Here is a 114,180-nt window from a genome sequence, read left to right as displayed (position 1 = left end):
GGTGGTAGTAGCAGACGTAGTCGCTGAGCACGGAGACGCTCTCCGCGCGCAGATACGCCTCGGCGATGAAGACGTGGTCCTCCAGGCGCCGCCTGCCCTCCGGGAAGCGCAGTCCGATCCGGTCCAGGAAGGCGCGGCGGACCATCTTGTGCGGCGTGAGGCTGTCGATGAGCGGGGCGTTCTCGACGGTGGCGCGCGGGTGGTTGCGGCGGAACAGCTCCACCGGCACCCCGCGGCCCTTGCCGGCCATCTTGCCCACGATGACGTCGGCGCCGTTCGCCACACCGTAGTCGTACATCCGCTCCAGGGCCTCGTCGCCCAGGTAGTCGTCGTTGTCGACGAACATCACGAACTCGCCCCGGGAGGCCTCGATGCCGACGTTGCGGGGCTTGCCCGACCAGCCGGAGTTCTCCTGGTGGATGACCTTCATCCGGGGGTCCGCGGCGGCGAGCGCGTCGAGCCGGGCCGGGGTCTCGTCGGTCGAGCCGTCGTCGACGAAGATCACCTCGTACTCGTCGGGAGGCAGCGACTGCCGCTGCAGCGAGGAGATGCAGTCCTCGAGGTAGATCCCCGGGTTGTAGACGGGAACGATGACGCTGACCTTGACCGGCATCGGGTTTCCGGGCCCCTTCGGGTCGCTTGCCGTAGACGTCGTGTTGTACTCGGTGTTGCCCGATGCTAACCCGGTCGGGTGGACGGTCTCACGTCCGGACCTCCGCCGAGACCGTGCCGTGATCATCTCGGCGGAGGGCGACTGAGCTGTGCCGTCTGTCTGTTCGCGGTCAGGGGCACGTGTCAGGTCAGGGGCACGTGTCAGCCGGCGACGTCCACGCCGCAACCCCGGGCGCGGGCGTCGAGGCCCTGGTGGTACCCCTGCCCGACGGTCCGCAGGCGTCACTGCGGGCCGCGGCGGTAGACCTCGGCGAGGAGCAGGGCGCGCTCGGTGGTCGCGGCGTCCAGGGTGGCCTGGACGAGGGGTGCGGCGCCGGCGCCCGGACCGGGACTGACGTGGATCGCGCCGACGTCGCCGAAGGTGGGCGAGCCGTCGAGGGCGGCGGCGACCACCACCTTGCGGGCCCAGGGCGGCAGTGCGGCGAAATCGACGCTGATGGTCTGCTCGGTCGGCCCGTCGCTGTGCAGCCGCACCGTCCCGCCCGGGTTCTCCGGTGCGCCGTAGAAGACGAAGTCCTCGTCGAAGGCGACCTGTTCCTCCTCGTCGACGACGAAGGCGACCACGTCGATCTCGCAGGACGTCCGCTGCGCCAGGACGCGGTCACGGTCCAGGGAACCGGCGAAGCCGGCCCGCCCCGCTGCGGCAGATCGACGACCCCGCCGGATCTTCACTCACCCCTCGACCGGGATGCCGATTCATCAGCACAAGTCGTTATTGCGCGGGACCCCTTAGGCTGAAAACGTGCGCCTGCTCCTCATGTCCGACACCCATCTGCCCAAGCGGGCCAAGGACCTGCCCGCCCCCCTTCTGGCGGAACTCCCGCACGCCGACGTGGTGTTCCACGCCGGGGACTGGGTCGACGAGGCCACCCTCGACCTGCTGCAGGACCGCTGCCGCAGGCTCGTCGCCGTGTACGGCAACAACGACGGACCGGACCTGCGGGCGCGGCTGCCGGAGGTGGCGTACGCGGAACTGGACGGGCTGCGCTTCGGGGTGATCCACGAGACGGGGCCCGGGCAGGGCCGGGAGAAGCGCTGTGCCGAGCGTTTCCCCGACCTCGACGTGCTGGTGTTCGGCCACAGTCACATCCCCTGGGACACCACGGCGCCCTCCGGCCTGCGCCTGCTCAACCCGGGCTCCCCGACGGACCGCCGCCGCCTGCCCCACTGCACGTACATGACCGCCACCGTCGCCGACGGGCGCCTCACCGACGTGGAACTGCACCGGCTTCCGCCCCGCACACCGCGCTGATCGCCGCAGCGGGGCCGTGACATGATCGGCGCATGGGTCAGGAGTCGGGATACCTCCTGGGCAACCGGCAGGCCGAGGCCGGAACCCGTTTCGACGCGCTGTCGGCACTCTTCGACGCCTCGACGTTCCCGCATTTCGAGACGGTCGGTGTCGCCGCGGGACGGCGGTGCTGGGAGGTCGGCGCCGGCGGGCCGAGCCTCGCCGCGTGGTTCCGCGGGCGGGTCGGGCCGCGGGGACGCGTGCTCGCCACCGACATCGACGTGTGAGGCGGCCACCGTCCGCCAGGTGCGCGACAGGCTCGTCTTTGCGGGTCTCGCCACGGACGAGGAGATCGAGCGGCACCTCGTCGCCGTCGAGGCGGGCCGCCTGGATCTCGCGACCTCGCCGATGATCTCGGCCTGGGGCCGCCGGCCCCTCGGGGACGGCTGACAGTTCTGACTCACCGGGGGCGGGGCGGATGTACCGCCCCCTGAGTGTCGGTGAGCGGCGCACCGGTGCCGCCCCAGCGCAGCGCCACGATCTCGGCGGCGACCGACACCGCCACCTCCTGCGGCGTCCGGGCTCCCAGGTCGAGGCCGACCGGTGAGCGCAGCCGGGACAGCTCCCGCTCGGTGAGCCCGGCCTCGGCCAGCCGTTCCGCCCGGTCGGCGTGGGTACGGCGGCTGCCCATCGCGCCGATGTAGGCGGCCGGCCGGCGCAGCGCCTCCCTCAGCAGCGGTACGTCGAACTTGGGGTCGTGGGTGAGCACGCAGACCACCGTGCGCTCGTCGGTGTCCGTGTCGCGCAGGTAGCGGTGCGGCCACTCGACGACCACCTCGACGCCCTCGGGGAAGCGCCGGGGCGTGGCGAAGACCGGGCGGGCGTCGCAGACGGTGACCCGGTAGCCGAGGAAGATCCCGATGCGGGCCACCGCTGCCGCGTAGTCGATCGCGCCGAAGACCAGCATGCGAGGCGGCGGTGCGAAGGACTGCAGGAACACGCTGACGGCGTCCTCACGGCGCTGCCCCTCGGGCCCGTAGTGCCGAAGGCCGCTCGCGCCGAGGGCGAGCTCGCCGCGGGCGTCGGCGGTCACCGCCGCGTCCAGGCCGCTCGCGCCGAGCGTGCCCGAGACCCGGTCCGGCCAGACGGCGAGTGCCGCCCCGCGTCGCGCCGGACCGTCGGTGACCGTGGCCACGGTCACCGGCTCGCCCGCCGTGACGGAGTCCGCGACCGCGCCGAAGGCCGGATCCAGCTCACGGGTGACGGGACGCACGAGCAGCGTGATCTCGCCGCCGCAGGTCAGACCCACCGCGAAGGCGTCGTCGTCGCTGTAGCCGAAGGTCTCCAGCCGGGCCTCGCCACTCGCCACGACCTCCTGTGCCAGCTCGAACACGGCACCTTCGACACAGCCACCGGACACACTGCCCACGACCTCCTCGTCCGGGCCCACCGCCATGGCCGCGCCCGGGTCGCGCGGCGCGCTGCGGCTGACCTCGACCACCGTCGCGAGGCCGAACGGGAGCCCGGCCGCGTACCAGCCGCCGAGCACCGGGAGAACGTCACGCACGAGCCGCTCCTCTTCCTCCGCCCACCCCGCCGGGTACCCCGGCGGCGGTTAATTCCGTTGTGGCGCTGCGGGCCGGTCTGCTGCACTGCACAGGACAGCGACGTCATCGAGTCCCGAGGAGCAGCAGAGATGCGCACTGCGTTCGTGTCCCCCCCCGTCAGGAACGGCTCTCTCTCCGAAGGGCATGACGCTTCGTGCAGTTGCTCAACCTTGGAATTCTCGCCCATGTCGACGCAGGTAAGACCAGCCTGACCGAGCGGCTGCTCCATTCGGCCGGGGTGATCGACGAGATCGGCAGCGTCGACGACGGGGACACCCGCACCGACACCCTCGCGCTGGAGCGGCAGCGCGGCATCACCATCAAGTCCGCCGTCGTCTCGTTCCCGCTCGACGGCGTGGACGTCAACCTCATCGACACCCCCGGCCACCCGGACTTCATCGCCGAGGTGGAGCGCGTGCTCGGCGTGCTCGACGGTGCCGTCCTGGTGATCTCCGCCGTGGAAGGGGTGCAGGCGCAGACGCGCGTGCTGATGCGGACGCTCCAGCGGCTGCGCATCCCGACCCTGCTCTTCGTCAACAAGATCGACCGGAGCGGGGCCCGCCACGAGGAGGTGCTGCGGGAGATCGCGGCCCGGCTGACACCCGCGATCGTGCCGATGGGGTCCGCCACCGGCCTCGGCACCCGCGCGGCCCGCTTCACGCCCCACCCGGGACCGGCCGCCGCCCTCGACGTCCTGACCGAGCACGACGACGCCCTGCTGTCCGCGTACGTCGACGGCACGGTCACGGCCGCACTCCTGCGCGGCTCCCTCGCCTCCCAGGCCCGGCAGGGACGCGTCCACCCGGTCTACTTCGGCTCCGCCGCCACGGGTGCCGGTGTCGACGCGCTCCTGTCCGGCGTCGAGGAACTGCTGCCGGCGGCCGACGGGGGCGTGGACGGGCCGGTCTCCGGCACCGTCTTCAAGGTCGAGCGGGGCCCGGCGGGGGAGAAGATCGCCTACGCCCGGATGTTCGCCGGCACCCTGCGGACCCGGGACCGGATCCCTTTCGGAGCGGACGGCGCCGAGGGCCGGATCACGGCGATCAGCGTCTTCGGCCACGGCACGGACACCCGCACGGACGCCGTCGCGGCCGGCCAGATCGCACGCCTCACGGGGCTCGGCGACATCAGGATCGGCGACGCGATCGGCGAACCCCGCAAGGCGCGGGAGCACTTCTTCGCCCCGCCCGCCCTGGAGACGGTCGTCGTCCCCGGACCGGACGTGAACCGGGGGGCGCTCCACCTCGCCCTCACCCGACTCGCGGAACAGGACCCCCTGATCGGCCTGCGCCACGACGGACGCCGCCAGGAGACCTCCGTGTCCCTGTACGGCGAGGTGCAGAAGGAGGTCATTCAGGCCACCCTGGCCGACGAGTACGGCCTCGACGTCACCTTCCGCGAGACCACCCCGCTCTGCGTCGAGCGGCTCGTCGGCAGCGGGCAGGCCGTGGAGTTCAACAAGAAGGACCCGAACCCGTTCCTCGCCACCGTCGGCCTGCGCGTCGACCCCGCACCGGCAGGCTCGGGCGTCGTCTTCCGGCTGGAGGTGGAGCTCGGCTCGATGCCGTACGCCTTCTTCAAGGCCGTCGAGGACACCGTGCGCGAGACCCTCGACCAGGGCCTGCACGGCTGGCGGGTCACCGACTGCACGGTCACCATGACCCACAGCGGCTACTCGCCCCGTCAGAGCCACGCCCACCAGGGCTTCGACAAGAGCATGTCGAGCACGGGCGCCGACTTCCGCGGCGTGACCCCGCTGGTGCTGATCGAGGCGCTGCGGCGGGCCGGGACACGGGTCCACGAGCCGATGCACCGCTTCCGCGTCGAGGCCCCGGCGGACACCCTCGGGGCCCTGCTGCCGGCACTCGCCCAGCTCGCGGCCGTGCCGGAGGCGACGCGGGGCCGGGGCGACCTCTGCGTCCTCGAAGGCACCGTGCCGGCGGCCCGGGTGCACGCCCTCGAACAGCGGCTGCCGGGGCTCACCCGCGGCGAGGGCGAGTGGGAAAGCTTTTTCGCCCACTACGCGCCCGTGACGCACGGCACGATTCCCGAGCGTCCGCGCACCGATCACAACCCGCTGAACAGGAAGGAGTACGTGTTGAACGTGACACGAAGGACGGGAGTCTGAGGCGTGCGCGCCGGGGGAGCGGGAACTTACTCCAGAGTCAGGGGTGTTGACGGTGTCGTGATATCACCGGACTGTATTGGACATGCCGACAATCCGAGCACGTCTGCTGGTTGTCCTGACTGTCCTCTTCGGTTCCGTGTCGGTGGCCGGCGTCCCGCCGGCCACTGCCGCACCCCCTCCCGGCTCCCTCTGGTTCGACGATCCCACCGTCACCGTGCGGAACGGCCGCTTCACCGACTCCCACGGCCGCGAGATCGTGCTGCGCGGCTACAACGTCTCCGGCGAGACCAAGCTCGCGGAGAACAAGGGCCTGCCCTTCGCCTCGGTCACCGACGCCCGCAAGTCGGCGACCGCCCTGCGAGCCCTCGGCGGCGGCAACACCATCCGCTTCCTGCTCTCCTGGGCGTACGCCGAACCCGAGCGCGGCAAGGTGGACACCGCCTACCTGGCCGCCGCCACCGACCAGATGCGGGCCTTCCTCGACGCCGGCATCCGCGTCTACCCCGACTTCCACCAGGACCTCTACTCCCGGCACCTGTTCGAGGCCGACAGCTGGTACACCGGCGACGGCGCCCCCAAGTGGGCGGTGGACGCCGGGAACTACCCCGCCGAGTCCTGCGGCATCTGCCTCTTCTGGGGGCAGAACATCACCCAGAACGAGGCCGTGAAGCGTGCCTCGTACGACTTCTGGCACAACGCGCACGGCGTGCAGGACGCCTTCCTCGCCACCGCCGAGAAGACCATGACGTACGTCCGGCAGCACCTGAACACCGACCAGTTCAAGGGTGTCGTCGGCTTCGACCCCTACAACGAGCCGCACGCAGGCGTCTACGACTCGGGGCAGACCAGCCGCGCCTGGGAGAAGGACGTGCTGTGGCCGTTCTTCGAGAAGTTCCGGGCCCGTATGGACACGGCCGGCTGGCGCGACAAGCCCGCCTTCGTGGAACCGAACCTGTTCTGGAACGCCAACCTCGACTTCCAGAAGCAGGAGGGCGGCCTGCTCGACGCGGGCAAGCTCGGCCCGCGCTATGTGTTCAACACCCACTTCTACGACCAGAAGGCCATCTCCGGCGTCTTCATGTGGGGCAAGGCGGCCGACGGCCAGTACGCGGGTGACTTCCGCACGGTCCGTGACCGCGCGGCCGCCGCGCGGACGGCCGCTGTGGTCAGCGAATTCGGGCACCCGCTGGCGGGCAACGTCTCCGACAAGGCGCCGACCGTCCTCAAGGCGATGTACCAGGGCCTCGACTCCCGCCTGAAGGGCGCCGACTGGTGGTCCGACCCGGCGGCCTCGGGGCCGGTGCTCTCCGGTTCACAGTGGCAGTGGGACATCTACAACGGCCGCCACCGCGAGCTGATGAACGGCAACCCCGACAAGGTCCTCACCACCGGCGACGCCTGGAACGACGAGGACCTGTCCGCCGTACGCCTCGACGACTCCGGCAAGCCGGTGCTGCGCCAGGACGCCCGCCTCCTGGACCGCCTCTACCCGAGTGCCACGGCCGGTACGACCGTCGGCTTCACCTACGAGGACCGCTCCCGGGACGGTTCGGCGACGCTGACCTGGAACCCGGTGCCCAGCTCGCTGCCGAACGTGCAGCGACTGGTGGGGTCCGGGCAGTACGGGCTGCTGCTGTGGCGCTCGGACGGCGGTTCGGCGCCCACCGAACTGCACCTGCCGGCGAGCTTCCCGACCGGGTCCACCACGGTCGTCTCCGACCTGGGTACCGCCCACGCCCCGCCGGCGTACAGCTCGGCGACGCCCATCGGCGTGGCGCAGGAGCCCGGCGGCACGGGAAGCCGCCGCCTGCTGCTCACCGCGCCGGACTCGGGCGTCCTGCACTACGCGCTGGTGACCAACGGGGCGACGGCTCCCTCGGCGGATCTTCTCGCCGCGGCCCGCTCCGAACTCGCTGCGTGGGCCGGGAAGGAGGTCAGCCAGCGGTAGGGCTCGTCCAGTCGGCCGCGACATGGCCGAGCCGGACGCGCTGAGGGTGGTCACCGACCGGTACGGACACGACCTTCCTGCCCGTGGCGAAGTCGATGGCCGTGACCTGGTCGGTGCCGCTCTCGGAGACGACGCAAAACCTGCCGTCACCGCTGACCGTGGCCCAGTAGGGCTTGGAGGCGGTGACGAGCGGGCCCTCCTTCAGCGTGGCGCGGTCGACGACCGTCGCGTAGTCGTCCATGGTGCCCGCGACGCACAGCTTGCTGCCGTCCGGGCTCATCGAGATGCCGTGGTGGCGCGAGTCGTTGACGAACGTGGTGCGGTCGTCGCTGGTCGCGGGGTTCTCCGGCAGGGTCTTGGTACGGGTGATCTTCCCGGTGGGGATGTCGTACTCGAAGAAGCCGTTGAAGAACGACACCTGGAAGTACAGCTTGGACTCGTCCGGCGAGAACACGGCCGGCCGCACCGCGTCGGAGTGGTCCTCGAGGCCGAGCGCGTCCAGCTGCGGGCGCATGTCGATGACCTTGACCTGCTTGTACGTGGTCGCGTCCACGACCGTGATGCGCCGGTCGCCCTTCGTCCAGTCCAGCCACGGGGCGTCGGTCTGCGTGTTCACGTCGCCGATCGCCATGTTGTAGATGTACTTGCCGTCCTGGGTGAAGATGTTCTCGTGCGGCTTGTCGCCGGTGGCGAACCTGCCCAGCTCCTTGCCGGAGACGATGTCCAGCACGTGCACGGTGTTCGAGGTCGAGGCCGACACCGCGACCCGCTTGCCGTCGGGGGAGACCGCCATGTGGTCGGAGCGGTAACCGGACACGGGGAAGCGCCAGTTGATCCGTCCGGAGGCGAGGTCGATCGACACGACGTCGGCGAAGCTCGGCCGGGAGACGACCATCGACGTCCCGTCGGGTGTGGAGTACATGTCGTCGACGAACTGGTCGTGGCCCTCGCCGACGCTGTTGCGGATCGCCATGAAGTAGATCCACCTGATCGGATCGGCGTTGATCTGCGCCATCCGCTGGTCCTTGTCGGGGATGACGTCGATCCGGCCGATCTTCCCGAAGTCGCCGGTGGACCTGATGACATCGGCGGTGCCGTCCCAGTTGTTGCCCACGAACATCACCTCGCGCAGCGCGGCGGAGGAGCCGGTGGCGGCCGCGGTGGCGGCGGTCGCCGGAGCGGTGGCGGTCAGGGCGAGGGCGGCGGCTACGGAGCACAGATGCCGTCGTCGGAAAGCGGGCATGACTGCTCCCTCCTCTGCGGTGGGGCGAGCGTGATGATTAGGACATGCCAAACAGGTGCGTGGAATTTTGAACACGCGTGCTTTCAGAATGAACTTACTGCAAAGTAAGGAAGGGGCGGCCTTCTCCACAAGACCGCGTGCACGACAAAGTCAGTGATCGAACGACGAAGGGAGAGCCGGTGCCGGGCAGACTCAGGGCGCCGACCGGCCGCTACGGCGGAAAGACAGCCGAGGAACGGCAGGCCGAGCGGCGTCGGCGGTTCCTCGACGCCGCGCTCCAGATGTTCGGCGACGCCCCCGGCTTCCGCTCCACCACGGTCGCGGCGCTCAGCGAGGCCGCCGGGCTGTCCACGCGACAGTTCTACGAGGAGTTCCGCACCCTCGAGGACGTGCTCGCCGCGCTGCACCTCCAGGTCAACGGCTGGGCGGAGGCGGCGGTGCTGGAGGCGGCCGCGGGCGCGGCGGACCTGCCGCTCGTCGAGCGGGCGACCGCGATCTTCCGCGCCTACGCCGGGAACGTCGCCGCCGACCCGCGCCGGATCCGCATCACCTTCGTCGAGATCATCGGTGTCAGCCCGCGTCTGGAGGAGCAGCGGCTCGCCCGCCGGGCCGGCTGGGTCGACCTCATCCGCGCCGAGGCCGACGCGGCCGCCGCCCGAGGAGAGGCCGCACCCCGCGACTACCGCCTCGCGGCGACCGGCTTCATCGGCAGCGTCAACGGCCTGCTGCACGACTGGAGCGCCGGCTGGGTGGACGCGACACTCGACGAGGTCGTCGACGAACTGGTCCGCCAGCTGCTGGGGATCCTGTGGCCGCCGGGGTGGAAGCCGGAGCGCTGACAGCGGGGCCGTCACCCTCGGGTACGGCCACGCCCTGACCCGTGGGCCCCGGGGAAGGCCCGCCGGTAGTCGCCGGGCGACACCCCGAGGTGCTTGAGGAAGTGGTGACGCAGGTTGTTGGCCGTGCCCAGGCCGCTCAGTTCGCCGATTTTCTCGATCGGCAGGTCCGTCGACTCCAGCAAGGACCGGGCGCGCCCGAGCCGCTGGTCGAGGAGCCACTGAAGCGGAGTCGTCCCGGTGGCGGCCTGGAGACGGCGGTAGAACGTACGCGGGCTCATGGCGGCCCGCCGCGCCAGGTCGGCGACGGTCAGCGGCCGGTCGAGGTGGGCACTGGCCCACGCGAGGACGGCGGCCAGCCCCTCGTCGTCACTGGCGGGCACGGACAGTTCGATGAACTGCGCCTGCCCGCCCGGCCGGTGGGCCGGCACGACCATGCGGCGCGCCAGCTGGTTGGCGACGTGCGCACCGAGATCTCGCCGTACCAGGTGCAGGCACAGATCGAGGCCGGCGGTCAGCCCGGCGCTGGTGAGGACGTCACCGTCGTCCACATAGAGCACCGAAGCGTCCACCTCCACCTTCGGGTGGCGCTCGGCCAGTTGGGCGGTGTGCATCCAGTGGGCCGTCGCACGCCGCCCGTCCAGCAGCCCGGCCTCGGCGAGCGCGAAGGCGCCGGTGCACAGGGAGACCATGCGGGCCCCCGCGTCATGGGCGCGGCGCAGGGCGTCGATCAGCTCCCGCGGCAGCGGCCTGCCCTCCTCGACGCACGAGTCGGGCACCGACGGCACGACGACCGTGTCGGCACCGACCAGACCGTCCAGCCCGTAGGGCGTACGCAGACTCAGCCCGTGGCCGTGACCCTCCTCGGCCCCGACTGCGCACAGTCTCAGCTCGTACCAGGGGTCGGCCAGATCGGGCTGCGGCTTGCCGAACACGGTGCAGGGGATGCTCAGTTCGTACAGATCCCACGAGGGCACCCCGATCTCCCCGGTCACCACCACGGCCACAGAACCGGCACTCATGCCCGAAGCGTATGGCAGGAATTTGGTGGAGGGCGTCACTGCTGTCACTGTTCCCGATCTTCACGCCCTGCGAGCGTGGCCGTACGTGATCACACGGCACGTACGAACACCCCTGCACACGCGAGGAGTTGCAACATGACCGCAGCACGCCAGGCCGTCACCGTCCTCGGACTCGGCTCGATGGGCTCGGCGCTGGCCGCCGCGCTGCTGGACCGCGGCCACCCGACCACCGTCTGGAACCGGTCCCCGGACAAGGCCGCGCCCCTGGTCGAACGCGGCGCCCGCCAGGCCGCGTCCCCGCAGGAGGCGATCGCCGCCGCCCCGCTGATCATCGCCTGCGTCCTCGACCACGAGGCGCTGCACACCGTCCTCGCCCCGGCGGTCGACGTGCTCAAGGGCAGAACCCTGGTCAACCTCACCTCCGGCTCTCCCGAGCAGGCCCGGGAGGCCGTCCGGTGGGCCGACGCGCACGGGGCCGGCTGTCTCGACGGCGCCATCATGACCACCCCGCCCGGCGTGGGCGACCCCGCGATGATGTTCCTCTACAGCGGCTCCCAGCGGGTCTTCGACACCCACCACTCCACCCTGGCGGCCCTCGGCGACCCCCTGTACCTGGGCACCGACCCCGGCCTCGCCTCCCTCTACGACGCCGCGCTGCTCGGCCTGATGTGGTCCACGATGACCGGCTGGCTGCACGGCACCGCCCTGGTCGGCGCCGAGGGAACGGCCGCCACCGCCTTCACCCCCGTCGCGACGCGCTGGCTGACGGCCGTGGCGGGCTTCCTCACCACCTACGCCTCCCAGGTGGACGCCGGCCGCTACCCGGGCGACGACGCCACCGTCGACGTGCAGATCGCGGCCATCGGCCACCTGATCCACGCGGCGCAGGCCCGGGGTGTCGACAACGCCCTGCCCGAGCTGCTGAGGACCGCCATGGAGAAGGCCAGCGCCGCGGGCCATGGAACGGACAGCTACGCCAGCCTGATCGAGGTGCTGCGGAACCCGGCACAGGCCGAGGACTGACAGCGGTCAGACCGCCGCTCGCACCACGGGGTCCGTCACCTCAGCGCCGGTCACGGCCCGGCCCTGACCGGGCCCGTCAGCGCTGCTCCTCCTCGTCCCAGGCCTGGACCAGGGTCTGCTCGGCGATCTTGCCGCCGCGCAACGAGAGCATGGACTCGGACAGGACGCGCACTCCGTCCGCGTACTCGCAGCTCTCGCTGTAGGCGGCCTCGTCGCCCTGGATGACGCAGTGCTCCAGCTTGTGCGACATGTCGCGGCTGTAGACGTCCTCCAGCATCCGGCCGATCTCGTCGCGGCCGTGCAGGACCTTGGGGTGGCTGGGCTGGGTCGTGCGGTCGACGATGCGCATCTCGGCGTCGTCGGCGTAGAGGGACAGCAGGATGTCCGGGGTGTTGCCTTCCAAGCCCCGGCGCAGGGTCTCCCGGTCGAAGGCGGGGTCTGCCGCGGTTCCCATGATGACCTCCTTCGAAGGGCCGCGACCCGGTCGGAGGCGGGCCGCGAGGGACCTCTCCCTCCCGAGCCTCCTCCCGCCCGGCGGCCTCGGCAAGCGCAGGGGGACGCCGGGCCCGACGGGTGAGCGAGGCCGCACGCCCATGTCCACCGGGGGACCCGCTCGCGTGCGAGAGGCATGATCCCAACGGACTGGTTCGGCGGCGATCTGCTGGTGCTGACGCCGTACCGGCGTGGTGAGGAGCCGATGCCGCTGCCGGACCGGGTCAACACGACCTGTGGTCGCCGCCGTTGGTCTCGCCGGGGGGCACCGGGCACGCCGCGGCGATGGCGAACGCGGCCGACGCGGAAGCCAGGAGCCCGCTCAGCCCGACGGCCATGCTCGCTCGCTCACCGTGGGCGACATCCCCGCCGAGCACAAGGACGAGATCCCGCGGCCCCGCTCGCGGCTGGCCGGGCTCAACCGCCTGAACGACCTCGACCAGCTGAACCAGGTCGTAGACCTGGTCTCCCCGGTCTTCGGATTCGTCCGAACGTCCGCCGACGGCTGCGTGCGCGTGAGGGCCGCCCGGATCCGGGCGGCCCTCACGCCCGCCCGGGCTCAGTCCGCCGCGGCCAGGAACTGCGTCGCCGCCAGCTCCGCGTAGAGCGGGTCGGCCGTCACCAGCTCGCGGTGGGTGCCGACGGCCCGGACCCGGCCCGCGTCCATCACCACGATCCGGTCGGCCATCGTCACCGTCGACAGCCGGTGCGCCACCACGAGGACCGTGGTCGTCCGGGCCACGTCCGCGACGGTGTCGCGCAGCGCCGCCTCGTTCACCGCGTCGAGCTGCGAGGTCGCCTCGTCGAGCAGCAGCAGCCGGGGACGGCGCAGCAGCGCGCGGGCGATGGCGACACGCTGCCGCTCACCGCCGGACAGCTTGGTGCCCCGGTGCCCGACGAGCGTGCCGAGACCGTCCGGCAGCCGGGCGACCAGACCGTCCAGGCGGGTCGTCTTCAGCACCCGCGTGAGGGCGTCGTCGTCCGCGTCCGGATTGCCCAGCAGCAGGTTGTCCCGCAGCGAGCCCGACAGGACGGGCGCGTCCTGCTCCACATAGCCGATCGCGGCGCGCAACTGGGGCAGCTCCCAGTCGTTCAGGTCCCGCCCGTCGAGCGTGATCACGCCGGATTCGGGGTCGTAGAACCGCTCGATCAGCGAGAAGACGGTGGTCTTACCGGCGCCGGACGGACCCACGAACGCCGTCATGCCCTGCGCGGGCACGGCGAACGTCACGCCGTGGTGGACGTACGGCAGGTCGTCGGCGTAGCGGAAACGGACGTCCTCGAAGGCCAGCGCGGCCGGTTCGGCGCCGGGGGAGGGCAGGGGCGCGGTCACGGCGGCCGGTTCCGCGGGCAGGCGCAGCGCCTCCTGGATGCGGGTGAGGGCCGCGGCGCCCGTCTGGTACTGGGTGATGGCGCCGACGACCTGCTGTATCGGTGACATCAGGTAGAAGACGTACAGCAGGAACGCCACCAGCGTGCCCACGTCGACCACGCCGGTCGCGACGCGCGCGCCGCCCACCGCGAGCACCGTGATGAACGCGATCTGCATGGCCAGCCCCGCCGTGTTGCCCGCGGCCGCCGACCACTTGGCGGCCCGCACGCTCTGCCGCCACGACTCCTGCGCCGCCTCGTGCAGCGTGTGCTCCTCCCGCTGCTCGGCACCGGACGCCTTCACGGTGCGCAGAGCGCCGAGGATCCGCTCCAGCGAGGCACCCATGACACCCACCGCGTCCTGCGCCTGCCGACTCGCCTTGTTGATGCGCGGCACGATCACCCCGAGGACCACGCCGGCGCCCAGGATCACCGCCAGGGTGACGCCCAGCAGCACGGCATCCACCAGGCCCATCATCACCACCGTCGCGACGAGTGTGAGCCCGCCCGTGCCGAGGCCGACCAGCGAGTCGGTGGTGACCGCGCGCAGCAGGGTGGTGTCGGAGGTGATGCGGGCCATCAGGTCGCCGGGTTCGCTGCGGTCCACGGCCGTGATCCGCAGCCGCAGCAGGTACGACGACAGGGCGCGCCGCGCGCCCAGCACCACCGACTCGGCGGTGCGCTGCAGCACGTACGAACCCAGCGCGCCCACCGCCGCGTTGGTCACGACCAGGGCCGACATCGCCAGCAGCGCGCCGGTGATGGCCCTCTCGTGCGACAGATCGTCGATCAGGCGCTGCGCCACCAGCGGCAGCAGCAGTCCGGTCGCCCCGGTGACCAGCGAGAGCAGCGCACCGGCGAACAGGGACCAGCGGTGCGGCCGTACGTATCCGAGGAGCTGCCGCCACGCGGGCGTGCCGGACTCGGTCTCTGCGATGCTCACGTCGCTCCTTCGGCGTCGGGCGGAGCGTTCAGGCTACGGCGGTGCCGCCCCGCGCGGCCCGCCGGTTTCGCGGCGGACTCGCTGGTCGGAGCTGGCCGATCCGCGCCCCTTGCCGATCAGTCACGCGTAGGGTCGGAAGGGAACGGACCCGGCCGACGAAGGAGTCAGCACCATGGCGCAGGAAGTACGCGGTGTGATCGCCCCCGGTAAGGACGAGCCGGTGCGGATCGAGACCATCGTGGTGCCCGACCCCGGCCCGGGTGAGGCGGTCGTGCGCGTCCAGGCCTGCGGGGTGTGCCACACCGACCTGCACTACAAGCAGGGCGGCATCAACGACGACTTCCCGTTCCTGCTCGGCCATGAGGCCGCGGGCGTGGTCGAGGCGGTCGGCGACGGTGTCACCGACGTCGAGCCCGGTGACTTCGTGATCCTCAACTGGCGTGCTGTGTGCGGGAAGTGCCGGGCGTGTCTGCGCGGGCGGCCCTGGTACTGCTTCGACACCCACAACGCCGGGCAGAAGATGACCCTCACCGACGGCACCGAGCTGTCCCCGGCCCTCGGCATCGGCGCCTTCGCCGAGAAGACCCTGGTCGCGGCCGGGCAGTGCACCAAGGTCGACCCGGGTGTCACCCCGCAGGTGGCCGGACTGCTGGGCTGCGGTGTGATGGCCGGCATCGGTGCCGCGATCAACACCGGCAACGTCGGCCGGGGCGACTCGGTCGCCGTCATCGGCTGCGGCGGGGTCGGCGACGCTGCCATCGCCGGATCGCACCTGGCCGGAGCGGCGACGATCATCGCCGTCGACATCGACGACCGCAAACTGGAGACCGCCCGGGCGATGGGGGCCACCCACACCGTCGACTCGCGCGAGACCGACCCCGTCGAGGCGATCCGCGAACTCACCGGCGGCTTCGGCGCCGACGTCGTCATCGAGGCCGTCGGCCGCCCGGAGACCTACCGGCAGGCCTTCTACGCCCGCGACCTCGCCGGCACGGTCGTCCTGGTGGGCGTCCCCACGCCGGAGATGAAGCTCGAACTGCCCCTGCTCGACGTCTTCGGCCGCGGCGGAGCGCTGAAGTCGAGCTGGTACGGCGACTGCCTGCCCTCCCGCGACTTCCCCATGCTGATCGATCTGCATCTGCAGGGGCGCCTGGACCTCGGGGCGTTCGTCACCGAGACCATCCGGCTCGACGAAGTGGAGAAGGCGTTCGAACGGATGCACCACGGCGACGTGCTGCGCTCGGTGGCGGTGCTGTGATGACCGCCCGCGTCGAACACCTCGTCACCTCCGGCCGGTTCAGCCTCGACGGCGGCGCCTGGGACGTCGACAACAACGTGTGGATCGTCGGCGACGACCACGAGGCGATCGTCATCGACGCCGCCCACGACGCCGACGCCATCGCCGAGGCCGTAGGCGACCGTCGGCTGACGGCGATCGTGTGCACGCACGCCCACAACGACCACATCGACGCCGCCCCCGCCCTCGCCGAGCGCACCGGCGCCACCATCTGGCTGCACCACGACGACCTGCCGCTGTGGCAGCGGACCCACCCGGACCGCGAGCCCGACGCCTGGTTGGTCGACGGCCAGGTCATCGAGGCCGGCGGCGCCGACCTGCGGGTCCTGCACACCCCTGGGCACGCGCCCGGCGCGGTCTGCCTGTACGACCCGGGGCTCGGCACCGTCTTCACCGGCGACACCCTCTTCCAGGGCGGCCCGGGCGCCACCGGCCGGTCCTTCTCGCACTTCCCGACGATCATCGACTCGATCCGCTACCGGCTGCTCACCCTGCCGCCCGAGACGACGGTCCGCACCGGCCACGGGGACTCCACCACCATCGGCGCGGAGGCCCCGCACCTGCAGGAGTGGATCGCCCGGGGGCACTGACCGCGGGCCCCCCGGAAAAGGCGACAGAAGATGTCCGGCTTACCCGTCACGCTGAGAGCGGCAAGCAGTCGAGGACACGGGAGGCCGGACATGTCAGCTCCGTTGCAGGGCAAGGTCGCACTGGTCGCCGGGGCGACCCGGGGCGCCGGACGGGGGATCGCGGTGGAACTCGGCGCGGCCGGCGCCACGGTTTACGTCACCGGCCGCAGCACCCGCGCCGGCCGCTCGGAGTACGACCGTCCGGAGACCATCGAGGACACCGCCGACCTGGTCACCGAGGCCGGCGGGCGGGGCGTCGCCGTACCCACCGACCACCTCGACCCGGCGCAGGTCCGCGCCCTCGTCGACCGCATCGCGGACGAGCAGGGCCGCCTCGACGTCCTCGTCAACGACATCTGGGGCGGAGAGAAGCTCTTCGAGTGGGACACCCCGCTCTGGGAGCACGACCTCGACAACGGCCTGCACCTGCTCCGGCTCGCCGTCGAGACGCACGCCGTCACCAGCCACCACGCCCTGCCCCTGCTGCTGCGCAACCCCGGCGGCCTGGTCGTCGAGGTCACCGACGGCACTGCCGACTACAACGGCGCGAACTACCGCAACAGCTTCTTCTACGACCTCGCCAAGACGTCCGTCCTGCGCATGGCCTTCGCCCTCGGCCACGAACTCGGCCCGCGCGGCGCCACCGCCGTCGCCCTCACCCCGGGCTGGATGCGTTCGGAGATCATGCTGGACGCCTTCGAGGTGCGCGAGGAGAACTGGCGCGACGCCCTGGAACGCGTCCCCCACTTCGCCATCTCGGAGACGCCGCGCTACGTGGGCAGGGCGGTGGCCGCGCTCGCCACCGACCCGGACGTGACGCGCTGGAACGGCCGATCCCTCTCCAGCGGCGGCCTCGCCCAGATCTACGGCTTCACCGACCTCGACGGCAGCCGCCCGGACGCCTGGCGCTACCTCGTCGAGGTCCAGGACGCGGACAAACCGGCGGACACCACCGGGTACCGGTGACACGGACGACCCTCACGGATTTCGAACGTCCATGACGGCACGTTATGGATGGATATGCCCATCCGCTTCCGGTGGGAATTGTCACTGTTCCGTTCCAGCGCGTCGGACAGTACAACCGGAACCCCCGTACGCCCGTCTAGCTTGCAGACATCGCAGACCCACTTCCGCGAAAGGGCTGACCAGCCATGGGGGACGTAGGCAGACGGAGTGCCGTCGCACTCGGGATCACCGGCCTGGTGGCGCCACTCACGCTCGCGCTCGGCGCCACGCCGGCCGCCGCCGCGAGCTGCACCACGCAGACCGGCCCGTACCAGAAGCAGGTGGAGAACTTCCTCGGCCGTCCGGTCGACGGCAAGCAGTCGGCCGCAGACTGCAAGGCGATCCGCGCCTTCCAGACCAAGCACGGCATCTCCCCGAACATCGGCTACGCCGGGCCCGTCACCTGGGGAGTGATGGACCTGATGCAGAAGCAGAAGGCCGTCGGGAACAACCCCAACAAGGACGGCAAGTGCCCGGTGAACAAGGGCCGGATCGCCTGCGTGAACCTGACCCTCCAGCTGAGCTGGATCCAGGACGGCAAGAAGCTCGTCCACGGCCCCGTCCCGGTCCGCACCGGCCGCAACGGGTACGAGACCCGCACCGGCCTGAAGAAGATCTACTGGCGCAACATCGACCACGTCTCGTCCATCTACGACGTGCCGATGCCCTACGCCCAGTTCTTCGACGGCGGCCAGGCCTTCCACTCGGTCGGCGTGAGCATGTGGAACCCGCCGGGCTCGCACGGCTGCGTCAACATGACCAAGACCGACGCCAAGAAGTACTGGTCGCTGCTGAAGAAGAACGACGACGTCTTCGTGTACGGCCGCAAGCCGGGCACCTGATCCAGGCACCCGGCTCGCGCAGAGCCCCTACGGGCCCCTACAGGGGCGCGTCCCCGAAGTCCGGGATCTCCAGCCGCACCCCACCCTGCCGCGCCGACTCGTGCGCGATGATGCCCGGCAGGGTGTAGCGGGCGGCCACCCACGCGTTCACCGACGGCAGCGTGCGCGTGTTGACGGCGGTCACGAAGTCGTCCACCAGGAAGTGATGGCTGCCCTCGTGGCCGTTGTGGAGGTTGTCGAACTCCCTGGGCAGCCGCGCACGGTCGTGCACGGGAGCCGACCCGGAGGTGAAGGCCGCCCGCAGCTCCGGCGCGATGTGCTGGAGCGACGGGTCGTCGGGCGACATGGTGGGCTTGGGCTCCAGCAGTTCGCTGATGTCCTTCACCCCCTTCTTGTCCTGCCAGAGGGCGACCGTGGCGAGCTGCTCCATGCTGGCCTCGGTGCCGAAGAAGCGGAAACGCGACTCCCGTATGTGCGAGGGGTAGCCGACCCGCCGGAACTCGTTCGTACGGAACGAGCCGCCGCCCGCCACCTCGAACAGCGCGGTGGCGTTGGAGAAGTCGTTGCCGAACTGGCTGACCTCCTTGTCGAAGACCCCGTCGCCCCGGTCGTCGACGACACCGATCGCCGACACGCTGACCGCGTGGGTCTTCCAGGCGCCCAGCACCCCGCCGACCGCGTGCGTCGGGTACAGCAGCGGGGGATAGCTGGCGGTGGCCTTCCAGTTCTCGCCGCCGCTGTACTGGTAGGCCTCGTAGAACCCCAGGTCCATGTCGTGGACGTAGTCGCCCTCGGCGTAGAACAGCCGCCCGAAGGCGCCCTCGGCGATCTGGTTGCGGGCGTGGACCGTCGCCGGGTTGTACTCGCTGGTCTCGCCCATCATGTACGTCAGCCCGGTGGCCTTGACCGCGTCGATGATCGCCGCGATCTCCTCCGTGCTGATCGCCATGGGGACCGCGGAGTACACGTGCTTGCCGGCGCCCAGACCCTGGAGCACCAGCGGCCCGTGCGTCCACCGCTGCGTGAAGATCGCGACGGCGTCGACGTCCTCCGATTCCAGCATGGCCTGGTACGACGGGAAGGTGCCCGCCAGCCCTTGGGCTGCGGCGAGTTGCTCGGCCCTCTCGGGCAGCAGATCGGTGACGTAGACGTCGCTGACGCCGGGATGGGCCTGGAACAGCGTGGCGAACTGTCCCGAGAACTGTCCGGCGCCGACGATGCCGATGGAGAACGTCATGTGAGGGGTGTCCTTCACTGGTCGGGGGATCACTGCGAGAGGATCAGGTTGATCTGTTCGTTGGTCGCGTCGAGGCTGCTGACCGGCTTTCCGTTGCCGTAGATGTCCTCCATCGCGGGCGACATCAGCGCCGTCATGTCCGCCGAGTAGCTGGCGATCGGGTACGAGAACGTCCGGAAGTTCTTCTTGTCGGCCACGGGTTGGGTGAACGCCGAGACGTCGATGCCCTTCTTCCGGTACGCGGCGACGGCGGCCTCGGTCCCGGCCTTCGTCGCGGGGAAGACGACGCCGTAACCGCCGACGACCTTCTGGCACTTGTCCGAGGCCAGATACGCCACCCACTTCTTGGCGCCCTCCTTGTTCTTGGAGGCCTTGGTGACGGAGTCGGCGAGGCCGTTCATCATGGTGGCGCGCTTGCCGGTCGGGCCGACCGGCGTCAGGGCGGTCTTGATGTCCCGGCCCTTGAAGCCCGCGTACGACGAGATCATCCAGGCCCCGTCGAACGCGGTGGCGGCCTTGCCCGCCGCGACCTGCGTGTTCGCCTGGTTGGACTGGACGTTGTAGTCGGACAGCGGCGGCATGTAGCCCTTCTTCGCCAGGCCGAAGTACCACTTGATGACCGACTGGAAGGTCTTGCTGTCGTACTGGTACTTCGTGCCCCAGCGCGGCTTGTCCAGGTAGCTCCACCCGGCGGAGGCGGCGAAGTTGCTCCACTGGGTCTGGCCGTCGCCGAAGCCGCCGCCGTTGGTGGCCAGGCCGTACACCTTCACGTTGTTCTTGTCGAAGCCCGGCTCGTCGCCCCGCTTGCCGTTCCTGTCGATCGTGAGGTGGGCGATGGCCTTCTCGAAGGTGCCGCCGTCCTTCGGGTTCCAGGAGAGGCTGTTGAGCTGCTCGGCGGTGAGGCCGGCCTCCTTCGTCATCTTCTGGTTGTAGAAGAGCGCGACGGTGTCCCAGTCCTTGGGGGCGCCGTACCGGTGGCCGTCCTTGCCGATCCAGTTGGCGGCGAGGCCCGGCTGGTAGTCGGAGTCCTTGATGCCGAGGTCGTCGAGCGGTTCGAGGACCTTCAGGTCGGCGAACTGGCCGAAGTTCTGGATGTGGTCGGTGAAGACGTCCGGCTGGGTGCCCGCGATGAATCCGGCGGTGAGTTTCGTCCAGTAGTCGGACCAGCCCAACTGCGTGATCCTCACCTTCAGTCCGGGGTTCTCCCTCTCGAACCCCTTCGCGCAGGCCTGGTAGGCGGGCAGCTGGTTGGCGTCCCACAGCCAGTAGGTGACGGTGTTCGCGGACGATCCGGCGGCGCCTCCCTGCGCGCATCCGCTGACCAGGGACAGCGCCAGCGCTCCGGTCGCCGCCACAAGCGTACGAATTCGCATCACAGTCCCCTTACTTGATCCCGGTGAAGCCGATGGAGCTGACGATGCGGCGGGCGAAGCAGGCGAACAGCACCAGCATCGGCAGTGCGGAGATGAGCGTCGCCGCCATGAGCCCGGACCAGTCGACGCCGGTCGCCGGGGTCTGCGCCCGGAAGATCGCCAGCGCCACGGTCAGCACGCGGGAGCTGTCGCTGTAGGACACCATCAGCGGCCAGAAGTAGTCGTTCCAGGAGGTGATGTACGTCAGCACGCCCAGTGTGACGAGCGGCGTGGACGCCATCGGCAGCACCACCCGGAAGAAGATCTTGACCTTCCCGGCACCGTCGAGCAGCGCGGCCTCCTCGACCTCCCGCGGGATGTTCATGAAGAACTGCCGCAAAAAGAACACCGCGAAGGGGGTCATGAACATGGTGGGCAGTGCGATGCCGAGGAGCGTGTCCACCAGGTGCAGTTGCTTGATGAGCACGAAGTTCGGCAGCAGCGTGAAGATGGCCGGCACCATCATCCCGGCCAGGAACAGGCCGAACATCTTGTCCCGTCCGCGCCAGCGCAACCGTGAGAAGGCGTACGCGGCCATCGCGGAGAAGAAGATCTGACAACCGGTGATCAGGGTCGAGACCAGCACCGAGTTGAGCAGGTACCGCCAGAAGTCGAGCCCGCCGCCGGCGCCGCCCTGCGCGATCGCCTCCTCGGCCGACTGCAGGCCCAGCGCCCGTTCGAAGCCGCTGGTGGTGAGGTCCACCGGGAGGGGGTTGGTGGGGTCGGCGCTCAGGCCCGCGTTGGTGGAGAGCGCGGTGCGCAGGATCCAGTAGAACGGCAGCAGGGTGATGAGCACGATCAGGCCCATCGCGGTCCAGGCGGCGACCCGCCCGAAGGGGAACCCGCGCCGCACCGGTCCCGCGGTCGTCGTTGTCGTCACGGCAGCCATGCCGGTGTCTCCCTTCCGTCAGCCGAGGTCGGTCCGGCCGGCCCGGGTGAGCCGGTACTGGAGGACGGTGATCGCGCTCAGCACCACCAGCAGTGCGACGGACATCGCCGAGGCGTAGCCGAACTGGAAGCGGCCGAAGGCCGAGCCGTAGATGTAGTACTGGAGGACGTTGGTGGCGTTCGCGGGGCCGCCCGCGGTGGTCACGGCCACGGTGTCGAACACCTGGAACGACCCGATCACCGTCATGATCAGCACGACCGCGAGCACCGGCCGCAGCAGCGGCATGGTGATCCGCCAGAACATCCGCCACTCGCTCGCGCCGTCCACCCGGGCCGCCTCGTACATGTCGTTCGGGATCGCCTGGAGTCCTGCGAACAACAGCAGGGCGGTGTACCCGACGTGCCGCCACACGTTGATGAGCGCGATGGTCGGGATCGCCCAGGTCTCGTCGGCGAGGAACGGGATGCGGTCCGCGCCCACGGCGGTGATGATCTCGTTGCCGATGCCGAGCTGCGTGTCGAGGATCCAGAGCCAGACGAGTCCGGCGACGACGTTCGACATCAGGTACGGCGTGAGCACGATGCCGCGCATCACCGCCGACTGCGTCAGCCTCTGGAGCAGGACAGCGATGGCGAGCGCCGCGACCGTCTGGACGCCGATGTTGATGACGACGTACTCGACGGTGACCTTCAGGGAGTCCCAGAAGATGGGGTCGTTGACCATGCGGACGTAGTTGTCCAGGCCCACCCACTCCGCCGGGGTCAGCAGGTTGTAGCGGGTGAAGCTCAGATAGATGCCCCGCAGCGTCGGCCACAGCAGGAAGACCACGAAGCCGAGCAGCGCCGGCGCGATGAAGACCGCGGCAAGTCGTCCGTCCCCTCCGTTCTCGCCCGCATCGGTCCGGCGTGTGCTGGCTGTGCTGCGTTCCTTCGTGGCGCCGCCCGCGGGCAGACGCGACGGAGGGCTGCTGGAGGCGATGGTCATCGGGAGACTCCCTCGCATGCGGCGGCTCGTCCTCTGGCGGGACTTACTTTTGGCGCGAAACAATTGCTACGTCAAGAGGCAGGCAAACATCTTTTCGCAGGAGCCGTCGCGGCCGTAGTGTGGTCATGTTGGTTTCGGAGCGAAATAAATGGGTGAGGGGAGTCGGACCTTCATGACCGAAGGCACCGCCGGCTGGCTGCCGCTGAGCCCGGGAGAGCGCTCGGTGGCGATCGAGGTGCTCGTGCACGGCCCGCTGTCGCGCACCGATCTCGCCCGCAGGCTGGGTCTGTCGGCCGGGAGCGTCACGCGGCTGACCAAGCCGCTGATCGAGTCGGGCCTGCTCGTGGAGGTGGTCGAGGCGGGCGGGCCGGCGGAGACGCGCCAGGGCCGCCCCTCGCAGCCGCTGGACGTCGTCGCCGACTCCGGCTTCTTCCTCGGCTTCAAGATCACCGAAGATTCGGTCTACGGCGTCGTCACCACCCTGCGCAGCCACATCGTCGCCCGCCACGACCGCCCGCTCACCACCCACGAGCCCGCCGAGGTCGCCGACGTGCTCGCCGCGATGACCGCCGAGCTGGCCGCGGGCCACCCCGGCCTCGCCGGCATCGGCATCGGGGTGGGTGGCTTCGTACAGGACCGTGCCGTGGTCGGCGAGTCGCCCTTCCTGCTGTGGCGGGACGTGCCGCTGGCCGACCTCGTCCGGGAGCGGACCGGGCTGCCGGTGTTCGTCGAGAACGACGTCGCCGCCCTCGTCGAGGCGGAGACCTGGTTCGGCGCCGGACGCGGCCTGGAGCGCTTCGTCGTCCTCACCATCGGTGCAGGACTCGGCTACGGGCTCGTCCTGGGCGGTGAGCGGGTGCCCTTCGCGGAGGAGGACCGCGGCTTCGGCCGGCACTGGATCGTGGACCGCAACGGCCCGCTCACGCCCGACGGCCGGCGCGGCAGCGCGGTCTCGCTGTTGACCATCCCCAGCATCCGCTACCAGGTCCAGGCCGCCACCGGCCGAGACCGGACCTACGAGGAGATCCTCGCGCTCGCCGCCGAGGGGGACCCGATGCCCGCCCGGGTCGTCGACGAGGCCGCACGCGCCCTCGGTACGCTCCTCGCCCAGATCTCCAACTTCGTGATGCCGCAGAAGATCCTGCTCGCGGGTGAGGGGGTCGGGCTGATGGACGTGGCGGGCGAGACGGTCGAGGAGACCGTCCGCGACCACCGGCACCCGCTTGCCGCACCCGTCGACCTCGAGACCAAGGTCTCCGATTTCCACGACTGGGCCCGCGGTGCGGCCGTGTTGGCCATCAAGGTGCTGGTGCTGGGATCGGCCGAAGTGTGAAGCGTGGGGAACTCGGGGCCGGAAAAGGGCACTCGCAGGCGGATGATGTGAACAGCCTCACGTTTACCGGGAGATGGACGTGATCAGTAACACTGTCTAAAATGACCGTTTAGCTCATGATTACTCACATCGCCTTCACTTCAGGCGACGTATGCTTCACAGCATGTCCACCACTGTTGAATCCTCTTCCGAGCGATCGGCTGACGAGGTCAACGAGGAGATCCGGGCCCTGTGGCGCCGGTCGGGCGGGACACTGAGCGTCGAGCAGCGCGAGGAGTACCAGCGGCTCGTCCTGGAGTGGGCCGCCGCGGCCCCGCAGCCGGCGCCGGCGGCCTGACCGTCGCCCGGTTCCGTTGACACACCGGGCCCTCGCCTGACGCATCGGCCCCTCGCCCCGGGGCACCCCTGATCCGACGGGGGCCCTTCTCGCCCTTTCCTCGGCCGTCGTCCACGGCATCGTCGACTTCACCGGCGGCCCGCCGTCTTGACGCGTCCCGCCAGTGCCGGCGTCGCCGTGCAGTAGCTCGCCCTCCGCCAGGCCGGTGCAGTAGTGACTGTGGCCCGTCGCCGCGTGGCCGGGTCGCCGCTGCCCTCGTCCTCCTGCCGGACGCGGCACGGCAAGCCCGCCGACTGAGGCTGCCACCGGTCCGCGGCCTGCGGGCCGTCCTCGCCCGGGCCGGCGCGGCCCTCGGCCTCGCGCCGTATCTGCTCGCAGAGCCGCGGCAGTTGCCGGCCGTCGCCGTCGTCCTCGCCTCCCTCTACCCCGCCCTGCCCGTCATCCTCGGACTCGCCTTCCTGTACGAGCGGGTCAGCAGACCTCAGTGCCGGGGCTGCCGGGGGCGGCGGCCGCCACGGTGCTGCTCACGCTCGGACGAGGAGCGCACACCCCGTCGGGGCGTCATCCCCAAGTCGCCGAGTAGTACTGCCGATACGCCTTGCGGTCCTGTTCCGCCCGGATCCACCGGGTCGCCACCAGGGCGACGAGGCTGCCCGCGATGACCAGCAGGCCGGGCCCCACGTTGCGCGGGTCGGTGAGACGGGTCAGCAGCGTCGACACATCCTCGCCCGTCACCGGCGCCGACGAACCGGGGGAGGCGGCACCCTGCGACGCCGGCGCCGACGGCGCGGGTGCGGCGCCGGTGCCACCGGCCTGCTTGGCCACGATCAGCTTGACCCCCAGTTCGGTCAGCGCCTTAGTCACCGGCTGGAAGAACGTCGTACCGCCCGCCGCGCAGTCCCCGCTGCCGCCCGACGTCACGCCGAGCGCGACACCGTCGGCGAACATCGGGCCGCCGCTGTCACCGGGTTCGGCGCACACGTTCGTCTCGATGAGCCCGGTGACCGTGCCCTCGGGGTAGTTGACCGTCACGTCGAGGGCGGTCACCTCTCCCTCGCGCAGCCCGCTGGTGCTGCCGCTGCGGAAGATCTTCTGCCCGACCTCCGGATCGGCCACGCCCGTGATGCGCACACCCTTGCCGTCGCCCACCGCCACGATGTCCGCGCCCTTGCCCGCGCGGCCGCTGTCGTACTGCACCAGGGAGTAGTCGTCGCCCGGGAAGCTCCCCTTGAGCGAGGAGCCGACCTGTTCCCGGCCCCGCTCGTCGGCGAACCAGACGGAACCGTCGGGCCCGCAGTGCCCGGCTGTGAGGATGAAGTCGCTCTTCCCGTCCGTCACGTTGAACCCTGCCGAACAGCGCCCGGCCGTCGACAGGATCGGCTGTGCGCCGTTGATCCGCGTCGTGAAGGTGCCCTCGGTGCGCTCCATGCGCACGAAACCGCCGATACCGTCCGCGACTTCGGTCAGCCGGGCCCAGTCGGAGGCGGAGACGGTGCTGTCGCCCCGTACCACCACCTCGTTGCTCTTGTAGTCCAGCGCCCACGACGTCCCGGCCACGCGGGGTGCCGAACGCAGCGCGGCCGTGGCGGACTTGAGGTCGCTCATGCTGTGGCGGACCATCTTCGCCTGCGCGCCGGCGCGCTTCACCTCGGCGGCCGCCCTCTCGTCGGTGACCGCGACGACCGGCCGCCCGGCCGGGTCGACCCAACTGCCCGCCGTACGGGAGGCGCCGAGCCGGGACACGAGGCCGGTGCCCTCACCGGTGGCCGGCGGAGCGGTGTACGGGACGCCGATGGCCGGGCCGGGGGGCTCGCTCGCCACGGCGCTCGTGACCATCGCTCCTCCGAGGAGGAGTCCGCCGACGGCCGCCAGCCGTGTCACTCGCCGGACGACCCGTCGTCGTGCGTGCCTCATGCATGGCTCCCGAACCCGAACATCACGGTGCGAACACCGCCGGGCACTCTCGGAGTCGAGCGCCCTCCCTCCATACGGGGCGGAGCCGTGCCGCGTTCAGCGCGCGGGTGATCTCTTCGGGAGGTGAGCGCCGGGTCCCCGGCCCGTTCAGCCCGTCGGAGGCGACCTCGCGCCCACCGTGCCGTGGGTCGCGACCACGGGGACCCAGAACGGGTCCGCTGCCCCTACCCGTCCTCCGGACACCCGTTCACCGCACAGCCCCCTATCGTGTTGCTCATGACCAGGATCTCGCACGAGACGTCCGGTGAACCGAATCCCCTGGAAGCCCTCACGCTGGAAACGCTCAAGCGCCGCACGAGCATCAAGTGGCGTACCTACCCCGATGACGTGCTGCCGGTGTGGGTGGCCGAGATGGACGTGCCGCTCGCCGAGCCCGTCGTTCGTGCCGTCACCGGCGCGATGGAACTCGGTGACACCGGCTACCCCGCCGGCACCGCGTACGCCGAGGCACTGGCCGCCTTCGCCGCCAAGCGCTGGAACTGGGACGGGCTCGCCGTGGAGCGCACCTCGATCGTGCCCGACGTCATGCTGGGCGTCGTGGAGATGCTCAAGCTGGTCACCGGGTACGGGGACGCGGTGGTCGTGAACCCGCCGGTGTACCCGCCGTTCCACCACTTCGTCGCCCACATGGACCGACGGGTGGTGCAGGCCCCGCTCGGACCGGAGGGACGCATCGACCTCGGCGTCCTCGAGGAGACCTTCCGGCAGGTCGCCGCGCACGGGCGGCGGGCCGCCTACCTGCTGTGCAGCCCCCACAACCCGACCGGCACCGTGCACACGGCCGAGGAACTGTCCGCCGTCGCCGCGCTCGCCGAGCGGTACGGCGTCCGGGTCGTCGCCGACGAGATCCACGCGCCGCTCGTGGTCGACGACGCGCGGTTCGTGCCGTACCTGAGCGTGCCGGGCGCCGAGCGCGGCCTGTCCCTGATGTCGGCCTCGAAGGCGTGGAACCTCGCCGGGCTCAAGGCCGCCCTCTCCATCGCCGGGCCCGAAGCCGCCGCCGACCTGGCCCGCATGCCCGAGGAGGTCGGACACGGCCCGAGCCACGTCGGCATCCTCGCCCACACCGCCGCCCTGCGCGACGGCGACGCCTGGCTGGACGCCCTGCTGGCCGGGCTCGACACCAACCGGCGGCTGCTCGCCGACCTGCTGGCCGAGCATCTGCCCGCGATCCGCTACCGCCCGGGCGACGCCACCTACCTCGCCTGGCTCGACTGCCGCGCCCTCGGCCTCGGCGACGACCCGGCGGAGGTCTTCCTGCGCCGCGGCCGCGTCGCCCTCACCTCCGGTCCGCCCTTCGGCACCGGCGGAGCCGGCCACGCCCGCCTCAACCTGGCGGCCTCACCCGAGGTGATCAGGGAGGCGGTGCGCAGGATGGCGGCGGCGTCGGCCTGAGCCCTGCTGCGCGCCGCGCGGGTCAGGCTCGTACACTGCCCGCCATGGACGACAGGGCGCTGGACGATCCGGGTGCGGGCAAGTACCTGCTGATCACCAGTTACCGCAGGAACGGTACGCCGGTCGCCACCCCCGTATGGGTGGTGCGCGACGGCGACGCGCTCGGCGTCTGGACGCCCGCCGACTCCTGGAAGGTGAAGCGGATCCGCGACCGCGCCGACGTCCTGGTCGGCCCCTGCGACCTGCGCGGCAACCCCACCGGCGACCAGGTCCCGGCCACCGCGGAGATCTGCGACGCGGCCACCACCGCCCGTTACCGGAAGCTCATCGCCCGCAAGTACGGGCTCACGGGCCGGCTCACGCTGTTCTTCAGTCGGCTGCGGCGGGGTCCGGACGGCACCGTGGGCATCCGCGTGACCCTCTGAGACGACGACTTCAGCAAGCGCTTGCGGCTCCAGGGGCGTGGACATCCCGTTTCCAGGAAAGGCCACCTGCCATGAGCCGAGATCCCGCCCTGCGCGCAGCCGTCGTCGGCACCGGCCACCGGGCCCGGTTGTTCACCCGCGGCCTCGCCGAACGCCCCGGACATCTCGTGGCGGCGCTGTGCGACCCCAGCCCGACCCGGATGGCCTTCCACAACCGCCTGCTGGCCGAGACCGGCGCACCGGCCGCCACCACCTGGGAGCCCGAACGCTTCCCCGACCTGCTCGCGGAGGAGGGGATCGACGAGGTCGTCGTCACCACCGTCGACGCCGAGCACGACCGCTACATCGTCCCGGCCCTGAAGGCGGGCTGCCGGGTCGTCACCGAGAAGCCGATGACCGTCGACGCCGAGCGCTGCGCCCGCATCCTGGACACCGTCCGGGAGACCGGCAACTCCCTGACCGTCGCCTTCAACTACCGCTTCAACCCCGTTCACGAGAAGGTCCGCGCCCTGCTCGCCGACGGTGCGATCGGCGAGGTGCTGTCGGTCCACTTCGAGTGGCTGCTCGACGTACGGCACGGTGCCGACTACTTCCGCCGCTGGCACCGCGAGAAGCGCAGCAGCGGCGGCCTGATGGTGCACAAGTCCTCGCACCACTTCGACCTGGTCAACTGGTGGCTCGCCGACGAGCCCCGGGAGGCCTTCGGCTACGGGCGGCTCGGCTTCTACGGCCGCGAGGCGGGGGAGCGGCACGGACTGCGCCGGGACTACGAGCGCGCCCACGGAGCCGACCGGGCCGCCGGTGATCCCTTCGCCTTGGACCTCGCGGCCGACGACACCCTGCGCGCCCTCTACCTCGACGCCGAGCGGGACGACGGCTACCTGCGCGACCGGAACGTCTTCGACGGTCCCATCACCATCGAGGACGACATGTCCGTCCTCGTACGCTACGCGCGCGGCGCGACGATGACGTACCACCTGACCGCCTACTCCCCGTGGGAGGGCTACCGGGTGATGTTCAACGGCAGCGGGGGCCGGCTGGAGCTGGAGGTCGAGGAGAGCCGCTGGCAGCCGGCCCTGACCGGGACCACCTCGGCGGCCGGCGCGGTGCACGGCGACACGGCGTCCGCGCACGCGGGTGGCGCCCGCCTCACCCTGCGTCCGCTGTGGCAGCCCCCGGTGGACGTGCCGCTCACGGTCGCCCACGAGGCCCACGGCGGCGGCGACCCGCGCATGCTGGACGCGCTGTTCGGCCCCGCCGAGCCAGGCCGGCCCGCGGGCCTCGCGGCGGCTACCCACCCGACGGCCACCGAGCGCGACGGAGCGCTGGCCCTGGCCGTGGGCCTGGCGGCCAACCGGAGCTTCGAAACCGGACGGCCCGTGCGCACAGGCGAGCTGTTCCCCGGGTGAGCGGAGGTCAGCTCCAGGCCCGGAACGGCTCGTCCAGCAGCTGGAAGACCGGCTCGCCCCGGACCGGGTCCTTGACGGTGGACAGCCGCACCCGGTCCCCGCTGTGGATGCCGATGGGCGGGCCCATCACCCGGCCGCGCACCACGAAGCCCTCGGACATCTCGACCAGGGAGACATTGCGTGCCGCGGGTGTGTTGCGGTGCACGACCGTGGAGTGGCGGACCGTGCCCGTGCCCTCGGCGCGCTCCGTGCGCAGCTCGCTGCCCCGGCAGACCGGACACAGCAGGCGGTGGTACATGGCGGTGCCGCACCAGGCGCAGCGCTGGAAGAGGATGGCGTCCGTGTCCTGGCCCCTGGGGGCGAGGAGACCCGTCGCGGAGGCGGCTGTCTGCTGAGCGACGCTTCCTGAGTGGTGGTACACGCTGTCAACTCCCTGCACTCGCCCGGAATCCGTGTGCGGGGGCGCCCGCGCACACGTGTGCCCGGCTCGCCGTGCCACCGTGCACGCAGCACAGAGTATGGCACTCAGTGCCACCCGTAAAGGCACTCCGTACCCTCGATGTGCGGACCCTCAGGTCCGCCCCAGCGCCGACTCGATCTCCTGCATCACCCGCCACAGAGGCGCCCCGCGCCGCGAGACGACGACCACCACGTCGTCGGGCCGGTCGCCGGCCGGAGGCGCCGGGACGCCGCCGAACGCGGACTGCACGTACGCCAGCGCGTGGTCCACCGTGGCCCTCACCTCGCCCTGCCCGTCCGAACGCAGCCAGGAGCGCAGCGCGTTGTTGTGCGCGGCGACCACCGCCGCCGCGATCACATCGGCCTGCAGGGTCCCGTCCGGGCGGGCCGCGAAGCGCCCGCGCAGGTACTCGGCGAGAGCCCGTTCGTAGCGCCACACCACCGACAGCTCGTAGGCCCGCAGCCCCGGAACCCGCTTGGTGAGGCGGTAGCGCTGCACGGAGAACGTCGGGTTCTCGGCGTACATCCGCAGCACGAGCCGGGCCGCGTCGCAGACCCGCGCCACCGGTTCGTCGCCCTTGGAGCCGTCCGCGAGGAAGGCCCTCATGTCGGCCAGGCACCGCTCGTGGTCCGGGAAGACCACGTCCTCTTTGGACGGGAAGTAGCGGAAGAACGAGCGCCGTCCGACACCGGCGAGCGCCACGATGTCGTCGACCGTGGTCTGCTCGTAACCCCGCTCGAGGAACAACTGGAAGGCCGCCGCCACCAACGCGTCCCGCATGGGCGGCTTTCCGGTCCCCGCCTCGGCTTTCTCGGAGTTCATGGGCTGGAACGTAGCATCTGGAGGATTCTCAGCACTCCAGCAGCTGTTCGTGCCTGAGCTGGTGGTTGTCGTTGTCCTGGTATGGAGGGGATGACTGAAGTCGATTGCTGGATTGGTGAGTTGGAGTCGGTGCTCGTGCGGGTGGCGGGCCGGTTCGGTCGGGCGGATCTGCGGTGGCGGATGCGGGACTATGTCCGTGGTCTGCTGGGGCAGGCGGCACGGAAGAACGGCTGGCAACTCGCGGAGTGGGCGGGCCACCGTACTCCGGACGGCTTTCAACGGACGAGCCCACCGCGACACCGTCATCCACGCACTGAACCGGTCGGCCTGGAGAAGACACCGCCAAGAAATCGCCCGCCGCTGCCGCTACCGAAAACCGGAGCGATCATCCAGACCGGCACAGAGTCCTTCCGACTCGCCCACACCGAAGCCCTGGCTGAACAGGCCGCCGCTGGCTGATGAGGGGCCAGCGGGGGCGCCGGCAGCAGGTGAGGTCAGCGGTTACCGAGTTCCCGCGCCACACGCTCCAGTCGGCTTCGGTGGCCCTCCCACCATGCTTGATCACCTGGCGGCATGTTGTCCTTGCTCTGCAAATACCCGACAGATCCGTCGATGAGCTCTCGCACGATGTCGGCGTGGCCGGCGTGCCGCTGAGTATCGGAAATCACGCGCACCAGGATGTGGTGCAGTGTCACCTCCCGCCGTTCCTCCGGCCACCAGGGGACGTGACCGATCGCGTCAAGCGGCAGCGTCGCGATTGTGCTGTTGGAGTGCTCCCACGCCTGGTGATAGAGCCCAACGATGTCTTCGCGGCTCTCGTCTGCACTGGCCCACATGTCCGAGTTGGGTTCCGCGTCCTCCGTATACCACCAGGACGGCGGCTTCTCATCGAAGAACGGCCGCCCGAACGTGTCGCCGAAGTACCCCAGCTCCACGCTGGCGACATGTTTGACCAGCCCCAACAGGTTCGTGCCCGTCGGGGTCAGGGGACGACGGATGTCGTATTCCGAGAGCCCATCGAGCTTCCACAACAGGGCGTCACGCCCTTCTTGCAGGTATCGGAGAAGGTTCGCTTTCGGGTTCGGTTCGATCATGCCGGGCAGTCTTCCACCCGCCACTGACAGCCGTGCTCCACCGAGGACCCGCCGAGGCGGATTGGCTCTCACCCAAGACTCCGGGCCCCCTCAGCTCCCACGCCGCCGGGAGTGACATCAAAAGTCACCGAGCTATCCAGTGCTGCGGCGGGTCTCGATCGAGTGGCTCGGCTCGGTCGGGCAATCGCATTTCAAGGCGCGGATCTCATGAGGAGCACGTCACCCTCAGCTCAGACCGCTTTGAGATCTGCCGTGCCCCGTTGCTGAAGTCGTCGTTGCGCATGCCATGAGCGGTGCTGGGGGTGGGTATACGTCGGACCTGACGGACGGGCAGTGGGCGCTGGTAGAGCCATTGCTGTCACCAGCCAGGGTGGGACCCAGGAGCGGCCACCGGGAGAAGCATCCGCGGCGGCAAATCGTGGACGCGATCTTCTCCGTCGTGCGGACCGAATGCGCCTGGCGGCAGCTCCCGAAGGACCTCGCGCCGTGGCCGACGGTGTACTGGTACTTCACCTCGTGGCACGATGACGGCGCGGTCGAGCGAATCCCCCGATATCTCTGAAGAACCCGCAGGCAAGCGTGGCAGGCCGTGCTCGCCCGCCAACTGATGCGCTCGGTTCCGCCAACTGTCCGACTCATCCCCCGGCTGAGCGCCAAGTCACAGCGCCATCTACAAAGATCGCAAACGCGGCCTTTGGGGGAAGACCCGAGCACCCTCCGAGACCCCAGGTTGAAAATCGAGCTGGTAGGGCGTGTTGCGGAAGGGCCGACCGTGCAGCACAACGATGTCTGATTGCCGCCAGCAAGGGTTCTGCTGTGGTCCTCATGCTGGCGGCATGACGATGTCATCCGCTACGGAGTCGGCAACAGTTCTCACCGGCATGTATGCGGCTGAGGCGGAGTACCTGGCGGCGGGAGGCCCTGGCGAGGCGTCGTTCGACCTCCTCGCCCCCTTCTTTGCGCCGGATGTCGAGCTGCATCAAGCAGATGCCCTGCCCTACGGAGGCACTTGGCGCGGGCACAACGGCATGACGCAGTTCTTCCTCATGATGGGAGAGGTGTGGGAGTCGTTCGAGATGGTGGAACAGGAGTTCCTGGCCACCGGTGAGACTGCGGTCGTGCTCACACAGGTCCGTGCTCGCGCTCGCGCGACCGGCCGTGAACTCAGCTTCCCCATTCTGCAAGCGATCACGGTCAAGGACGGGCGGATCACCGAGGTCCGTCCGTTCTACTGGGACACGCGGGCTATCGCCGATGCCTGCGCCGTGCCGACACCGACAGACTGAGGTCGACGGCAAAACCCACTGTCACAGCCACTCGTTGAGGACTGCCACCAGCACGGTCGCCTCGTAGCGGACGGCAAGTTTGTCGTATCTCGTGGCCACGGCCCGGTGGCGCTTGAGGCGGTTGATCCCGCACTCGACCGCGTGGCGCTCGCGGTACTCGGTCTTGTCGAACTTCGGCTGCCGACCGCCTCGGGAGCCGAGTTTCCGGCGGTTGCGGACTCGGTCCGCCGGGACCGGAATGGTCGCCTTGATGCCGCGTCTTCGCAGGTAGCCCCGGTTGCGGCGGGAGTCGTACGCCTTGTCGGCCCGCACACGGCCGGTCGCTTACGGGGCCGACCAGGACCGATCCGCGGCACCCGGATCGCGTCCAGGACGGATTCGAACTGCGGAGAGTCGCCTCGCTGCCCGGCCGTGATCAGCACCGACAGAGGCTTCTGCCCCTGTTCGACGGCAAGGTGGATCTTGGTCGTCAGACCGCCTCGGGAGCGTCCGAGGCCGTGGTCGGCCGGCTCGACGGCAATGCCGCCGGGCGGCTCCTTTTGCTGATCCCTCTTTTCGCCGCCCCGGCCGCGTGCTGGTGGGCCCGGCAGGCCGTGGAGTCGACGTTCACGTCCCAGGTGATCAAGCCCTTCGCATCCGCCTCGGCCTGGAGGTGGGTGACGATCCTGGCCCAGGTGCCATCCCGCTGCCCAGCGGCGGAACAGGTCATAGGCCCGGTCCAGGGCCCATAGCGTTCCGGCGCATCGCGCCAGGGAGCACCTGACCGGGTCCGCCACCGTATGCCGTCTATCAGCTGCCGCCGCGTCCACACCGGCGGACGGCCCGGCTTGATGCCCTGTGGCGACAACGGCTTCAGCCGGGCCCACTGGCCATTCGTCGGATCACCACGTCCCACAGAGTTTGATCATCCACGACCAAGATCCACTTTCGTAACAGACCCTATTCCCACCGCGCCAGCTTGGCCAGCAAAGACGGCCTCGAGAGGTTGTTCCGCAGGGTCACCGGGGCCCTCTCCCCGCCCCAGCCGCTGCCCGTGGTCAGGAACCCGACCCTGGTACCGGCTTTCGCGGAGTGCGGGAGCGCCGTAGGCGACGGCGTGATCTTCATGTCGACACGCTGACCCGGTGCCCCGACGACGATGAAATCCTCGGCTGCGACCAGCGAGGTGTGCCCGCCGAGCCCGTCATCGAGATGACCAACTGCCTGGCCCTTGCGGACAGCCGTGGCGGAAGTGAGCGCCTCCCGGACCGCCTGCACGATCTTCTTGCTGTTGTCCTGGACGAGGATGAGGCTGTTGGCCCCGTTCGGGTCGGGTCCCTCGGCATGCTGGTCCAGCATCGTGCCGAGAATCAGCGGGGTCCTGTCACCAACGGTCTTGTAGGCGGCCCACACCAAGGTGCCGCCGGCCGGTGTATTGGAGCCGGTCTTGATGCCTCTGATGCTCAGGTCGGACATCAGCGGCCTGTCCATGTTGTTGATCAAAGGTTCGCCGAGACCGTCCACGTCCGCACCGGGTAACGCGACGACCGCGCGGAAGGCGTCGAACTTCATGACAGCCTCCGCAAGCTTCAGCTGGTCGACGGCGGTGCTCACGGTGCCGGCATCCAGACCGCTGGGGTCGGTGTAGGTGGTGTCCTTCCTGCCCAGCTTCCGGGCGGCATCGTTCATCTTCCGCACGAAGGCGGTCTCGGTACGGCTGTCGGTGACCCAGCGGGCCAGCAGGCGGGCGATGTTGTTGCCCGAAGGAATCATCAACATCTTCAGCATGTCTAGCTGGCTGCACCTCTGCCCTACCGTCAGCCCTTCGATGCGCGACTCGTGCTTGGATTTGCCCTCCTGTACCGTCTTGGCGTCGACCTCGATCATTGGGCCCTTGCCGTCCTTCCTCAGCGGACGCTCCTGAAGGAGGACGTTGGCCGTCATCACCTTGGCGACGCTGGCGGTTGGCACAGGTTTCTGTTCCCGTAGGTGCCGACGGTGCCCGTGCCCGGTAGCCTGACGGCAGCTTGGCCCTCCTGCGGCCACGGCACCGTGAAGTGCCCAGCAAGCGTGTAGGTGGTGTGCGCCGCATTCAGCCGCAGTACCGGGGCGGGTAGCGGCCGCGCCGTCTGGACCAGCACCAGGACCAGCGCGAGCACGACCGCCGCCCCGGTCCTCATGATGCGGGACCTTGGAAGGCTCGGAGCCGCGGCTTCCCGCACCGCTGCCGAGGCGGCGGTGCCCTCCGCGGGCTCCTGCGCTACGGCCTCCTCCAGCCGCTGGCCGCCGCGCGGTTCCGGCTGCCGAGGGTCGACGGCTTCAGGTTCAAGGGTGTCGTCCGGTTCCGACTCAAGACACTCTGCGGGCTCCGACTCCCCAGCGTCGTCCGGTACCGCCCCAGGAAGGTCGGCGACCTCTGGCTCGCCCGCGTCGGCGGCTTCCGGTTCATGAACCTCGGCGGCCTCTGCCTCCTCGGCTGTGTGCTCCTGCGGCCCTCGAAATCCGTCGTCGGGCGCGGGTTCGTCCGAGGTCTGCTCCGGTGGCTGCGCGTCCGTAGATTTGCGCGTCACTGCTCGTCCTTTCTCGGCCAGGGGCCGGGGAGTACCGGGATGCTGTCCTGGCGCAGTGGTGAGGCGTACGAGTCAGCGGCCCAGTACGGCCTGGATGACGGACTTGGCGATGGAGGCGCCCAGTCGGCCGCCGCGATCTCCGAGCGGGAGATCGGGTCGATGGCGGTGACCAGTCACCACCGCGCGGTTTCCTGCCGGTCAGCTCGTCCAGCGGGTTGCTCGTCAGCCTGACGGCCTCGCCGATGAGCAGGTCGCCGTGGACGCCCTCGAGGAATGTGGCGCCCTGAGCCTGGAGATAACCGGTGACCGGGTCATACATCGGAAGGTCCCGGTTGACGCGCTGGTAAGCCAAATCCGAACCGGGGATCTCGCGGGAGGCAGTGATCGGCGTACCGCCGACGATGATGTCACCGCGCGGCTTGGCGAAGGCCGCCATCTGCACCCGGCGAATGCGCGGGTCGTCGGCCAACGCGTCCCCCTGGACGAACTGTAACCACGTCGCCCGCGCCAGCAGGGGCACCACCTGGACACCGCATAAGACGGCTGTGCGTCGCAGGAGTTTGTTCATCGCTCGTGCTCTTTCCGGGAGGACTGGAGGTTCTCGGGAACGAGGCCGACTCCACACGTCGGGGACACAGGCGGGCACAGGCCGGAAAAAGCCGCGCATACGCCGGTAAGTCCCGGGCTGGTGTACGCCACTTCGAGCTCTTTCGGCGCCAAGTGATCACCACCAAGGATGGTGCTGCTCGGTGTCCTTCGCCTGGGTCTGGGCGTGGGCCTGCTGCGGTAGCGGGCGCCCGAGTGGCCGGGGCCTCAGAGTTCGAACGGGTCCAGGTGGCGGGGGTCCACGACGCGGCCGCCGGTCCCGACCACCTGCTGGAGCTGGTCGACCACGCCGCGGTTCACCGTGTCGTGCAGGGCGGGGTCGTCGAGCGCCGTGACCAGGTCGTCGTGGTGGCTCGGTACGACGACGCGGGGGTGGCCCAGGGCACTGATTGCGCGCTCGAAGTAGTTGTGCACGGCGGCGTGTCCGCTGGCGCCCAGCACCAGGACGTCCGGCGTGGCGCCGGAGACTTCACGGGCCGCAAAGTTGGCAGTACCGCTCAGGAACATCACGCTCAGCCGGTCGCCCACCGTCACCTGGTAGCCCAGCGTGCCGCCCTCCACCAGATCGCCCAGCGTCCGGGGCCGGGAAGGGGGCGCGGTCAAGGTGCCGTACGGGTCGAAGCCGTAGCCGCCGAGCTGGCTGTGCAGACTGCGCACCACCTCGACGGTGTAGTGCGGGCGGGAGCGCTTGCCGGACGACTGGAGGGGGTAGCGCAACACCTCGCCCCCTGAGACCACCACCGGACGGTGCTTGCGTCCCTTGCCAGGAACGCCCATGGCGGTCAGCAGGTGCAGATGCGTCTCGGTGCCCAGGACGTTGATCTCCTTGTCCCGCCAGGCCGGATGGTCCAGGAGATACGGCACGTCGGCGAGGTGGTCCCAGTGTCCGTGGGTCAGCAAGATGAATTCCGGTGTCCCGGTCAGGTGTGCACCCAACACCCAGTCGATGATCCGGTGGTTCACCTCGAGCTCCCGCGTCATGTCACCTTTGCCGTCCGGGCCCTTGTAGGGCTGCCGGGTGAGATACGGGTCGATCAGCAACCGGTGCCCGTCGAAGCTCAGCTCCCAGCCCGCGACACCGAGCCAGCGCAGCCGGACACCGCTGCGCCCCCAGTCGGCACTGTCTCGCACGGAACGGCCGCGGGGCGCTGCGGCTGCGGTGGTCGCGAACCCTCCCATGGTTCCGGCGGCCACGCTCGTCCGCAGCACACTGCGACGGCTCGGACGGCGCGGGGCGGCTGCGGGCTGCTGTGAGGACATGGCAATACTCCTTCGCTCGTGGGGCTTCAACTGCTGCTCGTGACCCGGGCCTGGGGAAGTTGAGTCAAACCTCGGCAACCACCCTGTGTCGAATACACTCTCGACCGCGTGCCGATTCGTTCGGCGTATCGCCGCAGACCATGGGGGGCGCATGCTGACGGAGCGGCACCTGGAAATCTTCGTCGCCATCGCGGAGGAAGGGCATTTCGGCGACGCCGCACAGCGCGTGGGCATCACCCAGCCGCCCCTCTCGCAGGGGCTGCGACGCCTGGAGGCGCTGCTAGGGGTGCGGTTGTTCGACCGGGAGCGCGGGGTCTCCCTCACCGAGGAGGGTGCACTGCTGCTCCCGCACGCTCGCCGGGCCCTCATCGCGCTGGCCGAACTGCGGGAGACAGGTGCCCGGGAGGAGGCGGACGGGCAGCGTCTCCGGCTCGGCCTGCCGCCCGAAATGCCGCCCCGGCTCGGCGCGTCCGTCGCCGCCGCACCCGTGCGCGCCGGGGTCCGGGGCCGGGTCTCGGTGGTGACAGCACCGACGGCCACGCTACTGACGGACGTCTCCGCGGGACGACTCGACCTGGCCGTCGTCCGCCACCCCGCCGTACTCCATGGTCTGGCCGCGGGCCCGGTGACTCTGCTGCCGACGTGGCTGCTGACACCGGACGACACGGGTGACGCCCTGACCGGGCGGTCCTCACAGGGCAGAGCTGCTGCCGGAGGGACCTCGCCGCACAACCCGCACGATGCCACGAGCGAGCCGGACCGGCGTGCAGGCGGCGCGCGGGCGGGGCGGCTCTTGCCGCACGCAGTCCGGCCGCGCGCGGAAGCGCCCGCGGCGCACGACCTGTTCCTGGACACGCTCGCGGGTCGGGGGCGGGGGGTGGAGACGGTAGTGGTCTCGGATGAACGCGCCGGGCTGGCCCTCGTTGCCGCTGGCCAGGCCGTGCTCGTCACGGCCGACGAGACACTCACGGCCGACGGCGTCGCCCGGCGGCCGACTACCGACCCGGCGCTTCCACTGCGACTGCGGGTGGTGTGGGACGCGCGGCGGCTCGCCGCCGCGCACGCGGACGAAGCGGCCGAAGCACTGGTCGGCGTGCTGGCGTCGGTGCACCAGCCGGGTGGGGAGAAGGCCCGGTGAGCGCGGCGCTCCCCGGCAGGGGCATCGAGCGGACCCTGCGCGAGATGTTCGACGACGCAGGGGTGCGCGGCTGGCTCCATGTGGCTGAACTGCACCGGCCCACGGCGGCGGTGACGGTCGACGCCGACGAGGCCGTGCTGATGGGCTCGGTCTACAAGGTGCCGCTCGCAGTGGCCTACTGCCGCCAGGTGGACGCCGGCGTGCTCGACCCCCGGCAACGGGTCACCCTGCCGCCCCAGGACCGGCTGCCCGGACCCACCGGCATCTCACAACTTAGCGACGAGGTCTCGATGTCCCTGCGCGACCTGGTCGTCATGATGATGAGCATCTCCGACAACGCGGCAGCCGACGCGGTACTCCACCACGTGGGTGCAGCGGCATTCGACGACACCTGCCAGGCCCTCGGCCTTTTTCGCACCCAGCTCAACGACGGTGCCGCGGGCACCCTGGCCCGACTGATGGCGGAGACAGGCGCTGAGTCCTTGGACGCGGCGATGGCGCGGATCGCCGACAACGACCGGGCGGTGCCGCCCAGCGTCTACGACCCCGCATGGGCGACCTCCACCACCCCCACGGAGATAGCTCGCCTGCTGCACGCCATCTGGACGAACGAGGCCGCCTCCCCGGACAACTGTGCCTTCATCCGCCGGACGATGGGACTCCAGCCCTGGCAACACCGGCTCTCGGCGGGCTTCCCCTACGACGAGGTGGCGGTATCCGGGAAGACCGGGACGTTCGGCGTCATGCGGCACGAGGCCGGGGTCGTCGAGCTGGCCGACGGCCGCGCGTACACGGCCGTCGTCTTCACCCAGGCCGCCCGAGCCGACCGCCGGCTGCCCCGCGCCGACGCGGTCATCGGTGCCACGGCACGCGCGGCCGTCGAACACCTGCGAGGCAGAGAGTGACTCCTCCGCTTTCCCCCTTCCCGATGTGGGCGTTCCTGAGCAGGTTGATGCGGTGACGAAGCGGCCGATCGAGCAACGGAGAACACGCCCGGACCAATGATTCGCCTGCACGCAGCAGCACTTCCCAGGCGCAGTTGACAGACGCGGGCCTCCACGATGCCGCGGTGCATTGTGGTGTCGTGCGCGGCCTGCTGGAGCGGTCGGCAAGGCCCGGCTCACCTCGGATCGCCAGCGGTGGATCCACTTGTGGGCGGCGGCGCGGGAGATGGAATCTCGGCGGCGACATGGGCGAGCGGGTGATCAAGCCCGGTACCTGTCAACAACGCTCATGATCGATAAACCTAGGACATGACATCGAGAGGCCGAAGGAAGCGGCGCTCATACCGCTTGATGCAGCGGGTGTTACGAGCCAGTTCGAAGGCATCCTGGCAGTCTGGGTCGGTCATGCTTTCCATGCGGTACTGCTCGTACGCGGCGAGACTGGGAAAGGTGAAAAGCGCGTAGGCGATGTCGCTGTCGCCCTCACTCGGCAGGAAGTAGCCGTGGTGCGTCCCGCCGAACCGGTTGACGAGCACGACCCAGCGGCGGCCGTACTCCTCAAAGTCCTCAAGCTTGTCGGCGTCAAGTTCGTACTTAAGATGAATGGTGATCACGCCCGCATAATGCCGCATGCCGGTTCGAGCTCGAAGACGGCCGACGTGCTTTGACCCTCGCCTGGCAGAAGAGGATGGGTCGACGTCCCGGATCACCAAGCAGCCCACCCGCCGCCGGGACGATCACGGAGCTCGTCCTTGCCCGGCAGTCCTCCTGCTGCTCACACACCAGCCGAGCCGCCAGGCCAGCATGCCCCGAACTCAATCGACTTAGGGGGCCTTGCCCTATGAGCGTCCGATCAGGTCGCGTGGTCCGGTGCCGTGCATCGCAAGGCGCCGGAATGCCCTGCCAGCGGAGCTACCCGGGCGCTTCGGCGAGGCGGCGGTGCCAGGCGTTCAAGGTGATCGGCGACAGCTGCGCCTCCCGCGCGAACACCCCCTGGAACAACAGGATCGACGGATCCGGGTCTGCTGAGCCCTTGCCGGTGGCCACCGCATCGCCCGCAAGGGCATCGAGTCGTCCACACGGCTGGGCCGACGCCGCTGGGTCGTCGAACGGACGGTGGCCCTGGCTGGCCGGATGCCGCCGCCTGCACCGCCGCTACGAACGCAAGGCCGAACACTTCCCGGGCCTTCGTCGGCATGGCCGCAGCCCTCACCGCCTACCGCCGACTCACCAGCTGGAACGACATCTTAGTGGCACTCAGTGCACTGTGCGGGAGGTACTGAGTGCTCTGTCCCCGGTTCCGGGGCGCCCTCTGAACCCTTGGCGCCCAAGCCGCGTATCCAGCGGCAGGAAGATTGCCGATGGCGGGCCCCGGGCCCGGACGGAAGGAGAGCGGCGTGTCGACACCGTCCGAGCCCCGGCAGCCGTACGACGGCCGGCCCCTCGAACCCATCCGCGTCCTGCGGCCCCGCCGCACCGACGCGCTGGCGGAACTGATGCGGGAGTTCCGGCAGGAGACCGGTCGGGAGCCCGCCGGCTACGAGTCGGTCGCACGGCCGGGCCGACCGGCCGGCTCGCGGGAGCCGACGCGGGAACTCCCGACCGTCGCCCGCGGCCACGGACCCGGCCGAGCCGTACGCACCCGCTCCGGACCGCGCCGCACCGCCGTGGCGGTGGCCGTCCTGGCGGCGGCCGTGATCGGCTTCGGTGGTGCGCTCGTGCTCCGGGGTGGGGCCGAGGACGACACCACGGCCCCCGCACCCCGGCCGACGCATTCCACCCCCGCCGCGGTGCCCGCCCCGACCTCCACCTCGCCCGCCGCCGACCCCGACGGTCCCGGCACCCTCCGCGAAGGAGCCAGCGGCCCCGAGGTGACCGAACTCCAGGAACGCCTCCTGCGCATTCCGGACGTCTACCGGGACGGCTCCACCAGCGGCCGCTACGACCCCACCCTCACGGCGGCGGTGGCCCGCTTCCAGCTCTGGTACGGCATCCGGGGCGACGAGAACGGCGTCTACGGCGACGACACCCGCACCGCCCTGGAGTCCCGCACCGCACCGGTCACGAACTGACCGGCATCATCCCGCCCGGGACGGCACGCGCGGTGCGCGTCGGCCGCCCGGGGCGGGAGTGATGCGAACATGGCGGGTATGGACGAGTTCATCGACCGGCTGAACCCCGACATGTACGTGGTCACGGCCGCCGCGGGCGGTGAACAGGCGGGTTGCCTGGTCGGGTTCGCCTCGCAGTGCTCGCTGCGGCCCGTGCGGTTCGTGGTGTGGCTGTCCGAGCTGAACCACACCTTCCGGGTGGCCCGGAACGCCGAGGTCCTCGCCGTGCACCTGCTCACCCGCGAACAGCACGCCCTCGCCGAACAGTTCGGCGGGCGCACCGGCGACGACACCGACAAGTTCCAGGGTGTGCGGCTGCGTGAGGCGTACGGCGGGGCGCTCGTCCTGGAGGACGCGCCGGCCTGGTTCGTCGGCCGGATCGTGACCCGCGCCGGCGGCGGCGACCACATCGGCTTCGTCCTCGACCCGGTCGAGTGGGGCGGCCGGGACCCCCGCGACGCACGGCTGCTGCGCCTCTCCGACGCCCTCGACATCGAGCCCGGTCACCCGGTCGACTGACCTCGCGCCCTGCCTGTCGAACGCCGGGCAACGGCTGGGAAAAACAGCGGGACGGCCCCGCCGCCGCGCGTCACCCTGGGAGGGGGCGATGCACGAAGCGCCCGAACCGCCGCGAACCGAAGGCCACGCCCATGAACGGCTCCCGCATTCCCGGCCTGGTGCTGCCCACCCTGTTCCTGCTGGCGCTGCTCGTGGGCCTGTGGTGGTACTGGCGGCACCGCGGCGATTCGTGAACCGGGCGCGGCCTACTTCTCCGGGCCCCCCGGCACCCGGACGTCCACGACACAGACGTCGTCCCGCCGCTCGTCCGGCAGCATCCGCGCGAGCAACGGCCCCAGCGACCCCGGCCGGTCGGTGTGCGGCGCCGCAACGGCCTCCGCGAGGCGGTCCATACCGCGGTCGATGCTCTCCGGGGGGTGCTCGACCAGCCCGTCGGTGAACAGGATGAGCCGGTCGCCCGGTGCGAGACGGCACTCCGCTTCCTCGAAGACCGGCGTGGCGGAGGCGCCGATGAGCATGCCGCGCGGTCGGCGCAGATATCGCGGCTCGCCGTCCCGGAGCAGCAGGGGCGGCGGATGGCCGGCCTGGGCCCAGACCAGGCGGCGCTCGCGCGGGTCGTAGCGGGCCAGCACCATCGTGGCGGTCGCGTGTGTGTCCCGCGAGTGCAGCAGCAGCGTGTTCAGCCGGGCGAGCGCGCCGGTCAGCGACGAGCCCGTGATGACCATGCCCTTCGCCGTGAACCGGAGCTGGGCCATCGTGGCGACCGCGTCGACACCGTGTCCGGCGACGTCGCCGACCACCAGCAGCGCGTCCCCGTCGGGCAGTTCGATGGCGCTGAACCAGTCACCGCCGACGTGCACGCCCGACTGGGCGGGCAGATAGGCGACCTCGACCCGCAGCCCGGCCAGGTGTACCGGCCGGTTGGCCAGCGGCAGCAGCGCGTGCTGGAGGCGGGAGGCCAGCGTCCGCTCGGCCTGCAGCACGTCGTGCTGCGTGAGGATCGCCCGCTCGCTCTCGACCAGGGCCAGCTCCGCCCGCCGCCGGGCCGTCATGTCCTGCACGAACCCGTGCACCTCGACGGGCGTGCCGTGCCGGTCGCACACCGCCTCGGCCGCGAGCCGCAGATGCCGGATGCCGCCGCTGGTCCTGATACGGAACGGCACGTCGAACGGCCGCCCCTCCTGGACGAGTTCGGCGACGGCGCGGGTCAGCGCGGGCGTGTCCTCGGGCAGCGCGAGCTCCGGCACGTCGGTCAGCGGAACGGGGCCGTCCGCGGAGGTCCGGCCGAGCAGTGCGAACACCTGGGTCGACCAGGAGGCCTCCTGCGTGACCAGGTTCCAGTTCGCCCAGCCCAGGTTGCCCAGTCGCTGCAGATCCGCCAGCCGCTGCTCCTGCCGGTCGGAGGAACCGTGCCGGATCCAGGAGACGACGAGGGCGTCGCCCAGCGGCGCCACCCGCACCGTGTACGTGAACAGCTCCGCGACGCCCGCCACGACCTCCTCGTGCGCGAACGGATCGCTCTCGAACTGCTCCCCGGTGGCCAGCACCCGCAGGCAGCCCTGCCACAGGGGTTCGGCCACCATGGCCGGCCGGAGCTCCAGCAGCCGCCGCCCGGCCGCTTCCTCACCGGTGCGGCCCAGCAGATCGCCCACCTGGGCGGTCGCGGCCTCGACCCGGAAGTCCTCGGCCTCGCCCGACGCGGCCCGCAGCGGCGTGAGCAGCATCGCCGCGAGCGGCAGCGCCTCGAACAGCGCCTGCACCGCGTCCGTGGTGGCGTCGGCGGACCGCTCCGGCGGGGTGTCGAAGGCGCGCAGCCGCCCGGCGCACAGCCCGGCGACACCCCGCAGGTGGGCGCGATCGCGCGGCGGGAAGGCCCCGGCACGGCCGCGCAGCACACCGATGCAGACCTCGGCCGGGCCCCCGGCGGACACGGGCAGCCAGGCACTCGACCGCCACCGCTCGGGCGGGTCCCCGATCAACAGGTTCTGCCGCTGGTCCGAGGCGAAGTCCTCCAGCCAGCGCGACTCGCCCGAGCGCAGCGCGTCCAGCGCCGCCATCCCGCTCAGCGGCGGTACCCGGCCCCACTGGGCGGCGAGCGTGTCGTCGACGCCCGCGTGCCCGATCAGCTCGAGGCCGCCGTCGGGCCTTCGGGCGTAGACCAGGACCGCCTCCGCCGTCATGTCGGGGGCGAGATGCTCCAGCAGGCACCGGGCGAGATCGTGCGGCGTGATCACCCGAACGAGGGCCTGGCCGAGGCGGGCCAGGGCCGCGGAGACGTCGTCAGGGACGGCCGTCTCCTCCTGGACGGCGGGCCCGGAGACGGGAGCCCCGAGGCCGGTGGACTCACTCGCCTCGCCCGGCCCGGGCGCCGTGGGCGCGAGACCACCGAGCGTGATCCAGCACTCCTCCAGCAGGGTGTGACGGGCCGCCTTGGCCCGCTGGAGCAGTTGCTCGCCTGCCGCGTCGGCGGAGCATCCGGTCAGCGCCATCACGGCGCCCTTGGCCCGTTCCACGACAGCCGAGGTGGCCGCCTGGTCGCGCAGCCGGTCCATCTCGGCGCGCTGCCGGGCGACGATCTTGGCCAGTTCGACCAGGTCCGGTGCGGCACCGGGCTGCGCCGGCGTCACGGGCTCGCTCGTCACGCGTTGAGCATTGCATACCTGGCCCGAGGGGAAGAACGCCTTGTACGCCCGGACTGCTCGCCTATCCCCGGCGTCCCGTCCGTCACATCAGCCCCTTCCAAGGCGTCAGTGGCCGTCGCGCGGATACAGCCACAGGCGCAGCAGCCGGCTGAGCCCCGGCATCACCAGGTAGGTCAGCACCGGCAGCAGCACCAGCGGGAACACGGCGGCCCGCAGCGGGAGCGGCCAGCCGGTGGTGTGCGGCGTGACCAGCCACTGGATGAGCAGGGTGAACGGGTAGGCGCCGAGGAAGGTCGTGAGGACCATCTTCCACCGCGGCGGAGCCTGCACGGTGGTACCCGGCAGGCTGAACCAGGTCTCCATGCCGGTCGTCGACTGGCGTTCGCTGCTGACCTCGGTGGCGATGTCCCGGATCCGCCGGTGCCAGTGCGCGCGCTCCTCGGACTCCAGCCAGGCGGCGAGCCGGTGCCGGTCGGACCAGCGCAGCACCGCGTGGTAGCGGTGGCCGTCCTCCGGTGTCAGCCAGGAGACGCCCTCGTTGCCGGGGAACTGTCTGGCGCAGCGGGTGATGCCGCGCGTCCACTCCTCGAACTGCCGTTCCCGGCCGGGGCGCACCTGCCAGGTCAGGACCGTGGTCACCGGCTCGGCGCGGCGGGTTTCAGTGGTGCTCATTCCTCCACGTGTGCCACGCGGGGCGCGGCTCATGCCCTCCGGGTCACGGCTGGCGACCCGCCTCCACCAGGGCCTGGGTGACCGCCCGGACGCTGCGCGCGATGTGCTGCAACTGCATGACCTCGGCCGCGTACAGCTTGATCGTGTGCTCGATGACGCCCTCGTGCAGGCCGAGCCCGGGCAGGTCCGCGCGTGCGGTCTGCAGGGCGGTGCGGGCGACCCGGATCTCGTGCTGGACCTGGATCTGGGCGTGCCGGGCGAGGAGGACGGGACGGCGGACGAACGCGGGGTAGCCGGCGTATCGGGCCGGTACCAGCTCGCGCAGCCACTTGGCCGCCGAGCGCTCCCAGTCGTGGCTCCCGGGGGTCTTGACCTGGCAGGGCCAGTCCGGGCTGATGCGCGTGGACGTCAGGGGCATGATCATCGCTTCCGGGTGTGCGGCGCCGTGAGGGTGGACGACGAATCGGGGCGGCCCCGGCCCAGGGGATGACCGGGGCCGCCACGGGCACCCATGAGGCCGGAGTGGGTAGGACCCGGCTTCCACGGGTGCGGAACGGATCCGGAAGGGCCGGGTCGCGATCCGTGAGCAGTATTTATATATGCCATCCGGTTTGCAAGGAGCATGAAAACATTCATGCGCGCTTTGTTGTGGATGGTCCGCGCGCGCGTGTGCGTGCTGCTCAGTCCCTGAGGAAGAACTGGTGCTGGTCGGCGACCTGCTCGTATTCCTCGAGCCGGGCCTGCGTCCGCTCAGGATCCGCGTCCGTCATGGCCTGCAGCAGCGCCGAGCACATCACCCCCGCCGCGGCGTAGGAGTCGAAGACCAGGCGCGATCCGGTCCCGAGGGCGAAGGCGACGTCGGCCTCCTCCGCGAGCGGCCCGAGGGCCAGGTCGGTGATCAGGGCGACCTTCAGCCCGGCGCCCCGCGCCACCCGCACGGCCGTCAGGGTCTCCTGGGCGTGCCGCGGCATGGAGAAGGCCAGCACCCAGGTGCCGCCCGCCTCACGCGACTGAAGCAGCGCGTCGTAGGCGACACTGCCGCCCCGCGTCACGAGCCGTACGTCCGGATGGATCCGGCGCGCGGCATAGGCGAAGTACTCGGCGAGCGAGACGGAGATGCGCAGCCCCAGGACGGTCAGAGGCGTGGACGACGACAGCTTGCGGCCGATGTCGATGACGAGGCCGGGGTCGGCGAAGTCCCGCCGCAGGTTCTCCAGGTTCTCGATCTCCGCGTCGACCGCTGCCTGCAGTTCGTTGCCCCGGTTCTCCTCCGCCGGGCCGCCCGCGAGGGTGCCGAGCGCGATCGACTGGAGCTTCTCCCGCAGCGCCGGGTAACCGCTGAAGCCGACCGCCGAGGCGAACCGCGTCACCGAGGGCTGGCTCACGCCGACCCGTTCCGCGAGATCCGTGATCGACAGGAACGCCGCCTCGGTGATGTGCTCGATCAGGTACTGGGCGATGCGCCGCTGCCCCGGGGACAGCCGGGGCCGGTCGAAGAGCGTGCGCAACTGGGAGGACGGGGAGACCTCCGTTTCCGGGGCGGCCTTCCCCGAGGTGATCGCGGATGCCTGTGCGCGTGCCTGCTGCGGCGATGGCACCGGTACGCCTCCTTCGTCTCCCACGGACGTTCAACATAGCTCACGCACCGTAGTGACCAGGGCTTCTTCACGGGAGCACATGAGCTGCCCGATGCGGGGATACCCGTGGGCCGGGCGGGAACCCGCCGCCGCAGAACATCGTCGAGAGGAACCACCGTCATGACCACCCCCGAGGAGAACCGGCCCAAGACGCAGACCACGGACGAGGTCCTGGAGCAGCAGGACGACCGTTCCCGGCCGCCGGGCGGGACCGGCCGCACGATGCGCGAGGCACTGGAAGAGGCCGCGGTGCGCCCCGACGACTACGACGACCGGTAGGAACCCCGGTCACCGCAACCGAACCGACGACGCTTTCGGCAGGTGAGATCGCATGGGCGCGCTGAGTGCGCTGGAAGAGACCCTCGAGAACCGATGGGACGCGCTGTGGGCGCGGGTCCTCGACAAGGAACCGGTCGAGGTCGTCGACGCACTGCGACGCGAGTGCGACGACAACGCCGTGGTGTGCCGCGAGGGCCGGGTCATGGTCCCCAACGCCTACGACGTGGAACTGCCCGACGAGGTGCACGAGCACCTGGCGCGCAGCGGCGTCGACGTGAGCCAGGCCCTCACCGACAGCCTCTCCCGCCACGCGGAACGCCGCGGCTACGAGTGGGCGGGCCCGCTGGCGGTCCACGTGGCGAGGTGCGCCCACGTCCCCAACGGCCGCTACCGGGTGGCCAGCAGGGTCATGCCCCACGTGAGCGCCGACGGCTTCTTCCACGCGGCGCACTGACGAGCCCCGCAGGGGCTCGGGACTGCTTCGAAGTGCGGCTCCGCCGCGTGGGCGCGACCAGCCGCGACGCACCCGCCCGAGGACGCGTACTCAACGCCGATACACCGTGATCGAGTGCCCGACGTCGTCCACGGGGCGGCTGCCGGCGATCAGTTCGGCCAGCCGCCCCGTGGCCTTCGCGGCCGCGGAGTCCGAAACGACGAGCAGGCCCCGCACCTCACCGACCGGCACCCGCCGAGGATCCGCCGCTGCGATGCCGTAGAACGCCGGCACCCCGCTGCCCTTGTACACGAGCCACACCCGCTCACCCGGATACCGCTCCCGCAGCCGGTCCGCGAGCCGCCCGAGATCCTGCCCCCAGTCCACGTTGGAGTCGTGCAACCACTCCCGGGTCCGGCCAGGCCCCCCGAACGCCTCGTTGGAGTACGGCAGATAGCAGGGGTACGTCCGTACCGAGCTGACGGCGGCGAACGCCACCAGCGCGCCCACCCCCACGGACACCCAACGTCGCCGCACCACCAGCACACATCCCGCGGCCACCGCGAGGAACAGCGGCAGGAACACGGCATACCGGGTCCCGAAGTCCCGCGCCCCCTGCATGGCGGCCGCCAGCAACACCGAGGGAGCGGCCAGCACATACGGTGCGGCAGGCCGCAGCCGCCGAACCGCGACGGCCACGGCGACACCCCCGGCCCACAGCGCGAGCATCCCCAGCGGGGTCTTCACCAGCAGCGCGGCCGGCAGGTAGTACCAGAGCGAGCCGTCGTACAGCCGCCCGAACAGAAAGCCCTGCCACGGCCGGTTCTCCAGCCCGAACTGGATGCGCATCCCGTCCCGGTACGCCTTGGGAAACGGAAGCAGTTCGACCAGGAGCCCGCGCAGCCCGCGCACCACGGGCACATGCTGTTCCGGAGTCCAGCGCAGCCGCGGATCGACGAGCAGATACGCGGCCCACACGACCGCGATCGCGGCCAGAGCCACCATGCCCGCGCCGGCGACCGCACGCACGAGGCGCCGGCCTCCCGCGGAGGCGTGCCACACGGACACCGCGGCCAGCATCATCAGCACCGGCACAGCAGGCAGCGTGCTCATCTTCGTGGCGAGTGCGGCGCCCAGCGCCATTCCCGCGAGCGGCACGTACAACCGGGGGTTCCCGCGGGCCCGCCACGCCGACCACGCCGACGTCAGCACGAAGCCGGCGGCGGGTACGTCGAGTGTCGCGAGGGAGCCGTGGGCGATGACGTCGGGGGAGAAGCAGAACAGGGTGAGCGCGGCCAACCCCGCGACCACCCCGGCCAGTTCACGGGCGAAGGCGAACACGACCAACCCGAAGATTAGCGTCAGTGCGATCACCGGGAGGCGGGCCCACAACATGAGCCGCCACGGGTCGTTGCCCGACTCGTAGAGCAGATGCCGCCCCGACTGCCCCTGGTCCCCGGTGAAGGACGAGTCGATGTGCGGATCCGCGAGGGCGACCCCCGCGCCGATGACCAGCTTGCCGAGTGGCGGATGCTCGGGGTTGTGCCGCAGCCGGTGCTCGTGGAGGTACTCGGCGGCCGCGCCCACGTAGACCGGTTCGTCGATCGTCGGCGTCTGCTGCACGGCGGTCGTGACCATCGCGAAGGTCATCTGCGCGAGCAGCACGGCAACGAGGAGCGGCACCGGCCACCGTCTGCCGGGCCGCCGCACGGAACCGGCCGGTGCCGGGGGTGAGAGCGACACCGGCCGGGGAACGGCGGGGGCGATCCACAGGTCCCTCATGGACCCACTCTGCATCAGCCCCCGCCGCGCACGGTGTCACCGCCGCACGAGTCGCACCGACAGGCCCTCCGACGTGTGCACGGGCACGGCCCGCAGCGTGTCGGAATCCAGCTCGACCCGGTCGAACCTGCCGCGCGACGACGCGGCGGACAGTACCGGGACCGTCGTCCCCGCGACCGGCGGCCGCTCGGCGTCGAGCCGCAGCGACAGCACGCTGCCCCTGCCCAGCAGCACCCGCCGGTCCACCGTGAGGGCCGGGCCGTGGTGCTTGCGGAGCGGCAACTCCAGTACGGACTCCCCCTCCTGGACGTACGAGCCGCGCACCCGCAGGACCTTGTCCGCGCGCAGCGTGCCGCCCGTGACCCGGACGTCGCCCTGGCCGAGGGCGTTGGGAGAGGCGGCGACGAGCGTACCGGCCTCGACAGCCGTCCCGCCGTGGTAGCGGTTGTGACCCGTGAGGGTGAGCGTGCCCGTGCCGCGCTTGGTCAGTCCGCCGTCGCCCTCGATGTCATTGCGCCAGCTGTCGGCCGCGTGGAAGCCGCCGGCCGCCGCGTCCAGTGTCACGGTGACATCGCGGTCGAAGGCGCCGTACCCGTCCGCCGCCGCGAACAGGTTCAGTCGGCCCCACTGCTCGAAGCCGTCCAGCAGGACGTACCCGGAGGGCAGCGCGGTCGTACGCAGCACCTCGCGGCGCTGGGCCGCGGTCAGGTACGGCAGCCGCGTCTCCAGCAGCACCTCCGCGCCCTTCGGCACGGTGAGCGGGTCCTTGCGGCCGCGGCGGGGCAGGACGTACGTGAACTTGGGCTCGACAGCACGGGCGTTGGCCTCGCGGTCGGCGTAGGCGTCATCGGCGTCGGAGTGGGCGTGGTCGTACAGCGTGTCGGCCGTCGTGCCGGTCTTCTGCGTGAAGTACGCCAGGGCCTGGGCGCGGGCCGCCGCCTTGAGCTCGGCGTTCGCCGGGTCGGTCAGCGTCGCGGCGGTCAGGGCGGTGGCCATGACGCGGCCGCCGATGACGTCGACCGTGGAGTGCATGCCCGCCATGATCCGGGTGTGGCTGAGCTCGAACGCGCGCGTCACCAGCTCCTGGAACCGCTCGGGCACCGCGTAGGCGAAGGCGAGGCCGGCCAGGTGGAAGGCGTTGGTGTGACCGCTGGGGAAGCCGCCGTCCTCCTCCGCCTTCTCGGAGCGCTGGCGCAGCAGTTGCGGGGCGACGACCACGTCCGAGTCGTACACGGGGTAGCCGAGTGCGTCCTTCTTCCCGGTGTCGACGACCTCGCTGTCCTCGTTCATGCGCCACGGACGCGGGTACTGGAAGGCGAACTTGCCGGGGTTGCCCGAGGCGAACGGCCCGCGCACGGTGTCGACCAGCTGGGCCACCTTGCCGAGTTCCGAGTCGTGGGAGCCGGCGCCGAGCGCGGAACCGGCCGGGGCGTCGGCGGGCAGGGTGTCGCTGATCTTCCCGGCGGGCGTGCCGTCCGGGGCGCCGGTGATCGACGTGACCGCCTTGGCGCCCGCCTTGTACAGCTCGGCGAGCGGACCCAGGCCGGCGATCATGGCGTAGCTCTGGTGCTGGCGGTCGTAGAGGAACGCCTCCTTCGCCTGCGCCTCGGTGCGGAACCGGGTGATGCGGGCGCAGTAGCGCATGTTGGCGCGCAGCACCTCGCGGTCCAGGACGCGGCCGGTGTCCCAGGCGTCACCGGTCTTCCACACCTGGGTGATGCCGCCCAGGATCCGGACGACAGCGTTGGTCTCGGGGGTCAGGTTCGTGAGGACGTTCGACTTGTAGTCGTCGACGAACGCGGCGAAGCCCGTGGCCGCCTTCGCGTCCGCGGCGCCGAGCCAGCCGACCAGCGTCGGTGCGGCGAACAGTCCCGCCGAGGCTCCGAGGGAGGTCTTGAGGAACCCCCGCCTGTTCACGGTGGTGGCGGTGCGGTGCCCGGCTGATGACGGCATGGGTGTGCCTCTCTGGAGTTCTGCCGAGGAGTTCTGCGGCGGGAGCTTCGGCCTTGCGGCCGGGGACGGGATGCGACCTGTGCGACTTCGGTGCCCTGATGACTTCCGGGGCACCCTTGCGTACGAGCGAAGATCTACGGCCGTGTCGTGGCCCTTCGGCGAGGGAACGGCCACGGGCCGGTGTCCGGATCGTGAACGGCGACCGCCCGGCTCACAGCAGCGAACGGGCCAGGGCCACCGCGCCCTCGACCGGCGGCACGCGCAGCGGCTGCGGCCGGGCGACGGGCAGCGCCTCGGCGAGCGCGACGGTGAACGCCTCGTACAGCGCGGGCTGGGCGAGCACCGTGCCGCCCGCCACCACCACGTCGTCCACGGCGACCCCTCGCGCGGCGAGCCGTACCACGAGCTCGGCGAGCGCCCGGCCGCCGTCGGCGATCACGGCCCGGGCGAGCGGCGAGCCTGCCTCGGCGGCGGTGAACACCACGGGGGAGTGGCGGCCCCACTCGGCGGACATGTCCGAGGCGGCCTCCAGCGCGGCGCCCAGCGCCGGGACCTCGGCCACGCCGAACGAGGCGATCAGCCCCCTGGCCAGCGCGTCGGGTTCCTCGCCGCGGTCGTGCGCCGCCCAGACGGCCCGCGCGGCCTCGCGCACGAGGCCGGCCGCGCCGCCCTCGTCGCCGAGCGCCGCGCCCCAGCCGCCGACCTGGACCGGCCCGCCGTCGGGCAGCCGCCCGACCGCGACCGAACCGGTGCCGGCGACCAGACCGACGCCCTTGTCCAGCCCGGCGGCGGGCACGAGGAGTTCGGCGTCGCCCACGACGAGCGCGGGCACCCCCAGCCGCTCCTGAACGGCGGCGCGGATGCCCGCGCACTGGCGTGGGGTCTCGCAGGCGTGACCGCCCACGGCGAGAGCGGACGGTCGTATGTGAGCGGGCAGGGCGTCGGCGACCAGAGCGGCCAGCCAGTCGGCGGCGACCCCGGGGTCGTGCGGCCGCCATCCCGAACTGATGCGGACATGGTCGGCGACGTCCTCGCCGCCCGCGAGGGCGCGCAGGTGCGTCTTCGTTCCGCCCACGTCGATACCGACCACGTAAGGCGTGGAGTCCTGCACGGGTCCTCTTTCGTCGTTGCGCGGTCACGGCGACGGCAGGCGAACCGCGCGTCGGACCACGCCAGTTGAAGAGGTAGGGAAGCCCCGGGACGGGCTTCTGCGGGCCACGGCAGGCGAGTACCGTGGAGTTCGTTAGGAAGTTAACTAACGAAGTAGGGTGCGCGTCAAGAGGCACGGAATCCCGATGCCGCGCGACCTTTGCCGCCGCCCTGCACGGCCGCAGCACGACCTGGGGAGACCATGCGCCTGAGTGAGAGTGCCCGTGTGGTGTTCGACGTACTGGCCGGGACGGGCACGGCCACCCGCCCCCAGCTGGCGGCCGGTGCCGGCCTTTCCAAGCCGACCGTCTCCTCCGCCGTGGCCGAGCTGGAGGCCGTCGAGCTCGCCGCCCACTCCGGCAGGGCCTCCGGGGGCACCGGCCGCAGCGCCGCGATCTACCGTCTCGGACCGGCCGCCGGCGCCGTGCTCGCCGTCGACCTGGGGCCCGCCGTGACGCGGGTGCGCGCCTGCGCCCTGGACGGCACGCTGCTCGCCGAGGGCACCGGGTCCCGGCCGGAGGCCGCCGACACCGTCCGCAAGGTCCTCGACGCCCTGCCCGCCGGGGCCCCGCTGCGGGCCGTCGTGGTCGCCGTCGGTGACGTCCCCGTACGGGACCGCGCCGGGGAGCGCCCCGCGACCGCCAAGGCCGGACCCGTCTTCGACGCCATGGCCGTCGCACTGCCCGAGGGCGTCCCCGTCCACTTGGAGAACAACGTCAACTGCGCCGCCCTCGCCGAGCTCCACGAGGGCGCCGCCGTCGGCCGCGACACCTTCGGTTACCTGCGCATCGGCGTCGGCATCGGACTCGCCGTCGTCATCGGCGGCCGGGTGCTGCGCGGCGCGAACGGCGCCGCCGGTGAGGTGGCCCGGCTGCCCTACCCCTGGGACGACGACCGCGCCCCGCGCCACGAGGGCCTGGAGCAGCGCATGGGCTCGCGCACCCTGCTGCGCCGTGCGGCGGAGGCCTGGCAGGACGATGACGGGCCCCGCCCGCGCACCGCCGAGCGGCTCCTCGCCCTGGCCGGGCAGGGGCATGCCACGGCCGGTGCCGTGGTCGCCTCGCACGCCGCCGACGTGGGCCGGCTCGCCGCCGCCGTCGCCGCCGTACTGGACCCCGGGCTGATCGTGCTGGGCGGCGGCACCGGCGCGGATCCGCAGCTCCTGTCCGGTGTGCGGGCCGAGCTGGCCCGGCTGAGCTGGCCCACCGAGGTGGTCAGCAGCGTGGTGGGCGACACCGGCACGGTGGCGGGCGCCAGCAGGCTTGCGGTGGCCCATGGAATTCAAACCGTGACCGGAGCTGTGCGGGCGAAGCATTGACGGCTGCGCCATCGGTCTGCCAATGTCCGGACAAGCGCTTTCTGAGTCGGCCGGGACGCCGACTCCGGGTGAGCCTCCCGCCCGTACGAGAAGTACGGCAGCCGCACGAGGGCGTGCTTGTGCGACGTCGGCCGTCATGGCCGGGGACCCTGCCCGTCAAGGCGTCGCGGCCGGGCGAGGCCGTGCCCCCGGAAAGCGAATTTTCCCGCAGACTGCACCCGTGCCGCCTCGGCTGGCGCCGTGCTTCCTCCGCTACGACGAAAAGGGATCGAAGATGACCAGTGTGGGTGTGCGGCGCTCCCGCCGACTCGGCCGCGGCGGCATAGGCCGCGTGGTTCCCCTCGCTGCCGTGGCCACGGCAGGTGCCCTTCTGCTCTCCGCCTGCGGGTCGGGATCCGACTCCGGCGGGAACGCCAAGTCGCTGACGTTCTGGATCTCCACGGTTCCGGGGCAGGACGCGGGCTGGAAGAAGATGGTGGCGCAGTACAAGAAGGAGACCGGCGTCACCGTCAAGCTCGTCAACATCCCCTACGACGGCTACGACGCGAAGCTGCGCAACGCCGCGCAGGCGAACTCCCTGCCCGACGTGGCGGCAGTGCCGAAGCTGGACCCGATCTGGGCGAACAAGCTGATCGACCTCAGCTCCATCGCCAACAACAAGAACAACAAGATCAACAAGAACTTCGTCGCCAAGGACTCGTCCGGGAAGGTGCTGTCCATCCCCTCGGACATCACCGCGTCCGGCCTGTTCATCAACGAGACGCTGTTCAAGAAGGCCGGCGTCCCCGTCCCGACCTCGCCCCAGAAGACCTGGACCTGGACCGAATTCATCAAGGCGGCGGACAAGGTCCGGGAGAAGACCGGCGCCAAGTACTCCCTCACGTTCGACCAGTCGCCCTCCCGGCTCCGCGCCATGGTGTACGAGCTCGGCGGGAAGTACGTCCACGCGGACTCCTCCGGCAAGTTCTCGGTGGACGCCGCGACCAAGAAGGCCGTGAAGCGCTTCGTCGAGATGAACGACGACAAGACCATGCCGAAGTCGGTGTGGACGAGCGGCGCCGACCCGTCGGCCATGTTCCAGAGCGGTGACGTGGTCGCCTACTGGTCCGGCGTGTGGCAGGTGCCCGCCTTCGCGGAGAGCATCAGCAAGTTCGACTGGGCGAGCGTCCCGACTCCCGCCGAGCCGGTGCAGGCCAGTGACGTCAACAGCGGCGGCATGACGGTGGGCTTCAACAACAACGGCGACGCCGCCGCCGCCGCGACGAAGTTCCTGTCCTGGCTGTACGAGCCGGCCCACTACCAGGCGCTGTGCGAGGCGTCCGGGTTCCTGCCCGTCGAGAGCGGTCTGAACCCGAAGTATCCCTTCAAGTCCGAGGCGGCGCAGGCGGCGTTCAAGCTGTACAACGAGTCGATCCCGCTGTACGCCCCGATCTCCGGCTACTTCAACACCGCGCAGACGAACTGGGTGCTGAAGGGCAAGAGCCTCACCGAGGACCCGACCAAGACGGAGCTCGGCAAGGCGATCAACGGCCAGCAGTCGGTCGACAAGGCGCTGGACAACATCGTGGCCGGCTACAACCAGCAGGTCGGCGGCTGAGCGCAGACTCGACAGGCCCGGGCGGCGGGGTCGAGACACCGCCGCCCGGCCTCGGGACCCACGCGATGCCGGGCTCATGGCCTCGGCCCACAGGAACCCATTCCACCAGCACGGAGTCAGGAAGATGACCAAACGCGCCCCGGACGTGTCCGCGAGCCCGCCCAGGAGCCGAAGTAAGTACACCCTTGCGCCGCTCGTCCTCGTCGCGGCCAACGTCGTGCTCTTCGCGCTGTTCTTCGCCTGGCCGGCGGTGATCGGGCTCGTCTACTCCTTCACGAACTACACGGGCGTAGGGGCGTTCCAGTTCGTCGGACTGGACAACTACCAGAACCTGTTCGGGGACTCCACCTTCTTCGACGCGCTGACCCGGACGCTGCTGTACACCGTGCTCTTCGTCCCGCTGAACTTCGTGTTCTCGCTGCTCATCGCCAACGTGCTGGTGAGCAAGCACGCCAAGGGCGTGTCGGTCGCCCGCGTCTTCTTCTTCATCCCGTGGCTTCTGTCGCCCATCGTCGTGGGTGTCCTGTGGCGGTGGCTGTTCGGTGAGAACTTCGGACTGGTCAACTACCTCATCGAGAAGCTCGGCGGAAGTGCCGTTCCGTGGCAGTCGAACGCGGACCTGTCGCTGATCGTGGTGGTGGTGGCGGCATCCTGGGCCTGGACGGGCTTCTCCATGCTGCTGTTCATCGCGGCGATCAAGAACGTACCGGTGTCGTACTACGAGGCCGCATCGCTCGACGGCGCCGGTCCGTGGCGCCAGTTCATCAGCATCACACTGCCGAGCATCGCGCCCACTTCCTTCATCGTCATCCTGCTCAACACGATCCACGCGATGAAGGAATACCCGCTGTTCGCCTCCCTCAACAACGGCGGACCCGGAACGTCGAACAACCTGCTCGTCCAGTACATCTACCAGACCGGCTTCAAATCGGGCCAGATCGGCTACGCGAGCGCCGCGTCGTTCGTGCTCATGCTCATCCTGATGGCCGTCGCGATCATGCAGCTGATCGTCAACCGGCGGGTGGAGAACCGATGACAACCACAGACATGCCACGCCCGGTCGGCTCCCAGCCCGGACGGGCTGTTCCCAGGAAGCGGCCCCGCGGCGCGGCCGGCGGTGGGCTACGGCGCGCGGTGCCCGCGACGACACTGCTGTGGGTCCTGGCGGCCCTCTACGGGCTGCCGGTGCTGTGGTTCGTCCTCAGCTCCTTCAAGCCGGCGGGAGACCTGTTCTCCCTTCCGCTGACGCTGCTTCCGCACGACCCCACCCTTTCGGGTTACAAGACGGCGTGGGACAGTGCCAACTTCTCCCAGTACTTCATCAACACGACCATCGTGTGTGTGATCGCGACGATCCTCACGGTGGGAGTCAGCTGCTGCACCGGGTACGCGCTGGCCAAGTACGACAACAAGTGGCTCAAGGTCTTCTTCGTCGGCATCCTGGCCACCACGATGCTGCCCGGCGAGGTCATGCTCGCCCCGCAGTTCCTGGTGGTCCGCGACCTCGGCCTCTACAACTCGCTCGCCGGCATCATCCTCCCGGCCGTGCTCACCGCGACCGGGTGCTTCATGTTCCGCCAGTTCTTCCTGACGGTCCCCGACGAGCTCGTCGAGGCCGCCCGCATCGACGGCGCCCGCGAACTGTCGATCTTCCTGCGGATCATGGTGCCGATCTCCCGGCCCATCATGCTCACGCTCGCCATCCTGTCGTTCCAGTGGCGGTGGAACGACTACATCTGGCCGCTGCTGATGCTCAACGACCCCGGAAAGTTCACCGTGCAGATCGGCATCCAGAGCCTCGTCGGGGCGCAGAACATCAACTGGTCGGTGGTGCTCGGCGGATCGGTCATCTCCATGATCCCCCTGATCGTCGTCTTCCTGGTGTTCCAGCGTTACGTCATGAACGCCGACATCAACGCCGGACTGAAGGACTGAAGGACTGAAGGGCTGATCCACCCGTGCACCTCCCCCACCAGCGCGGCCCGTTGCACGACCTCCCGGACACCCCGGAGGCGTACGACGCCGTCCTCGCCGACGTCACCGAGCAGGCCCTGGCCCGTATGACGCCGGACGGCAACCTCGAGCACCCCGACTGCGTCGACGACATCGGCGACACCTCCCTCGGTGTCACCTCCCTGCTCGCCCTCGCCTGGCAGCGCGGCGGGGACCCACGCCTGCCGGAGGCGGTCCGCCGCAGTCTCGCCTTCCACCTGACCGAGCGGGTGTACACCGAGGACAACCCGGGCTACCCCAACCTGCGGGTGCGCGACTCCGGCCTGCCGTACGCCCGTTACACCCTGGCGGCCGGTGCCCACCCCATCGGCGACTGGCCCAGCACGGTGTGGGCCCTGCTCCAGGCGGTGAACGTCCTGGACGCGGCGGACGGCCTCGTCGACGACGAGCAGCGCGCCGCACTTCTGAAGGTCGCGCAGGGCTACTGGTGCTGGCTGACGGAGGTGACGTTCTTCAACCCGCAGGAGGCCGGCAACCAGGCCATCGGCTGCGTCGTCGGCGGCCTGATGCTCGCCCGTCACCTGCCGCCCGACGAGGGCGACTCGGTGCGGCGCGAAGCCCTGCGGCTCTACGGGGACGAGATCCGCGCCCACCGCGTCGCCGACCGGGGCGCCCTCCTGCCGCCCGAGCACGGCGGCGCCTACGACAACAACTACGGCCCGATCTCCCTGTCCTTCCTCGCCCAGGCCCACCGGGTGAGCGGCGAGAAGGTGTTCGCCGAGGACGGCGACGCGCTCGCCCGCTACATCGACGCCCGCCTCACCAACGGCGGCTTCGACAACGGCGGCCCCCGCTACAGCGAGCAGCACTCCGCCTTCGAGTCGGTGCTCGGCCTGCGCTACTTCAGCGCCCGCATCGGCTCCGACCTGGGCCGCTACCGGGGCGACAGCCGCTGGGCGCGGCACGCGGTCAAGGCGGACGGCGGGGTCGACGGCCACTTCGCGTGGATGCTGGTCTGGCAGATCCAGGACTCCACGCCCTGGCACCGCACCCCGTCGACGGCTCCGGCCCGCCACCAACTGCGCGCGGGCTCGGTGTCGGTGGCCTTCGACAACCACATGACCCCGTCGCTGGTCGAGGCCGCGGGCACCTACTACCTCCCGGCCGCCGTCAACCGCCAGCACGGCTTCGGCCCGGTCGTCGACGGCTTCCTGCTGTGCCGCCCGATGGGCGAGGTCCGCGTCCGGGACGTGGCGTCCGGCGGCCTGAGGGCCAAACTGGTCACCAAGCCGGTCGTCGGCCGCGACCACGTCCTGCGGCACGTCCGGTCCCTGTACGTGACGGACGGCAGGACCCTGTGGACGACGGTCGCGGTGGAACGCCTGCCCGGCACGCCGTACCTCCTCGCCGGCCTGCCCTACGCCATCGACGACGGCGACCGCGTCCGCAGGGCCCTGGAGCCGCGGGCCGCGGCGGCAGCGGACCTGCGGCTGACCCACCCGGCCCCGGACGACCCGCATTACTTCGACGCCCGTGCGCCGCTCACCCAGGAACAGGCCGCCTTCGCCCTGGCCCTCGACCCCCGCGGCTACGGCAACCCCGACGAGGGCTGGCGCCACCTGGTCGCCTCCACCGCCCTGGAGGCCGAACCGGACCCCGGCGGACCCGAGGACCTGCACGTCTTCGCGGTCCGCTACGGCCCGGAGGACGACGAGTTCACACCGGCGTTCGAACGCGAGGGCGCGGCCCTCAGGGTCCGCACCGAGGCCTTCACGGCGGTGATCGGTGAGGCGGCGGGCGACGCGAGCGCCGAACCGGAGCTGACGCTGTCCGCCTGAGAGCGGTTCACCTACGGAGCTGCGGCGGATGCGGCGGCCACGGCCCGAGCGCGGGCAGCCCCTCCGCCGCCACCGGCGCCGTGGCGGGTGTGCGGCCGGCCATCCACGCGGCCAGGTCGCGCACCCGCCCGGTGACCCTGGTGCCGGGCCCGTCGTCGACGGACCATTCCCGGGGCAGGTCCTCGGCGCACACACGCGTGCCCGCCGGCAGCCGGCACAGCAGGAAGTCGATGGCGTGACAGGCCAGGTCCGCGGGCCAGTCCTCCGGCCGGACGCCCAGATCCAGGTCGGTCATGTGAATCCAGACCTCGCGCCAGCGGGCGTAGACCGTCGCGGAGATGTCCGCGTTGCGGAACGTCACCGGGCGGCCCCAGTCGGCGTCGCCGAGACGCGCCCAGACCGCCTCCAATTCGGCCGTACGGGCGGCAAGTTCGGCGCGGTGTTCGGCGGCACTGCGGCCCGCGCCGGCCTCGATGACCGCGTTGCGCTCGTCCACGCCACCGTCATAGGCGGGCACGAGCTCCCCGCGCAGGGCGTGTTCCGCGAGGCGGGCGAACATCCGGGCGTTGTCGGTGAGATGGGCGAGGACATGCCCGCGCGACCAGCCGGGGAGGGCGGACGCCGCACGGACCTGTTCCTCGTCGAGCGGGTCGACGAGGCGTGCCAGCACACGGTGGGCGGCGATCACCTCGGCCACGGGGGGTCGCACGGGCTTCTCCTACGCGCCGCGGGCGGGGTTCACGACGTCCGGTGCCTGAGCGGCGAGTTCCCTGAGGGGCTCACCGCTGAGCCGGCACACCTTCCACTCCTCCAGGAGCTCCACCCCGAGCGACTTGTAGAAGTCGATCGTCGGTGTGTTCCAGGCCAGGACCCACCACTCGAAGCGGTCGTAGCCGTTGCGCCGACAGGTCGCGGCGAGGGCCGCGAGGAGGGCCTTTCCGTGCCCCGCCCCGCGCGCCTGCGGGCGTACGTAGAGGTCTTCCAGGTGCATACCGCGCGTGCCCGTCCAGGTCGAGAAACGCGGGAACCACAGGGCGTAGCCCACGGTCTCACCCGTGCCGTCGTCCTCGGCGATCAGCGCGTGGGCGGCGGGGTGCTCACCGAACAGCGCCTGTCGAAGTTGCTCCTCGGTGGCCCGGGCCTGCTCGGCGGCCCGTTCGTACACGGCGAGTTCGCGGATCATCGCCCGGATCCCGGGGATGTCGTCCAGGGTGGCGGACCTGATCATGCGACCGATCATGCCTCATCGCGGCCCGGCCGGGAAGCGGCTCGGGGGGCGGGCGAATTCCGTGACGTGGAGCGGTGTTCACTTCAACCGTCGCGTTCGTCGGTACGGCCCTCCTCATCGCCATGGTTCCCGGGCCGGTCGTGCGGACCGCTCACGCCTCCACGCGCGGCAGCGCCGACTCCGGCACGATCAGGTCGGCCCGTTCCCGAGTCGTCGCGATGAGTTCGGCGTTGGGCTGGTCCGAGTCCGACACCCACGCCTCCGCCTCCTCGTGCGTCTTGCCGAACTGCTCGTGCCGGGCCACCAGCCGGCGGATCCGCTCCGGCTCGGGCAGTTCGCAGAACCACACCTCGTCGAGGAGGGGGCGGACGCGGGGCCACGCGCCGGTGTCCAGGAGGAGGTAGTTGCCCTCGGTCACGACCAGGCGGGCCGTGGGCGGGACCGGGATCGCTCCGGCGATCGGTTGCTCCAGGGCGCGTTCGAAGCCAGGTGCGTAGACGACGTCGCCCTCGTGCGACTCCTCGCGCAGGCGCGCCAGCAAGGCCGCGTACCCGGCCGCGTCGAACGTGTCGGGCGCGCCCTTGCGGTCCCGGCGGCCCAGCCGCTCCAGTTCGGCGTCGGCGAGATGGAAGCCGTCCATGGGAACGTGCGCGACCCAGGGGTCACCGGATGCGTTCAGTTGCCGCACCAGGTGCTCGGCGAGCGTGGACTTGCCCGCGCCGGGGCTGCCCGCGATGCCGAGGATCGCGCGCCGGCCGCCCCGGGGGAGGGCGCGGGCGCGGTGAACGAGGTCGGCGAAGGTGAGCGGCACCAGGAGAGTGTGTCACCCGTGCGCGGGCCGGGAGCAGGCAGGTGCGCCCGAGTGCCCCCTCGCGCCCCCGTGCGTGTGGCGTGCGCCACTCACTGGACCTCCCCGGGCGGGGAACCGGTCCGGTATGACGCAGCTCGGTCTCCCCGAAGACATCCACGCCTGCCTCTTCGACCTCGACGGCGTCGTCACCAGGACGGCCGTCGTCCACGCCGCCGCATGGAAGGAGATGTTCGACGCCTTCCTGCGTGAGCGCGACGGCGAGGACCACCGGCCGTTCGAGGCGACCGACTACGACGAGTACGTCGACGGCCGGCCACGCGCCGACGGGGTGCGCACGTTCCTCGCCTCCCGGGGCATCGACCTGCCAGAAGGGGATCCGGACGACCCACCGGACGCCCGGACCGTGCACGGACTCGGCAACCGGAAGAACGACCTGGTCCTGGAGAAGATCCGCACCGACGGCGTCGAGGCCTACGACGGCACCCTGCGCTACCTGGAGGCGGTCCGCGCCCACGGCCTGAGCACCGCGATCGTCTCCTCGAGCGCCAACTGCCGCGACGTACTGCGCTCGATCGGCGCCGAGCACTTCTTCGACGCGCGCATCGACGGCGTGGTCGCCGCCGAGCGCGAACTGCCCGGCAAACCGCACCCCGACACGTTCCTCGCCGCCGCCGAGGACCTCGGCGTCGAACCGTCCGAGGCGGCCGTCTTCGAGGATGCCCTGGCCGGCATGGACGCGGGCCGCGCCGGCCGCTTCGGATACGTCGTCGGTGTCGACCGCGTCGGACAGACCGACGCGCTCTACGCGCACGGCGCCGACATCGTGGTGAAGGACCTCGCCGAACTCGGGGACACGCGGTGATCGCGCAGCGGGCGTACGCCGTCGAACCCTGGGCCGTGCGGGAGACGGAGCTCAACCTCGACGTCCTGGCGCAGAGCGAGTCCGTGTTCGCCCTGTCCAACGGCCACGTCGGCTGGCGCGGCAACCTCGACGAGGGCGAACCGCACGGCCTGCCCGGCTCCTACCTCAACGGCGTCCACGAACTGCACCCGCTGCCGTACGCGGAGGCCGGCTACGGCTATCCCGAGTCCGGCCAGACGTCCATCAACGTCACCGACGGCAAGGTGCTGCGCCTCCTCGTCGACGACGAGCCGTTCGATCTGCGCTACGGGCGGCTCGTCACCCACGAACGGACCCTGGACCTGCGGCGCGGTGTGCTGGAAAGGGTCTGCGAATGGACCTCCCCGGCCGGGTCGACCGTGCGGGTGCGCTCCACGCGGCTGGTGTCCCTGACCCAGCGGGCGATCGCCGCCGTCGCCTACGAGGTGGAGCCCGTCGACAGCCGGACCCGCGTGGTCGTGCAGTCGGAACTGGTCACCAACGAGAGCCTGCCCGAGCCGGACGGTGACCCGCGTGCCGCCCGGGCGCTGAAATCGCCGCTGGAACCGGAGGAGGACCTCGCCACGGGCAGCCGGTTGCGCCTGGTCCACCGCACCCGCCGCAGCGGCCTGAGGGTCGCCGTGGCCGCCGACCACACCGTCACCGGACCCGAACGGACCACCACCAGCAGCGAGAGCAACGTGGACGTGGCCCGGCTGACCGTCACCTCCGTCCTGGAGCCGGGGGAGCGGCTACGGGTGGAGAAGCTGGTCGCGCACGGCTGGTCCGGCGTCCGCTCGCGGCCCGCCATGAGCGACCAGGTCGAGGCGGCCCTGGCGGCGGCCGGGCACAGCGGCTGGCCGGGCCTGCTTGAGGACCAGCGGGCCTGTCTGGACGACTTCTGGGCCCGTGCGGACGTCGAGATCGACGGTGACGAGGAGATCCAGCAGGCCGTCCGTTTCGCCCTCTTCCACGTCCTCCAGGCCGGCGCCCGCGCCGAACAGCGCGCCATACCCGCCAAGGGCCTCACCGGCTCCGGCTACGACGGCCACGCCTTCTGGGACTCCGAGACGTTCGTCCTGCCCCTGCTGACCTACACCGCGCCACAGGCCGCCGCCGAGGCCCTGCGCTGGCGCCTCGACACCCTGCCCGCCGCCCGCGAGCGCGCGGCCCAACTCGGCCTGCGCGGCGCAGCGTTCCCCTGGCGCACCATCGAGGGCTCCGAGGGCTCCGCGTACTGGCCCGCCGGCACGGCCGCCTTCCACGTCGGCGCCGACATCGCGGACGCCGTCGTCCGGTACGTGGCCGCCACCGGCGACGAGACCTTCGAACGCGAGGTCGGTGTGGAACTGCTGGTGGAGACCGCCCGCCTGTGGCGCTCCCTCGGTCACCACGACGACCGGGGCGTCTTCCACATCGACGGCGTCACAGGACCGGACGAGTACAGCGCCATCGCCGACGACAACACGTACACCAACCTCATGGCCCGGGCGAATCTGCTGGCCGCGGCCGACGCCTGCAAACGCCACCCCGACGAGGCCGAGCGGCTCGGCGCCGACGAGGAGGAGCGCGCCGCCTGGCGGGACGCCGCCGAGGCCATGCACGTCCCCTACGACGAGGAGCTCGGCGTGCACGAACAGCACGCCGGCTTCACCCGCCACCAGCGCTGGGACTTCGCCCGCACCGGCCCGGACCGGTACCCGCTGATGCTCCACTTCCCGTACTTCGACCTGTACCGCAAGCAGGTGATCAAACAGGCGGACCTCGTCCTGGCGATGTACACCTGCGGCAGCTTCTTCGAGGAGTACTTCGACGAGGAGCAGATCGCCCGCAACTTCGCCTACTACGAGCCGCTGACCGTCCGCGATTCCTCCCTGTCCGCCTGCGTCCAGGCCGTCATGGCCGCTCGGACCGGCCATCTGGACCTGGCCTGCGCCTACACGGCCGAGGCCGCGCTGATGGACCTCGGCGACCTGGAGCACAACACCCGCGACGGACTGCACATCGCCTCGCTGGCCGGCGCCTGGATGGCGCTGGTCGCCGGGTTCGGCGGCATGCGGTGCACGGACGGCGCCCTGCGGTTCGCGCCGCGCCTGCCCGCGCGGTACAGCCGGCTGGCCTTCACGGTCGGCTTCCTCGGCCGGTGCCTGCGCGTGGAGGTGACCGCCGACCGGACCACGTACACGCTGCGCTCCGGCGATCCTTTGACGATCCGTCACCACGGCAGCGAGCTGACGGTGAGCGAGGACGCCCCGGTCGTGCGGACCGTCCCGCCGCTGAAGCGGCGCCCGGCCCCGAGCCAGCCCCCGCACCGCGCCCCGAACGCCCGCTGACCCCCCCGGACCACGTCAGGCACTTGGCCGTATTCCACCCTGCGTCCCCCCGCCCCGCGGGTTAGCTTGGCCGTGTTGATGATCATCCGGCTTTCAGCCCGACGGGTGGGAGGTCGCAGCGGCCCGACGGCGTGTGGGAAAGGGGTGGACGATGACCGACGGCGCGAACGCCATCCTCGTCCGTATGCGAAGACGTGCCCAGACCGAGGCGTCCGGCACGGCTCGCAAGCGGCGCGTCGACCGGCCGCTCGCCGTGCTGGCCGTGGTCTTCACCCTCGCGCAGCTCGCCCTCGTCCGGCCGGTGCTGGGCCTCGGCTGGGACGAGATCGTCTACGTCAGCCAGGTCACCTCGCACCACCCCGCGGCCTTCTTCAGCGCACCCCGCTCCCGCGGCGTCTCCCTGCTGGTCGCACCCGTCGCGTCCTGGTCGTCGTCCGTCCCGCTGCTGCGTGTCTACCTCGCCCTGCTGTCCGGCCTCGCCCTCTACCTGGCCCTGCGTACCTGGCGGGGCCTGTTCCCGACCCGCGTCCTGGCCGTCGGCGGCGCCCTCTTCGCCTCCCTGTGGGTGACCCTCTTCTACGGTCCGCAGGCCATGCCCAACTACTGGGTGGCGATCGGCGCCCTGATCAGCGTGGGCTGCTTCCTGCGCGCCCGGGCCGGACAGTCCGCCCGCGCGGCCCTGTGGGGCGTCGCGGCCGGTGCCGCGCTCATGGCGTGGATGCGGCCCACCGACGCGGTATGGGTGAGCGTGCCGCTGCTCGTCCTCGCCCTGGTCCGCCGCCACTGGCGCCTGCTCCTCCCGCTCGTGGCGGGCCTCGCGGCGGGCGCCGTCCCGTGGGTGATCGAGGCCTACGTCAGCTACGGCGGTCTGGGGGAGCGTCTGGCGGAGGCCTCCCGCATCCAGGGCGGCCTGGGCTGGCAGATCGCCGTCGACGACCAGCTGCGCAGCCTGGGCGGACGTGCCCTGTGCCGTCCGTGCACCGGGTCGCTGCCCCACCCCGTGGTCGCCGTCTGGTGGTTCGTCCTGCCGGTGCTGGCCGGCCTCGGACTGGTCGTCGCGGGCCGGGCCCGGCGCCTGGAACGGACCCTGGTCCCGTTGGCCTGTGCCGCCACGGCCGCCCTGCCGTACCTGTTCATGATCGGCTATGCGGCGCCCCGCTTCCTGCAGCCGGCCTACGCCCTGCTCGCGATCCCGGTCGCCGACGCCCTGTGGCACCTGGTCAGGACTCCGGGCGGGAAGGCATGGCGTCCGGTGGCCGCCGCACTGGTCGCGCTGGGTCTGGCCGGGCACCTGGCGGTGCAGCTCGCCGTCCTGGAAGGCGCCGTGTCCCGCAACACCGACAACCGCCGGGACTGGGACCGCACAGCCGACGCGCTGCACCGCCTCGGCGTCCGCGCGCCCTGCCTGGTCACCGGCCACGAGGCCATCCCGATCGGCTACTACACCGGCTGCTCCTCGGGCGCGACCTCCGGCAACAACGAGAACATGACCGCGGCCGCCATCCTGCGCACCGCGGACCGTCTCCCGGCCGCCCACATCGCACCGGCCGGCGGCACACCGCCCCGCTACGCCCGAGCCTGGCCGGTCCACCGCATCTCGGACCTGGACGTACGCGTCGCACCGTCGGCGCAGCGGAACAGCAACCCCTGACACGGCGACTCGCGTTTCCCCTCCCACCGGTTCAGGTAGGAGTGGGTTGACGGTCACGGACGAGGGGGGAACGGCATGACGGTGAGCGACCACGAGGGACGGCTGGGGGAGGAGTTCTTCACCCCGGCTCCTCGTCCTTCACGGAGTTCCTGGCCGCGCACCGCCCCGAGCTGCTGAGCACCCGCCGCGTCCTGCCGGACGGCGTCCGAGCCGAGGGCGCCCCGCACGGCACGACCGTGCTGGCCCTCACCTACCGCGACGGCGGGCTGATCGCGGGGGACCGGCGGGCCACGATGGGCAACCTGATCGCCCAGCGGGACCTGGAGAAGGTACGCCCCGCCGACGACCACACCGCCGTCGCCTTCGCCGGCTCGGTCGGCCTCGCGCTGGACCTGGTGAAGCTCTATCAGGTCGAGCTGACGCACTTCGAGAAGGTCGAGGGCATCCCATGACCCTCGCCGCGAAGGCGACCCGGCTGGCCACCATGATCCGGAACAACCTGGGCCAGGCCATGCAGGGGCTCGCCGTCGTCCCGCTGCTGGCCGGCTACGACCCCGCGGCCCCCGAGGGCGAACGAGGCCGCATCTTCGGCTTCGACGTCGCCGGCGGACGTTACGAGAAGTTCGGCTTCCACGCCGAGGGATCCGGATCGCCGTACGCGCGGGGCGCCCTGAAGAAGTTGTTCCGCCCGGGCATGTCCCGGCGCGAAGCGGCCCTGGCCGCGCTGCAGGCGCTGTACGACGCGGCGGAGGACGACTCCGCCACGGGCGGGCCCGACCTCGGCCGCCGCATCTACCCCGTCGTGTCCGTCATCACCGAGGACGGTTTCGAACGGCTGACCGAGGCAGAGGCTGAGGAGCTCAGCCAAGAGATGGTCGTGCAGCGCCGCAGCCGGCCGGACGGGCCGAACGCGGCGGTGTGACACCCCGCCGCCGGGCGGTCGGCCCGGCGGAGTTTTCGGTTCCGTGGACAAGACCTGTCACGGGCTTTACTGCACATGACTTGCAGATACCAGAGGATGGCACAAGGCTGTTCACCGCAGCCGTCCGCCCGACAGAAAGACCTTCCCCCCGATGACGGCCGCCCCTGAGTCCACTCCGCGCCTCCCCGCCCAGCGCTCGGCCTGGCATCGCGTGCGAACCTCCATGACGCGGCAGGAGTGGACCAGGGTCGGGGGGATGGTCGCGGTCATCGTGGCCCTGCACGTGATCGGCTGGTTCACCCTCGTCGCGATCGTCACCCCCGAGCACCGCACCATCGGCACGCAGACCTTCGGCGTCGGCATCGGCGTCACCGCGTACACGCTGGGCATGCGGCACGCCTTCGACGCCGACCACATCGCCGCCATCGACAACACCACCCGCAAGCTGATGGGCGAGGGGCAGCGGCCGCTGTCGGTCGGCTTCTGGTTCTCCCTCGGCCACTCCAGCGTCGTCTTCGCCCTGGCCTTCCTGCTCACCCTGGGCGTGAAAACCCTGGCCGGGCCGGTCCGCGACGACGGCTCCGCGCTGCACGACGTCACCGGCCTGATCGGCACGACCGTCTCCGGGGCGTTCCTCTACCTCATCGCGGCCGTCAACCTCGTGATCCTCGCGGGCATCTGGAAGGTTTTCCGCGCGATGCGCTCGGGCCGCTACGACGAGGCCGCCCTGGAGGAGCAGCTGAACAACCGCGGCCTCATGAACCGCCTCCTTGGCCGTGTCATGAAGTCGGTCTCCAAGCCCGGGCAGATGTACCCGCTGGGCCTCCTCTTCGGCCTCGGCTTCGACACCGCGACAGAGATCGCCCTGCTGGTCCTGGCCGGCTCCGGCGCCGCCTCCGGCCTGCCCTGGTACGCGATCCTGTGCCTGCCCGTCCTCTTCGCCGCCGGTATGTGCCTCCTCGACACCGTCGACGGCTCGTTCATGAACTTCGCCTACGGCTGGGCCTTCTCCAAGCCGGTCCGCAAGGTGTACTACAACCTCACGATCACCGGCCTGTCCGTCGCCGTGGCCCTCCTCATCGGAACCGTCGAACTCCTCGGCCTCCTCGCCGAGAAGTTCGACCTGCACGGCCCCTTCTGGAACTGGATCTCCGGCCTCGACCTCAACATCCTCGGCTACGTCGTCGTCGCCCTGTTCTTCGCGACCTGGGTGGTGGCGCTGCTGGTGTGGAAGCTCGGACGCATCGAGGAGAAGTGGGCGGGCGGTCTGGCGCCGGCCGGCCGGGCCGCTGAGTGAACGGCCGGTTGCCCGCCGGTGGTTCGCCGCTCAGCGGGAAAGAGCCCCCACCTCACACCCTCATCCGCAGCTCCTTGCGCCACTTGACGATCTGCTTCTCCGCATCGCCCGTGTACGACCACGGCGTGCGGGTCGCGCGGGAGCCCAGCATGCCCAGGATGACGCCGGCGATGTCCGTCGCACCGGCCGAACAGGCCGCGTGGGCAAGGTAGTTGAAATCGCGGAGTTCACCCGGCGCGATCCCGCTCTCCGTCCGGCTCATGACCCAGCGCTGCCAGGTCCGCCGTACGTCGCTCACCGCGCCGTCGTGGTTCCAGTGCTGCGCGAGCCGCACGGCGGAATGCCTGCCCTGGGCCGCGTCCAGGGCGAAACGGTACTCCTCGACCCGGGCGTACTGCACCAGCACCGGTAGTGCGCAGCCGAGCGGTGCCACCCCGGCCGCGTCCCGGGCGAAGTCGTACATCAGACCGTGCGTGCCGTGCCAGCGCGCCGAGTAGTAGTGCAGCACCTGCAGATGCCCTTCGACGCTGTACGGGTCCCGCCCGTGCAACTCGTCCCACCAGCGCCCCAGTTCCTGCCGGCGCACCCCCGACGGGTACAGTCGCGCGACCGAGATCAGCGACACCCACGGCGTGGGATCCTCCGGGCAGGCCTCGGCCGCCGTCAGGCAGGCCATCACCGCGGTGTCCACACGGTGCTGGTCGATCGGCACCCCCCGCCCCGATGCGATCGCCACGTTGAACGCCCGGGCCGTCTCCGTCGCCGCCCGCAGCACCAGCGCGTCGGCGCTGCGGGCGTCCGCCGACAGCCAGGACTCCACCGTCGAACTGCCCGCGCAGGCCTGCGCCAGCATCCGGATCCGGTGCCCCCGGGCCGGCCAGTCGGGGCCGGTGGCATCCAGCAGGTCCCGCAACCCCTGCCAGCGGCCGATCACGACGTCCTGCCGGGCCGAGGTGAGGCCGGTGTCGCCGCAGTCGGGGTCGAAGTCGGGAGTGAAGCCGCGTCTGAGACTGCCTCGCACCATGGCCGGTTCCCCTCAGAAGTCGGTGGACAGACCCTCGTGGACGCGGGCGTGCGCGGCCCGTTCGTCGGGGACGTAGTCCGTCTCGACCGCGCGTGAGGCGTCCAGTCTGGCGGGCCGGTAGTAGTCGCTGCCCCGCCGCCAGTACCAGAGCATCGGGACCAGCCCGACGGCGAGCCCGCCGATGCCGATGGCGATCGCGGCGCTGCTCAACTCGCCCAGCGACTCCACGAAGACCCAGAACATGAACAGGGCTCCGAACAGCGGCCACAGGCCGCCGAAGACGAGGTTGGCGGCGGACTTCAGCAGCGTCTTCCGGTACGCGACGACCACCGCGAGCCCCGCGAGACCGTAGTAGACCGCGATCTGCAGGCCGATCGCCGAGATGGCGTCGGAGAGGATGTCGCCGACCGTGCCGAGGGCGTTGGAGGCGATGAACATCACCAGCGCCACCGCCCCGACCACCACGATCGCCACCCAGGGGGTGTTCCACCTGCGGTGCACCCGGCCCAGCGCGGACGGCATCGTACGGTCCCGGCCCATCGCGAACAGCGAGCGCGTGACCTGGATGAGCGTCGTCTCCAACGTGGCGATGGTCGACAGCATCACGGCCACGATCAGCAGCTTTCCGCCCCACCCCGGCCAGACCTCCTCACCGAGCACCGCCAGCACGTTCGCGTCGTTCTCCTCGATCTGCCGCGAGGACAGGATCACGTTCACCGCGATGGTGAACACCTCGAACAGCAGGAAGACGATGCCCACCCCGATCAGGCCCGCGAGGCCGGTCGTACGGCGGCTGTTGCGGGTCTCCTCGCTGAGGTTGCTGGTGACGTCCCAGCCCCAGTAGTAGAACGCCGCGATGAGCGCGCCCGACGCGAAGCCCGCCATGCCGTCGAAGTGGCCGAAGCCGAGCCAGGACCAGTCGAAGGCGCGGGCGTTGCCGGTGTGGAAGAAGGCGAGCACCGCGAACAGGGCCAGGATGGCGAGCTCGACCCCGGACATGATCAGCTGGGCCCGGACCGTGAGCCGGGCGCCGCCGAGCACCACGCACAGCATGACCAGGAACCAGGCCGCGCCGACCACCGTGGACAGCGCGGTGTTCTCGGCGAGCTTGTCGTCGAAGAGCGCGAGCGTCATCGAACCGGCGGGCAGCGAACCGGCCACCATGAAGATCGTCGCCGAGATCACCAGCGCCCAGCCGCTGATGAAGCCCAGGAAGGGATGGAGCGTGCGTCCCACCCACGAGTAGCTGGCGCCCGCGTTGACGTCGATCCGGCTGAGGTAGCTGAACGCCAGCGCGATGCCCAGCATGGGTATCGCGCAGTACAGCAGGGCGGCCGGACTGGCCAGTCCCACCGCGCCGACCAGGACGGCGGTCGTCGCGGCCAGCGAGTACGCCGGTGCGCTGCCCGCGACCGCCATCACCACGGTGTCGAACGTGCCGAGGACATTGGCCTGCAGCCCTCTGCCCCTGCTGATGCTCATGGATGCGCTGCTTTCACTTGTGCACGACGGGGGAGCGGGCGTGCCGCCCCTGTGGCGTGGGGGAGCGGGGGGTGGAGCGCGCCCCCGGGGCCGAGAAGGGGGTGGCCTCGGGCCGAGGGCGGTGAAAAAAGGGACGGCGGATACCGTGCTGCCGTCGCGTCGGCAGTCGGTCACACCGTGTGTGCGAGTGATGATAGTCCCACTCGTTGATGTTTCAAGATTAACTGGTGGGTAACGTCCGTGGCCGCGCCGGGTTTCGACTCCTGTCGTTCCCCGGGACGTTCGGGCGACCTCCCGACCAGGGCGTATCCGCCGAGGTTAGAGCCCGCGTAACGGGAAACGCGGGAACGGACAGGAGAGATCGACGAGTCGACGCAGCGCGACAGGGAGGCAGGAGTGATGGGCACGGAACCGATGCGCCCCGAACCGATGGCGGACGACGTGTACCAGCCCACCGGGACCAACGAGGAGCAGGAGGACGCCGCGCCGCTGGACCTGCAGGACGCCGTCGACGAACGGACCTACGACGACACCCTCGACGAGGGCTACTCCCCGCCGGAGAAGCCGCTCGGCGTCACCAAGCGTGGCACCACCGCCGCGGAGCAGCACGAGGGTGAGAGTCTCGACGAACGGCTGTCCCAGGAGGTCCCGGACGTGTCCGCCGAGCCCGTCGGGGACGGCGTCGGCGACAGCCCCGACAGCGACGGCGAGCCGGTGGACCCCGAGGCGGGCACCGTGCGCGCCGGCCGCCTGGTCGCCCCGGACGAGGGCGCCCACCCCGACACCACGAAGGACGCCGTCGCGACCGACCTCGGCATCGACGGCGGAGCGGCCGGCGCGGAAGAGGCCGCCGTGCACGTGGTGGAGGACGACAGCACGCTGCCGGAGGACGACGGCAGGGCGTGAGCCGCCCGCCCACGTCCACGCCGGCACAGGCGAGGCCGCCGCACCCGAGCACATCCGCGCCGGGCCGGTGGCCTCGCGTGTGCAGCGGGGCGGCTAGGGCAGCAGCTTCTCCAGGGCGGCCGGCCCCTCCTTCGCCAGCTTGCGCTTGGCCCATTCGATGTTGTGCGGGGTGAGGTCCTTGCCCGAGGCGAGGACGAGGTCCTCCGGTGACACATCGGTGCCGGTGCGGGCGTGGAGCAGGCGGTCCGGGGTGGTGCGGTCCTCGGGCGGCCGGGACGCGGCAGGCTGTGAGGTCGACATGTTCTCTGCTCCTAGGGTCCGGATCACTGGTGCGGCCCCGGTGCTGAAAAGAGGGTCCGATATCACCATTCCCCCCGGGAGCGCGGCGTGCATCCGGAGAGGGCGGGACAGGCGCCGGCAGACGCGTGCCCCCGGTCCGGACGCCCAGGTGTCACGTCGGCCTCCTCCGGGTGAAGGTGGAGTCACACGTACGGTTCGCCGGCGGTGGCCCGCGAAAGATCGCGGGTCGCCGCCGGCCGCTGTATCAGGGCCCGCTCGGCAGGCGAGGCGCGAGCACCAGCATCGTGACGTCGTCCCGTACGTCCGGGCAGTACCGGACGAGGTCGGACCACACCCGCTCGGCCAGGGCGGCCGGGTCCTCCTCGGCGAGGCCCGGCAGCCGCTCGGCCAGCGGGTAGAAGTCCCCGACGCCGTCCCTGGCCTCGGTCACGCCGTCGGACGCCAGGAAGAGCCGGTCACCGGCGCGCAGCCGCACCGAGACGACCCGGGGCGGAGCGGCCCCGGCCAGGCCGAGACCGAGGGGCGTGCAGGGCTCGACGTCCAGTTCCACGGCCTTGCCGTCCCGCAGCAGCAGCGGGCCCGGCTGCCCACATGCCACGATCCGCAGCACCCGGGCGTCGGCGGAGAAGTCCAGCAGCACCGCCGTCGCGAACAGCTCGGCGTGCAGATCGTCCGCCGAGTCCACCGCCAGCCTCCGGTCGAGCCGGGCCGCGACCGCCTCCGGGTCCGGCTGGTCCAGCACGGCCTCCCGGAAGGCGCCCAGCAGCGAGGCGACCGTGGCCACGGCCGACAGTCCGTGCCCCTGCACATCGCCCATGACGGCCCGCACGCCGTAGGGGCCCGCCCGTACGTCGAAGAAGTCGCCCCCGACCAGCGTCCCGCTCTGGGCGGCCCGGTACAGGCCCGCGCACCGCACCGGACCGACCTGCTCCGGCAGCGGCGGCACGACGGCTCGCTGCGCGGCTTCGGCGACGGCCCGCTCGGTGACGAGCTGCGCGTCCCGCCTGCTGCGGACGTAGGACAACAGCACGCTCAGCACCGAGACGAAGCCCACCGTCAGTACGTCGGTGCTGCCGGGGTCGTTGAGGTTGAAGACCGGGACGGTCAGCACGAGTACCGCCAGCGCCCCGAGCGCCGCCGTTGCCAGCGGCCCGTGCGCCAGCACGGCCAGCGGCGGGATGGCGCCCAGCAGGAAGCCGATATCGAGCGGATCCGGGCTGAGCAGCTCCACCGCACACACGCCCGCCAGCAGCGCGGACGGCAGAACCCGGGCCCAGCCCGGCGGCGCGCCGTACAGCCAGCCCGGCCGGTCCCGGCCACGGGCCCGGCGGGACCGGCCGCGCGCACTGCTCACACCACCACGCTGCTACGCCCGTCCGCCCACCGCACGCCGGGCCCGCCGCGAGCGGCCGTCGGCGCCGGCCGGAAGGGCGTGAGCGTCCGGATGCCGGCCATGGTGGTGTCGCAGAACATCGCCGAGTCCTTGACCGGCTCTCGAGGGCCACTTGAGCTCAGCCGGGAATGCGATGGACGGGCCCGGGGTGATCCCGTAACGTGTGGCGGGCCACGCCCCAGACCAGCGGAAGGAGGGCAGAGCCGTGCAGTTCACACCGTTCCCGCGCTCCCTCCCCGCTGTCCCGGCGTGCCTTGACTGACCGACCGGGAGCGCTCTCCGCAGCATGCGTCCCGGAGGACACCCATGACCGATCCGGTCATCCGCGCGCTCGACACGAGCGACGCCGCACTCTTCGACAGCCTGCCCGACCCGCTGCGCGCCCGTGAGGGCCATCGGCTGACCCGGCACCGCCCCGACTGGAAGCGGGTGGCGCTGCGCGACGGCCGCGTCGTCGCGCGCGGTGCCTGGTGGGGTGGTCCCGACGACAGCGAGCCCCTCAGCCTCAACTGGTTCGACGTGGCCGAAGGAGAGGAGGAAGCGGGCGCCGAACTCCTGCGCACCGCCCCCTGGCAGGTCGAACTGGAGCTGAATCTGCCCGTCGGCTGGCGCGACGACCCGGCGCTGCGCACCGCCGCCGAGACCCGTGTCACCGCCGCCCGGAAGGCCGGCTTCGCCCTCCTGGTCGAACGCCTCCTGTACCGCTGGACCCCCGACCGGGGCCTGCCCGAGCGGCCCGGGCGCCTCGAGTTCCGCCCCGAACCGGACGACGCCGTGTTCTTCGACGCGCTGCGCCGCATCCACTCCGCCACCCTCGACGCCCACGCGCTGAAGGCCATCGAGCAGGGCGGCCTCGACCAGGCGGCCCAGGAGGAACTCGACTTCTTCCACTGGTGCCCCTCGCCCCGCGAGTGGTGGCAGGTCGCGTACACCCCGCAGGGCGAGACGGCCGGCATCCACATCCCGGCCCACAACCCCTCGGGCCCGTGCATCGGCTTCATCGGCGTCCTGCCGGACCAGCGCGGCCACGGCTACGCCTATGACCTCCTCGCCGAGTGCACCCACTTCCTGGCCGGCCAGGGGGCGGAGTTCATCGCCGCCGCGACGGACCAGGACAACTTCCCGATGGCCGCGAACTTCACCAAGGCCGGTTACCCGGTGGTGAAGGAGCGGCTCAACTTCGACCCACCGCGGGACGGCCGTACGGCCTGACGCGACCGGCCGCTGTCAGTGCCGGGTGGCAAACCGGCGGTCACAGTGGTCCATCCGGGGCGACGGAGGCGGGCGTGGGCTTCAAGGGCCAGGTGTGGCGGGTGCACAGTGCCGGGCGGGAACCGGATGGAGCGGTCGGGGAGATCGTGGTCGAGGAGGCCGCCTTTCCCTGGCTCTCCGGCCGCTTCACCCCCGGCCCGTCCTTCGACTCCGTCCGCGACCTCTCCGCACAGGAACTCGCTCTGGCCAGACAGGACTACGACCTGATCTAGGAGGAGTGGGAGCGCGTCTACGCCGAGATCACCCGACGCGTCTCCCTCTCTTCCCCGGACGGCCCGGTCCCCGCGTTCCTCCTGCACATCGAGGGCGACGCGGCATGGTTCCGCTGGAGTGACGAGCCCGACGAACCCGACGAGGACTAGCGCGCGCCGCCGTTCAGCAGGCCCTGGGCCGCCGTGAGGACCTCGGTGACCCGGAGGCCGAACGCCGCGTCACAGGCGTGCGGGTGGCCGGTCCGGGCGGCGGTGAGCAGGGCGCTCGCGGCCCGCATCAGGGCGGGGACCGCTCCGTCGGAGCTCTCCGGGAAGAACGCGACACCGGCCTCACCGCGCAGCTCCACGGCGGCACCGGCCGCGGCGGGCGGCGCCGTCAGGCTCAGGGTGAGGGTGCTCGACGCGCCACCGGCGTGGTCGAGGACGACATGCGCCGTGTCCCCGGGTCCGTACGCGGCCGCCGCCACACGCCGCACGTCGCCCAGCACCGGCAGCAGCACGGAGAGGGCGTGCGGACCGACGTCCCACAGGGCGCCCTTCTCCCGCCGCCACGGCGTCGCGAAGGGACTCTCGCTGGTGAACACCGCCCCGAGCCACTGCGCCCGTCCCGTGAACCAGCCCGGCACCGCCGCCTGTTCGGCGATCCACGCCTGAGGCTCGGGCTGGAAGCGGGCCGTGAAGAACACGACCGAGGCGACCCCGGCCTCCTCGGCGGCCTCGACCACGGCCCGTCCCTGCTCCACCGTCGGCGCGAGGGGCTTGTCGAGCAGCAGATGACACCCGGCCCGCGCCGCCCGCGCGGCGAGCCCGGCCTGCACCTCGGGAGGCAGCGCCACGGCGACCGCGTCCACGTCTGCGAACAGCTCGTCCACGTCGTCGTACGCCCGGACGCCGTGCCGTTCGGCCAGCTCCTTCGCCGCCTCGGGGCGGCGCCCCCACACACCGGCGAAGTCGAGTTCGTCGTGCCCACTCAGTGCGGGTGCGTGGGCCATCCGCGCCCACGGGCCGGTGCCGAGCAGTCCTATCCGCATGCCGCCGCCTCTCCACGGTGCCTGAACGAAGAGCCTGTCATACAACAGCGCGGCGAGGCCCCCCTGCGGCACGAACGTCCTGCGGGACGGGAAGGGCCGGTTCGCGGAGGCCTTCGACATCGAGAAGAGGACAAGCTCAGGAGAAGCGCGTCCGCAGCTCGGCCTCGAGGGTCTCCAGGGTGCGGCCCTTGGTCTCGGGGACGTACAGCTTCACGAAGGTGAGGGACAGCACGCCCGCGACCACGAACAGGAAGAAGGTGTCGGAGATTCCGATGCCGGAGACCAGGGACGGGAAGACCAGCCCGATCACGAAGTTGGTCAGCCACAGCACCACGGCCGCCACACCCATGCCGAAGCCGCGCATCCGCATCGGGAAGATCTCCGACAGCATCAGCCAGGTCACCGGCGAGATCGCCCCCTGCTGGAAGGCGAGGAACGTGACCGTCATGGCGAGCACGGCGTAGGCCCGCGGATCACCGGAGGGCAGCACCATCGAGAAGACGCCGATCAGCAGCAGGGCGACGGTCGTGCCGGCCTGACCGGTCATCAGCATCGGGCGGCGTGGCACACGGCCCAGGAGCCAGATGCCGACGAAGGTGGCCAGCACCGAGATCACCCCGTTGGCGATGTTGGCCGTCAGGGCGCTGTCGGCGGCGAATCCGGCGTCGGTGAGGATCTGGGTCCCGTAGTACATGATCGTGTTGACGCCGGTGATCTGTTGCACGATCGCGATGCCGAACCCGACGAACACCAGCTTCCGCACCCACGGCGTGCTCTTGATGTCCTGCCAGCCGCCGAGCCTGCCCTGCTCGTCCTTGACGGCGAGCGCGGTGACCTCCTTCAGTTCGGCCTCGGCCCGGGCCTGCGAGCGCACCTGCCTCAGGACTTCGAGAGCCTCGCCGGAGCGGCTCCCGGAGGCCAGCCAGCGCGGGCTCTCCGGCATCACCAGCATGCCGAACCACAGCACCACGGTCGGCAGCGTGGCGATGACCAGCATCCAGCGCCACACCCCGCCGGATTCGCCGCCGACCCGGGCGATGATCGCGTTCGAGGTGAACGCCAGCAGCTGCCCTGTGACGATCATCAGTTCGTTTCGGGTGACGAGGGCGCCGCGCCGTTCGGCGGGCGACACTTCCGCGAGGTAGACCGGGACGGTCACCGAGGCACCGCCGACCGCGAGACCGAGCACGAACCGCGCCACGATCATCACCGCGGTCGTCGGCGCGAGCGTGCAGCCGAGCGCGCCGACGAAGAACAGCACGGCCAGCAGCAGGATGGTGCGCCGCCTGCCGCGCGCGTCCGACAACCGTCCGCCGGTCACGGCGCCGAGCGCGGCACCGAGCAGCAGCGAGCTGGTGACCATGCCCTCGGTGACGGGGGTCAGACCGAGGTCGTCGGTCATGTAGGGCAGGGCGCCGTTGATGACGCCCGTGTCGTATCCGAAGAGCAGACCACCGAACGTGGCGATGATCGTGATCAGCCGCAGGCGCCGCTTGACCGCCGGGGGGCCGTCGTCCGTGACGGCGGTGGCAGGGGCCGGGGCGGGGGCCGGTGTCGTGTCGTCCCTGACGTCCATGGCCGCTCCTCACCTGTCGATGTTCGGGCGCCGGGTACCCGACAGGCCGCAGCCGGCCAGGTTCTCACAGGTGCCGACCGCGATGGGCAGCGGCACCTCGGGAGCGTGCCGAACCCGGCCGACGTGGTGGGTGACTCAAGAAGCCCGACGCCGAGTTGTTCATGATCGTCGAGCGGGACCTGTACCCGCGACCGGCCCGACGGCGCGGCCCGGCTGCCGGCCGGGGTGGCTTCGCACGCTCGGCGTCATGTTCACCGTGCACCAGACCTTCCACACCGATCTCATCCAGGGACATCTACCCGACGCCGAACGGCACGGCTATGACGTCCCGCTCTCCGGGCCACCCGCGGCCGCAGCGAGGCCGAGGCGGTCGAGGCGCTGCTCAGCCACCGCTGCGAGGCGGTGATCCTGCTCGGTACGGACGCCGAGCCCGCCCGCGACACATCGTGATGCGGCGAAGTCGATGGCCGCGGGAGCGGGTCGCAGGCGCGCCGAGGGCCACCCGCACCCGCCGTTCGCGGCCGGCGGGCACGAGCGGCCCCGGTCGGTGATCAGCTCTCCGACCCGCTGATGTTGACCATCCACGGGACGCCGAAGCGGTCGGTGCACATGCCGAACACGTCGCCCCACATCTGCTTCTCCAGCGGTACCGACACCGAGCCGCCCTCGGACAGCTTCTCCCAGTAGCCGCGCAGCTCGGTCTCGTCGTCGCCGCTCAGACTCACGGAGAACGGGCTCCCCTGCTCGGACTCCATGCCCGGCGGGTTGTCGGCGCCCATCAGGGTGAAGCCGCCCGGGGTCTGGAGCATTCCGTGCATGATCTTGTCGGCGTTGGGAGCGTCCGCCTGACCGAAGTCTCCGTAGCTGTTGAGGTCGAGAGTGCCGCCGAAGACCTCCTGGTAGAACTCCATCGCCTGACGGGCTTCGCCGTTGAAGGTGAGGTACGGGTTGAGACGCGAGACCATGAGAACCTCCCGGAAGGGGGCAAAGGGTCATTTTCGCGCAGCGTAACGCCGGGCACGGGCAACGGCTCGTCGAGCGTGCCGCACCCTGGGCGGGGCGGTCCTGTCGCCGGGGCCGGTGAAGTCGCCGACTGTGCTGTCAGCGTTGCCTCTTGAGTACAGGCGGAAGGCGGCGGTTCATGACGACGACGTTCCGCGTCGGCGGGGACCTGGACGTGGGCCGGCTCGGTTTCGGAGCCATGCGTCTGCCCACCGAGCCCGGCCCGGACCGGGAGAACGCCCTCGCGGTCGCCCGGCGGGCCGTGGAGCTGGCGTCACACTGATCGACACGGCGCACCTGTACGGCGGGGGACCAACGAGGAACTCCTCGCCGAGGCCCCGCACCCCTGCCTGGAGGGGCTGCTGATCACCACCGAGGTGGGTGACACGCGCACCGGCCCCGGCGGCGACCGGAAGCTCGACGGACGGTCCCGAGATCCGGTGCGACCATGTCGAGCAGGCCCTGCGCCGGCTGCGGATCGAGCGGATCGAGCTGCTGCAGCTGCGTCGCATCGACCCGGAGCCCCCGCTCGCCGAGCAGCTCGGCACGCTGCGGGAGCTCCAGGCGAAGGGCCTGGTCGGCCGGATCGGGCTGTCGGAGGTCACCGTAGGCGAGCTGGAGCAGGCCCGGGAGATCGTCGAGGTGGTGTGCGTGGAGAACCGCTGCAACCTGCTCGACCGCGAGCACGAGCCGGTGCCGGACGCCTGCGCGGCGGCCGGGATCGCCTTCCTGCCGTGGCGGCCCGTCGACTGGGGGGAGGCGGGGGCCCAGGCTGTCATCGCCGCCGTGGCGGCCGACCTCGACGCCGCACCGACGCAGGTCGCGCTCGCCTGGCTCCTCGCCCGCTCGCCGGTGGTCCTGCCGATCCCGGGTACGGCCCGGATCGAGCATCCGGAGGAGAACCTGGCGGCGGCGGACCTGAAGCTGACGCCCGCCCACCGGGCCCGGCTCGACCGGTCGGCCGGAGCGGCGGGGGCCGCATCAGGGGCGGGCTGCGGCGAAGTCCCGGAAGGTGGTCTGCCGCGGGGTGGCGTTACGCCTCGTCGGCATGCCCGAGGTCAGGGGCGGCGGGGCCGGAGCGGCGTAGGGCCCGCCCACGCCGCGGAGCCGACGGACAGGACCGGGGTCTCGTACGGAGGCTCACGCCTCCGCCCCGTTGTTCCAGTCGTAGGGGCCTCCGCCCTGCCACTCGATGAGCTCGGTGTCGTCGACGGCCGTGTCGGTGGTGGGCAGGCCCTCGCGGTGCAGCAGGTCGAGCACGTCGAACAGGCTGTAGGCGACGCCCATGTCCTCGCCGTGGATGGTCACCAGCCGTCCGCCGTCCGACGCGGGCGGCTGTACGACCACAGGTGGTTGACCGTCCATAGCCCCACCATGCCCCCGAAACGGCCGGTGCGCAGCTCGGTGGCGTCCAGAAGCGGGACGGGCGGGGCTCGCCCCCGGGCTCCGGGTGCTTCGTACGCCGGTGACAAGGCGCGATCCGGAAGCTGAGTTCTCATCAGCACTCCCTGAGAACCCCCGTGCCGCAGCCCTAGCGTCCGTGGCATGGACATGAACCTCAGGAGCAGCAGGAGCAGAGGGAAGTGGCGCGGCGCCGCACTGGCGGTGCTGCTGACCGCGGGGACACTCACGGCCACCGCCCCGGGCGCCCGGGCCGAGGGTGCGCGGACCGAGACGCCGGTGCAGTCGACGTCACCGGTGACCGGGGTGACGGAATCGGTGGTGCGGGTGAAGGTGCCGCTGCCCCGGGCGGCCGGGCCCCGTCCGGTCGCCTGCGACTGGCTGTCGTACCTGCGTTACCGCTCGGCCGCCGGGCCGGCCGCCTCGGCCGACGCGGACCGGATCCTCATCGCCCAGCCCGGCATCCTGGAAGGGGCCGGGGCGTTCGACAGCGTCGCCCGCAACACCGTGGCGCGCGCCGCCGAGCAGGGCCTGCACATCGAGTTCTGGGCGCTCGACCGGCGCTCCAACTGCCTGGAGGACCGCACCGGCATCGCCTCCGGCGACCAGCACACCGCCGTCGACTACTACTACCGCGGCAAGCAGGTCGGCGGCCGCACCTTCGACGGCTATGCCCGCAACGCGCAACTGGGCTGGATGGCGAAGCTCGGCATCGAGCAGACCGTGCGGGACCAGTACGACCTGCTCACCGCCGAGTTGCCCAACCCGGAGCAGCGCAAACGGAAGGTGCTGTGCGGCGGGCACTCGCTCGGGGGTGTGATCACCGGCTACTTCGCCGCTGCCGACTTCGACGGCGACCGCACCACCACCGCGGACGCCGGTTACCAGCAGTGCGCCGGCTACTTCGCCCTCGACACGACCGTCTCCACCTCGCTGGCCGACCTCAACGGAAGCCTGCCGGACGACACCAACCTGCCCGACGTCGGCCTCGGTTACGGTGTCGTGCAGGCCGGACTGGACAGCGGGGTGCTGCCGCGCACCCTGAACGCGCCGGTGCTGCTCAACCCCGAGACCATGACCCTGCTCGGCATCGCCGGCCTGGGCGCCCTCAACGACCTGGACGGCGAGGCCGACCTGCCCCGCTACCTGCCGGCCAACCTCAACATCGAGGCCACCAACCGCTTCCTGTTCTCCAAGGACACCGCCGCCTTCCTCACCGGCACCCCCTCGGTCAAGGACTTCCGGCTCACCAACGGGGCGGTGCTCGGCGCGCTGCTCGACGACAACTCCGTACCGCTGGCCTTCCTGCAGACCAGCGTCGGCTTCTTCGACGGCGGGCCGATCGCCGACAAGAGCTTCCCCGTGGCCAACGGCGGTACGCAGCGGCCCGGGCTGTACGGCACCGCGTACAAGGCCATCCCGGACCGGCCGCAGGGCCCCCTCTACACCTGGCGCAACTACGACCGCGTGGGCGATCCCGACGACCCCGGCCACCGGTCGGCCGACGGCACGCCGTTCACCGGCCCCGGCGAGGAGGTCACCGATGTGCGGCAGCTGGCACGCAGTCTGGCCGAGCAGCCGCTGGACTTCACCGAGCAGTACTTCCCGACCAAGCTGGTGACGGACATCCAGCTGGCCACCTCGCCGCAGGTGAAGCAGCTCGTCGTCCACCCCGGCGGCCTCAAGGCCAACCCCGTGCTCACCGTCCTCGCCGGTGAGGGACTGCTCGCCGGCCGGGTCCCGCCCGAGCTGCACCCCGTCGTCGCCGACGGCTACCAGCACCTCGACGTGCTCACGGCCGCGGCCGAGCAGAACAACGGCAGGCCCGAACCCGTCTCCACCAGCCTCGCCGGCTTCGCGAAGTCGCCGCGATAGACCCGTTGGAACCGTCCACACGCCCGGGGCCCGGGAGGATCTCCTGGATCTCCTCCCGGGCCCCTTCGTGTGCCGCCTTCGGCTAGAGCCTGCCCGCGGCGAACGCGGCCGCCGTGTCGGCGTCGTCCCGGTAGCCGAGGTGGGCGCCGACATCGCCGCCGCCGCTCTCGCAGACGGGGTCGCCCTTCGCGCAGATGTCCAGGGTGCGGCTCTGGTAGGTGCCGGTGACGCTCTTGCCGAGGGCCCGGATCGGATTGCCGAACAGAAGCACCGCGGCGACCTTCGGCTCCACCGCGGCGGGCAGCGTGGCCACGATGGGGCTGCCGACCACCGCGCCCGCGCTGCTGATGCCGATCGAGTTGTCGACGACGTTCGCGCCCTGCGAATAGCCGACGAGAACGAACTTCTGGTTCGGGCATGCCGCGGCCTGGCTCTTCACATGGTTCACCAGGTCCAGGTTGCCCTGCGCCGCGGACGTCGGGGAGAGATCGGCGGGGTAGTTCACCTTGTAGCTGGACAGGCTTTTGCCCGCCAGTTTCTTCTGCAGCGCGGAATGCACCGGGTCGCCGACGATGAAGCCGAGCGTGCCCGGCTCGAAGGTGCCGCGCGCCGAGACGAGTTCCACGTCCGAGCAGGCCGCGGCGGTGGCCGGGGGAGCCGAGAGGGTGGCAATTCCGGCCCCGCCGGCCAGCGAGAGCGCGGCGAGACACAAACGGATACGCATGGGGGATCCTCCGCGTGTGGGGCGCGTGGAGCGCCTGCGAAAAAGCAGGTCCCGAACGTATTCGTTTGATGATGCCGAGTGTTATGGATGGGATTATGGAATCCTCGCCGATTTTTGTCGGCGATTGAGTACGGGGAAATCAGTCCTGTCGTGCCCGCACTGATTCAGCGCGAAGCGCGACAATGAGGTCGAGGCGGGTGTCCGGATCGTGCAGGGCGTCGCCGAACAGCTTCTCCAGCTGACGCAGGCGGTAGCGGACCGTCTGCGGGTGGATGTGCAGCCGTGCGGCGACGTCCGGCACGTTGCTGCCGCTGAGCAGCCAGGCCAGCAGTGTCTCGGCGAGCCGGTCGCGCTGCCCCGCCGAGACCGCATCGAGCGGCGCGAGCACCCGGGCCCGGAGCCGTTCGAGCAGGGGCTCGTCGCCGTACAGCAGGAGCGTCGACAGATGCTCCGAGCAGTGCACCACGCCCTGGCGGGGCAGGATCTCACGCCCCATCAGCCCGAGCGCCCGGGTGGCGAGGCGCAGGGACTGCGCCGCCTCCGTGACCGCCACCGTGGGGCCGATCGCGGCGGGCCGGCCGCGCAGCGCCAGCGTGAACGCCCGGCCGAGGCGACCGGATCCGTCCGGGTCCGGCACCAGCATGCGGGGCGGACGGGACTCCATGTCCACCAGCGCGCCCGCCGCCGCCAGCGGCCGGTCCTCCTCCCGCCGGTCCGGCGCCGCCGCGAGCGCCACCACGGCGACCGTCCGGGGTACCGGCCAGCGCGCGTTGTGCGCCAGATCCTGCACAGCCTCCAGCGCCACCGGCCCGTCTTCCAGGAGCAGGTCCAGCAACCGCCTGCGGCGCCGCTCCAGCTCGTCCGAGCTGCGCAGCTGGGCCTCGGCATAGCCGGCCGCGGCCGCCTGGGCGACCTCGTGCACGGTCCGGAACGCCAGCTCGCCCAGCGCGGCCACGGCCGTGGAGTCCAGGCCGAGCTCCTCCGCCGTCCGGCCCATCTGCCGCCAGGCGTGCAGTCCGCCGATCCGCAGCGCGGACTGCAGCGCGTCCAGGCTGCGGCCCTCCAGCGCCTCACCTCGACCGAGTTCGTAGTACGTCGCGGCGATCGCGGCCCCGTCGTCGCGCTGGTCGGCGATGTGGTCGACGAACAGGGTCAGCGCCTGCACCACCCCCGACCGCAGGTGTTGGCGATAGGTGCCGTCGGCGGCCCGCGCGTACTCGGGGACCTGGCGGCGGACCTCCGCCTCCACCTCGTCGGCGACCGCGGCCAGCTGGGCGCGCAGCAGCTCCGCCAGCCCGGGCGGGACCTGCGGCAGGGCCGGGCGGTCCGGCACGCTGTGCGGAGTCGGCACAGCCATCACGGACACTCCTTTCGACCGGAAGCGACTCACCCGCGGGCTGTTGCCAGTGGGACGAGTGGGTAGTCCGCTGTTGGACGGACGACCCCTCCGCTCCGTTCCGTGCCCCGACGGCACCCCGGTCACTCGGGCACGCCCAGCGCACGGGCGAGGACAGGCCACGAGGCTCTGAACTCCGGCTTCCAGTGGGCCCAGTCGTGTCCTCCTCCCCGGTAGAAGTGCGTGGTCGCCGGGACACTCATGAGGGACAGCGTGCGGGCGAAGCCCTGGGACGAGGGCCACAGCGCGCTCTCCAGCACCCCGGGCAGTGGATCGCCGTTGCCACCGCCCACTCCGCTGCCCTGCGAGACGTACAGCGCGGTGCCGCGCAGCCCGGCGGCGCGAGCCCGCGGGTTGAAGTCCCGCCAGGTCAGGAGGTTCAGCAGCGGATTGCCCCACAGGGACGCGGCGGGCAGGTTCTCGCGGGCCACGATGGCGTCCATGATGGCCGGAACACCCGGGGCGGTGGTGTCGAGGATGCCGCTGTAGGAGGCCGCGGCCTTGAACGCCCCGGGATGACGGGCGGCGTGGGCCATCGCCCCGTAACCGCCGGTGGAGACACCGGCGACCGCCCGCACACCGGACGCCCGGTAGTCCCGGGCAAGCAGCGCCGGCACCTCCGTCACCTGGAACGTCTCGTAGTCCGGGCCGTCGCGCCAGACGCTGGGGATGCCGGTGGGACCGGCGTCCGGCATGGCCACGATCAGGTCGCGGCCCTCGGTGAAGGCCTCGATGTCCGTCTCACGGGTCCAGGACGTGTAGTCGTCGTGGGCACCGTGCAGCAGGTACAGCACGGGGTACTTCTTGTCCGGCCGCGTGCGGAAGTCCGAGGGCAGGATCAGCCGGACCGGCGCGCTGCGGCCGAGCGCGGCGGAAGGCACGGACACATCCAGCGTGCGCGGACCGAGCCGGGTGGCCGCCCGGGCGCGGGCCGTTCCGCTCGCGGCCCCGAACAGGAGGGCGAGACCGGCGGCGGCCGCCGCTCCGGTGACGGCGCGGCGGGACACTCCGGCAGCGGGCTTCGGTGGCAGGTCGGGCATGGCGGCTCCTCGGGTTGCGTGTCAGGGGGCCCGCTCGGCGAGCACCCGGCTCAGGTGGGCGGCGATCGCGTCGACGTGCGGCGGATCGAGCAGCGACAGATGGTGACCGGGCACGGGTACGACCTCCAGGCGCGGGCACACCTCGTCCCAGCCCAGCGCCTCGTCGTCCCGCTCGTACGCCGGGTCGCGCACGGTGTGCGGTGCGGGCTCCGAGGCCCGGTAGAGGACCACCGGCCCGTCGTGACGGCCGGGCCGGTGCGCCTCTCCGATGCTCATGTCCAGGTAGGAGGCCCGCTGGTGCTCCAGCACGGCGGGTGGCACGTCGGCGGCCTCGCGCAGCGCCCGCAGCACGGCGTCGATGCGGGTCCGGTCGTCGTCCATGGCCGCGAGTTCCTCGTACGGCAATTCCAGCTCCACGCCGTAGGTGCCGGCGACGTGGCGGGCGAAGCCCTCGAAATGCGCCCGGATCCGGTCGGAACGCGTCAGCCCGGGCCGGGGGAGGGGCCGTACGGAGTCGATGAGCGCGACCAGCCGCACCTCCCGCCCGGCGGCGGCCAGTTGCCGCGCCGTCTCCTGGGCGACGAAGCCGCCGAACGACCAACCTCCCAGCAGGCAGGGACCGTCGGGGTGGGCGGCGTCGATCGCTTCGGCGTAGCGCCGGGCCTTCTCCGGCACGCTCCCGGCTTCCTCGATCCGCTCAAGTCCGAACACCGGCTGCTCCTCCTCGAGCCGTTCGGTGAGCGTCCGGTAGACGGAGGCCGGGCCGCCGGCGGCGTGCACGAGGAACAGCGGGGGCCGGGAGCCGGTGGCGCGCAGGGGGCGCAGCGGGGTGTCGTCGCGCGGGAGCGCGTGGCGGACGCGTGTGGCGGCGTCGTCGACGGTGGCTGCGGCGAACAGGTCGCGCAGGGGCAGTTCGATGCCGAAGTCCCGCTCCACGGCCGTGCGGATGCGGACGGCCATCAGAGAGTCCAGCCCGAGGTCGGCCAGGGCGGTGTCCGGGGTGATCCGGGCGGGGGAGTGGCCGGTGACGGTGGCGATGTGCCGGGTCAGCCGGGCCAGGACCGAGGAGTCCGCGGGCGGGCCGGGATGTTCCTCCGGCACCGGCCGCGTGTGGGCGCGAGCGCCGGTCGGCGTCTGCCCGGTGTGCGACCGGGCGCCGGGCAGCGGTTCCGTACGCGAACGGCCGTCCGTCCACCAGTGCCGCACGTGCCGCCACCGGGGCAGGGGCAGGTCGACGACTCGGCCGGGCGGCACGGGCAGCCGCTGCCCCGCCGCGTACAGGGCGCCCAACTGCCCGGCGAACGCCTCCGACCCGTCGGCGTCCCGGCGCAGGGTGGCCAGGGCCAGGGCGCCGGGCACGGTGTCGGCGACGGCCCCCGTCAGCACCGGATGGGGCGAGATCTCGACGAACGCCGGGTGCCCCTCGGCGGCGGCCGCCGCGAGAGCCCGGTCCAGCCGCACGGGCCGCCGCAGGTTGGCCGCCCAGTGGTCGGCGTCGAACAGGCAGTCGCCGCGCGGATCGTCCAGGACGGTGGAGTACACCGGGACCCGCGGCCGCCCGCCCCGGATGCCCGACAGCGCGTCGACGAGGTCGGGCAGCAGCCCGTCCACCTGAGGTGAGTGCCCGGCTCCGACGACCCGCATGGCCCGGGCCGCCCGGCCTTCCCCCTCCAATCGGCGCACCAGGCCGGCGACCGCCGCCTCCTCTCCGGTGACGACCTTCTGCCGCGGGGAGGAGTGCACGGCGACACACACGCCGGGGAAGTCCCGCTCCAGGGAGCCGAGTTCCGTGTCGTCCAGGTCCACGACGGCCATCGCGCCGCCCCGCAGTCCGCTCAGCAGCCGGGCCCGTACGGCGATGACCCGCGCCCCGTCCGCCACGTCCAGCGCACCCGCGCACACGGCCGCCGCAACCTCGCCCATGGAGTGACCGATCACGGCGGCAGGCTCGACCCCGTAAGAACGCCACAACTCGGCCAAAGCCAACTGCAGCCCGAACAGCACCGGTTGGGCGATCTCCAGACGGTCGAGGCCGGACCCGGAGGACAGATGGTCACGGAGGGACAGGCCGCACTCCGGTGCGAGCTGCGGGTCGAGCTTCTCGACGGCGGTGGCGAACGCGGGTTCCTCGGCCAGCAGCCGGCGCCCCATGCCGGGCCACTGGCTGCCGTAGCCGGAGAAGACCCACACCGGCCCGCGCCCCACGCGGTCGCGGTCACCGGTCAGCACCCGTGGGTCCGGGCGCCCTGCCGCCAAGGCGCCCAGCGCGTCTGTCAGTTCCGCTCGGTCGCGGGCGACGACGGCGGCGCGGACGCGGCCCCGGCCGGTCCGCCCGGCAAGCGTACGGGCCACGTCGGCCGGGTGCGCCGGGCTGTCACGCAGCCGGTCGGCGAGCCTGCCCGCCGTGTCGCGGACGCGTTCGGCGTCGATGTCGGAGAGCAGGTGCAGCCGGGCGGCGGGCTCCTCGGCGGGCCGTACGGGGACCCGACCGGGCGGTCCCTCCTCCAGGACCACATGGGCGTTGGTGCCGCCGAAGCCGAACCCGGAGACCCCCGCGAGGGCGGTGCCGCCGTACCGCGGCCAGGGCTCCGGTTCGGTCACCACCCGCAGCCGGGCATCGGTGAGTGAACTGCCCCGCTCGCAGTGGAGCGACGGCGGGATGCTGTCGTGCCGCAGGGCCAGCACGGTCTTCACCAGCCCGGCGAGGCCCGCGGCCGACTCCAGGTGGCCGAGGTTGCCCTTGACGGATCCCAGCAGCAGCGGCTGGTCCGGGTCACGGCCCGCGCCGAGCACCGCACCCAGCGCGCCCGCCTCGATCGGGTCGCCCAGCGGGGTGCCGGTGCCGTGTGCCTCCACGTAGTCGACATGCGCCGCGGTCAGTCCCGCCCGTGCGTACGCGCTCTCCAACAGGGCCTGCTGGGCGGCCGGGTGGGGCGCCATCAGGCCGTTCGAGCGGCCGTCGGAGTTGACGGCGGTGGCGCGGATGACGGCCAGGACGCGGTCTCCGTCCCGTTCCGCGTCGGAGAGCCGCTTGAGGATCACGGCCGCGCAGCCCTCGCCGCGCCCGATGCCGTCGGCCGCCGCCGAGAACGGCTTGCACCGCCCGTCGGGGGCGAGCGCGCCCGCCCTGCGGAAGGCGACCGTGACGGTCGGTGACAGCAGCAGGTTGACCCCGGCGGCGATCGCCGTGTCACTCTCGCCCGTGCGCAGACTGACACAGGCGTGGTGGACCGCGACCAGCGAGGACGAGCAGGCCGTGTCGACGGCCAGGCTCGGCCCCCGGGTGTCCAGGACGTAGGCGAGCCGTCCGGCCGCGACGCTCAGAGCCCCTCCGGCCGGCGCCCAGGGATCGACCGCGGCCGGATCGGCGCCCGTGAGCTGCCCGTACTCCGGAGCGGAGATGCCGACGAACACCCCTGTGGCGGTGCCCGCCAGGGAGCCGGCCGGAACGGCGGCGTGGTCGAGCGCCTCGTGGACGACCTCCAGCAGGATCCGCTGCTGGGGATCCATCACCGCGGCCTCGCGGGGGGTGACGCGGAAGAAGTCGGCGTCGAACCCCGCGATGTCGTCGAGGTAGCCGCCGTACGGGTGGGCGTCGGCGGGCGGGAAGGCGGTGAAGTCGCGCCAGCGGTCCTCCGGGACACGCCGGATCGCGTCGACGCCCTCGGTGAGCAACCGCCAGTAGTCGTCCGGGCCGTGCACCCCGCCGGGCAGCCGGCAGCCCACACCGACGACCGCGACCGGTTCGGCCGTCCCGCCGTGCACCCCGCTCCGCACCGGCCGGGCCGTGGCTTCCGGTGCCGCTCCGGTCCGCGGCGACGACGCCGCCTCGGCGCCCGCGCGGCACAGCCGTGCCACCAGCGCCTCCCCGGTGGGCGTCTCCCACAGCAGTGTCGCCGGCAGCTCGCGGCCCGTGGCCCGGGACAGCTCACCGGCCAGCGCCACCGCGTCCCGCGAGGACATGCCGAGGTCCGCGAGCGGCCGGTCCATCGGGGCGTCCTCGGGGGACGTGCCGTTCCAGGCGCCCACCCGCTCGGCGATCAGCCGGCGCAGCGCCGCCTCGTCGACGGGGCTCATCCCGCTGCACCCGCCGCCCGGGCCTGCCCGCCGAACGCGCCCTCCAGGTACCGGGTCCGGGTCAGGGCCCGCGACACCTTGCCGCTGGAGGTCCGCGGCACCGTGCCCGGCGGCACCAGGACCACGTCCGCGAGCCGCAGCCCGTGCCGGGCGGAGACGGCGCCGCGCACCGCACGCAGCACGGCCGGCACGTCCAGCTCGGCCAGCCGCGCGGTCCGCGCGTGCTCCGCCACGACGACCACCCCTTCACCGGCGTCACCCGGCACGGCGAACGCCGCGAGCCGGTCCCGGCGCACCGCCTCGTGTGCCTCCTGGGCGGTCGCCTCGACGTCCTGGGGGTAGTGGTTGCGGCCGTCGACGATGATGAGGTCCTTCAGCCGTCCCGTGACGACGAGTTGTCCCTCCAGCACCGTCCCGAGATCGCCCGTGCGCAGCCAGCGGCCCGGACCGGCGGCCCCCTCCGCGAACCCGGCGCCGAACACGTCGTCCGACTCCCGGTTCCAGTAGCCGCGGCCCACGTTCGGCCCCTGCACCCAGATCTCGCCGACCTCGCCCTCCGACAGCAGGACCCGCGTCACCGGATCGGCGATCCGGACCCGCTGGCCCGCCGGAGTGCCGCAGCCCGCCAGCAGCACGGCCCGGGGATCCTCCGGCCGCGCGGGCAGGGCCTTCCCGGTCGCCAGGGCGTCACGGTCCAGCGCGAACCGGCTGAGCGGCTCACCCGGCCGGGCCGCGCACACGAACACGGTGGCCTCGGCCAGCCCGTACGAGGGGCAGTGGGTCCCGGGCGCCAGGCCCTGGCTCGCGAAGGCGGTGTGGAAGCGGTCGGCCGTGCCCGGGCGGACCGGCTCACTGCCGTTGATCAGCGCGGTCACCCCGTCCAGCCGCAGTCCCTCCTTCTGCTCGGTGGTGACGGTCGCGACGCAGTAGTCGTAGGCGAAGTTCGGTGCGGCGCTCAGCGCGTTCGGATGGGCGGCGAGCAGCCGCAGCCAGCGCGCCGGCTCGTGCAGGAACGCCGCCGGGTCCATCAGCACCGACAGCAGCCCGCGCACCACCGGGGCGGCGACGCTGAGCACCAGTCCCATGTCGTGGTAGAGCGGCAGCCAGCCCACGCAGGTCACCGGGCGGGTGTCGACGCCGTAGGCGGTGAGGGCCTGGCGGGCGTTGGCGACGACGTTGTCGTGACTGATCTCCACGCCGGCCGGGGCGCGGGTCGAACCGGAGGTGTACTGGAGGTAGGCGGTCGCCTCGGCGTCGGGGGCGGCCGGTTGCCAGGTCCGGCCGGCGTCGTCGGGTACTTCGTCCGCCACGACGATCCGCGGTCCGTCGGGACCGAGGAAGTCCCGCACCTCGTCCCGGACGCGGCTCGTGGTCACGACGGCCGAGGGACGCGCGTCGGCCAGCACGCCCGCCAGCCGGTCCGCGTGTCCGGGCAGGCCCGGCGGATACAGCGGCACGGCGACCAGCCCCGCGGCCAGGGCCGCGAGGAAGGCGGTCACGTACTCCGTGCCCTGCGGGCACAGCAGTGCGACCCGGTCGCCCGGCCCGGCCTCGTCGGCCAGGCGCGCGGCGAGCGCCCGTATCCGCACGTCCAGGCGGCGCCAGGTCAGGGTGCGGTGGACTCCGCGCGAATGCGGCGCCGGGTGCTCGACGAAGGTGAAGGCCCTGCGGTCCGGGGAGGCCTCGGCCCAGTGCCGCACGTACTCCGGCAGCGTGGGGCACACGGGTGCGAGCGGGGGGCGGCGGCTGTCCATCAGGCGGGGCTCCTCACGGCGCGGGTCGGGCTGACGAGTCGTGATAAGGGGAACGGTCAGAGGGGGATGTTGCCGTGCCGGCGTTCCGGCATGGGGGCGCGTTTGCCGCGCAGGGCGCGCAGGGCGCGGCAGACCTGCTCCCTGGTCTCGCGCGGGGCGATGACGGCGTCGACATAGCCGCGTTCGGCGGCGAGGTACGGGGTGCCGTGGGTGCGTTCGTACGCGGCGAGCAGACGGGCGCGCAGTGCCTCGGGGTCGTCGGAGGCGGCGAGTTCGCGCCGGTGCAGCACGCCCACGGCACCCTCGGCGCCCATGACGGCGATACGGGCGGTGGGCCAGGCGAGGTTGACGTCGGCGCCGAGGTGCTTGGAGCCCATCACGGCGTATCCGCCGCCGTAGGCCTTGCGCACCACGATCGTGACCTTGGGCACGGTCGCCTCGGCGTAGGCGTACAGCAGTTTCGCCCCGCGCCGGATGATCCCGGCCTGCTCCTGCCGTACCCCGGACAGGTAGCCGGGCACGTCGGCGAAGGTCAGCAGAGGGATGCCGAACGCGTCGCAGAACCGCACGAACCGTGCCGCCTTCTCGGACGCGTCGATGTCGAGCACCCCGGCGGCGTGCAGCGGCTGGTTGGCGACGACGCCCACCGAGCGGCCCTCGACGCGGGCCAGGGCGCAGATGATGTTCGGCGCGAACAGCTCCTGCACCGGCAGCAGTTCGCCGTCGTCGACGACCGCGCGGAGGATGTCCCGCATGTCGTAGGCCTCACCCGGCCGGTCCGGGACGATCTCGTCGAGCCCGGCTCCCGGCGGGGCGTGCCCGGGGGCGTACTCCGGGGGCCGCTCCAGGTTGTTGGCCGGGAGGTACGACAGCAGGTCGCGGACGGTGTCGAGGGCGTCCTCCTCGTCGGCGGCCAGGAAGTGGGCGTTGCCGTTGACGGTGTTGCTGGTGCGGGCGCCGCCCAGTTCCTCGGCCGTGGTGCGCTCGCCGGTGACCGTCTCGATGACGTCGGGGCCGGTGACGAACATGTGCGAGGCGCCGTCCACCATCACCGTGAAGTCGGTGATCGCCGGAGAGTACGCGGCACCACCCGCGCACGGGCCCAGGACGACCGAGATCTGCGGGATCACCCCGGACGCCTTGACGTTGCGGCGTACCAGCTCGGCGTAGAGGGCGAGCGAGGCGACACCCTCCTGGATGCGGGCCCCGCCGGAGTCGTTCAGGCCGATCACCGGGCAGCCGGTCTTCAGGGCCAGCTCCATCAGGGCGACGGTCTTCTCGCCGAAGGCCTCGCCCATGCTGCCGCCGAACACCGTGGAGTCCTGGGCGAAGACGCACACCGGGCGGCCGTCGACCGTGCCGTACCCGGTGACCACCCCGTCGCCGTACGGCCGGCGGGCATCGGACCCGGCGGGCCGGGCCCGCACGAACAGGCCGGTCTCGGTGAAGGAGCCCTTGTCCACGAGCCGTTCGATCCGCTCCCGGGCCGAGAACTCCCCCCGTCTGCGCGGCCCGCCCGGGGCCAGCGCCTGCGCGCGGCGGCCCTCCAGACCGGCGACGCGTTCCCCGGTGCTCCCGGGTGCGTGCGTGGTCGTCTCCCCCGGACCGGATGCTGTCACCTCTGTGCTCACAACCACCTCCGAAGCGGTTCTCGAATATGGCAGCGAGGTGGGCGCACGCCGAACCGATCGCCGGTCTGTGTGGGGGAGATGAGTCCTCGGGCGCGGGGTTTCATCCCCGCGTGACAAGGGGTGACCGGAGCGGCCGCCGAGGCGGCGACGCGATTGAGTTGTCCGAGTGCTGAATGCGTTCTCCTTCTTCTATTGGACCCCCGCCCCCGCGACGACCACGCTGGAGTGCACCACCGCCCGACATCCGGAAGAGGTCACGAACCCATGCACACCCGCCGCATCGGTCACGTCGAGGTCAGCGCCATCGGCCTGGGTGCCATGCCCATGTCGATCGAGGGACGGCCGGACGAGGAGCGCTCCCTCGCCACCCTCCACGCCGCGCTCGACGCCGGTGTGACCCTGATCGACACCGCGGACGCCTACCACCGGGGCGCCGACGAGGTCGGTCACAACGAGACACTGATAGCCAAGGCCCTCGCCTCCCACGACCGCGGCGGCGACGTCCTGGTCGCCACCAAGGGCGGCCACCTGCGCCCAGGCGACGGCAGCTGGACCCTCGACGGCAGCCCCCGCCACCTCAAGGAGGCCTGTGAGGACTCCCTGCGCCGACTGGGCGTGGAGGCCATCGACCTCTACCAGTTCCACCGCCCCGACCCGCGCGTCCCCTACGCCGAGTCCATCGGCGCGATCCGGGACCTGCTGGACGAGGGCAAGATCCGCATGGCCGGCATCTCGAACGCGAACCCCGAGCAGATCCGGCAGGCGAACGAGATCCTCGGCGGCCGTCTGGTCTCCGTCCAGAACCAGTTCTCCCCGGCCTTTCGCTCCAGCGAGCCGGAGCTGCGCCTGTGCGACGAACTCGGCATCGCGTTCCTGCCCTGGAGCCCCCTCGGCGGCATCACCAAGGCCGGCGAACTGGGCTCGGCACACGCCGCGTTCGCCCGTGTCGCCGAGACGCGCGGCGTGAGCCCGCAGCGGGTGTGCCTGGCGTGGATGCTCGCCAAGTCACCCGTGGTCGTGCCGATCCCCGGCGCGAGCCGCCCCGAGACCATCCGCGACTCTCTCGCCGCCACAGACCTCGTCCTGACGACCGGGGAGCTGGCGGAGCTGGATGCCGCCTGAGCGGGCCACGGGACCCGGGGGCGGACACGTGCCGCCCCCGGGTCCCATGCTGCGGACCCCCCGACCCTCTGCCGCACAGCGGTCGGTCGCGTGACGGCGCCAAAGCCGTCGGCCGTTCGATGGACATTTCGAGCAGACGATTGGTCAAGAAGCGAAGAAAACACGTCAATCATGAACGGGTGAGAGAAGGGTGTGAATGTTTCCGTGCGGTGCGGGCATGCGCAGCGAAAACCTAGAGAGGGGCGCTTCGTGCTCGTACCGGACCCGAAGGTCGTCAGGACGTTGCTGACGCGGTATGCGTCGCTGCAGATCGCGCAGGCGGAGAGGAGCCTGCCGGCGAGGGCACGTGAGTTGGAGGACGTCAGCTACACGCTGTGCGTGATGATGGGGACCTCCGTCATCCGTGACGCCATCGCCAAGGCGGACGCCCTGCTGCTCGCCAAGGGGCAGCCCGTGGACGTGCGGCCCACCGATCCGGAAGAGGAGAGCGGCCTGTCGCTGGCCGTCTGACCCTCGCCGGGCCCGGTCGGACGGACCGGCCGACGACCGACGCACGCCCCGACGGCCCTAGTGGGTCGCCGGGGCGGCGGTCTTTCCGTGGAACGCCGTGCGGTACGCGTACGGCGTGGTGCCCACCACCTTGCGGAAGCGCTCCCGGAACGCCGTCGGTGAGCCGAAGCCCGCCTGGCGGGCGACCCGTTCCACGGAGTGGTCCGTGTTCTCCAGCAGGTACTGGGCCCGGCGCACCCGCGCCCGCAGCAGCCACTGCAGGGGCGTGGTACCGGTCTGCTCGCGGAAACGGCGGCTGAAGGTCCGCTCGCTCATTCCCGCCCGTGCCGCCAGCGCGCCCAGCGTCACCTCGTGCGCCAGGTTGTCCTCGATCCACTCCAGCACCGGTTCGAGCGCCGACCCCCGGGGCACCGGCGGATGCTCGTGCACGATGAACTGCGCCTGCCCGCCCTCCCGTTCCAGCGGCATGACCGACATCCGGGCGATGTTCGCCGCGACGGCCGACCCCAGGTCCCGGCGGATCATGTGCAGGCACAGGTCCAGCGCGGCGGCGGCCCCGGCCGAGGTGAGGATCTGCCCGTTGTCGACGTACAGCACGTCCGGCTCCACTTCGACCTGCGGGAACCGGCGGGCCAGCTCGCCCGCGGCCACCCAGTGCGTGGTGGCGCGCAACCCGTCCAGCAGCCCGGCCTCCGCCAGCACGAAGGCGCCCACGCACACCGACGCGATCCGGGTACCGGCCTCGGCCGCCTGCCGCAGTGCCGCCAGCACCCGGGCGGACGGCGGATCGGCCTGCGGCGAGCAGCCCGGCACGATGACGGTGTCGGCCTCCGCCAGCGCCTCGAGCCCCCGGTCGACGCGCAGGGTGAAACCGCCGTCCGCGCGCACCTCCGGTGTCTCGGCGCAGAGCCGTACCCGGTAGGCGGGCCGCCCGTCCGGCATTTGGGTCCAGGCGAAGGTCTGTTGAGGTGCCGCCATGTCGAACGGCACCACCAGGTCGAGAACCAGGATCGCCACGGAGTGCATGGCCGCCACCCTAGGCGCGTTCCCGCCGGCCGCAGAGGGCCGGGGGGCAGGGCGGTCTTCGATACGGGAACGCAGGTCGGGCGAGTTGGCGAGAACCCGTCGGAACCTGTCGTTTCAGCCCATGGGTGATCACGTCCCCGCTCCCTAACGTGGGCCCGGCACCGTTGATCGCATTCATGGAAAGAGTCCCGGTGACCAAGATCCTGCTGTCCCTCCACGTCCTGGCCGCCATCATCGCCATCGGTCCCGTGACCGTCGCGGCCAGCATGTTCCCGCCCGCAGCGCGCCGCGCCGGCACCGCGGGCGACGCCCCGGACCCGACGGCGGTCGGCACCGTCGCGCTGCTGCACCGCATCTGCCGCGTCTACGCCGGGATCGGACTGACCGTCCCGCTGCTCGGCTTCGCCACCGGTGCCGCGATGGGCGTCCTGGGCAGCGGATGGCTCGTCACCTCCATCGCGCTGACCGCCGCGGCCGCCGGTGTCCTGATCGCCTTCGTCCTGCCCCGCCAGGAGGAACTCCTCGGTCAACTCGAGGAGGAGCAGGCCGTCGGCCACGGCAGCACCGTGCAACTCGCCATGTTCACCGGCATGTTCAACCTCCTCTGGGCGACGGTCACCGTCCTGATGATCGTCCGGCCCGGATCCACGACCGGCGCCTGAGGTTCGCCCGGGAACCATGCGTTCGCCTGTCATGGATGTCCGTTCTGCGTCAAGTCATCCCACGGAATTCACACTCCGGGACACCGCGCCGCCTACACTCGCAGTCTCGCCCCCGAACGGGGCCGACGAGCAGAAAGGCACGTTGACGGGTGTTCCAGGATTCCCCCATCTACGACCGACTCATCGCGGAGCGCGGCGATGTACCCGCACAGGTGCGCCGCGAGGCCGAACGTGTGAGCAGGGAACTGGAGCTGGTCATGCGGCCCTCACAGTCCCTCGGCTACGACCGCCAGCACTCCCCGGGCACGGGCTGGCAGCGCGCGGGAATGCTCCCTGGCCCGCGACCGCAGTGACCCCGGCGGCCGACCCGGGCCCGATGACGCCGGGCCCGACGATGCCGGGGCCCGGTACTCAACGGATCGTGGTGTTCGAGCCGTTGAACTGCGACGGCACGACCGGAAGGGGGCGGGACAGCCACTCGGCGATCGTGCGGGCGATCGGCTGCCCCGTCTCCACCTCGACGAATCCGAACTGGCCCGACTGGTTGCACTCCAGGAACCACCAGGTCCCGTCCGCGTCCTCGACGAAGTCGAAGGCCCCGTAGGCCAGTTCGGCCTCACATAAGTAGGACCGGATGCCCGGCGCGATACACGGCGGCACGTCCACCGGGTGCCACGGCGAGCCGGGCGCGGCGAACCGCACGTCCACCTCGTCCGCGTCCTGTGAGGCCGCCTTGCGGGCGGCCAGCATCCGCTCGCCGATCACCGTGAGACGGATGTCGGCCCGCTTGCCGATCCGCCGCTGCAGCAGCGTCGGCCCGAATGCCACGGCGGCGAAGTCCGTGTCCGGCGCCACCCGGCTGGTCGGCACGGCCCGGGGCGGATCCTGCGGATGCGCGCCCGACACCGGCTTGACCACCAGATCCGGGTAGCGCTCGGCGAACTCGCGGGCGGCACGCGGGAAAGTCGTGATCAGCGTCGCCGGAACGGGCAGGCCGCACCGCTGGGCCAGCCGCAGCTGCCAGGGCTTGTGGCGGGCCCTGCGGGCCGCGTCCGGGTGGTTCATCCAGCGCGTGTCCGAGCCCCGCAGCATGCCGTAGAGGGCCTGGGAGGCCTCCTCGGTCAGCCACGCGGACGGCTGGGCGGCGCGCCCGGCCGGGGCGCCGGGCCGGCGCACCCAGACCGACCGCAGCCCCGCGATGCTCACCAGCCGCCCCCCGGCGGACAGATGGCCGCGGAACCGGCCGTGGACGTACTCCCCGGACAGCGCGACCCCGCCGGGCAGGTCGGCGGGGTCGACGCGGACCACCGGAACCCCCGTCGCGTTCAGGTGTACGACCACCATGTCCGCGGTGACGTCCTCCTCGCAGGTGAGGATCAGTACGGTCATCTTCGGCGGCCCGCGGTCAGTCGTCGAAGTGCGTCTTGGAACCGGCGGTGGACGTCGTGGTGCCGAACTCCCTCAACAGGGCGAAGTCGCAGGCGGCGACCCGGCCGTCGTGGAGCACGTTCAACTGCAGTCCGGCGTCGTACACGTACGGAACGGCAGCGTCCGACTCCACTGCCGGGCGCGCGTAGTTGAGCGCGAACGGTTGCATCGTCTCTCCCTCGTCGGTACTGCGCCGACCAGACGGCGGACCGGGGGGCACGAACGCCCGGTCCGCCGACGGGAATCGGCTTCCAGAGACTTATACGAATCGAACGGGTGGTTGGTTTCCTTACTTTCCGTAGTCATCGGGCCGGTTGCCGGTCCGGGTCCGGCCGACGTGGCGTGCTGCGCTCCCGTTCGCCGAGGGAGCCGCGGACGGTGCGCATGGCAAGGAGCAGGACGCCGATGTCGTCCAGGTACACCGGATCGGGCAGCACGTCGACCGGCAGCACGAAATAGAGCACCGCGCCCCAGAACACCCAGCGCGGGCCCGTGGGCAGTCCCGCGCGTCGCAGATCGCGCCGCGTCCGCACCAGCCGCACGAGGATGCCGACGGTGAGGACGAGGACGACGGCCGCGAGGACCGCGACCAGAGTGATCACCGTTGTGGTCGTATCCACGGGTTGCCCTCCTCCTGGCGTGCCGCGACACGGGGTGTCCCTTCCTGGATTCCCGTTTCCGCCGGCTGTATTGCGGCCCGAGCCCGACATGTCGGCGAGTCGGCGGATTTTCCCGTCGGGTGGTCGTCCCGGTGGCTCATCCGAGTGGCACGGGGTGACGGGCGCCCCTAGTAATGGTCAGCGTAACGGCGCTCGCCGGACGGCGGGGGGCGCAGGAGCGGCCGCACTCTTCCCGTGGAGGTGAGTATGACCACCTGCTCTTCATCACCCCGCTCGAACGAACCTGCCATACCCGACGAGCCGAACGGGTCCGCCCAGCCGTCCGCCGAGACCACCGTCACCACCGGCACGTACCAGGTGGAGCAGACGAGCACGCAGCCGGCCGCCGGCGCGTACGAGCCGTACGGCCCCCCGCAGCCCGGCAGGCCGGGCACCGAGCCTGCCGCCGCCCCCGGCTCGCGCCCGGCCGCGGGCACGGAACCGGCAGTGACCGCCCAGGCGCATGCGCGGGCCTCCACGCCCGGCCCGGACCAGCCGGACCGGCGGAACGCACGGGCTGCCGCCCCTGGCCCACACGAGGCGGACCGGGCGCACGCGCACGCCGCCGGCGCCGGCCCGATCCAGGCGGACCAGGCGTCCGCGCGGGCCGTTGCCCCCGCCCCGGACCAGTCGAGCGCGCAGTCCGCTGCCCGCCGACCGGGCCCGGCGACCGACTACTCCGCGCCCCCCGGCCAGGACTGGCTCGATCCGGAGGATGCGCGCCCGGCCCCGCCCGGTCAGGACGGGAGGGACCCCGCAAAGGCACGGCCTGCCGCCCCTGCCCTGGACCGGACGGACCGGCCGCCGGCAGGGCCCGCCCGACCCCCTTCCTCCGGCCCCGACGAGGCCGCGCGTCCCGCGGCGCGCGGCTTGGAGGAGCCGGCCCAGCCCGCGGCGCCCGGCCGGAACGAGGCCGCTGAGCACGCAGGCCCCGGCCCGCAGGAGACGGAACAGCCGAACGCCCGGCCGTTCGTCATCCGCTCACTCGACGACAACCCGGTGGAACTCCGGCCCGAGACCGGGCCGGCCGGTGGCGCGCCGTACGGAGACGCGGTCAGTGACCTCGTGCACACCGCCGTGGTCGACCGGCCGCTGGAGGAGGTCGTCGACCTCATCACCTCGCTGGAGGAGTCGCCCGACCACACCCGGGCCAGGGCCGCCGCGCTCCGCACGGCCGGGCTCGCCCGGCCCGTGGAGGACGTCTCCCGCCTGATCGCCCTGCTCACGAAGCCCCCGCGCGACGCCGACTGCGCGGACGAGGCCATCCGGGCCGCCGCCCACCGCCCGGTGGAGGAGGTGACCCGGCTGGTCACCTTGCTCCACGAGGAGCCGCAGGAGCCCCACGTCCGCGAGGAGGCACTCCGGGCCGCCGCCACCGGCCGGTCCGTCGGGGAACTGGTCGAGTTGATCGACCGCCTCGGCCTGGAACGTCTGGACCGCAACGGCCGACCGGCGGGCGGGACTTCCAGCACCGACAACGAGTCGGGGAAGCCCGAGGTGTCCAAGGGCCGCGCGGCGCACACCACTTCGGCCGCCGGGACCCACCGTACGCTCGACGCCCCGTCCGCGGAGCGTGCGACGGACCGGCTCGCCAGGTCGGTGTCGTGGTCGGGCCGGCTCGCCGCGCTGGCCCTGGCCGTGTGCGCCCTGGCCCACTACCCGCTGGACCGCGGCGACGCGTCCCTGCGGATGCACGCGCTCGCGCTCGGCCTGTCGGTGCTGTGCACGGTGCTGGCGCTGCTGCTGGCCCTGCGCCCCGTGGCGCTGGTGCTGGCCGGAGCGGTCCTGGTGCCCACGGTGCTGGCCGGGGCTCAGGCCTACGGGAGTTCCTTCCCGTCGGCGTCGCTGGCCCGGGCCGTAAACCTCGCGCTAGCCCCGCCGTGGCTGGCCGCCGCGGTCGCCGTGTGCGCGGCGCTGTTGTCCCTCGTCGCCTTGGCCTTCCGCGTACTGGCCCCCATCGCCGCCCGGCAGTGGGCGGCCGTGCCGACCGAGGCGGGCAGGACGGCGGAGTGACCTCTACGGGTTCGGCGCGGGACCGGATCCGCCTGCCGCTGGCCCGGTCCCGCCCGCGTCCCGTGCCCGGCGGTCGAGCAGCCCGGCCGGCACCCGGTCCATGAGCGGCTGTTCACCAGGCGGACGCCGTGGCGCACCCCTGTGCCGACCGCGGCGGCCGTCCCGACGATGCCGATCCCCCCGAGCCCCTTGCTGCCCGTGGGGTTCAGCCGCAAGTCGTCCCCGACGAGCCAGTCGCCCTGGAGGGCCCCACCATGACCGGGTACGTCGCCGCCACCCCGCCCCGGCAGCAGGGGCTCCTCCCGGCGCAGCCTGGCCGGGGACCGCGTCCGGGCCACGTGGAGCGCCGGGCACCCTCGCGCAGGCACTCGGCCAGGACCCCTGAACGGGCTTGCCGCTGCCGGGCTCGACGTCCGGCTCGTCGCGGACGCGCAGCTCGACCGGGTCCACGCCGAGGTCGGACGCGAGCCGTACTGCCGTACGGGAGCGCGCATCCACCGGGAGACGACTGACACGCGCGGCCCACGAAGAGGCCCTACGGTTCCGAGTTCACCCGCTGCGCTTCGACGCTCTCCCCCTCCCGGGACGCGGCCGCGGGACGCCTGGGCTTGAAGCGCTCCAACGTCCGTGTGAGCTGCTGCAGCGGCGACGCGGCGGGCGCGCCGGGCGGCTCCTGCCGTGGCGGAGCGACCTCGGCGGTCTCCTGGTAGGCCGCCAGGGCCTCGTGGGCGCGCTCGGCCGCTTCCCGGTACAGGTCACGCGACTTCGTCATGGCCTCGAGCGCCTCGGCGTACATGGCCACCAGACCGCGCTGGCGGTCCAGCTCCTCTTGGAGCGTCAGCAGGTGCCAGTCCTCCCGCAGCGCGGTGAGGGCGTCCTCGGCGCCGTCGGGCAGGGGTGCCGGCAGCGCGGCGAACCGCTTCACCGCGTCGACGAGGTCGACCGGCTCCGAGCCGTCGAGAAAGACCGCGCGCACGGAGAAGTCCTGGGCGTCGTAGCCCTCCGGCGGCGGGCTGCCGGGCAGCACCACGGCACCGCCGCGCGGCACTTGGACACCGAGGTCGCGCAGGGCCCAGTTGAGGCCCCGATGCTGCTGGGGCGCGGCGCGGTGCTCCACCACACGGTGCCGCAGCCCCGGCGGGAGCCACCGCACCACCGGCACCCGGCCGCGCTCGTCGGTGGTCATCGCCTCGTGCACCACCACGTGGATGTGCCAGCCGCCGCGCACCGCGTTCCGCAGCAGGCGACGGGTCTCCTGGTCGTCCTGCGGCAGCGGGTTGATCTCCCTCAGGGACAGTCGCGTGGCGGCGTCCTGGTCCCAGGCGGCGTCCGGCTCCTGCGGCCAGAACAGGGCTGCCGGGGACGGCCACGCGTGGTCCCACGGCCGCTCCGCCTCGGCGACCAGCATCCACTCCTGCCCGGGCCCGTCGCCCGGTCCGGGCCGCACGCTCAGCCGGGCCCGCACGGTCACGTCGTCGCCGGCCCGCCAGCGGGCTTCGAAGACCCGCTCCGCCGGTGCGGTCTCGTCCTCGGGCAGCTCGAGGAAGTCGTCGATGGCCTGACTGTCCATGCGCTGCTGCAGCGAGCGCCGGAGAACGTCTACCGCGTCGCCCGAGGCGTGGCGGCCGCGCGCCGGCCACACCGTGGCGGGAGTCAGGGGACGGGCGGTGGTGGAGGTCGGCATGAGTCCATCTGGGAGCGAGGGTACGTGCGCCTGCCAGTATCGTCGCCGCGGGCCGACGGGTGCTACCCGGGGTCGCACGGGACTCCGGGCGCCGGTGACATACGTAGCTACGACCCTTCACCTCCCCGGTGGGCACGCGGCCGGCGCGCGGGGACGATGTCGCTCACGCCCGGCCCCTCGGCGCTCTCCACCTCATGGGTCCGCTCGTTCCGTTCCGGAGCGTCTCTCTCGGTCATGCGGACCGCGTACCCGTGCTGAGCTGTGCCATGTGAGGCGAGGACGGCGCCTTGTGCCGGCCGGGCAGCGCATTGCCCCGAGTGCCGGCGCCTTGCCGACCGGGGGTGCGCGGGATGTGCGCCGTGCGCGCGGGGTGTGCGCGCCGCGCGCACATCGAGCGATCTCACGCGTGGCAAGCCCACCCCCCCGGTGCCGACACTGGTCCGCACGAGCAGGGCCCGCCCACCATCCGCACCGGGGCGTGCCCTGCTCGCCGGATGCCGGAGAACCGCCGGCACGGGAGGTTCACACCGGCCGTACCGGGCCAGGCGACAGGGGAGGTGAGGCGCGCACGAGGCAAGGCTCTCGTTCCCACACCCCGCCGTCGTGGAGCAGGCCGGGCAACCGCTGGGGACCGCGGTCGTACGGGCCGATGCTCTGCCTGAGCATCGGCCCGCTGGTATGGCGGGTGATCGACGGCGGCGGCGCGGGCCGCATCCTGGTGGCGGCCGGTCTGGTGCTCGTACGGGCCTGCCTGCCGGCCGCGCACCGGGCGGCTCGGCGCAGGCGGACCGGGCCTTGAGCGGCGCACCGGGCTGCCGCTGAAGCTGCCGCGTTCCGCGGACGCCGCGGAACGCGGTGTCAGCTCCAGCCGAACCGGCGGTCCACCACGGCGGTGAACTCCTCGAGGGTCAGCACCGAGTCCCCGTTCTGGTCGGCGGTGTCGAACAACGCGGAGGAGGCGTCGGCGTCCTGCACGCCCCAGAGCGGCAGCACACCCGAGGCCGCCAGGGACGGTCCTTTCGTCCGCAGAGCGACGATCACCTCTTCCCGGGTGAGCACCCCGTCCTGGTCGAGGTCGAGCGCCTCGAACAATCTGCGGCCCTTGTCACTCATCCTGGTCCCCGTCGCGAGTCCGGCGGGCGGGCGGATCCATCCCGCTCTCCAGGAAGGACGCCCTGCGCGCCGACCCGGTTGCCTCGCGCGTCCCCCGGCAGACGAGGGCAGTCGACCGCCGGGGCGCCGAGGCACTCCCGTAGATCACGGCGGTGGGGAATCCCGCCCGCTCAGCGCCGCCGGATGCGAAGGTGTGAGCGCGAAGCGGAGTCAAGGGAAGGAACCTCTCGGTATGGCCGTCATCCACCAGACCGTCCTCAAACCGACCAAGCTGGAACTGCTGACCTCCTGGCTGCCCTCTCGTCCGTGGTACCGCGGCGGCACGGCCGAACCGCAGCTCGCCAAGGCGGGCGGCTTTCGGCTGGACGACCCGCAGGGCCAGGTCGGGATCGAGTTCATGGTGGTCACCGACGCCTCCGGCTCTCACCCGACCACATACCTGGTACCCCTCACCTACCGCGGTGCTCCGCTCGACGGCGCGGAGCACGCTCTCGTCGGCACCATGGACCACGGTGTGCTGGGGCGGCGCTGGGCCTACGACGGCTGCCACGACCCCGTGCTGGTCGCTCAGTTGTCGGCCCTGATCGAGGGACGTGCGCGGGCCCAGGACCAGAACACCAGCGATATCCCGGACCGCGAGGTCAGCGCCTCCTTCACCGGTGAAGGCCCTCTCTCCACCGATCGCACCGCCACCGACGATCACGAGGGCACCGCACTGACCACGCCGCACGGCACGACCCTCCGCCTGCACCGCGTCCTCCAGCCCGCCGACGGTGCGTCCCTCCCTCCGCAGGGAGCGACCGGCCATGTCACCGGCTCCTGGCAGACGCCGGACGGGGGCCGCGCCCGAGGGGTCTTCGCCGTCCTGTGATCAACCGCTTCAAGAGCCGGCCACCCGTGGGACCGGCAGCGGCGTGGCTGCTTCACTGACGTTCAGGCTCGTACCCTTCTGCCCCGCAGGAGGGTACGAGCCGCAGGTTCAGGGCGTGTAGACCGTCGGCCGGGGAGCCGTCGGCATGTTGTCGCCTATGAAGAAGCTCGGGTGCGGCGGCTGGTTGTAGGCGGTGTTCTGCCAGGCCAGGGCCGTTCGGTACTGCGTGTCGTGAAGCAGGGTCGTGATCTTCGTGTTGGTCTGGTGCGGGGTGGAGTAGATGCGCAACGCCGTGTTGTTGCCGGTGCGCCAGATGACCTCCTCGCGCCAGTCGCCGAGGATGTCGCCCGACAGGACCGGCGTGGACTTGGTGCCGTTGTTGGAGGAGACGCCGGAGCCGGTCAGCAGACGGGTGTCGCCCGACGTGCCGTACTTGTCGATGCGGGTACCGTCGAGGAGTTCGCGGACGGGGTCCGCGTCCCACCAGGACAGGAAGTTGACGCTGGAGGGCTCCCGGCCCAGGGCGGCGCCGGTGGCCGAACGCAGGGTGTTGTCGGTGGCGGACCAGGCCTCCGCGCCCGCGCTGCCGGCGTAGACGTCGGCGGCGACGCCGCGGCCGTTGTCGGAGCCGGAGGAGGTCCGCCACAGGATCTGGCCGGTGCGGGCATCGGCCATCCAGGAACCGGGCTTGCTGGAGTCCTCCGAGACCTTGAAGTACTCCAGGCCCGCGCGGGCGGGGTTGAGATCCCCGACGTGGCCCGCGTCGCCGTGACCGAGCCTGGTCGTCCACAGGCCGCTGCCGTTGTCGTCCACGGTCATCGCGCCGTAGACGATCTCGTCCTTGCCGTCGGCGTCGACGTCGGCGATGGACAGGCTGTGGTTGCCCTGGCCGTCGTAGCCCTTGCCGCTGTTGCTCGAGGAGTTGGTGTCGAAGGTCCAGCGGCGGGTGAAGGCCCCGTTGCGCCAGTCCCAGGCGGCGATGACGGTGCGGGTGTAGTAGCCGCGCGCCATGATCAGGGACGGGCGGGCGCCGTCCAGGTAGGCGGTACCGGCCAGGAAGCGGTCGACGCGGTTGCCGTAGTTGTCGCCCCAGGAGGAGACGGTGCCGCGGGCCGGGACGTAGTCGACGCTCTGCATCGCCTTGCCGGTCTGCCCGTTGAACATGGTCAGGTACTCGGGGCCGGACAGGATGTAACCGCTGGAGTTGCGATGGTCGGCCGTGGAACTTCCGATGACCGCGCCGGTGCCGTCGCGCGTGCCGTCGGCGGTCTTCATGGCGACCTCGGCCTTGCCGTCACCGTCGTAGTCGTATACCTGGAACTGCGTGTAGTGCGCGCCGGAGCGGATGTTGCGGCCCAGGTCGATGCGCCACAGCCGGGTGCCGTCCAGCTTGATGCCGTCGACGATGGTGCTGCCGGTGTAGCCGGACTGGGCGTTGTCCTTGGCGTTGGTGGGCTGCCACTTCAGCACCAGGTCCAGCGCGCCGTCGCCGTCGAGGTCGCCGACGGAGGCGTCGTTGGCCTCGTAGGTGTAGGCCGAGTTCCCCGGGGCGGTGCCGCCCGGGGGTGGGGAGATCGGCACGTCCTTGTAGCCGGTGCGGAACTGCACCGCTCGCTCGGACGCGGCCTGCTCCGTGCCGTTCACCACCGCCCGGACCGTGTAGTCGGCCGAGGCCGCGCCGCCCGCGTCGAAGTAGTTCGTCGAGGCGGTGAGGGGCGACGCGTTGAGTCTGGTGCTGCCGCGGTAGACGTTGAACGAGACGTTGTTCGGGTCGGTGGCCAGCCACCGCCATGACACCAGGTTGCCGCTGCCGGTGTGGACGCTGGTCAGCCCTCGGTCGAGCTTCTCGACCTGGCGGGCGGTCGCCGCCTGCGCGGTCTGGGGCAGTGCGACGAGTGCGGAGACGGCCAGTACGGCGGCGGAGACGCCACCGACGAGCCGGCCGCCCGGCTGTCGGGGCGACCGCCGGGGTCGAGGCGCGATGCGGGGACGCCGAATTGAGCCGGTCACGGTGACCTCCGGGGCGTGGGGGGTATGGGAACGCTCCCATCACCGGGAGCGTAAGAAGGTGCTGATGCCTCGTCAAGGATTCTGTCCAGTCTGCTGTTTGGGCCTGTTCGGATCCGTGAGTTTCTTGCTGCTCATGGATTGACAGCCGGGCGGCGGCCCCAGAACACTGCGGGATACGCCGCACACTGAACTGGGATCCTCATCGTCGAATGAGTTCGACTGGGCGGGAAGTTCACATGCAGAGCAGGGCGATTGGCGGATCCCGCACTCGCGACACCTTCGATTCGACGATGGAGTGCCCCGTGCCGACCTAGCAGAGTTGTGAACGCTCCCAGCACCCCGCAGGCCGGCAACACCGCCAGTCCCGGAACCTCCACCCCCACACCACTGTCCGCCGACCGCGCCGCCTCACGCGCCGCCGACGGGCGAGGAGGAGCGACCATGCCCCCCACCGCCGCGCCCGCATCGGCTCGGATCAGCCGCCGAACGCTGCTCAAGGCCACCACCGCGACCGCTGGAGCGATCGCCACCGCCGCCACGCTCGCCGAACTGGAGACCCCGGCCACCGCTGCCGCCGCCTTCGTCAAGGGCGTCGACATCAGCTGGGTACCCCAGATGGAGGCGCGCGGCTTCTCCTGGCGGAACGCCAACGGGCAGCCCCAGGACCTGCTGACCATCCTCAAGGGTTACGGCATCACGGCAGTGCGGCTGCGCACGTTCGTCAACCCGTCCAGCCATCCGGCGAACGGGCACTGCGGCATCGACGAGGTCGCGGCCTTCGCCAAGAGGGTCAAGGCCGCGGGCATGTCGATCATGCTGGACTACATGTTCGGCGACACCTGGAACTCCGTCGGTGTGCAGAACCCGCCGGCCGCCTGGCGGAGCATGAGCTACAGCCAGATGGTCACCGCGATGAGCGCGTACGTGAACCGGACGATGACCGTGATGAGGAACAACGACGTGCTCCCCGCCTGGGTGCAGATCGGCAACGAGATCAACAGCGGGATCTGCCGCCCCGTCGGCAGCGTCTCCAACCCGGCACAGATGACCGGGCTTCTCAATGCGGCGTACACCCAGGTCAAGGCCGTGTCGCCGAACTCGGCGGTGTGCATCCACCTGGCCCAGCCGCAGAAGTACGAGGTGATGACGACGTTCTTCAGCCGTTTCGCCGCGGCCGGCGGCAAGTGGGACATGTCGGTGTTCTCCTCCTACGGCAGTGCCGACGTCGCCCCCGGGATCGTGGCGAACATGCGGAGGATCTCCGAGGCCTACGGAAAACCGTTCCTGCAGAGCGAGTTCGGAGGCCGGGTCGACCGGGTCTCCTCCACCCGGGCCGCGCTGGTCGCCTACACCAAGGCGCTCAAGGCCAACGGAGGGCAGGGCATCTTCTACTGGGAGCCGGAGTGCATGTCCCCGTTCACCGGTTACGACATGGGCGCCTGGGACTCCGCCACCAAGCGGCCCACCGCCATCATGAACGGCTTCACCCAGGCTTGAGCGACGGGCGCCGGCGACCGCGACCCGAAGGTATCTCCGCAGTCAGTCGAGAAGGGACCGTGATTGTAATGAGCATGGCAAAAGAGTCTCGTGGTGGACGTGGTGCCCGGCTGGGGGCCGCGGGCCTGCTGACCCTCGCGGCGCTGGCCGGAACCGGTGCGGCGCAATCCGCCGCCGCCGCGCCGCAGGCGCTGCCGGCCGGCTGCTCCGGCACCTCGCCCATCACCTGCCGCTACGCGGTCGCGCCGGGCAACTACGACGTGACGGTCTCCATCGGCGGTGCCTCCGCCGGGCAGACCGAGATGTGGGTCGAGGCCCGGCGTCTGATGCTGCCCGCCACGCGGACGGCGGCCGGAGCCGTCGCCACGTACTCGTTCTCGGTCAACGTGCGCCAGCCGGAGGGGCAGCCGACCGGCCAGGGCGGCACGGGGAACCCCGGCCTGGACATCCGCTTCACGGGCACCGCCCCGCAGGTGTCGGCCGTCTCGGTGAAGCCGGCGGCCCAGCCGCTCGTCGCCTACCTGGCCGGGGACTCGACCGTGTGCGACCAGCCGGCCGCCCCGTACACCGGCTGGGGGCAGATGATCACGACCGCGATCCGTCCCGGCGCCGTCATCGCCAACTATGCGGACTCCGGGGAGAGTTCAGGCAGCTTCTTGAGCAACTCGGCGCTCTTCCCCGCGCTGCTGGCGAAGGTCAAGGCGAACGACCCGGTCTTCCTCCAGTTCGGCCACAACGACAAGCAGACCAGCGCGTCCGCCTACCGGAACAACCTCACCACCATGATCACGCGGGTCCGCGCCAAGGGCGGTGTCCCGGTCCTGGTGACGCCTCCGGTCCGCCGGCTGTTCGACGGCAACCGGCTCACGCCCACGGCACTGCACGTCAACGGCGTCGGCGTGAACCTGGCCGCCGAGATGCGCGCGGTCGGGGCGGCGCAGCGGGTGCCTGTGATCGACCTGACCGCCAAGAGCAAGGCGCTGGTCGAGTCCCTCGGTCCGTCCGCCTCCGCACAACTCTTCCTCCGCTCCTCCGTCGACGGCGTCACGGACAACACCCACTTCTCGCAGTACGGCGCGACCCGGATGGGCGGGCTGCTGCTGCAGAGCATCCGGGAACAGAACCTGCCCCTCGCCGCCCACCTGCGCTGACCGACGTACGGCGGCGCCCGCCCCCGGGAGACTCCCCATGAAGAACTTACGGACCGTCATCACCACCGCTCTGGTGGTCGCCCTGTCGAGCCTCGGCCTCAGCGCCGCCTCGGCGGCCGGCGGCACCACGGCGGACTGCGCCGGCGCATCCGGGGCCGCTGCCCCCGCCGCTCGGGCCGCCGCCCAACCGGTCACCGTGTGGCTGGCCGGCGACTCCACCATGGCCAACCCTGGCTCCGCCCCCTGCCCGGTCGGCTGGGGCAGCCGGTTCGACGCCCTGTTCAACGCCGACGTGACCGTCAGGAACCAGGCCGTGGGAGGCCGCAGCATCCAGACCTGGCTGTACGAGGGAAACGTGAGCGGCACCAAGGGCTCGGACGGTGAGTGCCGCCTCACGTCCAACACGTACTCGTCACGCTGGCAGGCGATGCTGAACGCGAGCACCGGGATGAAGGCGGGTGACTACCTGTTCATCCAGTTCGGCATCAACGACTCCTCCTCGACCTGCCCCCGGCACGTCGGCCCCGCCCGCTACCGGCAGTTGATGACCACGATGGTCCAGGCCGCGCAGGCCCGGGGAGCGCACCCGGTGCTGCTCACCCCGGTGGCCGCCCTCACCTGTTCGGGCAGTACGGCGACGAAGAACCGCGGCTTCGTCAACGAGACCTTCGCCGTCGGATCCGCCACCAGGGCGCCGGTCGTCGACCTGCAGTCGCTGAGCGTCTCGCTCTACAACAACCTGCGCTTCTGCCCGCACAACGGCGACTTCGGATCGGGTCCCGTGGGCGCCTTCTTCTGCAAGGACCGCACCCACTTCGAGACCTACGGCGCGCAGCGGATCGCCGGACTCGTCGCGGGTGACGTGCGCAGGCAGAACCTCCCGCTCGCCGCCTACCTCCAGTAGCGCCGGGTCCCGCGGTCGGAGCACCTTTCCGGGAGGAGGCGATACCGCGCGGAAACCGGCTCATCGCTCCGGCCGTGTCACCGACCCCTGGTGCGCGGCCATGAGGCCTGGCCCCCGCCCTGCCGTGTCGAGCGGCTGACTACGATGGTGCCGGGCATCCGCCGGCACCGTCCGGGTTCGACCGGCTTACCAGCGCAGGGGAGACGCAGCACGATGATGGGGCCTGGCGACGCCGTCGCACTCGACGACCCGGTGGGTGAGTCGCTCCGCGGTCACCACGCGCATCTCGCTCGCCGGCTCGGCGGCGCCGTCAGCTATGTACCCGGGGTGGCGACGTTCTCCGCGGTGTCCGCCGAGGCGGATTCGGCCGCTTGGGCCGACCTCGCCAAGCTGCTGGGGCGAGGCGAGTTCGCCGACATGTTCAGCTGCCCCGCGATGCCGCCGTCGGACTGGGAGCCAATCTTCGTACTCGAAGGCCGCCAGATGATCTGGGCGGGCGACAGTCACCTGGACCCCTCTGCTGCCGAGCCCGACGTGGGCATCGTCGAACTGGGCGCGGAGAGCGTGCCCGACATGCTCGGCCTCATCGAGCGGACCCGGCCGGGACCGTTCTGGCCGCGTACTCATGAACTCGGCACCTACCTCGGCATCCGCGACGGCGGCAGGCTGGTGGCGATGGCGGGGGAGCGGCTCAGGCCCCCGGGGTGGACCGAGATCAGCGCTGTCTGCACGGCCCCCGAGGCACGCGGACGAGGCTACGCGGCCCGACTGCTGCGCGCGCTCGTGTCGCGGATCCTGGCCCGGGACGAGAGCCCCTGCCTGCATGTGGCGGAGGAGAACGCCGGCGCGATCGCGCTCTACGAACGGGTCGGCTTCCAGACCCGGAAGCAGGTGACGTTCCGCGGGTTCCGCACCCCGTGACGCGCCGGCCTCCGGTGCCGGCTCCGTGAGGCAGCGGTGTCGAACGGCTGTCGCGCAAAGTGACCACGCTGCCCGCGGGGGCGCCGTCGAAGGCACGATCCACGTCCAGCGTGTGGAGCCCGTCGAGCGGCACGCCGTCGGCGAGCAGGGCGAGCGCCGGCTCCGGCCGTCCACCGAGCCCAGCGTCGCGCGACTGCCCGGGATGGCTCCGAGGCCGGGCCCCGGGAGTACGCCCACGGCTCGGGCCGTTCCCCGCGAAGGGGCCGCAGCGGGGGCCGGGGCACTGGCCCAGTGGCTTTCGCCGGCGTCGTGGGAGGCGAGCGGGATTCGGCGATTCCCGCGTTCCTCGTGCTCTTCAGCCGGTCGTCGTCGCGTCCTCCAAGAGGGCCTCCTGCTCGATGGGGGACCGCGCTTTGTTCCGGGCTTGAAACCTGGGTTAACCTGCGGCGTATTTCCACATCACATGCACGTTCGTGACCGTGGGATGGCAGCACGGCAGCCGGGCCGCCGGTTCGGCCCGGGGTTGTTCCGAGTCCTCGGCGTCGAGGGCTCCTGGGGAGCGGAACGAGGGTGCGCATGACCAGCGACAGCACTGGGGTCGTCGATGCGGTGCCGGGCGATCAGGAGTTGCGGCGGCTCCTGGCCGGCCTGACAGCCGTACGGGACGGGGACTTCGGTACTCGGCTGCCGGACGACGCCGACGGCCTGATGGGTGACATCGCCAAGGTCTTCAACGGCATGGTGGACCAGCTGTCCGTTTTCACGTCCGAAGTCACCCGGGTCGCCCGCGAGGTCGGCACCGAGGGGACGCTCGGCGGGCAGGCGGAGGTGCCGGGCGTCTCGGGCACCTGGGCCGACCTGACCGACTCGGTCAACGCCATGGCGGGCAACCTGACCACCCAGGTCCGCGACATCGCCCAGGTGGCCACCGCGGTGGCCAAGGGCGACCTCTCCCAGAAGATCGACGTACCCGCGCGCGGCGAGATCCTTCAGCTGAAGGAGACCGTCAACACGATGGTCGACCAGTTGTCGGCCTTCGCCGACGAGGTCACCCGTGTGGCCCGTGAGGTCGGCAGCGAAGGACGGCTCGGCGGACAGGCGCAGGTGCCGGGCGTGGCCGGCGTCTGGCGCGACCTGACCGACTCCGTGAACCACATGGCGGGCAACCTCACGAGCCAGGTCCGCTCCATCGCCCAGGTCACCACGGCGGTGGCGGAGGGTGACCTCTCGCAGAAGATCACCGTGGACGCGCGCGGCGAGATCCTGGAGCTGAAGAGCACGATCAACACGATGGTCGACCAGTTGTCCGCTTTCGCGGACGAGGTCACCCGGGTCGCCCGCGAGGTCGGCACCGAGGGACGCCTCGGCGGCCAGGCGGACGTCAAGGGCGTCAAGGGCACCTGGCGCGACCTGACCGACTCCGTGAACTTCATGGCGGGCAACCTCACCGGCCAGGTCCGCAACATCGCGCTGGTCGCGACGGCCGTCGCCAAGGGTGACCTCTCGCAGAAGATCACCGTGGACGCGCGCGGCGAGATCCTGGAGCTGAAGAGCACGATCAACACGATGGTCGACCAGTTGTCCGCTTTCGCGGACGAGGTCACCCGGGTCGCCCGTGAGGTCGGCACCGAGGGACGCCTCGGCGGCCAGGCCCAGGTGCGCGGCGTGTCGGGCACCTGGAAGGACCTCACCGACAACGTCAACGTGATGGCCTCCAACCTGACCGGCCAGGTCCGCTCGATCGCCCAGGTCGCCACCGCCGTCGCACGCGGCGATCTGTCGCAGCGGATCACGGTCGAGGCCAAGGGCGAGGTCGCGGCCCTGGCCGAGGTCATCAACACGATGGTCGACACGCTGTCGGCCTTCGCGGACGAGGTCACCCGGGTCGCCCGCGAGGTCGGCACCGAGGGACGCCTCGGGGGGCAGGCGCACGTGCCGAACGTCGCCGGCACCTGGAAGGACCTCACCGACAACGTCAACTCGATGGCCAACAACCTCACCGGCCAGGTCCGCAACATCGCCCTGGTGACGACCGCGGTGGCCAAGGGCGACCTGTCGAAGAAGATCGACGTCGACGCCCGCGGTGAGATCCTCGAACTCAAGACCACGATCAACACGATGGTCGACCAGCTGTCCGCTTTCGCGGACGAGGTCACCCGGGTCGCCCGCGAGGTCGGCACCGAGGGACGCCTCGGCGGCCAGGCCGAGGTCGAGGGCGTCTCGGGCACCTGGAAGCGCCTCACGGAGAACGTCAACGAGCTGGCCGGCAACCTGACCCGGCAGGTGCGCGCGATCGCCGAGGTCGCGAGCGCCGTCGCCGAGGGCGACCTGACGCGCTCCATCACCGTGGAGGCGTCCGGCGAGGTCGCCGAGCTCAAGGACAACATCAACTCCATGGTGGAGTCCCTGCGCGAGACCACCCGGGCCAACCAGGAGCAGGACTGGCTCAAGACGAACCTCGCCCGGATCTCCGGTCTCATGCAGGGCCACCGCGACCTGCCCGTGGTCGCCGAGCTGATCATGGACGAGCTGGTCCCCCTGGTGTCGGCCCAATACGGCGCCTTCTACCTCGCCGAGGACGGCGACGACGGCCCCGAACTGCGGCTCGTCGGCTCCTACGGCTACCCGGAGGACAGCAGCCGGCCCACCCGCATCGCCTTCGGCCGCACCCTGGTCGGCCAGGCCGCGCGCAGCCGGCGCACCATCGTCGTGGACGAGCTGCCGCCCGGCTACGTCACCATCTCCTCGGGACTCGGCCAGGCCGTGCCGACCGCGCTGGTCCTGCTGCCCATCGTGGTCGAGGGCCAGGTCCTCGGCGTCATCGAACTGGCGTCGGTCAGCCCCTTCACCCAGATCCACCGGGACTTCCTCGCGCAGCTGATGGAGACCCTCGGCGTCAACCTCAACACCATCGTGGCCAACGCCCGCACCGACGAACTGCTCGTGGAGTCGCAGCGCCTCACGGTCGAACTCCAGGCCCGCTCCACCGAGCTGCAGGTGCAGCAGGAGGAACTCCAGCGCTCCAACGCGGAACTGGAGGAGAAGGCCTCGCTGCTCGTGGCGCAGAACCGCGACATCGAGGCGAAGAACCTGCAGATCGAGCAGGCCCGGCAGGAACTGGAGACCCGCGCCCAGCAGCTGTCGCTGGCTTCGAAGTACAAGTCGGAGTTCCTGGCCAACATGAGCCACGAGCTGCGCACCCCGCTCAACAGCCTGCTCATCCTCGCCCAGTTGCTCGCGCAGAACCCGTCCCGCAACCTCACGCCCAAGCAGGTCGAGTACGCGCAGATCATCCACTCCGCCGGCTCGGACCTGCTCCAGCTGATCAACGACATCCTCGACCTGTCGAAGGTCGAGGCCGGCAAGATGGACGTCGCGCCCGAGCGAGTGGCGCTGCGCCAGCTCATCGAGTACGTCGAGGCCACCTTCCGGCCGATGACGACCCAGAAGAGCCTGGAGTTCACCGTGACGACCGCGGCCGGCGCGCCCGCGGACCTTCTCACGGACGACTCCCGGCTGCGCCAGGTGCTGCGCAACCTCCTGTCGAACGCCGTGAAGTTCACCGAGCAGGGCGGCGTGGAACTGCGCATCGAGCCCGCGGCGGACGGCGAGGTGCCCGAGGGCGTGCTCCGGGGCGGCGCCGTGGTGGCCTTCCGCGTGAAGGA

97 protein-coding genes and 9 pseudogenes (2 of these 106 only partly in view) are annotated in these 114,180 nt (G+C 71.5%); 54 read left to right on the top strand and 52 right to left on the bottom strand.

What is annotated here, in order from left to right; genetic code table 11:
- Both ACWD1U_RS14065 and ACWD1U_RS14060 read right to left on the bottom strand, forming a co-directional pair.
- Positions 1-613, bottom strand: partial view of a glycosyltransferase family 2 protein gene (locus tag ACWD1U_RS14065; RefSeq protein ID WP_451107340.1) — the 5' end (the start) only. The gene continues 1,331 nt to the left of window position 1, outside the view; the window shows 613 of its 1,944 coding nt (coding positions 1-613); the start codon lies at positions 611-613; its stop codon lies off the left edge, out of view.
- 200 nt (positions 614-813) lie between these two features.
- Positions 814-1,334, bottom strand: a pseudogene (locus tag ACWD1U_RS14060) (TerD family protein); the annotation flags it as partial.
- A gap of 80 nt (positions 1,335-1,414) precedes the next feature.
- Here ACWD1U_RS14060 and ACWD1U_RS14055 point away from each other — a divergent pair.
- Positions 1,415-1,924, top strand: coding sequence for a metallophosphoesterase family protein (locus tag ACWD1U_RS14055; protein ID WP_451107339.1), 510 nt, complete (start codon positions 1,415-1,417; stop codon positions 1,922-1,924).
- 32 nt (positions 1,925-1,956) lie between these two features.
- Positions 1,957-2,353, top strand: a pseudogene (locus tag ACWD1U_RS14050) (hypothetical protein).
- Positions 2,354-2,363: 10 nt separating this feature from the next.
- On the opposite strand, the gene ACWD1U_RS14045 reads toward ACWD1U_RS14050, so the two are convergent.
- A complete protein-coding gene (locus ACWD1U_RS14045) occupies positions 2,364-3,470 on the bottom strand; it encodes an XdhC family protein (protein ID WP_451107338.1) in 1,107 nt (368 codons plus the stop codon).
- A gap of 194 nt (positions 3,471-3,664) precedes the next feature.
- Between ACWD1U_RS14045 and ACWD1U_RS14040 the strand changes: the two genes are divergently transcribed.
- Positions 3,665-5,638, top strand: a complete 1,974-nt coding sequence (locus ACWD1U_RS14040) for a GTP-binding protein (protein ID WP_451107337.1) — start codon at positions 3,665-3,667, stop codon at positions 5,636-5,638.
- 82 nt (positions 5,639-5,720) lie between these two features.
- Complete coding sequence (locus ACWD1U_RS14035) at positions 5,721-7,586, top strand: cellulase family glycosylhydrolase (protein WP_451107335.1); 1,866 nt, start codon at positions 5,721-5,723, stop codon at positions 7,584-7,586.
- Here the strand turns inward: ACWD1U_RS14035 and ACWD1U_RS14030 are convergent.
- Positions 7,573-8,829, bottom strand: a complete 1,257-nt coding sequence (locus ACWD1U_RS14030; protein ID WP_451107333.1) for a YncE family protein — start codon at positions 8,827-8,829, stop codon at positions 7,573-7,575. The genes ACWD1U_RS14035 and ACWD1U_RS14030 overlap by 14 nt on opposite strands.
- 179 nt (positions 8,830-9,008) lie before the next feature.
- Here ACWD1U_RS14030 and ACWD1U_RS14025 point away from each other — a divergent pair, with 179 nt between their 5' ends.
- Positions 9,009-9,668 carry a TetR/AcrR family transcriptional regulator gene (locus ACWD1U_RS14025; RefSeq protein WP_451107332.1) on the top strand — a complete coding sequence of 220 codons (660 nt, stop codon included), beginning with the start codon at positions 9,009-9,011 and terminating at the stop codon, positions 9,666-9,668.
- Positions 9,669-9,679: 11 nt separating this feature from the next.
- Here the strand turns inward: ACWD1U_RS14025 and ACWD1U_RS14020 are convergent, their stop codons facing one another.
- The gene (locus tag ACWD1U_RS14020; protein ID WP_451107537.1) at positions 9,680-10,666 is read right to left on the bottom strand and encodes a GlxA family transcriptional regulator; all 987 of its coding nucleotides are present in this window, start codon (positions 10,664-10,666) and stop codon (positions 9,680-9,682) included.
- Positions 10,667-10,822: 156 nt separating this feature from the next.
- Here ACWD1U_RS14020 and ACWD1U_RS14015 point away from each other — a divergent pair, with 156 nt between their 5' ends.
- A complete protein-coding gene (locus ACWD1U_RS14015; protein ID WP_451107330.1) occupies positions 10,823-11,710 on the top strand; it encodes an NAD(P)-dependent oxidoreductase in 888 nt (295 codons plus the stop codon).
- A 76-nt stretch (positions 11,711-11,786) separates the two neighbouring features.
- Here the strand turns inward: ACWD1U_RS14015 and ACWD1U_RS14010 are convergent, their stop codons facing one another.
- A complete protein-coding gene (locus ACWD1U_RS14010; RefSeq protein ID WP_451107328.1) occupies positions 11,787-12,164 on the bottom strand; it encodes a nuclear transport factor 2 family protein in 378 nt (125 codons plus the stop codon).
- A gap of 391 nt (positions 12,165-12,555) precedes the next feature.
- On the opposite strand from ACWD1U_RS14010, the gene ACWD1U_RS14005 reads away from it, so the two are divergent.
- Positions 12,556-12,807, top strand: a complete 252-nt coding sequence (locus tag ACWD1U_RS14005) for a hypothetical protein (protein ID WP_451107327.1) — start codon at positions 12,556-12,558, stop codon at positions 12,805-12,807.
- Here the strand turns inward: ACWD1U_RS14005 and ACWD1U_RS14000 are convergent.
- The gene (locus ACWD1U_RS14000; RefSeq protein WP_451107325.1) at positions 12,762-14,516 is read right to left on the bottom strand and encodes an ABC transporter ATP-binding protein; all 1,755 of its coding nucleotides are present in this window, start codon (positions 14,514-14,516) and stop codon (positions 12,762-12,764) included. The genes ACWD1U_RS14005 and ACWD1U_RS14000 overlap by 46 nt on opposite strands.
- Positions 14,517-14,688: 172 nt before the next feature.
- Between ACWD1U_RS14000 and ACWD1U_RS13995 the strand changes: the two genes are divergently transcribed.
- The 4 genes from ACWD1U_RS13995 to ACWD1U_RS13980 all read left to right on the top strand — a co-directional run bounded on the left by ACWD1U_RS13995 (position 14,689) and on the right by ACWD1U_RS13980 (position 18,289).
- Positions 14,689-15,774 carry an S-(hydroxymethyl)mycothiol dehydrogenase gene (locus ACWD1U_RS13995; protein WP_451107323.1) on the top strand — a complete coding sequence of 362 codons (1,086 nt, stop codon included), beginning with the start codon at positions 14,689-14,691 and terminating at the stop codon, positions 15,772-15,774.
- Entirely contained in the window at positions 15,774-16,403 is a 630-nt protein-coding gene (locus ACWD1U_RS13990; protein ID WP_451107322.1) for an MBL fold metallo-hydrolase, read from the top strand. The genes ACWD1U_RS13995 and ACWD1U_RS13990 overlap by 1 nt, the downstream gene beginning before the upstream one ends.
- Positions 16,404-16,493: 90 nt before the next feature.
- Positions 16,494-17,408: an SDR family oxidoreductase gene (locus ACWD1U_RS13985; protein WP_451107320.1), complete on the top strand. Its 915-nt coding sequence runs from the start codon at positions 16,494-16,496 to the stop codon at positions 17,406-17,408.
- 185 nt (positions 17,409-17,593) lie between these two features.
- Complete coding sequence (locus ACWD1U_RS13980) at positions 17,594-18,289, top strand: L,D-transpeptidase family protein (protein ID WP_451107318.1); 696 nt, start codon at positions 17,594-17,596, stop codon at positions 18,287-18,289.
- 37 nt (positions 18,290-18,326) lie between these two features.
- On the opposite strand, the gene ACWD1U_RS13975 is transcribed toward ACWD1U_RS13980, so the two are convergent.
- The 4 genes from ACWD1U_RS13975 to ACWD1U_RS13960 are packed head-to-tail and all read right to left on the bottom strand — an operon-like array spanning position 18,327 to position 22,811.
- Positions 18,327-19,526 carry a Gfo/Idh/MocA family protein gene (locus ACWD1U_RS13975; protein ID WP_451107317.1) on the bottom strand — a complete coding sequence of 400 codons (1,200 nt, stop codon included), beginning with the start codon at positions 19,524-19,526 and terminating at the stop codon, positions 18,327-18,329.
- Positions 19,527-19,555: 29 nt separating this feature from the next.
- On the bottom strand, positions 19,556-20,899 hold the full coding sequence (locus ACWD1U_RS13970) for an ABC transporter substrate-binding protein (protein WP_451107316.1): 1,344 nt from the start codon (positions 20,897-20,899) through the stop codon (positions 19,556-19,558).
- A 10-nt stretch (positions 20,900-20,909) separates the two neighbouring features.
- Positions 20,910-21,827, bottom strand: a complete 918-nt coding sequence (locus ACWD1U_RS13965; RefSeq protein WP_451107314.1) for a carbohydrate ABC transporter permease — start codon at positions 21,825-21,827, stop codon at positions 20,910-20,912.
- A gap of 18 nt (positions 21,828-21,845) precedes the next feature.
- Positions 21,846-22,811, bottom strand: a complete 966-nt coding sequence (locus ACWD1U_RS13960; RefSeq protein WP_451107312.1) for a carbohydrate ABC transporter permease — start codon at positions 22,809-22,811, stop codon at positions 21,846-21,848.
- Positions 22,812-22,983: 172 nt separating this feature from the next.
- Here ACWD1U_RS13960 and ACWD1U_RS13955 point away from each other — a divergent pair, with 172 nt between their 5' ends.
- The gene (locus ACWD1U_RS13955) at positions 22,984-24,144 is read left to right on the top strand and encodes an ROK family transcriptional regulator (protein WP_451107310.1); all 1,161 of its coding nucleotides are present in this window, start codon (positions 22,984-22,986) and stop codon (positions 24,142-24,144) included.
- 151 nt (positions 24,145-24,295) lie between these two features.
- Positions 24,296-24,481 (top strand): hypothetical protein, encoded by a 186-nt coding sequence (locus ACWD1U_RS13950; RefSeq protein ID WP_161361580.1) that lies wholly within the window; start codon positions 24,296-24,298, stop codon positions 24,479-24,481.
- 561 nt (positions 24,482-25,042) lie between these two features.
- Here the strand turns inward: ACWD1U_RS13950 and ACWD1U_RS13945 are convergent.
- Positions 25,043-26,395, bottom strand: coding sequence for a S1 family peptidase (locus tag ACWD1U_RS13945; RefSeq protein WP_451107308.1), 1,353 nt, complete (start codon positions 26,393-26,395; stop codon positions 25,043-25,045).
- Positions 26,396-26,671: 276 nt separating this feature from the next.
- Here ACWD1U_RS13945 and ACWD1U_RS13940 point away from each other — a divergent pair, with 276 nt between their 5' ends.
- The 3 genes from ACWD1U_RS13940 (at position 26,672) to ACWD1U_RS13930 (ending at position 29,684) form a co-directional block, all read left to right on the top strand.
- Entirely contained in the window at positions 26,672-27,850 is a 1,179-nt protein-coding gene (locus ACWD1U_RS13940) for a MalY/PatB family protein (RefSeq protein ID WP_451107306.1), read from the top strand.
- Between the two features lie 44 nt (positions 27,851-27,894).
- Complete coding sequence (locus tag ACWD1U_RS13935) at positions 27,895-28,275, top strand: PPOX class F420-dependent oxidoreductase (protein ID WP_451107305.1); 381 nt, start codon at positions 27,895-27,897, stop codon at positions 28,273-28,275.
- 71 nt (positions 28,276-28,346) lie between these two features.
- Complete coding sequence (locus tag ACWD1U_RS13930) at positions 28,347-29,684, top strand: Gfo/Idh/MocA family protein (RefSeq protein ID WP_451107303.1); 1,338 nt, start codon at positions 28,347-28,349, stop codon at positions 29,682-29,684.
- 7 nt (positions 29,685-29,691) lie between these two features.
- Here ACWD1U_RS13930 and ACWD1U_RS13925 read toward each other — a convergent pair whose 3' ends face one another.
- Together ACWD1U_RS13925 and ACWD1U_RS13920 are read right to left on the bottom strand one after the other, a co-directional pair.
- Positions 29,692-30,105 (bottom strand): Zn-ribbon domain-containing OB-fold protein, encoded by a 414-nt coding sequence (locus ACWD1U_RS13925; RefSeq protein ID WP_451107302.1) that lies wholly within the window; start codon positions 30,103-30,105, stop codon positions 29,692-29,694.
- Positions 30,106-30,255: 150 nt separating this feature from the next.
- Positions 30,256-30,924, bottom strand: a complete 669-nt coding sequence (locus tag ACWD1U_RS13920; protein ID WP_451107536.1) for a TetR family transcriptional regulator — start codon at positions 30,922-30,924, stop codon at positions 30,256-30,258.
- 132 nt (positions 30,925-31,056) lie between these two features.
- On the opposite strand from ACWD1U_RS13920, the pseudogene ACWD1U_RS13915 reads away from it, so the two are divergent.
- Positions 31,057-31,248, top strand: a pseudogene (locus tag ACWD1U_RS13915) (IS701 family transposase); the annotation flags it as partial.
- A 212-nt stretch (positions 31,249-31,460) separates the two neighbouring features.
- On the opposite strand, the gene ACWD1U_RS13910 reads toward ACWD1U_RS13915, so the two are convergent.
- Positions 31,461-32,060, bottom strand: coding sequence for a DinB family protein (locus tag ACWD1U_RS13910; protein ID WP_451107301.1), 600 nt, complete (start codon positions 32,058-32,060; stop codon positions 31,461-31,463).
- Positions 32,061-32,346: 286 nt separating this feature from the next.
- Here ACWD1U_RS13910 and ACWD1U_RS13905 point away from each other — a divergent pair, with 286 nt between their 5' ends.
- On the top strand, positions 32,347-32,622 hold the full coding sequence (locus ACWD1U_RS13905) for a transposase (RefSeq protein ID WP_451107299.1): 276 nt from the start codon (positions 32,347-32,349) through the stop codon (positions 32,620-32,622).
- A 274-nt stretch (positions 32,623-32,896) separates the two neighbouring features.
- Positions 32,897-33,346, top strand: coding sequence for a nuclear transport factor 2 family protein (locus ACWD1U_RS13900; RefSeq protein WP_451107297.1), 450 nt, complete (start codon positions 32,897-32,899; stop codon positions 33,344-33,346).
- Between the two features lie 21 nt (positions 33,347-33,367).
- Here the strand turns inward: ACWD1U_RS13900 and ACWD1U_RS13895 are convergent.
- The 4 genes and pseudogenes from ACWD1U_RS13895 to ACWD1U_RS13880 form a co-directional block, all read right to left on the bottom strand.
- Positions 33,368-34,241, bottom strand: a pseudogene (locus ACWD1U_RS13895) (IS5 family transposase).
- Positions 34,242-34,285: 44 nt separating this feature from the next.
- Complete coding sequence (locus ACWD1U_RS13890) at positions 34,286-35,269, bottom strand: D-alanyl-D-alanine carboxypeptidase family protein (RefSeq protein ID WP_451107296.1); 984 nt, start codon at positions 35,267-35,269, stop codon at positions 34,286-34,288.
- A gap of 501 nt (positions 35,270-35,770) precedes the next feature.
- Entirely contained in the window at positions 35,771-36,331 is a 561-nt protein-coding gene (locus ACWD1U_RS13885; protein WP_451107534.1) for a hypothetical protein, read from the bottom strand.
- Positions 36,332-36,708: 377 nt separating this feature from the next.
- The gene (locus tag ACWD1U_RS13880; protein WP_451107294.1) at positions 36,709-37,761 is read right to left on the bottom strand and encodes an MBL fold metallo-hydrolase; all 1,053 of its coding nucleotides are present in this window, start codon (positions 37,759-37,761) and stop codon (positions 36,709-36,711) included.
- Positions 37,762-37,912: 151 nt separating this feature from the next.
- Here ACWD1U_RS13880 and ACWD1U_RS13875 point away from each other — a divergent pair, with 151 nt between their 5' ends.
- Positions 37,913-38,899: a LysR family transcriptional regulator gene (locus ACWD1U_RS13875; protein WP_451107293.1), complete on the top strand. Its 987-nt coding sequence runs from the start codon at positions 37,913-37,915 to the stop codon at positions 38,897-38,899.
- Positions 38,896-39,804 carry a serine hydrolase gene (locus tag ACWD1U_RS13870; RefSeq protein WP_451107291.1) on the top strand — a complete coding sequence of 303 codons (909 nt, stop codon included), beginning with the start codon at positions 38,896-38,898 and terminating at the stop codon, positions 39,802-39,804. The genes ACWD1U_RS13875 and ACWD1U_RS13870 overlap by 4 nt, the downstream gene beginning before the upstream one ends.
- A gap of 341 nt (positions 39,805-40,145) precedes the next feature.
- On the opposite strand, the gene ACWD1U_RS13865 is transcribed toward ACWD1U_RS13870, so the two are convergent.
- On the bottom strand, positions 40,146-40,457 hold the full coding sequence (locus ACWD1U_RS13865; protein WP_451107290.1) for an NIPSNAP family protein: 312 nt from the start codon (positions 40,455-40,457) through the stop codon (positions 40,146-40,148).
- A gap of 298 nt (positions 40,458-40,755) precedes the next feature.
- Complete coding sequence (locus ACWD1U_RS13860; RefSeq protein WP_451107543.1) at positions 40,756-40,890, bottom strand: hypothetical protein; 135 nt, start codon at positions 40,888-40,890, stop codon at positions 40,756-40,758.
- Between ACWD1U_RS13860 and ACWD1U_RS13855 the strand changes: the two are divergent.
- The 3 genes and pseudogenes from ACWD1U_RS13855 to ACWD1U_RS13845 all read left to right on the top strand — a co-directional run.
- Positions 40,891-41,017, top strand: a pseudogene (locus tag ACWD1U_RS13855) (IS5/IS1182 family transposase); the annotation flags it as partial. It lies immediately after the preceding gene.
- 223 nt (positions 41,018-41,240) lie between these two features.
- A complete protein-coding gene (locus tag ACWD1U_RS13850; protein ID WP_451107288.1) occupies positions 41,241-41,915 on the top strand; it encodes a peptidoglycan-binding domain-containing protein in 675 nt (224 codons plus the stop codon).
- A 69-nt stretch (positions 41,916-41,984) separates the two neighbouring features.
- On the top strand, positions 41,985-42,473 hold the full coding sequence (locus ACWD1U_RS13845) for a flavin reductase family protein (protein WP_451107286.1): 489 nt from the start codon (positions 41,985-41,987) through the stop codon (positions 42,471-42,473).
- Between the two features lie 245 nt (positions 42,474-42,718).
- On the opposite strand, the gene ACWD1U_RS13840 is transcribed toward ACWD1U_RS13845, so the two are convergent.
- The 4 genes from ACWD1U_RS13840 to ACWD1U_RS13825 form a co-directional block, all read right to left on the bottom strand.
- Positions 42,719-45,025, bottom strand: a complete 2,307-nt coding sequence (locus tag ACWD1U_RS13840; protein WP_451107532.1) for a SpoIIE family protein phosphatase — start codon at positions 45,023-45,025, stop codon at positions 42,719-42,721.
- A gap of 195 nt (positions 45,026-45,220) precedes the next feature.
- On the bottom strand, positions 45,221-45,787 hold the full coding sequence (locus ACWD1U_RS13835) for an antibiotic biosynthesis monooxygenase (protein WP_451107284.1): 567 nt from the start codon (positions 45,785-45,787) through the stop codon (positions 45,221-45,223).
- 43 nt (positions 45,788-45,830) lie between these two features.
- The gene (locus ACWD1U_RS13830; protein WP_451107283.1) at positions 45,831-46,205 is read right to left on the bottom strand and encodes a hypothetical protein; all 375 of its coding nucleotides are present in this window, start codon (positions 46,203-46,205) and stop codon (positions 45,831-45,833) included.
- A 262-nt stretch (positions 46,206-46,467) separates the two neighbouring features.
- The gene (locus ACWD1U_RS13825) at positions 46,468-47,385 is read right to left on the bottom strand and encodes a MurR/RpiR family transcriptional regulator (protein WP_451107281.1); all 918 of its coding nucleotides are present in this window, start codon (positions 47,383-47,385) and stop codon (positions 46,468-46,470) included.
- Between the two features lie 159 nt (positions 47,386-47,544).
- Here ACWD1U_RS13825 and ACWD1U_RS13820 point away from each other — a divergent pair, with 159 nt between their 5' ends.
- Both ACWD1U_RS13820 and ACWD1U_RS13815 read left to right on the top strand, forming a co-directional pair.
- Positions 47,545-47,703 carry a hypothetical protein gene (locus ACWD1U_RS13820; RefSeq protein WP_451107279.1) on the top strand — a complete coding sequence of 53 codons (159 nt, stop codon included), beginning with the start codon at positions 47,545-47,547 and terminating at the stop codon, positions 47,701-47,703.
- A gap of 52 nt (positions 47,704-47,755) precedes the next feature.
- Positions 47,756-48,157, top strand: a complete 402-nt coding sequence (locus tag ACWD1U_RS13815; protein ID WP_451107277.1) for a DUF3662 domain-containing protein — start codon at positions 47,756-47,758, stop codon at positions 48,155-48,157.
- 90 nt (positions 48,158-48,247) lie between these two features.
- Here the strand turns inward: ACWD1U_RS13815 and ACWD1U_RS13810 are convergent, their stop codons facing one another.
- The 3 genes from ACWD1U_RS13810 to ACWD1U_RS13800 form a co-directional block, all read right to left on the bottom strand.
- Positions 48,248-49,918, bottom strand: a complete 1,671-nt coding sequence (locus ACWD1U_RS13810; protein ID WP_451107275.1) for a phospholipid carrier-dependent glycosyltransferase — start codon at positions 49,916-49,918, stop codon at positions 48,248-48,250.
- 36 nt (positions 49,919-49,954) lie between these two features.
- Entirely contained in the window at positions 49,955-51,871 is a 1,917-nt protein-coding gene (locus tag ACWD1U_RS13805; RefSeq protein ID WP_451107273.1) for a phosphatase PAP2 family protein, read from the bottom strand.
- A gap of 211 nt (positions 51,872-52,082) precedes the next feature.
- Complete coding sequence (locus ACWD1U_RS13800) at positions 52,083-52,982, bottom strand: N-acetylglucosamine kinase (protein ID WP_451107271.1); 900 nt, start codon at positions 52,980-52,982, stop codon at positions 52,083-52,085.
- A gap of 240 nt (positions 52,983-53,222) precedes the next feature.
- Between ACWD1U_RS13800 and ACWD1U_RS13795 the strand changes: the two genes are divergently transcribed.
- The 5 genes from ACWD1U_RS13795 (at position 53,223) to ACWD1U_RS13775 (ending at position 59,726) form a co-directional block, all read left to right on the top strand.
- Positions 53,223-54,338 (top strand): ROK family protein, encoded by a 1,116-nt coding sequence (locus ACWD1U_RS13795; RefSeq protein WP_451107269.1) that lies wholly within the window; start codon positions 53,223-53,225, stop codon positions 54,336-54,338.
- Positions 54,339-54,612: 274 nt separating this feature from the next.
- Positions 54,613-55,935, top strand: coding sequence for an ABC transporter substrate-binding protein (locus tag ACWD1U_RS13790; protein ID WP_451107267.1), 1,323 nt, complete (start codon positions 54,613-54,615; stop codon positions 55,933-55,935).
- Positions 55,936-56,059: 124 nt separating this feature from the next.
- Positions 56,060-56,971 carry a carbohydrate ABC transporter permease gene (locus ACWD1U_RS13785; protein WP_451107265.1) on the top strand — a complete coding sequence of 304 codons (912 nt, stop codon included), beginning with the start codon at positions 56,060-56,062 and terminating at the stop codon, positions 56,969-56,971.
- A complete protein-coding gene (locus ACWD1U_RS13780) occupies positions 56,968-57,870 on the top strand; it encodes a carbohydrate ABC transporter permease (RefSeq protein ID WP_451107263.1) in 903 nt (300 codons plus the stop codon). The genes ACWD1U_RS13785 and ACWD1U_RS13780 overlap by 4 nt, the downstream gene beginning before the upstream one ends.
- A gap of 23 nt (positions 57,871-57,893) precedes the next feature.
- Entirely contained in the window at positions 57,894-59,726 is a 1,833-nt protein-coding gene (locus ACWD1U_RS13775; protein WP_451107261.1) for a hypothetical protein, read from the top strand.
- Between the two features lie 7 nt (positions 59,727-59,733).
- Here ACWD1U_RS13775 and ACWD1U_RS13770 read toward each other — a convergent pair whose 3' ends face one another.
- The 3 genes from ACWD1U_RS13770 to ACWD1U_RS13760 all read right to left on the bottom strand — a co-directional run bounded on the left by ACWD1U_RS13770 (position 59,734) and on the right by ACWD1U_RS13760 (position 61,765).
- Entirely contained in the window at positions 59,734-60,435 is a 702-nt protein-coding gene (locus ACWD1U_RS13770; RefSeq protein WP_451107259.1) for a maleylpyruvate isomerase family mycothiol-dependent enzyme, read from the bottom strand.
- Between the two features lie 9 nt (positions 60,436-60,444).
- A complete protein-coding gene (locus ACWD1U_RS13765; protein ID WP_451107257.1) occupies positions 60,445-60,954 on the bottom strand; it encodes an N-acetyltransferase family protein in 510 nt (169 codons plus the stop codon).
- Between the two features lie 151 nt (positions 60,955-61,105).
- Positions 61,106-61,765, bottom strand: a complete 660-nt coding sequence (locus ACWD1U_RS13760) for a nucleoside/nucleotide kinase family protein (protein ID WP_451107255.1) — start codon at positions 61,763-61,765, stop codon at positions 61,106-61,108.
- A gap of 124 nt (positions 61,766-61,889) precedes the next feature.
- Between ACWD1U_RS13760 and ACWD1U_RS13755 the strand changes: the two genes are divergently transcribed.
- The 5 genes and pseudogenes from ACWD1U_RS13755 to ACWD1U_RS13735 all read left to right on the top strand — a co-directional run bounded on the left by ACWD1U_RS13755 (position 61,890) and on the right by ACWD1U_RS13735 (position 68,848).
- The gene (locus tag ACWD1U_RS13755; protein ID WP_451107253.1) at positions 61,890-62,627 is read left to right on the top strand and encodes an HAD family hydrolase; all 738 of its coding nucleotides are present in this window, start codon (positions 61,890-61,892) and stop codon (positions 62,625-62,627) included.
- Positions 62,624-64,978, top strand: a complete 2,355-nt coding sequence (locus ACWD1U_RS13750) for a glycoside hydrolase family 65 protein (protein ID WP_451107251.1) — start codon at positions 62,624-62,626, stop codon at positions 64,976-64,978. The genes ACWD1U_RS13755 and ACWD1U_RS13750 overlap by 4 nt, the downstream gene beginning before the upstream one ends.
- 151 nt (positions 64,979-65,129) lie before the next feature.
- The gene (locus tag ACWD1U_RS13745) at positions 65,130-66,629 is read left to right on the top strand and encodes a hypothetical protein (protein ID WP_451107250.1); all 1,500 of its coding nucleotides are present in this window, start codon (positions 65,130-65,132) and stop codon (positions 66,627-66,629) included.
- A gap of 75 nt (positions 66,630-66,704) precedes the next feature.
- Positions 66,705-67,551, top strand: a pseudogene (gene prcB, locus ACWD1U_RS13740) (proteasome subunit beta).
- 151 nt (positions 67,552-67,702) lie between these two features.
- A complete protein-coding gene (locus ACWD1U_RS13735; protein WP_451107248.1) occupies positions 67,703-68,848 on the top strand; it encodes a HoxN/HupN/NixA family nickel/cobalt transporter in 1,146 nt (381 codons plus the stop codon).
- 52 nt (positions 68,849-68,900) lie between these two features.
- Here ACWD1U_RS13735 and ACWD1U_RS13730 read toward each other — a convergent pair whose 3' ends face one another.
- A complete protein-coding gene (locus ACWD1U_RS13730) occupies positions 68,901-69,872 on the bottom strand; it encodes a hypothetical protein (RefSeq protein WP_451107246.1) in 972 nt (323 codons plus the stop codon).
- Between the two features lie 12 nt (positions 69,873-69,884).
- Complete coding sequence (locus tag ACWD1U_RS13725) at positions 69,885-71,354, bottom strand: APC family permease (RefSeq protein WP_451107244.1); 1,470 nt, start codon at positions 71,352-71,354, stop codon at positions 69,885-69,887.
- A 414-nt stretch (positions 71,355-71,768) separates the two neighbouring features.
- Between ACWD1U_RS13725 and ACWD1U_RS13720 the strand changes: the two genes are divergently transcribed.
- Positions 71,769-72,260 (top strand): DUF5709 domain-containing protein, encoded by a 492-nt coding sequence (locus ACWD1U_RS13720; RefSeq protein WP_451107530.1) that lies wholly within the window; start codon positions 71,769-71,771, stop codon positions 72,258-72,260.
- A gap of 93 nt (positions 72,261-72,353) precedes the next feature.
- On the opposite strand, the gene ACWD1U_RS13715 is transcribed toward ACWD1U_RS13720, so the two are convergent.
- Together ACWD1U_RS13715 and ACWD1U_RS13710 are read right to left on the bottom strand one after the other, a co-directional pair.
- Positions 72,354-72,560: a hypothetical protein gene (locus ACWD1U_RS13715; RefSeq protein WP_451107242.1), complete on the bottom strand. Its 207-nt coding sequence runs from the start codon at positions 72,558-72,560 to the stop codon at positions 72,354-72,356.
- 244 nt (positions 72,561-72,804) lie between these two features.
- Complete coding sequence (locus tag ACWD1U_RS13710) at positions 72,805-73,914, bottom strand: PP2C family protein-serine/threonine phosphatase (protein WP_451107240.1); 1,110 nt, start codon at positions 73,912-73,914, stop codon at positions 72,805-72,807.
- A 345-nt stretch (positions 73,915-74,259) separates the two neighbouring features.
- On the opposite strand from ACWD1U_RS13710, the gene ACWD1U_RS13705 reads away from it, so the two are divergent.
- Both ACWD1U_RS13705 and ACWD1U_RS13700 read left to right on the top strand, forming a co-directional pair.
- Positions 74,260-75,165: a GNAT family N-acetyltransferase gene (locus ACWD1U_RS13705; protein ID WP_451107238.1), complete on the top strand. Its 906-nt coding sequence runs from the start codon at positions 74,260-74,262 to the stop codon at positions 75,163-75,165.
- Between the two features lie 74 nt (positions 75,166-75,239).
- On the top strand, positions 75,240-75,437 hold the full coding sequence (locus ACWD1U_RS13700; RefSeq protein ID WP_451107236.1) for a hypothetical protein: 198 nt from the start codon (positions 75,240-75,242) through the stop codon (positions 75,435-75,437).
- A 146-nt stretch (positions 75,438-75,583) separates the two neighbouring features.
- On the opposite strand, the gene ACWD1U_RS13695 is transcribed toward ACWD1U_RS13700, so the two are convergent.
- The 3 genes and pseudogenes from ACWD1U_RS13695 to ACWD1U_RS13685 form a co-directional block, all read right to left on the bottom strand.
- Entirely contained in the window at positions 75,584-76,468 is an 885-nt protein-coding gene (locus ACWD1U_RS13695; protein ID WP_451107234.1) for a Gfo/Idh/MocA family protein, read from the bottom strand.
- Between the two features lie 136 nt (positions 76,469-76,604).
- On the bottom strand, positions 76,605-78,044 hold the full coding sequence (locus ACWD1U_RS13690; protein ID WP_451107232.1) for a sugar porter family MFS transporter: 1,440 nt from the start codon (positions 78,042-78,044) through the stop codon (positions 76,605-76,607).
- 9 nt (positions 78,045-78,053) lie between these two features.
- A pseudogene (locus ACWD1U_RS13685) lies at positions 78,054-78,149 on the bottom strand (2-keto-myo-inositol dehydratase); the annotation flags it as partial.
- Positions 78,150-78,236: 87 nt separating this feature from the next.
- On the opposite strand from ACWD1U_RS13685, the pseudogene ACWD1U_RS13680 reads away from it, so the two are divergent.
- Positions 78,237-78,479: pseudogene (locus tag ACWD1U_RS13680) on the top strand (LacI family DNA-binding transcriptional regulator); the annotation flags it as partial.
- Between the two features lie 116 nt (positions 78,480-78,595).
- Here the strand turns inward: ACWD1U_RS13680 and ACWD1U_RS13675 are convergent.
- Positions 78,596-79,009: a VOC family protein gene (locus tag ACWD1U_RS13675; protein WP_451107230.1), complete on the bottom strand. Its 414-nt coding sequence runs from the start codon at positions 79,007-79,009 to the stop codon at positions 78,596-78,598.
- Positions 79,010-79,185: 176 nt separating this feature from the next.
- Here ACWD1U_RS13675 and ACWD1U_RS13670 point away from each other — a divergent pair.
- Positions 79,186-80,018 (top strand): annotated as a pseudogene (locus tag ACWD1U_RS13670) (aldo/keto reductase); the annotation flags it as partial.
- Between the two features lie 579 nt (positions 80,019-80,597).
- Positions 80,598-82,322 carry a hypothetical protein gene (locus tag ACWD1U_RS13665; RefSeq protein ID WP_451107528.1) on the top strand — a complete coding sequence of 575 codons (1,725 nt, stop codon included), beginning with the start codon at positions 80,598-80,600 and terminating at the stop codon, positions 82,320-82,322.
- Between the two features lie 82 nt (positions 82,323-82,404).
- Here ACWD1U_RS13665 and ACWD1U_RS13660 read toward each other — a convergent pair whose 3' ends face one another.
- The 6 genes from ACWD1U_RS13660 to ACWD1U_RS13635 form a co-directional block, all read right to left on the bottom strand.
- On the bottom strand, positions 82,405-83,046 hold the full coding sequence (locus ACWD1U_RS13660; protein ID WP_451107228.1) for a cutinase family protein: 642 nt from the start codon (positions 83,044-83,046) through the stop codon (positions 82,405-82,407).
- A gap of 139 nt (positions 83,047-83,185) precedes the next feature.
- Positions 83,186-84,403, bottom strand: a complete 1,218-nt coding sequence (locus ACWD1U_RS13655) for a PucR family transcriptional regulator (RefSeq protein ID WP_451107226.1) — start codon at positions 84,401-84,403, stop codon at positions 83,186-83,188.
- Between the two features lie 122 nt (positions 84,404-84,525).
- Positions 84,526-85,482 carry an alpha/beta hydrolase gene (locus ACWD1U_RS13650; protein WP_451107224.1) on the bottom strand — a complete coding sequence of 319 codons (957 nt, stop codon included), beginning with the start codon at positions 85,480-85,482 and terminating at the stop codon, positions 84,526-84,528.
- Between the two features lie 21 nt (positions 85,483-85,503).
- Positions 85,504-89,559, bottom strand: coding sequence for a beta-ketoacyl synthase N-terminal-like domain-containing protein (locus ACWD1U_RS13645; RefSeq protein WP_451107222.1), 4,056 nt, complete (start codon positions 89,557-89,559; stop codon positions 85,504-85,506).
- Positions 89,556-91,313 (bottom strand): fatty acyl-AMP ligase, encoded by a 1,758-nt coding sequence (locus ACWD1U_RS13640; protein WP_451107220.1) that lies wholly within the window; start codon positions 91,311-91,313, stop codon positions 89,556-89,558. The genes ACWD1U_RS13645 and ACWD1U_RS13640 overlap by 4 nt, the downstream gene beginning before the upstream one ends.
- Before the next feature lie 56 nt (positions 91,314-91,369).
- Complete coding sequence (locus tag ACWD1U_RS13635; RefSeq protein WP_451107218.1) at positions 91,370-92,932, bottom strand: acyl-CoA carboxylase subunit beta; 1,563 nt, start codon at positions 92,930-92,932, stop codon at positions 91,370-91,372.
- A gap of 276 nt (positions 92,933-93,208) precedes the next feature.
- Between ACWD1U_RS13635 and ACWD1U_RS13630 the strand changes: the two genes are divergently transcribed.
- Together ACWD1U_RS13630 and ACWD1U_RS13625 are read left to right on the top strand one after the other, a co-directional pair.
- The gene (locus ACWD1U_RS13630) at positions 93,209-94,066 is read left to right on the top strand and encodes an aldo/keto reductase (RefSeq protein WP_451107216.1); all 858 of its coding nucleotides are present in this window, start codon (positions 93,209-93,211) and stop codon (positions 94,064-94,066) included.
- Positions 94,067-94,315: 249 nt separating this feature from the next.
- Positions 94,316-94,576 carry a DUF5133 domain-containing protein gene (locus ACWD1U_RS13625; RefSeq protein WP_451107214.1) on the top strand — a complete coding sequence of 87 codons (261 nt, stop codon included), beginning with the start codon at positions 94,316-94,318 and terminating at the stop codon, positions 94,574-94,576.
- A 57-nt stretch (positions 94,577-94,633) separates the two neighbouring features.
- On the opposite strand, the gene ACWD1U_RS13620 is transcribed toward ACWD1U_RS13625, so the two are convergent.
- On the bottom strand, positions 94,634-95,602 hold the full coding sequence (locus ACWD1U_RS13620) for a GlxA family transcriptional regulator (protein WP_451107212.1): 969 nt from the start codon (positions 95,600-95,602) through the stop codon (positions 94,634-94,636).
- 191 nt (positions 95,603-95,793) lie between these two features.
- On the opposite strand from ACWD1U_RS13620, the gene ACWD1U_RS13615 reads away from it, so the two are divergent.
- A complete protein-coding gene (locus ACWD1U_RS13615; RefSeq protein ID WP_451107210.1) occupies positions 95,794-96,264 on the top strand; it encodes a hypothetical protein in 471 nt (156 codons plus the stop codon).
- A 149-nt stretch (positions 96,265-96,413) separates the two neighbouring features.
- Complete coding sequence (locus ACWD1U_RS13610) at positions 96,414-96,617, top strand: hypothetical protein (protein ID WP_451107209.1); 204 nt, start codon at positions 96,414-96,416, stop codon at positions 96,615-96,617.
- Between the two features lie 58 nt (positions 96,618-96,675).
- On the opposite strand, the gene tgmB is transcribed toward ACWD1U_RS13610, so the two are convergent.
- From tgmB to ACWD1U_RS13595, 3 genes are all read right to left on the bottom strand, one after another.
- Positions 96,676-97,653 (bottom strand): ATP-grasp ribosomal peptide maturase, encoded by a 978-nt coding sequence (gene tgmB / locus ACWD1U_RS13605; protein ID WP_451107207.1) that lies wholly within the window; start codon positions 97,651-97,653, stop codon positions 96,676-96,678.
- A gap of 16 nt (positions 97,654-97,669) precedes the next feature.
- Positions 97,670-97,861, bottom strand: coding sequence for a putative ATP-grasp-modified RiPP (gene tgmA, locus ACWD1U_RS13600; protein ID WP_451107205.1), 192 nt, complete (start codon positions 97,859-97,861; stop codon positions 97,670-97,672).
- A 133-nt stretch (positions 97,862-97,994) separates the two neighbouring features.
- Entirely contained in the window at positions 97,995-98,312 is a 318-nt protein-coding gene (locus ACWD1U_RS13595) for a YkvA family protein (RefSeq protein WP_451107203.1), read from the bottom strand.
- 246 nt (positions 98,313-98,558) lie between these two features.
- Between ACWD1U_RS13595 and ACWD1U_RS13590 the strand changes: the two genes are divergently transcribed.
- The gene (locus ACWD1U_RS13590) at positions 98,559-100,364 is read left to right on the top strand and encodes a hypothetical protein (RefSeq protein WP_451107201.1); all 1,806 of its coding nucleotides are present in this window, start codon (positions 98,559-98,561) and stop codon (positions 100,362-100,364) included.
- 535 nt (positions 100,365-100,899) lie between these two features.
- On the opposite strand, the gene ACWD1U_RS13585 is transcribed toward ACWD1U_RS13590, so the two are convergent.
- Positions 100,900-102,048: a hypothetical protein gene (locus ACWD1U_RS13585; RefSeq protein WP_451107200.1), complete on the bottom strand. Its 1,149-nt coding sequence runs from the start codon at positions 102,046-102,048 to the stop codon at positions 100,900-100,902.
- Positions 102,049-102,697: 649 nt separating this feature from the next.
- Between ACWD1U_RS13585 and ACWD1U_RS13580 the strand changes: the two genes are divergently transcribed.
- Positions 102,698-102,847, top strand: coding sequence for a hypothetical protein (locus tag ACWD1U_RS13580; RefSeq protein ID WP_451107198.1), 150 nt, complete (start codon positions 102,698-102,700; stop codon positions 102,845-102,847).
- 59 nt (positions 102,848-102,906) lie between these two features.
- On the opposite strand, the gene ACWD1U_RS13575 is transcribed toward ACWD1U_RS13580, so the two are convergent.
- Positions 102,907-103,161 (bottom strand): EF-hand domain-containing protein, encoded by a 255-nt coding sequence (locus tag ACWD1U_RS13575; protein ID WP_451107196.1) that lies wholly within the window; start codon positions 103,159-103,161, stop codon positions 102,907-102,909.
- Positions 103,162-103,393: 232 nt separating this feature from the next.
- On the opposite strand from ACWD1U_RS13575, the gene ACWD1U_RS13570 reads away from it, so the two are divergent.
- Positions 103,394-104,032 carry a maltokinase N-terminal cap-like domain-containing protein gene (locus ACWD1U_RS13570; protein WP_451107194.1) on the top strand — a complete coding sequence of 213 codons (639 nt, stop codon included), beginning with the start codon at positions 103,394-103,396 and terminating at the stop codon, positions 104,030-104,032.
- Between the two features lie 108 nt (positions 104,033-104,140).
- Here ACWD1U_RS13570 and ACWD1U_RS13565 read toward each other — a convergent pair whose 3' ends face one another.
- Complete coding sequence (locus tag ACWD1U_RS13565) at positions 104,141-105,943, bottom strand: rhamnogalacturonan lyase (protein ID WP_451107526.1); 1,803 nt, start codon at positions 105,941-105,943, stop codon at positions 104,141-104,143.
- Between the two features lie 540 nt (positions 105,944-106,483).
- Between ACWD1U_RS13565 and ACWD1U_RS13560 the strand changes: the two genes are divergently transcribed.
- The 5 genes from ACWD1U_RS13560 to ACWD1U_RS13540 form a co-directional block, all read left to right on the top strand.
- Complete coding sequence (locus tag ACWD1U_RS13560) at positions 106,484-107,539, top strand: glycosyl hydrolase 53 family protein (RefSeq protein ID WP_451107192.1); 1,056 nt, start codon at positions 106,484-106,486, stop codon at positions 107,537-107,539.
- 74 nt (positions 107,540-107,613) lie between these two features.
- The gene (locus ACWD1U_RS13555) at positions 107,614-108,690 is read left to right on the top strand and encodes a rhamnogalacturonan acetylesterase (RefSeq protein WP_451107190.1); all 1,077 of its coding nucleotides are present in this window, start codon (positions 107,614-107,616) and stop codon (positions 108,688-108,690) included.
- 37 nt (positions 108,691-108,727) lie between these two features.
- Entirely contained in the window at positions 108,728-109,594 is an 867-nt protein-coding gene (locus ACWD1U_RS13550) for a GDSL-type esterase/lipase family protein (RefSeq protein WP_451107188.1), read from the top strand.
- 216 nt (positions 109,595-109,810) lie between these two features.
- Entirely contained in the window at positions 109,811-110,515 is a 705-nt protein-coding gene (locus ACWD1U_RS13545) for a GNAT family N-acetyltransferase (protein WP_451107525.1), read from the top strand.
- A gap of 576 nt (positions 110,516-111,091) precedes the next feature.
- On the top strand, positions 111,092-114,180 hold the 5' portion of the coding sequence (locus tag ACWD1U_RS13540) for a HAMP domain-containing protein (protein ID WP_451107187.1). 1,183 nt of this gene lie beyond the right edge of the window; only the first 3,089 of its 4,272 coding nucleotides appear in the window; the start codon lies at positions 111,092-111,094; the stop codon falls past the right edge of the window.

The organism is Streptomyces sp. NPDC002788 (assembly GCF_053592115.1).
The sequence above is the reverse complement of the archived record's forward strand: the minus strand, read 5'-3'. Positions and strand labels throughout refer to the sequence as shown.

Coding starts and splice junctions, on each gene's coding strand:
- ACWD1U_RS13560 (WP_451107192.1), top strand. CDS start 106,484: ATGCCCCCCACCGCCGCGCCCGCATCGGCTCGGATCAGCCGCCGAACG.
- ACWD1U_RS13545 (WP_451107525.1), top strand. CDS start 109,811: ATGGGGCCTGGCGACGCCGTCGCACTCGACGACCCGGTGGGTGAGTCG.
- ACWD1U_RS14035 (WP_451107335.1), top strand. CDS start 5,721: ATGCCGACAATCCGAGCACGTCTGCTGGTTGTCCTGACTGTCCTCTTC.
- ACWD1U_RS13885 (WP_451107534.1), bottom strand. CDS start 36,331: ATGGCGGCCTTCGCCAAGCCGCGCGGTGACATCATCGTCGGCGGTACG.
- ACWD1U_RS13755 (WP_451107253.1), top strand. CDS start 61,890: ATGACGCAGCTCGGTCTCCCCGAAGACATCCACGCCTGCCTCTTCGAC.
- ACWD1U_RS13905 (WP_451107299.1), top strand. CDS start 32,347: ATGAGCGGTGCTGGGGGTGGGTATACGTCGGACCTGACGGACGGGCAG.
- ACWD1U_RS13835 (WP_451107284.1), bottom strand. CDS start 45,787: ATGAGCACCACTGAAACCCGCCGCGCCGAGCCGGTGACCACGGTCCTG.
- ACWD1U_RS13630 (WP_451107216.1), top strand. CDS start 93,209: ATGCACACCCGCCGCATCGGTCACGTCGAGGTCAGCGCCATCGGCCTG.
- ACWD1U_RS13645 (WP_451107222.1), bottom strand. CDS start 89,559: ATGAGCCCCGTCGACGAGGCGGCGCTGCGCCGGCTGATCGCCGAGCGG.
- ACWD1U_RS13820 (WP_451107279.1), top strand. CDS start 47,545: ATGACCACCCCCGAGGAGAACCGGCCCAAGACGCAGACCACGGACGAG.
- ACWD1U_RS13765 (WP_451107257.1), bottom strand. CDS start 60,954: ATGATCAGGTCCGCCACCCTGGACGACATCCCCGGGATCCGGGCGATG.
- ACWD1U_RS13580 (WP_451107198.1), top strand. CDS start 102,698: ATGCTCTGCCTGAGCATCGGCCCGCTGGTATGGCGGGTGATCGACGGC.
- ACWD1U_RS13620 (WP_451107212.1), bottom strand. CDS start 95,602: ATGCACTCCGTGGCGATCCTGGTTCTCGACCTGGTGGTGCCGTTCGAC.
- ACWD1U_RS13695 (WP_451107234.1), bottom strand. CDS start 76,468: ATGCGGATAGGACTGCTCGGCACCGGCCCGTGGGCGCGGATGGCCCAC.
- tgmA (WP_451107205.1), bottom strand. CDS start 97,861: ATGCAACCGTTCGCGCTCAACTACGCGCGCCCGGCAGTGGAGTCGGAC.
- ACWD1U_RS13970 (WP_451107316.1), bottom strand. CDS start 20,899: ATGCGAATTCGTACGCTTGTGGCGGCGACCGGAGCGCTGGCGCTGTCC.
- ACWD1U_RS13650 (WP_451107224.1), bottom strand. CDS start 85,482: ATGCCCGACCTGCCACCGAAGCCCGCTGCCGGAGTGTCCCGCCGCGCC.
- ACWD1U_RS13875 (WP_451107293.1), top strand. CDS start 37,913: ATGCTGACGGAGCGGCACCTGGAAATCTTCGTCGCCATCGCGGAGGAA.
- ACWD1U_RS13575 (WP_451107196.1), bottom strand. CDS start 103,161: ATGAGTGACAAGGGCCGCAGATTGTTCGAGGCGCTCGACCTCGACCAG.
- ACWD1U_RS13985 (WP_451107320.1), top strand. CDS start 16,494: ATGTCAGCTCCGTTGCAGGGCAAGGTCGCACTGGTCGCCGGGGCGACC.
- ACWD1U_RS13705 (WP_451107238.1), top strand. CDS start 74,260: ATGACCGATCCGGTCATCCGCGCGCTCGACACGAGCGACGCCGCACTC.
- ACWD1U_RS13910 (WP_451107301.1), bottom strand. CDS start 32,060: ATGATCGAACCGAACCCGAAAGCGAACCTTCTCCGATACCTGCAAGAA.
- ACWD1U_RS13555 (WP_451107190.1), top strand. CDS start 107,614: ATGGCAAAAGAGTCTCGTGGTGGACGTGGTGCCCGGCTGGGGGCCGCG.
- ACWD1U_RS13935 (WP_451107305.1), top strand. CDS start 27,895: ATGGACGACAGGGCGCTGGACGATCCGGGTGCGGGCAAGTACCTGCTG.
- ACWD1U_RS13690 (WP_451107232.1), bottom strand. CDS start 78,044: ATGGACGTCAGGGACGACACGACACCGGCCCCCGCCCCGGCCCCTGCC.
- ACWD1U_RS13725 (WP_451107244.1), bottom strand. CDS start 71,354: ATGAGCATCAGCAGGGGCAGAGGGCTGCAGGCCAATGTCCTCGGCACG.
- ACWD1U_RS13830 (WP_451107283.1), bottom strand. CDS start 46,205: ATGCCCCTGACGTCCACGCGCATCAGCCCGGACTGGCCCTGCCAGGTC.
- ACWD1U_RS13955 (WP_451107310.1), top strand. CDS start 22,984: ATGACCGAAGGCACCGCCGGCTGGCTGCCGCTGAGCCCGGGAGAGCGC.
- ACWD1U_RS13790 (WP_451107267.1), top strand. CDS start 54,613: ATGACCAGTGTGGGTGTGCGGCGCTCCCGCCGACTCGGCCGCGGCGGC.
- ACWD1U_RS14015 (WP_451107330.1), top strand. CDS start 10,823: ATGACCGCAGCACGCCAGGCCGTCACCGTCCTCGGACTCGGCTCGATG.
- ACWD1U_RS13590 (WP_451107201.1), top strand. CDS start 98,559: ATGACCACCTGCTCTTCATCACCCCGCTCGAACGAACCTGCCATACCC.
- ACWD1U_RS13785 (WP_451107265.1), top strand. CDS start 56,060: ATGACCAAACGCGCCCCGGACGTGTCCGCGAGCCCGCCCAGGAGCCGA.
- ACWD1U_RS13920 (WP_451107536.1), bottom strand. CDS start 30,924: ATGCGGGACGCGTTGGTGGCGGCGGCCTTCCAGTTGTTCCTCGAGCGG.
- ACWD1U_RS13815 (WP_451107277.1), top strand. CDS start 47,756: ATGGGCGCGCTGAGTGCGCTGGAAGAGACCCTCGAGAACCGATGGGAC.
- ACWD1U_RS13880 (WP_451107294.1), bottom strand. CDS start 37,761: ATGTCCTCACAGCAGCCCGCAGCCGCCCCGCGCCGTCCGAGCCGTCGC.
- ACWD1U_RS13945 (WP_451107308.1), bottom strand. CDS start 26,395: ATGAGGCACGCACGACGACGGGTCGTCCGGCGAGTGACACGGCTGGCG.
- ACWD1U_RS13655 (WP_451107226.1), bottom strand. CDS start 84,403: ATGGCTGTGCCGACTCCGCACAGCGTGCCGGACCGCCCGGCCCTGCCG.
- ACWD1U_RS13950 (WP_161361580.1), top strand. CDS start 24,296: ATGCTTCACAGCATGTCCACCACTGTTGAATCCTCTTCCGAGCGATCG.
- ACWD1U_RS13715 (WP_451107242.1), bottom strand. CDS start 72,560: ATGTCGACCTCACAGCCTGCCGCGTCCCGGCCGCCCGAGGACCGCACC.
- ACWD1U_RS13795 (WP_451107269.1), top strand. CDS start 53,223: ATGCGCCTGAGTGAGAGTGCCCGTGTGGTGTTCGACGTACTGGCCGGG.
- ACWD1U_RS13550 (WP_451107188.1), top strand. CDS start 108,728: ATGAAGAACTTACGGACCGTCATCACCACCGCTCTGGTGGTCGCCCTG.
- ACWD1U_RS13720 (WP_451107530.1), top strand. CDS start 71,769: ATGCGCCCCGAACCGATGGCGGACGACGTGTACCAGCCCACCGGGACC.
- ACWD1U_RS14010 (WP_451107328.1), bottom strand. CDS start 12,164: ATGGGAACCGCGGCAGACCCCGCCTTCGACCGGGAGACCCTGCGCCGG.
- ACWD1U_RS13995 (WP_451107323.1), top strand. CDS start 14,689: ATGGCGCAGGAAGTACGCGGTGTGATCGCCCCCGGTAAGGACGAGCCG.
- ACWD1U_RS13840 (WP_451107532.1), bottom strand. CDS start 45,025: ATGGACCGGCTGCGCGACCAGGCGGCCACCTCGGCTGTCGTGGAACGG.
- ACWD1U_RS13675 (WP_451107230.1), bottom strand. CDS start 79,009: ATGGTCTCGCGTCTCAACCCGTACCTCACCTTCAACGGCGAAGCCCGT.
- ACWD1U_RS14030 (WP_451107333.1), bottom strand. CDS start 8,829: ATGCCCGCTTTCCGACGACGGCATCTGTGCTCCGTAGCCGCCGCCCTC.
- ACWD1U_RS13965 (WP_451107314.1), bottom strand. CDS start 21,827: ATGGCTGCCGTGACGACAACGACGACCGCGGGACCGGTGCGGCGCGGG.
- ACWD1U_RS13960 (WP_451107312.1), bottom strand. CDS start 22,811: ATGACCATCGCCTCCAGCAGCCCTCCGTCGCGTCTGCCCGCGGGCGGC.
- ACWD1U_RS13810 (WP_451107275.1), bottom strand. CDS start 49,918: ATGAGGGACCTGTGGATCGCCCCCGCCGTTCCCCGGCCGGTGTCGCTC.
- ACWD1U_RS13805 (WP_451107273.1), bottom strand. CDS start 51,871: ATGCCGTCATCAGCCGGGCACCGCACCGCCACCACCGTGAACAGGCGG.
- tgmB (WP_451107207.1), bottom strand. CDS start 97,653: ATGACCGTACTGATCCTCACCTGCGAGGAGGACGTCACCGCGGACATG.
- ACWD1U_RS13890 (WP_451107296.1), bottom strand. CDS start 35,269: ATGACGGCCAACGTCCTCCTTCAGGAGCGTCCGCTGAGGAAGGACGGC.
- ACWD1U_RS13845 (WP_451107286.1), top strand. CDS start 41,985: ATGGCGGGTATGGACGAGTTCATCGACCGGCTGAACCCCGACATGTAC.
- ACWD1U_RS13730 (WP_451107246.1), bottom strand. CDS start 69,872: ATGGTGCGAGGCAGTCTCAGACGCGGCTTCACTCCCGACTTCGACCCC.
- ACWD1U_RS13585 (WP_451107200.1), bottom strand. CDS start 102,048: ATGCCGACCTCCACCACCGCCCGTCCCCTGACTCCCGCCACGGTGTGG.
- ACWD1U_RS13975 (WP_451107317.1), bottom strand. CDS start 19,526: ATGACGTTCTCCATCGGCATCGTCGGCGCCGGACAGTTCTCGGGACAG.
- ACWD1U_RS13940 (WP_451107306.1), top strand. CDS start 26,672: ATGACCAGGATCTCGCACGAGACGTCCGGTGAACCGAATCCCCTGGAA.
- ACWD1U_RS13980 (WP_451107318.1), top strand. CDS start 17,594: ATGGGGGACGTAGGCAGACGGAGTGCCGTCGCACTCGGGATCACCGGC.
- ACWD1U_RS13930 (WP_451107303.1), top strand. CDS start 28,347: ATGAGCCGAGATCCCGCCCTGCGCGCAGCCGTCGTCGGCACCGGCCAC.
- ACWD1U_RS13665 (WP_451107528.1), top strand. CDS start 80,598: ATGAACCTCAGGAGCAGCAGGAGCAGAGGGAAGTGGCGCGGCGCCGCA.
- ACWD1U_RS13780 (WP_451107263.1), top strand. CDS start 56,968: ATGACAACCACAGACATGCCACGCCCGGTCGGCTCCCAGCCCGGACGG.
- ACWD1U_RS13735 (WP_451107248.1), top strand. CDS start 67,703: ATGACGGCCGCCCCTGAGTCCACTCCGCGCCTCCCCGCCCAGCGCTCG.
- ACWD1U_RS13640 (WP_451107220.1), bottom strand. CDS start 91,313: ATGGACAGCCGCCGCCCCCCGCTCGCACCCGTGTGCCCCACGCTGCCG.
- ACWD1U_RS13745 (WP_451107250.1), top strand. CDS start 65,130: ATGACCGACGGCGCGAACGCCATCCTCGTCCGTATGCGAAGACGTGCC.
- ACWD1U_RS13990 (WP_451107322.1), top strand. CDS start 15,774: ATGACCGCCCGCGTCGAACACCTCGTCACCTCCGGCCGGTTCAGCCTC.
- ACWD1U_RS13660 (WP_451107228.1), bottom strand. CDS start 83,046: ATGCGTATCCGTTTGTGTCTCGCCGCGCTCTCGCTGGCCGGCGGGGCC.
- ACWD1U_RS13570 (WP_451107194.1), top strand. CDS start 103,394: ATGGCCGTCATCCACCAGACCGTCCTCAAACCGACCAAGCTGGAACTG.
- ACWD1U_RS13900 (WP_451107297.1), top strand. CDS start 32,897: ATGACGATGTCATCCGCTACGGAGTCGGCAACAGTTCTCACCGGCATG.